The following is a 100,981-nucleotide window of genomic DNA, read 5'->3' as shown; positions in this document are numbered from 1 at the left end:
CGCGCACCAGCTGCCGCTCGGAGCGAATGCCGTAGAGGTAGCCGATGAACAGCGCCTTGAACATCAGCGTCGGATCAAGCGGCGGGCGGCCATTGTCGGCGCAGTACAAGCCGGCAACGCGATCGTGGATGAACGAGAAGTCGATCACCGCGTCTATTCGGCGCAGAAGGTGATCCTTCGGCACAAGACTGTCGAGCGTCACCATCTCGAGAGCCGTCTGTTCGGGAGCAGGTTTCTTCAGCATGTCCCATTGAATCAAAAACCTCCGGCTGACGCCAGAGGTTTGTCAGCAGTCTGAGCCGGGGCGTAAACCCCGGCTTTTTCTTCATTCCATGCCGTCAAGTGATTAGAACTTGACACCGATACCGACCTTGACGCTCTGCTCGTCGTAACCACGAGAGAACCGACCGGAGTCGAGGTCGAAGTTCTTCTTGCCGTAGTCCGTGTAACGGTACTCGAGGCGAGCGGTGATGTTGTTGGTGATGAAGGTTTCAGCACCTGCACCGACCGTGTAGCCAACAGCCGTCTTGCTGTCGGACGAGGTCGCGTCTTCCAGCTTGTTCTGGCCAAGGGCCAGACCGGCCGTGCCGTAGAGCATGAACGGGTTGAAGTCGTAACCGATACGACCGCGAACCGAGCCGTTGACACCGTTCTTGGCGGTCAGGCCGTTGCGGGTGCTGTCGGCACCGGAGTAGCCGAGGTCAGCTTCAACACCGTATACGATCTGGCCCTGCTGCCAGTTGTAGCCGGTGAAGGCCTGGCCGCCCCAGGCGTAGGCGTCGCCGTTGCGGGTGAAGTGACCGGCGTTCCAGTCGCCGGCACCACCGATGTAGAAGCCGGACCAGTTGTTGACGGCCGGAGCTGCTTCCTGAGCGACGGGCGGCTGCGGAATCTGCTCGACAGCGTCAGCGGCGTGAGCTGCGGTGTAGCCGCCGAGAGCGAAAGCGGAGACCATGAGGGTCTTGATAAGAGTACGCATACTTTTCTCCTTTCAGTCCCGTGGGCCCCGCTTACTGTCCTTGACTTCGAAGCGCCACGAGCAATTAAAAATATCCCTCCCGGATCGAGGTTGAAATTGGAATGCAAATGAGGAATTGGAAGAGCCAAAATATGATATCATTGTGGCACAGACATGGCTGAATTTCGATGTTGCTTCATCGCAACAGAGGAATTGTTAACCATAACCAATGGTTAAAGCGTGTATACTTATTTTAATCTAAATATATCCCAAGCTTTACATAAGAAATCTCAAAGAGCGTCATTTGCTCTGCATCTTTTCATATGGTGTATCGACGCCCTATATGAGCGTCGATTGGATAACGACGAGCAAAAGGCAATCTCTTGAGCCAGGAAAAACTACGCACGGCGTTGATAACCGGCGCTTCCAAAAGAATAGGCAGGGCAATTGCCGAGGATTTGTCGGCTAACGGCTTTGCGGTGGCACTGCACGCCAACCAATCCCTTGCCGAGGCAACGGAGATTGTGGCGAAATTGCAGCAAATGGGCCGAAAGGCGATTGCGATCAAGGCCGATCTGCTAGATTTGGCCGAGACGTCAACCCTTGTCAAAAGGGCCACGGATGCTCTTGGCCCGCTCGATCTCCTGGTCAACAATGCCTCAGCTTTCCTCGGCGATTCCGCCGATCGTTTCGACGCGGAAGCCTTCGACGCACATTTCGCTGTGCATGTTCGCGCACCTTCTATCCTGGCTGCCGATTTCGTGCGGCAGCTTCCCGAGCCGCATCCAGGCCTGATCGTCAATATGGTCGACCAGCGGGTCTGGGCGCTGAACCCGCGCTTCTATTCCTATACGCTGTCGAAGGCAGCGCTTTGGACGGCGACACAGACGATGGCGCAGAGTTTCGCCCCCCGCATCCGCGTCAACGCCATCGGTCCCGGCCCGACAGTGCGCAGCGTGCGGCAGAGCGAGGAGGACTTTCAAGCGCAGATCGACGGCCTCATATTAAAGGCGGCGCCGGGGCTCGAAGAATTCGGCCGGACCATCCGCTTTCTTTTTGACACGCCCTCGATCACGGGCCAAATGATAGCGCTCGATGGCGGCCAGCATCTTGCCTGGGAAACGCCAGACGTGTCGGAGAGTGCGGAATGAATGGAAGAAAGCTGCCCGACGGCGGCGTTCTCTATGACGAATCAGAGGATATCGAGGACGACATCGAGGTGGAGGGCGATGCCGCCGCCTCCCCCGTTGCGCCCGTCGATTGGAACGAAGGCGGAAAGAACGAAAGCGGGCTTCGCGGCGCCGAATTGATCGCCGAATTCGTCAAACGGCTGCCGAACAACCCCGGTGTTTACCGCATGTTCAACGAGGCTGGTGACGTGCTCTACGTGGGCAAGGCCCGCAGCCTGAAGAAGCGCGTCTCCAACTATGCCTTGGGCAAGGTGCATTCCAACCGCATCGCCCGCATGGTGCGCGAAACCGCCAATATGGAATTCGTCACCACGCGGACGGAGACGGAAGCGCTGCTGCTGGAAGCGAATCTGATCAAGCGCTTGCGCCCGCGCTTTAACGTCCTGCTGCGCGACGACAAATCCTTTCCCTATATTCTGATCACGGGGGATCATCGCGCACCGGCGATCTTCAAGCATCGCGGTGCCCGCGCCCGCAAGGGCGACTATTTCGGCCCTTTCGCTTCGGCTGGGGCGGTCGGGCGCACCATCAATTCGCTGCAGCGGGCCTTTCTGATCCGCACCTGCACTGACAGCGTCTTCGAGACGCGCACGCGGCCCTGTCTGCTCTATCAGATCAAGCGCTGTTCCGGCCCCTGCACGCATGAGATCAGCGATGCGGGGTACGGCGAACTGGTACAGGAGGCGAAGGACTTCCTTTCCGGCAAGAGCCAGAACGTCAAGGCGCACATGGCGGAGGCGATGAATGCTGCCGCCGAGGATCTGGATTTCGAACGTGCCGCCATTTTCCGCGACCGTCTGGCGGCGCTCTCGCATGTACAGAGCCATCAGGGCATCAATCCGGCCGGCGTCGAGGAAGCCGATGTCTTCGCCATCCATCACGAGGGCGGCATCTCCTGCATCCAGGTCTTCTTCTTCCGCACCGGCCAGAACTGGGGCAACCGCGCCTATTTCCCGAAGGCTGATCCGTCGCTCTCCGGCGCCGAAGTGCTGAACGCCTTCCTCGCGCAATTCTATGACGACAAGCCGGTGCCGCGGCAGATCCTGCTGTCGGAGACGGTCGAGGAAATCGAGCTGCTGGCGGCTGCCCTCAGCGAGAAGGCCGGTCACAAGGTCACGATCCTCGTGCCGCAGCGCGGCGAAAAGCGCGATCTGGTCGAGCATGTCATCGCCAACGCCCGCGAGGCGCATGGCCGCAAGCTGGCGGAAACCGCCTCGCAATCGCGGCTGCTCGAAGGCTTCAGGGAAACGTTCAAGCTTCCCTACACACCGCAACGCATCGAGATCTACGACAACTCCCACATCATGGGCACGAATGCGGTCGGCGGCATGGTCGTCGCAGGGCCGGAAGGCTTCGTAAAAAACCAGTACCGCAAGTTCAACATCAAATCGACCGACATCACGCCGGGCGACGACTTCGGCATGATGCGCGAGGTCATGACTCGCCGTTTCTCCCGGCTGCTGAAGGAAGAAGGCAAGCCTGATCGGGCCGCTGCCGTGGAGGCTGCCGGCACCGATGCAGTCGACCAGCCTTTTCCCGCGTGGCCCGATGTCATCCTTATCGACGGCGGCCAGGGGCAGATGACCGCGGTACGTGCTATCCTCGAGGAACTTGGGATTACCGACAGCGTCATTGCCATCGGCGTCGCAAAGGGTGTCGACCGCGAGGCCGGACGCGAACGCTTCTTCGCCCCTTCGGGCGAAAATTTCACGCTGCCGCCGCGCGATCCCGTGCTCTATTTCATCCAGCGCCTGCGCGACGAGGCGCACCGCTTCGCCATCGGCTCGCATAGGGCGCGGCGCAAGAAGGAGATGGTGAAGAATCCGCTGGACGAGATCGGCGGCATCGGCCCTTCGCGCAAGCGCGCGCTGCTGCAGCATTTCGGCACCGCCAAGGCGGTATCGCGCGCCGCGCTCTCGGATCTCATGGCGGTGGAAGGCATTTCCGAAGCCGTCGCACGGCAGGTCTACAATCATTTTCACGAGGACGCCGCGAAATAGAAAAAGCTGGTCGCAAATTCCACGCAATGGCGGTGAAAAAACAGAAACAATATTGACGATAAGGTTGCCAAACCATCATCTAGGATTTGATCCCAAAAAGTGCGAAGCGGTTTTTGGAGAAGATCGAAACAATCAAATTCCCGGAGCAAGATGAGACCCGAAACCGAGCCTCATCGTGCTCCGTCGAGATAACCGAAACGAAACGATTTCCATGGCTTCGCGCGCTTACAGCATCCCCAATCTGCTCACCTACGGCCGCATTCTCTGCGTACCCCTGATCGTTCTGTGCTTTTTCGTCGAAGGTAAGCTGGAGGGCTCCGATTTCGCGCGCTGGGTCGCGCTGTGGATCTTCGTCATCGCCTCGATCACCGATTTCCTCGATGGCTATCTCGCGCGGATCTGGAACCAGACCTCCAATATCGGCCGCATGCTCGATCCGATTGCCGACAAGCTGCTGGTTTCCGCCATCCTGTTGCTGGTCGCGGCTGACGGCACGATTGCCGGCTGGTCGCTCTGGGCCGCCATCATCATTCTTTGCCGCGAAATCCTGGTCTCCGGCCTGCGCGAATATCTGGCGGCGCTGAAGGTCAGCGTTCCCGTGACGCGGATCGCGAAATGGAAGACGACGGCCCAGCTCGTCGCCATCGCCTTCCTTCTGGCTGGGCCGGCGGGCGACAAGGTGCTACCCTATACGACGGAGATGGGCATCGTCCTGCTCTGGGTCGCAGCGCTTTTGACCATCTATACCGGCTATGATTATTTCCGGGCCGGACTGAAGCATGTCGTGGATGAAGAATGATGACGAAACTCGTCTATTTCGCCTGGGTGCGCGAGCGGATCGGTAAAGCCGAGGAAGAGATTTCCCTTCCCGCCGATGTCGTCACAGTCGGCGATCTACTGAGTCATTTGAAGGGCTTGGGCGAGGAATACGAGGCGGCACTTCAATTTCCCCAGGCGATCCGCGTCGCGATCAACATGGAGCATGCGGAACACGATGAGCCGATCGCCGGAGCGCGGGAGATCGGGCTCTTCCCGCCGATGACCGGGGGGTGAGGAGCGGTCGGGCGAAGCCCGAGCAATCGATCCAGTGAATCGATTGCAGCGACGAACGCCCTGAGCCTTGGCGAAGGGTCAGGAGGCTGCTCAGCATGTTTGCGAAGCCGATCAAGGAAATTGCGATGATTTCACCATTGGTCAAAGTCCAGCGCGAGGATTTCGATCTCCAGGCGGAGATCGACCAACTAACCTCCAGGCGCCACGATATCGGCGCAGTCGTGACCTTCTCGGGCCTCTGCCGCGACGAAGGCGGCACTTTGGGTGCGCTGGAACTCGAACATTATCCAGGCATGGCGGAGGCGGAGATCAACCGCATCGCCAAGCTTGCCATCGAGCGTTTCGAGCTGCTTGGTCTCACCGCCATCCATCGCTACGGCAAGATCGCGCCCGGCGAGAATATCGTGCTCGTCATTGCCGCCGCACCGCATCGGCAGGCCGCCTTCGACGGCGCCAATTTCGTCATGGATTTTCTGAAAACCTCCGCGCCCTTCTGGAAAAAGGAGCATGGCAAGGGCGGAGAAGAAGGCGGCTGGGTTTCGGCCAGGGATGCCGACGATGCCGCGCGAGCCAAGTGGGCCGGCAACAAATAGGCTTCAGGGCACCACTCTTTCACGACGGCTGAGGACCAGCAGCAGCACGAGCAGCGAGAAGATGACGAAATCGCGCCACAGGAACGGGCCGTAAGCACCCCACATCGTCTCCGTCAGCCCAAGAAGTGCCGCTCCGCCCGCCGACTTCAACGGATCGGAATAGCCGCCAACCGCCGCAATCATCAGCACCTTCAGCCCGAACATCAGCCCCGCCCCGAAATCCATCGTTCCGTAATAGGAGGTGGCAAGTAGCCCGCAGATGGTCGCGACGAGTGCGGAGGCGACATAGGCGAGCAGGAAAACGCGATTGGCGCTGGCGCCGCAGAGCTCGGCGGCGAGAGCGTCGTCGGTCACCGCCCGCCAGATGCGCCCCCAACCCGTGCATTTCAGGACATAGGCGCCTGCCAGAATGACAAGGATCATCAGCGCCGTGTTGAGCAGCTGGATCTCTGTCAGCGTCACGCGGAAATCGCCGCTATCCCAGAAGACGATCGGGCCATTCAGGAAGGGCGGCAGCCAGATGCCACGCGTATTGGAGGCCAGCCGGGCGGTTTCCATCAGGATGATCATCATGCCGAGTGCCGCGACGATGACGGTATTCGGGGACTTTCGCGACAGCGGCAGCATGATCGCGCTGCCGACGAAAAGACCGGCGCCGAGCGTATAGCCAGCCGCGATCACGGCACCGAAGGCAAAGGCAGCCGGTAGGATCAGATACATTCTCGTGTAGCCGATATCGGTAAAAAGCACGAGCATCTGGCCGGCAAACGCAAACAGTGCGCCATAGGTGATATCGGCCCGCTTCATGACCCCGAACGCAATGGAATAGCCGAAGGCCAGCGCCGCATAGAGTGCAGCGAGCGGAACGGCATTCGCCAGTTGCTGCAGAAGATAGGCCATTCACTCCCTCCGAGGAACAGGTAAATAGTAACTGGCAAAATGAATTTTACCAGTTATAATTTTCCCTATGAGCTTTTCCTGGACCCCGCATCGTTTTTCCGGTGGCGCGCTCGCGCTCGATGTCGCCAACAGCGTCATCCTGCGCCATGACGACGAGCGCCGAATCGACCGTTTCGAAGCGCATGGACAGATGGAAAGCTTTCCGAAGGCAGCCACCAATTTCTGCGCGGAGCGGGCGCTCTTCGGCGATATCCTGCCGGTGAGACAGGAGAACAGAACCGATTTCATTGCCCTCCGCGAGTTGATCGACCGCTATTTCCGGGCACGCGTTCTTGGAGATGCTGCGGATCTGCTGCTTTCGGACCTGCTTGCGGCCTTGGCTCGCGTCCTGAAGCGCGCCTCACCCGATGGGCTCGATGCCGCGACGGTACATTCGACGCTGCGCCTCATCGCCATGCCCGATCCCGAGCGAATGAAGATCTGCCGCAACTGCGGCTGGCTCTTTATCGACCGCAGCAAGAACAAAAGCCGCGCCTGGTGCGACATGGCGGTTTGCGGCAACCGCGCCAAGGCAAGCCGGCACTACCGGCGCAAGAAGGAGGAGACTGCGCCATGACGATAAGAAGGATTATGCTGACAACGATAAGTGCCGGGATCATCGCCGGTCTGGCGCTGGCCGGCTGCCAGCGGAAGGACGATGAAGGCCCGACGCAGCTCACCGGCCGCCTTTTCGTCTTCAACTATCGCGTGGCGAGCGCAAGCTACATGATTACGCTGAAGAAGATCGCCCCAATCCCTGAGGGAACGACGGCCGTTGCTGAATTCGAAAATCCCGCCGGCGGTGATCCGCTTGTCGTCAACCAGAAGATCTATTCCTTCTGGGACAAGATCACGCTGGAAAGCCCGGACCTTCATTGCGTGCGCAAGGATCGCCCCTATTCCGTCTCGATCAAGCTGGTGGATGCCAGCGACAAGACGATCCAGACGATCAAGACCGAGGTCAAATCCGATCTGGACCAGACCGTGCTGCCGACGAAGCCGCTGGTCGTCGGCCCGGTCTATACCGCCAATCCAGATGTCTTCAAGGGCGATGGCAGTGCCGATTACGGGCATGATGCCGCCTGCCCGGCATGAAAAAAGCCGGGATGCGAAATCCCGGCTTTCATGAGTCATTTCAAATCGTTCAGCGCAGAAGCTGAAAGGCTGATTCAGCCGACGATTTCGGTTTCGGAGAACCAGTAGGCGATTTCGACGGCAGCCGTTTCCGGAGCGTCCGAGCCGTGAACGGAGTTTTCGCCGATCGACAGGGCGAAGGTCTTGCGGATCGTGCCCTCATCAGCGTTGGCCGGGTTGGTCGCGCCCATGATCTCGCGATTCTTCAGGATGGCGTTTTCGCCTTCCAGAACCTGAACGACGGTCGGGCCGGAGGTCATGCCTTCAACGAGTTCGCCGAAGAACGGACGTTCCTTGTGAACGGCGTAGAAGCCTTCAGCTTCGCGCTTGCTCATCCAGACGCGCTTGGAGGCGATGACGCGCAGGCCATTGTCTTCAAAAACCTTGGTGATGGCGCCGGTCAGGTTGCGCTTCGTCGCGTCCGGCTTGATCATCGAGAAAGTACGTTCAATCGCCATGGGTCCATTCCTTGTAATCAGAGAAAAGTGGGCGGTCTTTACCTGCCCCAAGGCCCGAAAACAAGGGGGATCGGCCAATTTCACGCCGCTGTCACAGTTGACGCAATCGATTCGCAATCGGCCGCTGGCACTGCGACGGTTTATTTGCAAACTTGGCGGCGACATCGCCGCACCATTGAGGAGAGGTCATATGCTCAAACATTTCAGGATGCTGGCCGACTACAATCGGTGGGCCAATGTGCAGGTCTATAATGCCGCAGCAGACCTCAGTGATCCCGAATTCCATGAAGACCGCGGTGCCTTCTTCGGCTCGCTCCACGGAACGCTCAATCATCTGCTGATAGCGGACCGGCTGTGGATGCACCGTTTTAACGGCACTGGCGGAGTGCCGGCGTCACTCGATACCGTCCTGCACGACACGCTTGAAGGACTTTACAGCTTACGGGAGGCGGAAGATCGAAATATCATGACCTGGCTGGAAACGCTCGATGCCGATGCACTTGCCGTCGACATTACCTATACCTCGATCCTGCGCCCGGGCGCCATCATCGTTCCCCTCCATGCGGCGGTATCCCATATGTTCAACCATCACACCCATCACCGCGGCCAGTGCCACACTATCCTCACATCTTTGGGGAAACCGTCTCTGGTGCTAGACCTCCTGCATTTCCTGCGCAGCGAAGGACAGCACTGGATGTAGCCAAGGGGAGAACCGTCGTTTCCCGTCTTCGCCCAGACGTTGATCACATGCCTCATTTTGTTGCGCTGTGGCGAGGATCGGCCGTTTTGTTCATGTTCCCTTAACCTGCGAACCTGCAGATTGACGAGATATATCAGCTCACGGTCAAAGGCAGGCATGAAGAACTCGCAGACAAGCGTTTCGGCATATTCCATCGATGACGATGAAACGGAAACCGAGCTTGAGGTTATCGGCCGCTTCATGACGCGGCTGAAGGTGAAAAACCTGCCGCGCAACTATCAGCTCTTCTATGAAGCGCTCTATGGCCAGGACCGCTGTCTTGCCGAAGAGATCGAGGCGCTTGGCCCCCTTCCCTCGCAAAGCGGGCTCGACGAGATCGGCCTGAAGCATCGCCTGGTCAGCCATTGCGGGCTGGTGGCGCGCAAATCGGAAAGCGATGCGGCCGAGATGCTGCGCGAAGTCGCCGATCAGCTCGCCAAGGGGCTGATGAAAAAGCAGCATTTTGCTCGCGAGATCGACACGACTCCACATGCCAATGCTGCACTCGACAGCCTCAATGCCTCGCTCAGCAATCTCATGCTCTACGAAACGGAGCTGACCGAGCGGCTGCGTAACTGCGCCAACCTCTCGAAATCCTCGCAAAAGGCCAGCGTCTAAGCGACTTCGCACTCTTGCCTTCGGCGCCGAGTTCGGCCAAAACCGCGCCATGATTTCGATTTCAGATCTTTCCGCCCGCATTGCCGGCCGCCTGCTCATCGACCATGCCAGCGTGACGCTTCCGCCGGGCACGAAGGCGGGCCTCGTCGGCAAGAACGGTGCCGGCAAGTCCACGCTGTTCAGGATCATCACCGGCGATCTCGCCGCCGAAAGCGGCTCGGTCTCGATCCCCCGCAATGCCCGCATCGGCCAGGTGGCGCAGGAGGCCCCCGGCACCGAGGAGCCTTTGATCGATATCGTCCTGGCAGCGGACAAGGAGCGCTCCGCACTGCTGGCGGAAGCCGAGACCGCGACCGATCCGCACCGCATCGCCGATATCCAGACGCGGCTTGCCGATATCGATGCGCATTCGGCCGAAGCGCGCGCCGCCAGCATCCTGGCCGGCCTCGGCTTCGACCACGAAGCGCAGAAGCGCCCGGCCTCCTCCTTCTCAGGCGGCTGGCGCATGCGCGTCGCCCTTGCGGCCGTCTTGTTTTCCGAGCCGGATCTCCTGCTGCTCGACGAACCGACGAACTATCTCGACCTTGAAGGCACGCTCTGGCTGGAGGATTACATCCGCCGCTACCCGCACACGGTCATCATCATCTCGCACGACCGCGATCTGCTGAACACGGCGGTCAATTCCATCGTGCATCTCGACCAGAAGAAGCTTACCTTCTATCGCGGCTCCTACGACCAGTTCGAACGGCAGAAGGCCGAGGCGGACGAGCTGCAGATGAAGGCAAAGGCGAAGAACGACGCGGCCCGCAAGCATTTGCAGAGCTTCATCGACCGCTTCAAGGCCAAGGCCTCGAAGGCGCGGCAGGCGCAATCGCGCATCAAGGCACTGGAGCGCATGGGCACCGTCGCCGCCGTCATCGAAGACCATGTGATGGGCTTCAGCTTTCCGGAACCCGAAAAGCAGCCTGCCTCGCCGATCATCGCGATCAGCGGCGGCGCTGTCGGCTACGAGCCCGGCAAGCCGATCCTGAAGCGCCTGAACCTGCGCATCGATGCCGACGACCGCATCGCCCTGCTCGGCTCGAACGGCAACGGCAAATCGACCTTCGCGAAGTTCATTTCCGGTCGGCTCGGCGCAGAGAGCGGCGATATCAGGCTGGCGCCGAACCTGAAGATCGGCTTCTTCGCCCAGCATCAGCTCGATGACCTCATCCCCAACCAGACGGCCGTCGAGCATGTACGCCGCCGCATGCCCGAAACGCCGGAGGCGAAGGTGCGCGCCCGCGTCGCCCAGATGGGGCTTGCGACGGAGAAGATGGACACGCAGGTCAAGGATCTCTCCGGCGGCGAGAAGGCGCGGCTGCTGATGGGCCTTGCCGCCTTCGATGCACCGAACCTTCTGATCCTCGACGAACCGACGAACCATCTGGACATCGACAGCCGCAATGCGCTGATCCAGGCGCTGAACGATTATTCCGGCGCCGTCATACTGATCTCGCACGACCGCCATCTGATCGAAGCCACCGTCGACCGGCTCTGGCTGGTGCGCGACGGCACCGTCTCGACCTTCGATGGCGATCTTGAAGAATACCGCAGCCTCGTCGTCGCCAGCCCGAAGTCGAAGGACGAGAAAGTCAAGACGAACGGCATCGACGAGTACGTTTCCAAGGCGGATCAGCGCAAGCTCAATGCCGATCGGCGCGCGTCGCTTGCGCCGCTCAAGAAGAAGATCAATGAAATCGAATCCTTGACCGGCAAGCTTGAGAAACTGATTCAGGCCCTTGATGCAGAGCTTGCGGATCCGGCCCTTTACGAAAAGGCGCCGGCAAAGGCTGCAGAAAAGGCAAAACAGCGCTCTGATGCCGCTGAAAAACTCGCCGCAGCCGAGGAGCAATGGCTGGAACTTTCATCGGAATACGAAAGCGGCATGGCCGGCTGAAGCACATCGCGATCTTAACCGTTTCGCAGCCGATCCTAACCGATCATTAACCATAACTGCGGAAAATGCGCTCAACTTTCATGGACATATTGTTGAGCGATTCTGATGAACTACCGTGTGTTGCTGGCTGGCCTCGCCATGTCCCTGGCTCTCGGAGGCTGTGCCACGAAGCCGGCCAACGAAGCGTCGCTCAAGAGCAGCTATGCCGCCGAAGAGCCGCATCACAAGCCGCTGAAAGCCAATGACCCCATCGAGATGGAGCCGAAGAAATGGCTCGTCGCCGATCTCGAAACCCGCGCGGCGGTGGACGCCGGCGCACCACACGATCTTGCCGGCCGCACACTGGAAGTCTCCTCGCTCAAGGACATCAGGCTCGCCGATAAGGAGGTCATCCTGACCTTCGACGACGGCCCCGCACCCGGCAAGACGGATCGCATTCTCGCCACGCTCGACAGGTTTGGCGTCAAGGCCGCCTTCATGATGGTCGGGGAAATGGCGCAGGCGCATCCGGCGACCGCGCGCGAGGTTCTCGCCCATGGTGACGCGATCGGCAGCCACACGTTCCGCCATCCCGATCTCGACAAGATGACCTTCGACGCGGCGATGACCGAGATCGCCCGCGGCAAGGACGCCGTCACCAAGGCGATCGGTACGGATGTCCCCTTCTTCCGTTTCCCCTATCTTGCCGATTCCAAACGCCTGCGCACGGCCATTGCCGCTAGGGACATGATCGTCATGGACGTGGATATCGACAGCAAGGACTATTTCACCTCGACACCGCTTTCGGTGGTGGATCGCACCATGAAGCAGCTCTATCAGCGCGGCCGCGGCATCGTCCTGATGCACGATATCCATCAGCGCACGGTCAGGATGCTGCCGGTTCTTCTGAGCCGCCTCGAGAAAGAGGGCTTCAAGGTCGTCACGCTGAAATACAAGCACGCTCCGGCCCCGGCGACCAATCTGGTGGCCCAGGCCGGCACCAAAATGGTGCGCTGAGGTAGACTTGCAAACGAACGCCGCCGCAGACAACTAGATCAATGGTTGCGCGGCGTTCAGATACGCTTGAAACACGCCGAACAGCATGATTAGTTGCGGCGTGATCACGAAGAGCGGGCCAGCCCGCCCGCTCGTATCCGGGGGGAGTAACATATGGATCGTCGTTCATTTCTGAGGAAAGCCGGCGTCGCCGGCGCCGGCTCGGTTGCAGCTGCTGCAACACTTGCTGCTCCGGCCATTGCCCAGAGCAATCCGAAGATCAATTGGCGCCTGACGTCATCGTTTCCGAAGTCGCTGGATACGATCTATGGCGGCGGCGAAGTGCTGTCGAAATATGTGTCTGAAGCCACCGACGGCAATTTCAACATCCAGGTGTTTGCGGCGGGCGAAATCGTGCCGGGCCTGCAGGCAGCCGATGCGACTTCGGCCGGAACCGTCGAAGCCTGCCATTCGGTCGCCTATTATTATTGGGGCAAGGATCCGGTCTGGGCCCTGGGAGCTGCCGTTCCCTTTGCACTCAACGCACGCGGCATGAACGCCTGGCAATATCACGGCGGCGGCATCGACCTGTTCAACGAATTCCTGGCAACGCAGGGGCTGATCGGCTTCCCGGCGGGCAATACGGGCGTGCAGATGGGCGGCTGGTTCCGTAAGGAAATCAATACCGTCGCCGATCTGAAAGGCTTGAAGATGCGTATCGGCGGCTTTGCCGGCAAGGTGGTCGAACGCCTCGGCGTCGTGCCGCAGCAGATCGCCGGCGGCGACATCTATCCGGCACTGGAAAAAGGCACGATCGATGCTGCCGAATGGGTCGGCCCTTATGACGACGAAAAGCTCGGCTTCTACAAGGTGGCACCCTATTACTACTATCCCGGCTGGTGGGAAGGCGGCCCGACCGTGCATGTCATGTTCAACAAGGCGGCTTATGAAGGCCTGCCGAAGGCCTATCAGTCGCTGCTGCGCACGGCCGCGCAGGCGACCGACGCCAACATGCTGCAGAAATACGATTACCTGAACCCAGCCGCCATCAAGCGCGTCGTCGCCGAAGGAGCGAAGCTCAGGCCCTTCAGCACCGAGATCATGAATGCCTGCTTCGACAAGGCCAATGAAGTCTATGCCGAGATGGAAGCCAACAACCCGACCTTCAAGAAGATCTGGGAATCGATCAAGGGCTTCCGCGGCCAGCACTATCTCTATGCCCAGGTCGCCGAATACAGCTACGACGTCTACATGATGACGCTGCAGCGCGCCGGGAAGATCTGACCAGCTCGCGGTTTTAAGACAACAACCCCGGAGCGGCGCTCCGGGGTTTTTCGTTGCGCTCCAATCAGGACAAAACGAGGCGTACCGTGCTCAATTGAAAGACGGCGGCTGACTGAGGTCGTTGGCGGGTGCGTTCTGCTGCCCGCCACCCTGATCCGCCGGCTTCCCGTCAAACGGATTGCCGCCCGGAAGCTGCAACCCCGGCAAGCCGTTGCCATTGTTCTGGCCGGGCACGCCGAAACCGGGAACCTCGATCTTGATCGAATTCGGATCGACCGCAGCACCCGCGCCCTTGTAGTGCATGACCATCTGCGGGAACATGATGGTCAATGCCACCATCAGGATCTGGATACCCACGAACGGCACGGATCCCCAATAGATCTGCCCTGTTGTGACGGGCGCGATCTGCTTGCCCGTCACCCTGTCGAGATAGGGCACGCGCGCCGCCACCGAGCGGAGATAGAACAGCGCGAAGCCGAAGGGCGGATGCATGAAGCTCGTCTGCATGTTGACGCCGAGCAGCACGCCAAACCAGATGAGATCGATGCCGAGCTTTTCGGCAGCAGGTGCCAACAACGGCACGATGATGAAGGCAAGCTCGAAGAAGTCGAGGAAGAAGGCTAAAACGAAGACGAGGATGTTGACGGCGATCAGGAAGCCGACCTTGCCGCCGGGCAGCGACACCAGCAGATGCTCGACCCAGAGATGGCCGTTGACGCCATAGAAGGTCAGCGAAAAGACGCGCGAGCCGATCAGGATGAACAGCACGAAGGCCGAAAGCCGGGTCGTGGATGTCAGTGCCGAGCGGATGACCTCCATGTTCAGCCGGCCTTTGGCAGCCGCCATTATGAGAGCGCCCACGGCCCCCATGGCGCCGCCTTCCGTCGGCGTCGCGATGCCGAGGAAGATCGTGCCGAGCACGAGGAAGATCAGCGCCAGCGGTGGAATGAGGACGATGATGACCTGCTGGGCCAGCCGCGACATCACGTTGAGCTTCATCCCCTTATCGAGCACGGCGATCGCATAGATGAAGGCAACGCCAACCGTTGCGCCGAGAATATCGGCGTTTTCGCCATAGGCGGGTGTCAGGTAAACATGTGCGGCATAGGCCACGCCGGCGCATATCAATAGAGCAACGAGCAAGGACGTGACGCCGGAGCCAAGCGAGCGAGCCTCCTTGGGCAAGGCGGGCATGGAGTTCGGCTTCACGATCGACATGATCAATACATAGAGCATGTAGAGACCGGTCAGCACCAAACCGGGAATCAGGGCGCCGGCATACATGTCACCGACCGAACGGCCGAGCTGATCGGCAAGCACAATCAGGACGAGCGATGGCGGAATGATCTGCGCCAGCGTGCCGGAAGCGGCGATGACGCCGGAGGCCACACGCCTGTCATAGCCATAGCGCAGCATGATCGGCAGCGAGATCAGTCCCATGGCGATAACGGAGGCCGCAACGACGCCGGTGGTGGCGGCGAGCAGCGCGCCGACGAAAATCACCGCATAGGCGAGACCGCCGCGAACGGGTCCAAACAGCTGGCCGACCGTATCGAGCAGGTCTTCGGCCATGCCGGATCGCTCCAGCACGATGCCCATGAAGGTGAAGAACGGGATCGCCAGCAGCGTGTCGTTCGACATCACCCCCCAGAAGCGATCCGGAAGGGCATTAAGGAGCGGCCATGAGAGATGGATGGTGCCGCCCGAAAAGGGTGCAAGCTCGACGCCGATCCAGAAGAACAGCAGCCCGTTCGCAGCAAGCGCGAAGGCGACTGGATAGCCCAGGAGCAGGAAAATGATGAGCGAGGCGAACATGATCGGCGCCATGTTCACGGCAATGAATTCGAGCATCAGCGCGCCTCCCCGGCAGGGGTTTCGACATCGAGCGGCGCATGCGTCGGCACGTAGGGGGTCGGATCATCCATATCGCCGCGCATGACCGCGATCTTCTTGATGATCTCGGAGACACCCTGCAATGCCAGCAGGAAGAAGCCGGCCAGCAGCAACGCCTTGCCCGGCCAGATGATCAGGCCGCCGGCGCTGGAGGAAACCTCCCCCGACAGGAAGGAGGTGCGGACATAGGGCACGAGGTCATAGACCATCAGGAGTGCGAAGGGCATGAGGAACAGACAATGGCCCAGCAGGTCGATCCAGTGTTGCACCCGGCGCGGCAAGGAGCCGTAGACGATATCGATGCGAATATGTTCGTTCTGGCGGAGCGTGTAGGCGGCCGCGAGCATGAAGGCGGCGCCGAACAGATACCATTGCGCTTCCAGCCATGCGTTGGACGAGGTATTGAAGACCTTGCGTACGACCGCATTTCCGGCGCTGACCAGGACAGCGACCAGGATGAGCCACGAGACAGATTTTCCAATGATCTCAGTCGCATAGTCAACGAATCGGCTGAAGCCGAGCAATGCTTTCATGAATTTTCCCCCCGCAGCGATTCTTTCCGAAGCTCTTCTTGCTGCACGAAGCTAGAGTGCCGATTTCAAACGGTGAATCAAGAGCCTGCGCGGGTTTTCCAAACGTGATGACGGCCGGATACAATGTTCGTGCATTGGATCCAGTTGTCGCATTTGCGATTTGCCGCCCTTGCCCACATGCGGCATTCTGATAAAGATCGCATCAATAATCATACTAATCGAGAGACACCCATGTCCCCCATCAACCTCGCTATCGTCGGTGTCGGCAAGATCGTCCGCGACCAGCATCTTCCGTCCATCGCGAACAACGCGGATTTCAAACTGATCGCCACGGCGAGCCGCCACGGTACCGTAGAAGGCATTCCGTCCTTCACGACCATCGACGCCATGCTCGATGCCGTACCGGCGGTCAATGCGGTGTCGCTCTGCATGCCGCCGCAATATCGCTATGAAGCCGCTTACAAGGCGCTTTCAGCCGGCAAGCACGTTTTTCTTGAAAAGCCGCCGGGTGCGACGCTGAGCGAAGTTGCCGATCTCGAAAACCTCGCAAAAGCCAAGGGCGTTTCGCTCTTTGCAAGCTGGCATTCGCGCTACGCCCCGGCGGTGGAGGCAGCAAAGACCTTCCTCGCAGGCACCACCATCCGCAGCGCTCACGTGATCTGGAAGGAAGACGTGCGCCATTGGCACCCGAACCAGGAATGGATCTGGCAGGCCGGCGGCCTCGGCGTCTTCGACCCGGGCATCAATGCCCTGTCGATCGTGACCCACATCCTGCCGCCGCTCTTCCTGACCGGCGCGACGCTCGAATTTCCGGAGAACCGGGATTCGCCGATTGCCGCCGATCTGCACTTCAAGAGCGGTCAGGGCCTTCCGGTTCATGCTGAATTCGACTGGCGCCAGACCGGCAAGCAGAGCTGGGATATCGTTGCCGAAACCGATGCCGGCCAGATGGTTCTCGCCGAAGGCGGCTCCAAGCTTTCGGTCAATGGCGAGCTGAAATTCTCCGCGCCAGAAGCCGAATATCCTTCGCTCTATCGCCGTTTTGCCGAGATCGTCAAAGCCGGCACCTGCGATGTCGATGTTTCGCCACTGCGCCACGTCGCCGATGCCTTCATGCTCGGCAAGCGCAAATTCGTCGAAGCATTTTACGATTGATGGGCTTTACCCGATGGAGACAACGCGCCCCGCAACATGCTAGCGTGGCGCATTATCTTCATCGGGGAGTTGCCGATGGCAACGGAAAATGTGCAATCTTTCGGGCTCGGCGTCGGCAATAAATCGGTCAAGCTTGCCGAGCCAAACCAGAGCTGGCGCGAGGCCTATCTGCTGGAGGAAGCTGCCATCCGCAGCGCCCTTGGAGACCTCGCCGTCGATGTGCAGCATTTCGGCAGCACCTCCATTCCCGAAATCAAGGCCAAGCCTATCATCGACATAGCCGTCGGTGTTCGGCGCTTCGAGGATGGCCTTGCCTGTATCGAACCGATGGCATCGATCGGCTATGTCTATGCCGGTAGCAATATCGTAGCGGACGATCATATTTTCGGTCGCGATATCGAAGGGGATACTCGCACGCATCTGGTCCATGTGGTCGAGCATGGCGGCCTGAATTGGCGCCAGTTCATCCTCTTCCGGGATCGGATGCGCAAGCGCCCGGACCTCGCACATGCCTATGAGGCGCTGAAGGTCGAACTTGCGACAAAATATGCCAATGACCGCGCAGCCTATACTGCCGCCAAGAAGGACTTCATTCAAAAGATCCTGGCGGAGGACGATTAGAGCGACCCAAGTTTTCACGGGATCTCAGAAAATCGCCGCGCAGTTTTCCTAAGCCTTCTTTTCCCAACGGCCATCCTGCGTCTGCTGCCAGTAGGTGAGATTATGCCCCTCGCCTTTCAGGCGCTTCCATTGCGCGCGCGCGCTTTCCAGCTGTTCCTGATCGTAGCCATCGAACATCAGCACGACGCGCTGATACGTTCCGACATCCGTAGCCTCGGCGCCATCGATAAAAAAGCGCACGGTCGCATTGTTGACGTTGTCGGAAGAGATGGTCAGAAGCACAGGCTGCTTGTCCGCCATCTCGCCTTCATCCGTGCCGTGCGGCAGGAAACTGTCTTCGCGATAGGTCCAGAGATGGCTATCGAGGAGATCGCGGCGCGCCGGCTCGCGCATCTGCACGGCGACCTGCCAGCCACGCTCGACACTCTTGTCGATCAACGGCGGCAGGGCGTCTTCGAGCTTCGATTCCGTCAGGTGATAGAAGAGAACGTCGGTCATGCCGTCTCTTCTAGAGCAATTCTAGGAAAAGTGCGAAGCGGTTTTCCGTCCGGAATTGCATCACACCAAAAGGATAGAGCCTTTTCGCTTTTCTTCGAATCGCGAAAAGGCTCCATCTCACAAAATTCGGCTGGTCACGATTCGTAGTTGGCGCGGACCAGCTGATCGAGCAGGCGCACGCCAAAACCGGAACCCCAGGACTGGTTGATCTCGTCCTGGACCGAGCCCATCGCCGTGCCGGCGATATCGAGATGCGCCCACGGCGTTTCCCCGACGAAGCGCTTGAGGAACTGGGCGGCGGTGATCGAGCCGGCATGGCGGCCACCAGTGTTCTTCATGTCGGCGAACTTGCTGTCGATCATCTTGTCGTATTCCTTGCCGAGCGGCATGCGCCACAGGCGCTCGTCGGTTACGAGGCCGGCTGCCGTCAACTCGCCCGCCAGCTTGTCGTCGTTGCAGAACAGGCCGGCCTGCAGGTTGCCGAGCGCGACGAGGATGGCGCCGGTCAGGGTCGCCAGGTTGATCATGAACTGCGGCTTGAAACGGTCGTTCGTGTACCAGAGCGCATCGCAGAGAACGAGCCGCCCCTCGGCATCCGTGTTGATGATCTCGATCGTCTGGCCGGACATCGAGGTGACGATATCGCCGGGACGCTGCGCATTGCCGTCCGGCATGTTCTCCACTAGACCAATGACGCCGATGGCATTGACCTTAGCTTCTCGCGCGGCCAGCGTATGCATGAGACCGGTGACGGCTGCCGCACCGCCCATGTCGCCCTTCATTTCTTCCATGCCGGCGGCGGGCTTGATGGAAATGCCGCCGGTATCGAAGACGACCCCCTTGCCGATAAAGGCGACCGGCTTCTCCTTCGCCTTGCCGCCCTTCCATTGCATGACAACCAGGCGCGGCGGCCGGGCAGAACCTTGCGCGACGCCGAGCAGCGCGGCCATGCCGAGCCGGCGCATCTCGCGCTCCGTCAGAATCTCGATCTCGACGCCAAGCTTTTCCAACTCCTTGGCCTTGGCGGCGAATTCCACGGGGCCGAGGACATTCGGCGGCTCGTTGACGAGATCGCGTGCAAGGAGGACACCGCCTGCGACGGCTTCGGACGTTGCATAGAGTTTCTTGGCGGCTGCGGCCTCCTGGGTGACGATCGTCACCTTCACCGCCTTGCGGGAGCCGTTCTTTTCGTCATCGTCGCCCTTCTTCGTCTTATATGTATCGAAGCTATAGGCGCGCAGGAGCATACCCAGGGCAAAATCGGCGGCCTCCCTGCCACCGACCTCGACTGCCGGCGCGTCCAGGAAGATGGTGACTTTCTCGACGTTGCGGATCTTTGCCGCAGCCGTGCCGCCGAGCCTCAGCCAGTCATGCGCAGCCAGGTCCCTGGCCTTGCCGGTACCGAGGACAATGATCCGATCGACGGGCGAGGCCTCGGGAGCGATGATATCCAAAGCGCTCAACGCCTTGCTCTTGAAGCCGGCCACGGGCGCGGCCCTGGCGAAAACATTGGCCGGATCGGCGCTCTCAGCGCCCGCCGGCAACTCACTGTCCGTGCCTTTCAGGAGAATGGCCAGACCGCCGCTGAGGCGGGCCGACTTGGCGAAGGAAATCTCGAATTTCACAGACATTTCTGCTCCGATAAACATGCGTCGTAATAGAAGAACTTTGCACAACCATCATTCTAGGTTTGACTAGCGAACACAAGCACTCGGCAAAGCATTCGCCAAAGAAGCCCGTTCCACGGCTTCAAATCCCTGTCATTTAAAGCGGTTAGCCTACACGCAATGGTGTTTTATCCGCCCTTCGGGGCGACCCGATCCTTTGCCGGAAAGCCGTCTTGATCATAGATTTCAACAGTTTCGATCGCGAAGACCGGTTCCCCGAGGTTCTGCGGCCGCGTACCGCGGGTGATGCCTTCATCGGCCTCTTCTGTCTCTGGTGGGTACTGCTTGGCCTCTTCTCGGTTTTCCCACGAATCGATCTCGCCGTCGCGAACATGTTTTTCCTGCCGCAGCAATGTCTTGCGAGCACGCGCCCGGGTCAGATATGCGGCATCTTCCCCTATAATGCAGACACGCATCTGCGGCTGCTGCGGGAGATATTCTTCCAGCTCCCCTATATCGTGGCCGCCGTCCTCGCCTGGATGCTGTTCCAATGCTGGCAGCATCACGGAGCGACCTTCAACAGGCTGCGGGCGTGCAATCTGAAGATTGCGCTCGGTTCGCTGCTGATCGGCCCGGTACTGATCGTCAATCTCTGGCTGAAGGCCTTTTCGGGGCGCCCGCGCCCGAGACAGACCGACCTCTTTGGCGGCACGCTCGATTTCGTCCATGCCGGATCCTTCGCGGGAAAATGCGTCAGTAACTGTTCGTTCATCTCGGGCGAAGCGGCGGCCGCCGGCTGGCTGTTCTGCCTGATCTTCATCATCCCGCAGCCATACCGATCCGCTGCCGCCCCGCCGATCGCAGCCGTTTCGATCCTCATTCCCGCGCTTCGGGTGGCTTTTGGCGGGCATTACCTCTCCGATGCCGTGCTCGGCTGGCTTTCATCGCTTGTCATATTCGCAGCGCTGCTCGCATTATCCCAAACGACACACGACAGAAGAATCTCGGAAAATTAACGATTTTTTTTCGAGTTGGTTGTCGCCAAAAAAACTTAAACAGCGTAGATGAGGGTGAATCTCTGCCGGCTCGCACGGCAGCTGTTGCGTTTAAGGGCCGGCATGAAGTTATTCGAGACATATATCGTACGGCGTGTCGGTATGATGTTCCTGGTAGCGCTGCTGCCAGTGCTCGCCATCATCTGGACGACCCAGGTGCTGCAGCGCATCAATCTGGTGACGGATAGCGGCCAGTCGATGGGCTCGTTCGCCAAGCTTGCGACGCTCATCCTGCCGACGATTATTCCGATCGTCCTGCCCTTCGCACTGGTCATCGGCATCACGCAGACCCTGACGGCGATGAATAGCGATTCGGAGCTGACCGTCATGGAGGCGGCAGGCGCGAAACGCAGCATCATCATCCGCCCGATCATGATTCTCGCCATGGCCATCAGCGTGTTTTCCTTCTTCGTCGACAACGCCGTCGAGCCGAGAGCCCGCGTCGCCGCCCGCCAGATGGTGGCCGAAGCCTATGCCGACCTTCTTTCCACCGTGATCGAAGAGAAGAATTTCCGGCGCATCGAAGACGGGCTCTATGTACAGATTTCGCAGCGCATGTCGGGGCGCATCCTCAAAGGGCTGTTCGTGGTCGATTCCCGCGATCCCGCCTTCGATCTCATCTATTATGCGAAGGAAGGCGCCGTCGATCCGAGCGGTACGTCGCTGCTGATGAAAGATGGCGAGGTGCATCGCAAGACGGCCGACGGCAACGTCTCGGTCATCAAGTTCGATTCCTATTCCTTCGACCTCTCCGATATGACCCAGAGCCGCGGTCAGGCGAATTTGCGCGCCAGCGATCGCAACCTCGGCTTCCTGCTCAATCCGGATCCGAACGATCCGGATTACAAGACAAGACCAGGCAGCTATCAGGCCGAGTTGCATCGGCGCCTCAACGAATGGGCCCTGCCCGCGATATTCGCGCTTATATCGCTGGTGATTGCTGGCGATGCCCGCTCCCATCGCGAGGCGCGGCTGCACCCGATGGTGTCGGCCTTGACGATAGCCTTCGCGCTGCGCTGGGCCGATTTTTATGCGGCCAACCAGATCGATAATTCGCCTCGCTTCGTCGGCATTCTCTACGCCATCAACATCATTGCCGCCGCTATCGCGATCGCGCTGCTGACGCGTAACCGGAAGATGTCGATGCCGGTATCGATCCGAAATCGCATGAGCAACTGGCGGCAACGCATTCAGGATCGCATGCCGGCGGCGCCGGGCGGCGGCTCCAATGGGAGCGGCGCATGATCTTCGGCACGCTCGGGCGTTATTTCTTCACGCGTTACATCGTGACGACGTTCTGGTTCTTCCTGGGCGTCATCTCGATCGTCTATCTCGTCGACTTCAGTGAAACCGCCGGCCGGCTGGCCGGGCTGCCCGGCTATACGGTCCCGCTCGGTCTGGTCATGACGGCAGTGCGATTGCCGTTCATTCTGCAGCAGACAGTGCCGTTCATCGCTCTCTTCGTCGGTATGACGGTGTTGATCGCACTCAATCGTCGCCGCGAGCTGGTTATTGCACGCGCGGCCGGCATCTCCGTCTGGCAGTTCATGACGCCGTTCATCGTGGGCGCCTTTTTCGTGGGATTGCTGACCATGCTTGCCCTCAATCCGGTCGCCGCATGGGGGCAGCGCCAGGCGGAAACGATGGAAGCCGACCTGCGCGGCGACCCTTCCTATCACAACAGGCTTTCGATCCCGTGGCTGCGTCAATCGAATGGCAAGGACGATACGATCATCGGCGCCAAGGCCATTCTGGACAATGGAACGACGCTGATGGGCGTCGTCTTTATCCACTTCGATTCACAGGGAAATATCGTCCTGCGGCAGGACGCGCAGTCGGCAAAATTGGAAGATGGTTACTGGCTTCTTAACAATGTCGTCGAACGGCGGCCGGGCGAAATACCCGATCATAAGAGTTCGGTACAGGTTCGTACGAATCTGAAACAGGATTTCGTTTCGCAGCGTCTGGCACAGCCGGAAACCATTGCTTTTTATGATCTTTCTAATCGAATAAAGATCGCACACTCCTTCGGCATATCGACCAACGCACTTGAGACACAGTTTCATTCGCTGCTATCGCAACCATTCCTTCTCATAGCAATGACGCTAATCGCAGCAACCGTGTCGCTAAAATTCAGTAGATTCAATCAATCGCGCTCCGTGATTCTGGGTGGAATCCTCTCCGGCTTCGTGCTTTATGTTGTCACCGTGCTTGTAAAAGCATTCGGGAGCAGCGGAGTGGTTCCTCCCTACGTGGCGGCATGGATACCCGTGATCGTCGCATTGGCATTCGGAGCAACGATCCTGCTTCATCAGGAGGACGGCTAAGTGGCGGCAGGCAACCGCGAGAGTATTAAAAAGATTGTGGCTGCCCTCGTTACGGGCACGGCTGCATGTGCATATATTATGAGCCCGGTCGCTGTTTACGCCCAGGCCAACGACAATAATAACGGCGGTGCCGGCACTGTTACTTCCCCTATCAAGGTGAAGGTGCCGGAAGGCGCAAAGCTGGTCCTTTCGTCCAACGAATTGGTCTATAACAAGGATACGCAGATCGTCACCGCAAGCGGTGCGGTCCAGATCAACTATGGCAGCTACAAAATGGTTGCCCAGAAGGTCGAGTATAATCAGAAATCCGGGCGAATGACGGCTCTCGGCAATGTCGAGCTGATCACTCCGGACGGCAATCGCATGTACGGTGACAAAATGGACGTCACCGACAGCTTTTCCGACGGCTTCGTCAACGCCCTGCGCATCGAAATGCCCGACAACACCCGCATGGTCGCCGAAAAGGGCGAGCGGGTCGGCGGCAACCAGCTGATTCTGACGAAGGGTGTTTACACCGCCTGCATGGCCTGCTCCGAGCAAGGCCGGGCTCCGCTATGGCAGGTCAAGGCCCAGCGCGTCGTCCAGAACGGCGTCACGCATACCGTGCGCCTGGAACATGCCCGCTTCGAACTGTTCGGCCAGCCGATCGCCTATGTTCCGTGGATCGAGGTTCCGGACAATACGGTCAAGCGGAAATCCGGCTTCCTGTTTCCGTCCGTGAGCGTCTCGGAGCGCCTCGGCGTCGGAGTACGGGTTCCTTACTACTACGTCATCTCGCCGAGCATGGATGCGACGGTCACCGCCACGGGCTTTAGCAATCAGGGGTTGCTGCTCGAGGGTGAGTTCCGCCAGCGTTTCGAGAATGGCACGCATATCCTGCGCGTTGCCGGCATCAATCAGATGAATCCGGACGCCTTCGCTGCCGGTACGACTGATGCCGAGAACAAAACTCGCGGCATGATCAACTCCAAGGCCGACTTCAGGATCAATCCTCGCTGGACTTTCGGCTGGGATGTCATGGTGCAGAGCGACAACAACTTCTCGCGCACCTATGGATTGGACGGGCTGAACCAGAGCACCCATACGAACCAAGCCTATCTGACAGGTATCGGAAAGCGCAATTTCTTCGATATGCGCGCCTTCTATTATAATGTGCAGGACACGGATAATAACGCCACGGCACAAAAGCAGCAGGCATACGTCTATCCGAGCATCGACTATCACTATGTCGATCCGAAATCGGTCTATGGCGGCGAGCTGTCGGCAACGATGAACTTCACGCACCTGTCGCGTGAGAAGACATCCGCACTCGACAACGTATTCAATCTTGGCGATGCCAACTTGAACGACCGCTTCCTCGGTCTCTCCGGCGACTATACGCGCTTCAGCACTGAACTGCAGTGGCAGCGTACCTTTACGACCGATGAAGGCCTTGTGTTGACGCCATTGGCGGCGGCGCGCGGTGACGTCTATGGTCTGGATATGAATTCGCCGAACTCCTTCGGCGGACCGTTCAGCTATCCCGGAAATTACGACACCAGCGACTATGCCGCCCGTGGCATGGTCACGGCGGGGCTCGAAGCCAAGTACCCATTCCTGATCACGACAAGCAACAGCACGCATGTCTTCGAACCGATCGCACAGATCTATGTGCGGCCGGATGAGCAGCTTGCCGGCCGCTTGCCGAATGAGGATGCACAGAGCTTCGTCTTCGACGCGACCAACCTGTTCGATCGCGACAAGTTCTCGGGCTTCGACCGCATCGAGGGTGGCACCCGTGCCAACATCGGATGGCGCTATACCGCCAGCTTCGACAGTGGCTACAAGCTGCAGCACATCTTCGGGCAATCCTACCAGCTCGCGGGACGCAATTCCTTTGCGCAAACGGATCTGGCGGGTGTCGGTTCGGAATCCGGACTTGAAACGACTCGCTCCGACTATGTCACCATGTTCGGCCTGACGACGCCGCAGGGCATCTCGCTGTCGACGTCCTATCGCTTCGACGAAAAGGACTTCGCCTTCCGCCGCGGCGATACAGCCGTCGGCTTCTCGAATGATGTCTTCCAGACGTCCTTGATCTACACGCATATTTCCGCGCAGCCGCAATATGGTTTCACCAGCAATCAGGATGAAATCCAGTCGCGTGCGCAGATCAGATTCAAGGAATACTGGTCGGTCTTCGGCACGGTCAGCTACGATCTCAACAGCAATGAGATCACCCGCCAGGGCGTCGGTCTTTCCTACGAGGACGAATGCACGATCTTTACCGTGTCATTTCTCGACAAGAAGGATACGACAGCCAGCTCGGCCAGCAATTGGTCGATTGGCGCTCGTTTGACCTTCCGTACGTTGGGCGACGTCAATCTCGGCAGCGTCCAGGACGCAACGTTCTGATATAGACCGAAGTTGCAAGGAGCCGGCTTAATCGCCGGCTCTTTTGCGTTGAAACGGCCCGCTATTCGCGGCGTCATTGTTTCGCCGCAAGGATTTTGCAATTCATCGCGCTTGATGTAGACATGTGGCGCAAAGTTGCCGTATTGCGCCAAGGCGCAGCGATATGGCGCAAGGCCGGCAGGAAAGACCTTTGGGAAGGGGTAGTTGATGTTTTCTGGAAAGACACCGATGCGTGCTCTATTGTTCGGAGCAGCGGCTTTGGTTATGGCGAGCTTCACCGTGCCGAGCAGCGATGTCGCTTTCGCGGCCAGCGAGGTAAAAGTCCTCGTTAACAGTCAGGTGATCACATCCGGCGACATCGCCAAGCGCGTCGCTTTCCTCAAGCTGCAGCGCCAGAAGGGCGACCTCAACAATCTCGCCAAGGAACAGCTTGTCGACGAAACGCTGAAGCGTGCGGAAATCTCCCGCCTGCGCATGTCCGTTTCGACCACCGATGTCGATGCCGCCTTTGGACGTTTCGCGTCCAGCAACAAGATGTCGCCGGCTCAGCTCAGTCAGATTCTTGACAAGGCGGGCGTCGGTGTCGACCACTTCAAGTCCTACATCGCCGTTTCCATGAGCTGGCCTCGCGTCGTCAACGCCCGCTTTGGCGCGAGAAGCCGCATGTCGAATGACGATCTCGTAACGCGCATGACCGAGAACAAGACGAAGCCGGTCACGACGGAATATTTCCTGAAGCAGATCGTTTTCGTCGTGCCCACCGCAAAGCGCAATGCCATCCTGAACAAGCGTAAAGCCGAGGCTGAGGCATCGCGCTCCAAATTCCCCGGTTGCGATCAGGCAAAGGTCTTCGCCGCAACCATGCACGATGTTTCCGTCCAGGATCTCGGCCGGGTGCTCGCACCGGAAGTTCCGGAAATGTGGAAGCCGCTGCTGGAGAAGGCTTCCGGCAACACGACCGCTCCCATCATAACCGACCGAGGCGTCGAATATGTCGCCATCTGCTCCCAGCGTCAGGTGAACGATGACGTCGCCGCCGCCGCCGTATTCCGCGCCGAGGATATTGGCAAGGACAAGGCCGGAGGAGTCAGCGCCAACGACAAGAAATACGTGGATGAACTGCGCTCCAAGGCGCAGATCGTCTATCGCTGATTGACGATGCCGCCGCGCTCCTCCCTCCCCCTTGCGCTCACGCAGGGGGATCCGGCTGGCATAGGCCCCGACATTACGCTCGCCGCCTGGCTGCGCCGCGGCGAGCTTGATCTGCCTCCCTTCCTGTTTCTCGGCGACGCCGGCATTCTTGCCGCGCGTGCTTCGCAGCTCGGCTTGACGGTGCCCCTGAAGGTGGCAGATCCGGCGACCGCCTGCGACATCTTCCGGAATGCGCTGCCCGTCCTGCCGATCGAGGCCGGAATGGACATCATCGCCGGCGAACCGCATGTCGCCACCGCCAAGGGCACGATCGCAGCCATAGAAATGGCCGTGTCGCTGAGCATGAGCGGCCAGACCTCCGCTGTCGTCACCAATCCGATTGCCAAATCGGTGCTCTATGACGCCGGCTTCGGCTTTCCAGGCCATACGGAATTCCTTGCGGATCTCGCGACGCGCGCGACCGGAAAACCGGTCATGCCTGTCATGCTGCTTGCCGGTCCCAAGCTTCGAGCCATTCCCGTCACCATCCATATTCCCCTGAAGGATGTGCCGCAGGCACTGACCTGCGAGCTGATCGTCGAGACCTGCCGGATCACCGACCATGACCTGCGCCACCGCTTCGGTATTTCCAAGCCACGCCTTGCGGTTGCCGGTCTCAATCCGCATGCCGGCGAAAATGGCGCGCTCGGCAAGGAAGACGATGAGATCGTCCGTCCCGCGATCGATATCCTTCGCGGCGAGGACATCGATGCCTTCGGCCCCCTGCCTGCCGACACGATGTTCCACGACGAGGCCCGGCGGCGCTATGATGTTGCTGTCTGCATGTATCACGATCAAGCACTGATCCCGGCCAAGGCGCTCGGCTTCGACGATTCCGTCAATGTCACGCTTGGCCTGCCCCTCGTCCGCACGTCCCCCGACCACGGCACGGCATTCGGTATCGCCGGCAAGGGCATTGCCAAGGAAGACAGCCTCGTCGCAGCCCTCAGATTGGCGAGCGAAATCAGTGGCAAGACCGGAAACGTTCGCTGATGGCCGCACTGGATGGTTTGCCGCCCCTTCGCGATGTGATCCAACGTCATGGCCTCGACGCGCGCAAGGCGCTCGGCCAGAATTTTCTTCTCGATCTCAATCTGACGCAGAAGGTCGCCAGAACGGCGGGCTCGCTGGAAGGCGTAACCGTCTTCGAAGTCGGTCCCGGACCGGGCGGCTTGACGCGCGCCATCCTGGCGCTCGGCGCTGCCAAGGTCATCGCCGTCGAGCGCGATGCGCGCTGCCTGCCGGCACTGGCGGAAATCTCAGATCACTATCCCGGCCGGCTCGAGGTCATCGAGGGCGATGCGCTGAAGACCGATTTTGCGGCTCTTGCACCGGAAGGACCGGTCAGGATCATTGCCAACCTGCCTTATAACGTCGGTACCCAGCTTCTGGTCAATTGGCTTCTGCCGGCGCAATGGCCGCCCTTCTGGCAATCCCTGACCTTGATGTTTCAGAAGGAAGTCGGCCAACGGATCGTTGCGCGGGAAGATGACGACCACTATGGCCGGCTTGGCGTGCTCTGCGGCTGGCGGACGGAGGCTCGCATGGCCTTCGACGTGCCTCCACAGGCCTTCACGCCGCCGCCGAAGGTAACCTCCACTGTGGTGCATCTCACGCCGAGGGAGAACCCGATCCCATGCGATGTCGGCAAACTTGAAAAGATAACGCAGGCGGCCTTCGGCCAGCGCCGGAAGATGCTGCGCCAGAGCCTGAAGCCGATCGGCGGCGAGGCGCTTCTGCTGAAGGCGGAGATTGATCCGCAGCGCCGTGCCGAAACGCTTTCAGTCGAAGAATTCTGCCGATTGGCGAATTGCCTTTGATCGGATCAGAGCTTCTGATCGGGATCAGAGCTTCGGCGTTTCTTCCAGCAAGTCCCGAACGAAATCGAACATGCCATGCCGGCGGTCGCGGCGCAGGCGTTCGGCCTTGACGATCGACTGCACCGCGTCGAAGGCGACGTTCAGATCATCATTGACGATGACATAGTCATATTCGCGCCAGTGAGCGATCTCGGCGCGCGAATTGGCAAGACGCATGGCGATCACCTCTTCGGAATCTTCGGCGCGGCGATGCAGGCGCGACTGCAGTTCGGTCATCGTCGGCGGCAGCACGAAGATGGAGACGACATCGGCGGGCATTTTTTCCTGAAGCTGCTGGGCGCCTTGCCAATCGATATCGAAAAGCATGTCGCGGCCTTCGGCCATCGCCGTTTCCACCGGTTCACGCGGCGTACCATAGAAATTGCCGTGCACTTCGGCCCATTCCAGCAGCGAGTCGGAATCGCGAAGGCGCTCGAACTCACGCTGCGAGACGAAATGATAATGCACGCCTTCGATCTCGCTCGGCCGGCGCTGCCGCGTCGTGACGCTCACGGACAGACTGACCTGCTTATCCTTGTCGAGCAAGGTTCGCGCGATCGTCGACTTGCCCGCGCCGGATGGCGAGGAGATGGCAAGCATCAGCCCCCGACGGGCGATCGGAATGGATGTGGATGTCGCCGGCTTCATGGCCTACTCCAAATTCTGGACCTGTTCGCGGAACTGGTCGATAACCACCTTCAGCTCGATGCCGGCGGCAGTAACCGCCGCTGCATTCGACTTCGAACAGATAGTATTCGATTCCCGGTTAAATTCCTGTGCAAGAAAATCGAGCTTGCGGCCGACGGGACCGCCCTTGGAAATCAGATCGCGCGCGGCGGCCACATGCGCCTTCAGGCGATCGATTTCCTCGCGCAGGTCCGCCTTGGTCGCCAGAAGGGCGGCTTCGGCATGCAGCCTGTCGCGGTCGAGACCCGACGAGCCTTCCAATAGCATCGAAACCTGTGTCGCCAGTCTCGCGGCAATCTCCTGCGGCGATCGGGACGGATCGCGCTCGACGGTCGATGTCAGCGCCTCGATGGTAGTGACCTGGCCAAGCAGGACCTTGCCAAGCGCCTCACCTTCCCGCCGACGCATCTCACGCAGATCGCCAAGCGCGGCTTCAAGGCCCGCCATGATATCGGCATCGCGCGCGGCAAGCGCCTCTTCGTCTTCCACGGCCTCCTTGAACTCCACGAGACCGCGCACGGTCATCAGGCTCTCCAGCCGCAGCGGCGCGGGATCGACGATGCCGGCAAGCTGATCGCGCAGCGCCAGAACCGCAGTCAACGCTTCCTGGTTTACCACGACCTCGACGCGGCTCTCCTCGACCGACAGTGACAGGCTGACCTGCAGGTTGCCGCGGGAAAGCCGGTCGGCGATCGACTTGCGGATATCGGCCTCCAGACGCTCGAGGCCTGGCGGCAGGCGCAGACGGATATCCAGCCCCTTGCCGTTCACGGAGCGCAGCTCCCATGCCCAGCGGCCACGGCCACTGGTTCCTTCACGCCGGGCAAAGCCGGTCATGGACTGCAATTCCATGCAAGCCTCCGATAGTTCCTATCCCCAATCACCGAAGATCTTCGTATTGTGGGTCGATGTAAAATGAATCCGCACCATGCTTCTTATGGAGGCTGGGGCGCGGCAAAGATCAATTGGTCTTTTTCTTCTGCTGGGCACCCGAGCCGGGCGCGACCGCAGCGTCGTCCGGCTGACCGTCCACGGCAATGGTGCTCGGGTCTTCGCCCTTTTCGGCAACGAGCTTGCGCCAGCGCCGGACATTGGCATTGTGCTCATCCAGCGTGGCGGCGAAGACATGGCCGCCGGAGCCATCGGCCACGAAATAGAGATCCTGCGACTTCCAAGGGTTGGCGACGGCTTCCAGAGCATCCTTGCCCGGATTTGCGATCGGCGTCGGCGGCAGGCCCTTGATGAGGTAGGTGTTGTAAGGTGTGTCCTTCTTCAGATCGGACTGATAGATGGGACGATCGGACGGCTTTCCTTCACCACCGAAAAGACCGTAGATGACGGTCGGATCCGACTGCAGGCGCATCCCCTTGCCGAGGCGGTTCAGGAAGACGGAGGCGACATGGGCGCGCTCATCCGCAAGGCCGGTCTCCTTCTCCACGATAGAGGCGAGCGTTACGAAATCCTGCTTGCTTGCCAGCTGCACGCTTGCGTCGCGCTTTTCCCAGACCTGGTCGACCAGCTTCACCTGCGCTGCCGCCATCTGCTGGATGATTTCCGCGCGCTTCGTGCCGCGCGTGAACTTATAGGTATCCGGCCTCAGGCTGCCTTCCGGCGGCAGGGCCGACGGCAGATCGCCCTCCAGCACGACATCGGCCTGCAGCTTGTTAAACATCTGCCGCACGGTCAATCCCTCCGGCAAAGTCACCGAATAGAGGATCGACTTGCCCGACTTCAGCAGCTCCATGATGTCCTTCATGGAGGCGCCGGCCTTGATCTCGTATTCGCCGGCGCGAAGGGTCTCGCCATCATGCAGATACGTGGCCGTCAGCCAACGGAAGATGCGCTCGTTGGTAATGATGTTGTTGGATTCCAGGCGATTGGCGATCTCGCTGAGACCGGCACCATTGCGCACGATGAAATTCGTATTGGTCGTCAGCGGACCGGGACTTTGATAGGCCGAAAACGCATAATAGGCACCTCCAACCGCGGCAACAGCGACGAAAACCGCCAGCGTCATCAGGAAATTCAGGAAGATGACCATCTGGCTGCGAGCCTTGCGCGAGCGCTTCGGCGGATCCGGAACACGCTCCGGACGCAGGGCTTCATTCGCCGATTTCGGGATAATCGGCCCTTTCTGCCCGTTCGCAGTTCCGTTGCTCTGGTTCGTATCGCTCACCGGCAATCCCTTCCTTTTTGTGATTGCCTGCTCTTTGGCCAAGCAATGCGGCAAAAAACAGGTTCAGAAGATAAGACGAAACCCGCCGGGTTCCGACTTCGACCGATCAGACATCGCCACGAGGCATCCGCGGTTTGCGGACACGGCAATATTCAAAGCGGGGCGCAGGCTTGCCGAAGATGCTCCCGCTTTGAATTTACGCGCCGTTATTATGCTTCATATCGGCGCAAGACAAGCGACGCATTCGTGCCGCCGAAACCAAAGGAGTTCGACAGCGCGACATTGATCTCGCGCTTGCGGGCCTTGTGCGGCACGAGATCGATAGCGGTCTCGCGTTCCGGATTATCCAGATTGAGCGTCGGCGGGGCAATATTGTCGCGAATGGCGAGCGTGGCGAAGATTGCTTCGATCGCGCCGGCTGCCCCGAGGAGATGGCCGGTCGCCGATTTGGTCGACGACATCGAGATCTTCGACGCGGCATTGCCGACCAGCCGTTCGACCGCGCCGAGTTCAATCGTATCGGCCATGGTCGACGTGCCGTGGGCATTGATGTAGTCGACATCGGCAGGGGTCAGACCGGCGCGCTTCAGAGCCGAAGTCATGCAGCGGAATGCGCCCTCGCCATCCTCGGACGGTGCGGTAATGTGATGGGCGTCACCGGAAAGACCGTAACCGACGACTTCGGCATAGATCTTGGCGCCGCGTGCCTTGGCGTGTTCCAATTCCTCGAGAACGACGATGCCGGCGCCCTCGCCCATGACGAAGCCGTCACGATCGCGATCATACGGGCGCGAGGCCTTCTGCGGCGTATCGTTGTACTCCGTCGACAGCGCCTTGCAGGCGGCAAAGCCTGCAAGCGAGATGCGGCAGACCGGAGCCTCGGCGCCGCCAGCGACCATCACGTCGGCATCGCCGAGCATGATCAGGCGAGCCGCATCGCCAATGGCGTGCGCACCGGTGGAGCATGCGGTGACGACGGCATGGTTCGGGCCGCGCAGCTTGTGGCGGATCGAGACCTGGCCGGAAACAAGATTGATGAGACGGCCGGGAATGAAGAACGGCGAGATGCGGCGCGGACCCTTGTCGCGCAGCGTATAGCCGGCTTCGACAATGCCTTCCAGGCCGCCGATCCCGGAGCCGATCATGACGCCCGTGGCGATCTGATCCTCATCCGTTGCCGGATGCCAATCGGCATCGGCCAGCGCCATATCAGCGGCTGCCATGCCATAGATGATGAAGGGATCGACCTTGCGCTGTTCCTTCGGCTCCATCCAATCGTCAGCGTTGAACGTGCCGTCGGTACCGTCGCCGACAGGAATGCGGCATGCGATCTTGGCCGCGAGGTCTTCGACCTCGAATTCAGTTACGAGGCGCGCCCCGTTATGTCCGGCGATCAAGCGCGACCAGGACACCTCCGTGCCACAGCCCAAAGGTGATACCATGCCGGTACCCGTGATAACGACACGTCTCATCTCCCGCAGACCCCCGTCTTTTTATGATGATATGCGTATAAGCCTGTTCCGACCGGCATAGCCGGACGAAATAGGGCGGACTCTTCAGCCCGCCCCTTCAAAAAGCGCGAAAGATTAGGCCTGGGCCTTCTCAATGAACTTTACCGCGTCACCGACCGTGAGGATCGAGTCAGCAGCGTCGTCGGGGATTTCAACGCCGAATTCTTCTTCGAAGGCCATGACCAGTTCGACGGTGTCGAGCGAGTCCGCACCCAGATCGTCGATGAAGCTTGCGCTTTCAACAACCTTGTCGGCGTCAACGCCAAGATGATCAACAACAATTTTCTTTACGCGTTCTGCGATATCGCTCATGTCGGTTTCCTCGACCTTATGTCCTGATGAGAATGCCTTGTGACATCCCTACCCTAATTCAAACCTGCAGCATCAGTCCTGACGCCGCTGGCAAACCCGTTCAACCCGGCATTGAGATCCGGTCCGGCGCCTTCAAAACGGCCCAGTCCGTCTGCATTTTCCGGACGACTGTTCACAGTCATGGCCCGCTTAACACGGTTTAAGTCCGTCGCAAAGCCAGAAAATAGCCGGCTCCGGGTTGCTCAACATGCTATTGGAGGGAAAGTTCCCTCCAATGAGCAATTCCTTTTAGATCATTGCCATGCCGCCGTTGACGTGGATCGTCTGGCCCGTGACGTAGCTGGCTTCAGAGGAGGCAAGATAGGCGACGGCCGAGGCGACTTCCTCACCGGTGCCCATGCGCCTCATGGGAATGGCGCCCATGATCGCTTCCTTCTGCTTGTCGTTCAGCTTGCCCGTCATCGCGCTTTCGATGAAGCCGGGGGCAACGCAGTTGACCGTGACGTTGCGGCTCGCGATTTCCTGCGCCAGTGACTTGGTGAAGCCGATCATGCCGGCCTTGGAGGCGCAGTAGTTCGCCTGTCCGGGATTACCGGTGACGCCGACGACGGAGGTGATGTTGATGATGCGGCCATAGCGGCGGCGCATCATCGGATGGGTCAGCTCGCGGGTCAGGCGGAAGACGGCGGTAAGATTGACTTCCAGCACGCTGTCCCAATCCTCGTCGCTCATGCGCACGAACAGACCGTCCTTGGTGATGCCGGCATTGTTGACGAGGATATCGACGCCGCTGAGCTCCTCTTCCGCCTTGACGCCGAGCGCCTTCACTTCGTCGCGATCCGAGAGGTTCGCCGGGAAGATCTTGACGCGATCACCGAGTTCGGAGGCCAGCGCCTCCAGCTTTTCGACGCGCGTTCCGTGCAGGCCGACGATTGCGCCCTGCTTGTGCAGGAGCCGGGCAATTTCTTCACCGATGCCGCCGGATGCGCCGGTTACCAGGGCCTTGCGGCCGGTCAAATCAAGCATGTGTGTCCCTCGTTTCCTAATCTATCAGCCGAGCAATGCGGCAAGCGCCGTGTCGATATCAGCGGCATTGTTGACGGCAATGCCGTTGACCGATTTATCTATACGACGAGCGAGGCCCGTCAGCACCTTGCCGGCGCCGATTTCATACAATGTCGTCACATTGTTGGCGGCGAACCATTCCACCGTCTCGCGCCAGCGCACCTGACCGGTGACTTGCTCAACAAGCAATTTGGCGATCTCGTCCGCATCAGTGACTGGAGCGGCCCGGACGTTGGCGATGACGGGCACCACCGGATTGGCCTTGGCGACGCCGGCAAGCGCCTCACGCATCGCTTCGGCGGCCGGGGCCATCAAGGCGGAATGGAAGGGCGCGGAGACCGGCAGGAGGATCGCGCGCTTGGCACCCTTGCCAGTCGCAAGCTCGGCGGCCTTCTCGACCGGTGCTTTCTCGCCGGAAATGACGATCTGGCCGCCGCCATTGTCGTTGGCGATCTGGCAGGCGCCGAGCGCGGAGGCTTCGGCACAGACGGCGACGACATCGGCATGTTCAAGCCCGATGATCGCGGCCATGGCACCGACGCCGACAGGAACTGCCGCCTGCATGGCGTTGCCGCGGATGCGCAGCAGACGCGCGGTATCGGCAAGCGAGAAGGTGCCTGCGGCACAGAGCGCGGAATATTCGCCGAGCGAATGGCCAGCGACATAGGCGACCTTGCTCTTCAGATCGAAGCCGCGGGCCTGCAGCACCCGGATGACGGCAAGCGACACCGCCATCAGTGCCGGCTGCGCATTGGCCGTCAGGGTCAGCTTGTCTTCCGGGCCGTTGAAGATGACGTCGGAGAGCTTTTCACCGAGCGCTTCATCGACTTCCTCGAAGACGGCGCGCGCCTCGGCGAAATTGTCGGCAAGGTCCTTGCCCATGCCGACGGCTTGGCTGCCCTGGCCGGGAAATGTGAAAGCAACAGTCATTATAAAGCGTCCTTTTGGGGGTCGTTTTGCTTCCCAATGACATTGTTTGCGCCGGAGTCAATAGTGCAAGCCCTTTCGCCAACGGCTTTTGCGCCTGCGAAACGCAATGATTTTTTCCTTGCGCTCGCTCAGATCGAGCCTAAATTTGCGCGACCTCATTCATTTTGACCTTCTTCCATCCCCAAGGTTTTCCCATGAAATATAAGAGATTAGGCCGCACCGATATTTCCGTTTCGCAGATTTGCCTGGGCACGATGACCTGGGGCACGCAGAACAGCGAAGCCGAAGCCCATGAGCAGATGGACTATGCCGTCGATAAGGGCATCAATTTCTTCGATACCGCCGAAATGTATCCGACGACACCGGTCGGGCCGGAAACCCAGGGGCGCACGGAAGAGTATATCGGCAGCTGGTTCGAGAAGACCGGCAAGCGTAGGGATATCGTGCTCGCCACAAAAGTCGCCGGCCCTGGCCGTGAGTATCTGCGCGGCGGACAGGGCGCCGACGCCGTCAATATCCGCGCGGCGATCGACGCCAGCCTGAAGCGGCTGAGGACTGATTATATCGACCTCTATCAGGTTCACTGGCCGAACCGCGGCCATTTCCATTTCCGCCAGAACTGGCGCTACAACCCCTTCAACCAGGATCGCGAGAAAGTCATCGCCGAGATCACCGAGATCCTGGAGACGATGGGCGAGCTCGTAAAGGCCGGCAAGGTCCGTGCCGTCGGTCTCTCGAACGAGACCACCTGGGGGATCCAGAAATATCTGACGATTGCCGAGCAGAAGGGCCTGCCGCGCGTCGCCACCACGCAGAACGAATACAACCTCCTCTACCGCCATTTCGACCTCGATCTGGCTGAACTGTCGCATCACGAAGATGTCGGCCTGCTCGCCTATTCGCCGCTCGCCGGAGGTATCCTCACCGGCAAATATGTCGGCGGTGCCCGCCCGGCCGGCTCGCGCGGCTCGATTAATCTCGATATCGGCGGCCGCCTGCAGCCGCTGCAGGAACCGCCGGTTAAGGCGTATCTTGAAATCGCCGCCAAATACGGTATCGACCCGTCGAAGCTGGCGCTGGCCTACTGCCTCACCAAGCCCTTCATGGCTTCCGTCATCATCGGCGCGACGACGATGGCGCAGCTCGAAACCGATATTGCTTCAGCTTATGTGACGCTGCCGGAAGAGGCATTGGCCGAGATCGAGCAGGTGCACCGGAAATATCCGATGCCGATGTGAGGAGCGTGCTGGTCGGATTCAAAATGGGTAAGCGGGCAAGTTTGCCCGTTTATTCGGCCGTCGTGGTGGAAGCTCTGCAGCAGATTTCGCGAACGTAGTTGTTACCATAAGTAACGAAGGCGGTCGGAGGGATGGTTTTGGTATTAACCAAAGGCTGAAATACAAGGGAATTAACAGCTCCCTCGTACGTCCCAACAATCGTGACGGCATAACTCCCCTGTACGGTTAAGTGAACTGCCATTGGAATAAATGACTGCTTGGCCAAAACCATTGCGGGCTCTAAAGATTTTTCAGTGGTTATTTCAATGTATTGCCTCCCAAGCTGTTTTTCTTCAAATTCACGCACCCATACCGACGTTTGGGGCATATAGCCGGTTTTTTTGCCGATCAACACGCGATACCAGTCGCCGGTGCTCTTGATAATCTGTAACTCGCTTCCATTCGCAAAAGCCGCAATCGTCTTGGAGCGGATATCCCGCCCGGCTTTTAATAGAGCCGAACCACTATCATCTTGAACAATGCCGTTTCTTGGGACAGGAACTTGCAGAAGCGGTGGCTTTTTGCTCAGCGTCTTTGACGTTATGCGTCCATCAGCAATCGGTGCCTGAGCTTTACCAGACGACGATTCGACCTCAGATTCATGAACTTCTTGAAACGAGACCGTCGTAACTCGAAACCGTGTCATTTCGCTCGATGACAGATAACGAATATCATTGCTGTCGTATTTTAGGGCAAGTTGCAGCAAACTAGGATCGACGCCCATTTCGTTCATATAGGAAATCACATCGGCGGTTTGCTGTTGAACGGCCGCAACGGCATCTTCGACATTCATTCCACTCGTATCGCTGAACGAGGATTTATGAACACCAATCGCACCCGGCTCGGCATAACGGGTAACCCCGCCAAGAAATGACAAGGAACAAGCCGAGGCGCATTCCGAGCCCCGGGCAGCCACGGTTTGAAGGCCTAAAGACCGGATCAGACGGCCAAACTCCATGGCCTTGTATACGTTTCCGCCGCCACTGAAGAAACTAACGGAAAACGCATGGCTGGAAAGAACTTCATTGCGAAATAAGGCCAAGTCATCGTCAGCTTCGAACTGACCGCTCACCATGATAAACTTGGAACCATCTTTCAAGCTATGCGCTTCGTAGCTTAATCTCGCTGCTGCATCTTGAGCGAGAAGGATGAGGCCCAAAGCAAGACCTGCCAAAGCAAAGTTTTTTCGCATTACTTTCACAACTCAGCCCCCAAATATCAGCCAGGTCATGAATTCCACAGGTCCCATCATTTCACAAGTCATGATTGCAGCGCATGTTTCAAGAGTTGCCCGGTTCCAAGGCCGACATGGAACGGGCCCCAATATCGCTAGGAATGTCCTGCCGACTGCCGCAAGCAACTATTGCTTCGTCTTCGGCGCAATCGCCAATTCGGAACCATAAGCCTCCTTCAATTCTTCCTGCCCTTTCACACGGTCCACAGACTTATGAAGCAGGATCGAGCGATAGCCTTCCGAACTCCGCCCTTCGATCAAGGTGACATCGGCGTTTCCTGGATTGTCCGAGCGCTCGAACCAATCGACCGGATAATGCAGGAAGTTCATCTCGAAGGCCCGGTTGGTGACGCCGTGGCCGACGATGATGACATTGTTCCTGCCGTTTTCGGCATCATGCATGACGGTCTGCAGAAACAAGCGAACGCGCTGGGCGACATCGGCACGGCTCTCGCCATCCGGCGGACGCGCATAGAACTTGCCGTTGTTATTGCGCAGTCTTGCCCATTTCTCGAACTCGTCGGGAAATTTCCGCCTCTGTTCGGCATGGTCGTAGATTTCGGTGAAGAGCCCGAAATCCTGCTCGCGCAGGAGATAATCCTCTCTGGTATCCCCGATGAGTTCGGCAGGCAGAACCTCAAGCAGGGCATCCTTGCTCTGCCGCGTCCTCAGGAAGGGAGAATACCAGACGTTCAGCCTGCGCAAATTCGGCTGGTGGCAGCCCTTTCAGATAGGCTGATATCGCCTGGCCTGCCTGCAGCACCTGCCGATGCCCCCACTCGGTCAGCGGAACATTGTGATCGCCGAACTGCCGATAGGCCCGGTCATCGATATTGCCGAGGGATTCGCCGTGCCGAACGAGAAAAATGCGCATGAACCGTCCCCGTTGCTGCAATTGGCATCCTATCATATGGGAGAGTGCGGCGGGTGCAACGCTGCGGCGACGGGAGCTCGCGATTTGTCCCGAGCATCGACGCCGCTTACAGGCAAAACGGCATAATTTCGCCCCTACCCTTGCCTTTCGAAGAAAAATCCGTATAAGCCGCCCTGTTCGCAACCCGGTCTTCTGGCTGGTGGCTGAACGGAGGGCCGGTTTCCGATAAGGGAATCGTTCGGAACGGAAGCGTTCCAGCCTCCCGTGTCTCCGCTCTCGACCGTCTCGGAAACGCTTTTCTTGCTTGGGTTTACCCTCTCAGGAGCAGTCGTTGAGGCTTAGCCGCCGAATATCGGGTTCAGACCAACGCAAGAAAGGCAAAGCTATCCATGGCGCTTTACGAACATGTATTCCTTGCCCGGCAGGATATTTCCGCTCAGCAGGTCGACGCCCTCGTAGAACAGTACAAGGGTGTCATCGAAGCTCACGGCGGTAAAGTCGGGCGTATCGAGAACTGGGGCCTCAAGTCCCTCACCTACCGCATCAAGAAGAACCGCAAGGCTCACTACGCCCTGATGGACATCGATGCTCCGGCCGCTGCGATCCAGGAAATGGAACGCCAGATGCGCATCAGCGAAGACGTTCTGCGTTACATGACGATCGCTGTCGAGAAGCACGAAGACGGCCCGTCGGCCATGATGCAGAAGCGCGACCGTGACGATCGTCCGCGCCGCGATGGCGACCGCCCGGAGCGCAGCTTCGGCGATCGTGGTCCGCGCCCGGATCGTGGTGACCGCGAAGACCGTCCGCGCCGTCCGCGCGAAGACCGCGTATAAGGAGATTTGAGAATGTCTGAAGTTTCCTCCGCACCCGTCCGCCGTCCGTTCCATCGCCGCCGCAAGACCTGCCCGTTCTCGGGCGCCAATGCGCCGCGCATCGACTACAAGGACGTTCGTCTCCTGCAGCGCTACATTTCCGAGCGCGGCAAGATCGTTCCGTCCCGCATCACGGCCGTTTCCCAGAAGAAGCAGCGCGAACTCGCCCAGGCGATCAAGCGCGCCCGTTTCCTCGGCCTGCTGCCCTACGTCGTCGCTTAATAGCGCCTGACGCAGAATGAATTTGAGGGAAGGCAGCGATGCCTTCCCTTCTCCCTTTCGCGATGGGCGCGGATCGGAACCTTGAAACCCCATGTTGGGGATAAGCTTTCAGGCCCGCGTGGCGAAGGCATCCTCTAACTGCTCGATACGAAGCAGGACAGCGACGTGAAAAAGTTGAACGCAAAAGAGCTTGGCATCGGCGCGCTCGCCGGTCTGACCGCCGCCCTACTCGTGTATGGCGCGACGGTGCAGCCATTGCTGTTCATCCTGTTCGGCGCACTTTCCGCTCTTCCGATCCTGATCGTCGGCCTTGGCTGGGGCAACATGGCCGTCATCGCTGCCGTCGTCGTTGCCGGGCTTGTCGGCACGATCGCGCAGTCGGTCTATTTCGGACTGTTCGTCGTCCTGTTGACGCTGATCCCCGCTTGGCTCAGCCATCTCGCCAATCTGGCGCGTCCCGCCTCCGAACTTGGAGGACCGGATAATCTGATGGCCTGGTATCCGCTCTCCGACATCATGCTGCACCTGTGCGGCCTCGCCGCCGTCGTCATCATCGTCGCCGGCGCGGTCATGGGCTACAACGCCGATCTCGTCGGCCAGGTCGTCGATCTCTACGTCAGGGCCGTGAACGAACAGCAGCCGGCGTTGCCGCTCGATCCCATAGCGATCCAGAAGACCAAGAGTCTCATGCTCTACGCGATCCCCGTCGCCTGGGGCATGATCTGGGTCATGATGCTGCTCGCCGCCTATTATGTCGCGACCCGCATCGTCGCGGCCTCCAGCCGCAATCTGCGCCCGCGCGAGGATATTCCCTCGGCGCTGCGCATGAACCGCAATGCGATCTTCGTCTTTCTCGTGGCGATCGTCGCCATCTTCTTCGGCGGCGTCCTGGCCCTCATCGCCGCCGCCGTTCTCGGTGCCTTCGGCGCGGGCTTCATCGTTTCCGGCTTTGCATCGTTGCATTACCGGACGCGCGGCAAGGACTGGCGCATACCCGTGCTGGTCATCTGCTACCTGATGTCCTTCCTGCTGACGCTGCCGCTCTTCATCGTTCTCGTTCTCGGCCTTTACGATATCCGCAAGGCGATATCGCTGACCCCGAACAAGAATGCCGATATATCCAAACAAGACACGAAAATCTGACATCGAAAGGAACAAGAAAATGGAAGTCATTCTTCTCGAACGCATCTCCAAGCTCGGCCAGATGGGCGAAACCGTCAAGGTTCGCGATGGCTTTGCCCGTAACTATCTGCTGCCGCTCGGCAAGGCGCTGCGCGCCAACGCCGCCAACAAGGCTCGTTTCGAAGCCGAGCGCGCCACGCTCGAAGCCCGTAACCTCGAGCGCAAGAGCGAAGCTCAGAAGGTTGCCGACGTTCTCGCCGGCAAGTCCTTCATCGTCGTTCGCTCGGCTGGCGAAACCGGCCAGCTCTACGGTTCGGTCGCTGCCCGTGACGTCGTCGAAATCCTCGCTGCAGAAGGCTTCAACATCGGCCGCAGCCAGGTTCACATGAACACGCCGATCAAGGCCATCGGCCTGCACAATGTCACGATCGGACTTCACGCCGAAGTCGAAATCACGATCGAGCTCAACGTTGCCCGCTCCGCCGAAGAAGCAGAGCGTCAGGCCAAGGGCGAAACCCTCACCTCCGCCGACGCCATCTACGGCGTTGACGAAGACGCGCTGCGTCCGGAAGACTTCTTCGATCCGGAAGCTGACCGCGACGGCGAAGACGAAGCTTGATCTTCAAGCCTTCGCAGGATTGCGTATGAAGAAGCCTGGGTCTTGCGGCCCAGGCTGTTTTGTTGGTCGAAACGTATGGGCCATCCTCGCCCTTCGAGACTTCGCGCCTCAAGGTGAGGATGGAGCGCGCTACAGTATAAGGCTCAGCGCAATATGCCGCCCTGCACAGGACAAAGCGTGATATTCAGTCACCGTTCCTGGGCTCCGGCAACGGAGCGGAATCCTTGTCGATCGAAACGACGACGGACATGCCGGGCGCCAGCTGATCCGCCAGAGGCTGTCCATCCTCGATCTTGACCCTGACGCCGATACGCTGGGCGACCTTGGTGAAATTGCCCGTCGCGTTGTCTGGCTTGATGACGGCAAATTCGGAGCCCGCTGCCGGAGAGAAGCGCTGGATGCGGCCTTTGATCTCGCGATGCCCGAGCGCATCCACGGAGATCGTGGCGGGCTGATCGAGCTTCATGCCGTCAAGCTGCGTTTCCTTGAAATTTGCGATAACCCAGACGTCCTTCGGCACGAGGTTCATCAGCTGCGTGCCAGGCGTCACATACTGGCCGAGGCGGACGCCGACTTCGCCGACGCGGCCATCCTGCGGCGCCCTGATCGTCGTATTGTCCAGATCGATACCGGCAAGCTGCACGGCAGCCTCCGCACCGCTGACACCGGCTTCGAGCGACGCACGGTTGACAATGATCGTCGTCAGGTTCTGCTGGGAGACGTCGAGGCCTGCTTTCGCCTGGTTGAGCGAAGCCTGGGCCTGCTGCAATGTGGCCTGTGCCTGCTCGGAATCGCTTGTCGTCGAGACACCTCTGGAAACCAATGTCGTGACGCGATCGAAGGCAAGCTGGGCGCGCTTCAGGGCTGCGTTGGCGCTGTCGATCTGCGCCTGGCTTGAAACGATGCCGGCCTTGGCGGCCTGCTCCTGCTGCTGCGAATTGGCGAGTGCCGCCTTCTGTCCGTCCAGCGTTGCGCGCGCCTGCGCCACCTTCTGCTTGTAGATGCGGTCGTCGATCTGGGCGAGCACATCGCCCTCCTTGACGAGCTTGTAGTCCTTGATCGGCACGTCGGTGATATAGCCGCTGACCTGCGGGCTGATGGTGGTGACATAGCCTTTGACATAGGCGTCGTCCGTGGTCTCGACCGCGGTTTTGAACGGCGGCAGATGCCAGGCATAAAGCACCAGCATGACGCCGCCGATGCCGGCGAGAACCGCGATGACTTCGATGGGGGAGCGAACGAGCCTCGACATGGAGCTATTTCATATCCTCATGGGTTGGATGTCACGGCCTCAGCCCGATCGTCGGCCAGGCGAGCCCTGATGAAGCGGAAAAAGACATGGATTGAGAGGCCGGCAAGCGACAGGAAGGCGATTACGGCGGCAGTGAAGAAGGCGTCTCCATAGGCGAGCATGTTGGCCTCGCGGCTGACCTGTGCGCCGAGCAGCGCTACCCCCTCTCCCTTCAGAAGCATGCTGTCACCAATGACTTTGCCATAGGAGGATGAAAGCTGGCTGACGCGTGCAGCCACATGCGGATCGGTCAGCAGCACGCGCTCGGTCAACACCGCGGAATGGAACTTCTCGCGAATGATGATCAGCGTGCCGTAGAAGGCCGAGCCGATGAGGCCGCCGATGCTCTGCGTGAAGGTGAAGACGACGAAGAAGGTCACCAGATAGGGCGGTCCCTTGGATATAGCCTCCTTGAAGCCTTGCGACATGGAGGGCGGCAGGAACAGGGCCGCGCCGCCCGCGACCAGCGCCTGACTGAAATACATCTGCTCGGGCCGCGTGAGGTTCGTCACCTGCGAATCCATCAGAGAACCCACGCCCATCAGAATGAGGGCGACGAACTGGATCTGCCAGCTGAAGCCATAGCTCATGAACACGGTGCAGATGAGGCCGCCGATGATCGAGAAGGCGAGGATGATCCAGTACAGAATGGAGAGCTGATCGTAGAGCAGCCCGACGGCATTCTGATAGAAGGTCATGATGACCGAGGTCTGCTCGGCGGCAATGATGCGGAAGACCAGAAGGATCGCCGTCAGATGGAGAATTTCCGGCCGCAGCAGCCAGCGAACGTCGATCAAAGGCGTCGACCGCCTCAGTTCGACGACGATGGCGACGGTCAGTGACGTGATGGCAATCGCCAAGACGACCCCGAGCCATGGCACCTCCAGCCACCAATAGAGGCGCCCGACCGACAGGGCGACGGCAAGACAGCCGAAACCGATCGCCACGAGAAGATAGCTGAAGATATCGCCCAGCACGATGACCTTGACGCGCGGCGGCGGTGTCAGCGGCAGCAGATAAATGATCGGCATGACAAGCAGCGCCAGCGCCATCTCAAGCGTATAGAGGCCGCGCCATTCGCCATAATCCAGCAGCGAGGGCGACACGAGGCGGGTGATGGGAGCGGCAAGCAGCGTGTTCATCATCGCCAGGCTGACTCCGATCGTCATCTTCTTGGCCGGCTCGAAGGCCTCCAGCATATAAAGGAAGCCGAGCGTCGAGAGCGGCGCGCCGGCAATCCCGCTCAGGAAGCGGACGACGATCGCCGAATGCAGGTCGGAGACGAAGAGATTGAGCAGCGAGGCGAGCACGAAGCCGAGAATGCTGACCTCGGCGAAATTGCGCACGCCATACTGAAGGCGGATCTTTACGAGCGCGATGGCGAGGCTGACATTCGGCGCCATATAGGCAGCAGAAAGCCATGCGGATTCGGTGGTGGTCGCCGCGATGGTTCCCTGGATCTGCGTAAGGTTGGCAAAGGCGAGATTGAGACCCAGGCCCTGGGTCAGAAAGAACATGACGGATGCCGCAATGTAGAGCGGCACTTTCCAGCCCGGCATAGGCGGCGGAGCGGGCGGGACGGCGTTGGCTTCCGCTTTGGCGACCAGGCCCGGATCCCCGCTCATGCATTACCTCATGATTTACCGATATTCTGAAGATTGGCAGTCATGGCACGGATAACCTTGAGCGCCATGCCGACATCGTCGTCCGAAATCCCCTCCAAGATATCCGCGCGCACACTGGTGGCAAGAGCCTCGACCTCGGCGGCAACGACTTTTCCGGATTCCGTCATGAAGATCTGCTTGGCGCGGCGATCGGATACCGCGGCACGGCGCTCGATGAAGTTCTGCGCCTCCATGGCATCGAGGATGCGCACGAGCGTCGGCGTTTCAAGCTCCAGCTCGTCGGCAAGTTCCCGTTGGTTGATGCCGTCCCGGCGGGAGAGTTTGCGAAAAACCCTGGCGCGGGAAAGAGTCATGCCGCGCTCGCGAACGAGCGCGTCAAAGGCCGCCCTCAGCTTGCGATTGAACGCAAAAAGGTCGTCGAAAAGCTCTTGTCTTGATGGCGCACCGGACATTATTGCAACTTTATACTATTAGCATCCTACCCTAATTAATAGGGAATAACCGGATTTCCATAGCTTTTCAAGCATGATAGCCGCAACGATTGATGTACACGGCGAAAGACCCAGCTAAAATATCCCCACTGATGGTTTGCTTACGTGATTCGTGTGTCGATCATTGCGTTGCAAAATGGCGACAAAGGATTTTTTACGTGGCGGAAACTTGTCCCTGTGGACGAGTGGAACAACGTTGATAGGTCGAACCTATTTATCTCCCTTGGCGCGCCGGCAAGCTTTGCTTGGTTGACCATGACACCGGATCGTCGCAAACCAGTCGACACCCTAAAGTACGAAGAGATGGAAAATGAACGAAGCTGCGCGCAAGCTCGCCGCCATTGCTCCCGCCGACCAGCACTATCGCGAAGCGCCCAACAACATAGAGGCGGAACAGGCTCTTCTCGGCGCCATCCTCGTCAATAACGATGCCTATTACCGCGTCTCCGACTTTCTGAAGCCCATCCATCTTTACGAGCCGCTGCACCGGAAGATCTTCGAGGTCGCCGGCGACATCATCCGCATGGGCAAGACAGCCAACCCTGTCACCATCAAGAACTTCCTGCCGGCGGAGGAAAAGGTTGGCGACATGACGGTCGCGCAATATCTCGCGCGTCTCGCCGTCGAAGCCGTGTCGATCATCAATGCGGAAGACTATGGCCGCGCCATCTACGACCTGGCACTGCGCCGGGCGCTGATCACCATCGGCGAAGACATGGTCAATATCGCCTATGACGCGCCGCTCGACATGCCGCCGCAGACGCAGATTGAGGATACCGAGCGCCGATTGTTCGAGCTCGCAGAAAACGGCCGCTACGACGGCGGCTTCCAGTCGTTCAATGATGCTGTGGCACTGGCGATCGACATGGCGGCCGTTGCCAAGGAGCGTGACGGCGGCCTCTCCGGCATCTCCACGGGCATCCACTCGCTCGACAGCAAGATGGGCGGCCTCCAGCGCTCCGACTTGATCATCCTTGCAGGCCGCCCTGGCATGGGTAAGACCTCGCTTGCCACCAACATCGCCTATAATATTGCCGCCGCCTACGAGGGCGAGGTGCAGCCTGATGGCTCGATGAAGGCGAAGAACGGCGGTGTCGTCGGCTTCTACTCGCTGGAAATGTCATCGGAACAGCTTGCCACGCGTATCATCTCCGAGCAGACGGAAGTCTCCTCATCGAAGATCCGCCGCGGCGACATCAACGATGCCGATTTCGAAAAGCTGGTGGCCTGCTCGATGATGATGCAGAAGGTGCCGCTCTATATCGACCAGACGGGTGGTATCTCCATCGCCCAGCTTGCGGCCCGCGCGCGTCGCCTGAAACGCCAGCGCGGCCTTGACGTTCTGGTCGTCGACTACGTACAGCTTATGACCGGTTCGAAGAAGTCGGGCGAGAACCGCGTTCAGGAAATCACCGAAATCACCACGGGCCTGAAGGCGCTCGGCAAGGAGCTCAACGTTCCGATCGTGGCACTCTCCCAGCTCTCGCGTGCGGTCGAAAGCCGCGATGACAAGCGGCCGCAGCTTTCGGACCTTCGCGAATCCGGCTCAATCGAGCAGGACGCCGACGTGGTGCTCTTCGTGTTCCGCGAGGAATATTACGTGAAAAACCAGGAGCCCCGCGATCCGAACGATCCGAAATATGCGGAATGGGAAGCGCTGTTCGACCGCGTGAAGGGCACGGCCGATGTCATCATCGCCAAGCAGCGTCACGGACCGACGGGCACGGTGAAGCTCGCCTTCCAGTCGGAATTCACCCGATTTGCCGACCTCGCCGACCCGTCCTTCACGCAGTATGAAGAACATTGACGCTCGCCGCGTCAATGTTCCGCCAGGATGAGGACCGCTTCGCACTTTTGCCGGAAAGGCTTCAGAGTCCCGCAGCCCGCAGCAAAGCCACCGTCGCAACGCCGACAACAACGCTTGCCAGCATCGGCAAGCGGCGGGAGACGATGGCGGTGGCGGCGCAGGCCAGCGCCTCCGCCCAGCCGGTAGCAAAAGCTGTCGGGGCAATGACAGCCATCAGCACGGCCGGTGGAATGGCTTCGATTGTGGTTCGCCTGCGCTCGTCAATCCTAACGTAGCGAATCAAGACGAGACCGCCAACACGGGTGAAGATCGTTGCAGCAGCCATGGCGAGGATGGCAAGCAGCGTGTTGAGATCGAGCGTCATGCCGTCTGCTCCCGCGTCTTGCTTTTCCAGAAAGCCACTGCCAGTCCCGCCAGCGCGCCGGCAGCAATATGCCAGACACCAGGCACGAACTGGTGGACTGCAACGGCTGCAATTCCGCTTGCGGCAAGCACAGCGCCGGTTTCCGGTCCTTTCCAGAAGCCCATGACCAGCACGATGAAGACGGCCGGAAAGGCGAAGTCGAGACCGATGACGGCGGGATCGCCGAGAAAGGCGCCAAGCAAGGCACCCGCAAGCGACGAGCCGATCCATGCCAAGTAGAAGGGCGTGACGATGCCCGCATACCAGGCGGGCGTGAGCCGCATCGTGCCCGCGCGGAATTCCGCCATGGCCCAAATCTCATCGGCGAGAAACAGCATGGCGAGATAGCGCTTGATGCCGGAGAAAGACTGCATCTTCGTGCCGATCGAAGCGCTCATCAGCAGATGCCTGACATTGACGAGCAGGGCCGCAAAGCCGACGCCGATCCAGCTTGCGGGATGTGTCCAGATATCCATCGCCACGAATTGCGAGCCGCCAGCGAAGACCAGCGCGCTCATCAGCATGGCCTCCAACGGCGAAAGCCCCTTGGTCGCCGAAATCGCGCCGAACACGAGGCCGATCGGCAGGACGGCGACGATCAGCGGAAAAATGGCACGCATCCCGGCTTTGAATTCGCCGGCCGGCCGGCTCTGCTGCAACATTGGCAACCTCCACTTCAACAATGATGGAGAGGTAGCCGACGGCAGCGGGCGCTGTATTGAACGAAAGTGATCAGAGTTCCATCCGGAATCCGCAATGTGTTTTCAATATCCGCAGAGAAGCGAAAATGCGCTATGTTCCTATTTCCCAGCGCATTCCGGACGGAAAACCGCTGCGCACTTTTCCTGGAAATGCGCTAGCCGACGCGGAACTGGCCCGGAGTGACGCCGGTGCGCGATTTGAAGTGGCGCGTGAAATGCGCCTGATCGGCGAAACCGCATTCCATGGCGACATCGGCCGGCATGCGGCCTTCCCTGAGCAATCGGCGGGCAACGATTATGCGCCGGTCGGTCAGAAAGGCATGCGGCGTAATATGATACTCCCTGCGGAAAGCGCGGATCAAATGTGCGCGGCTTAGCCCCGCAACCTTGGCCAACTCCTCCAATCCGACATCGCCGTCGAAATTCTCAGTGAGATAATCGCGGGCACGCGCGACGGCGCTACGCTCCTTGGTATCGACGGGAAGGACGATCGTGCTGCCGTAGCGCGCAAAGAGCGCCGCCAGCACCGAGAACATGCCTTCATCGGATTCCAGCGCGCCGGCGCCACTCTCGAGTGTGCGATGCGCCTTGTGGAAGGCGCTGGCAAGCTGCGGATCGCGCAACAACGAACTGGCGAAAGAGGGCGTCGCATTGAAGGCTTTGCCCGTGACGTCTTCCAGAATATCGACGAAAAGGTTCGTGTCCGGGTAGATCATACGGTAGCGATAGCCTTCGCCGCCCGGAACGCCGTCATGCACTACTCCAGGATTGATCATATAGAGATCGCCCGGTCCAGCTTCTTCCCGACTGCCGAGCAGCGTGGTGATCTGGCTGCCTCTTTCAATCGTCCCGATGCTGAAGGTGTCGTGCGCATGCGGCGCATATTCATGCGTCACGAAGCTTGCGCTCAGGCATTCCATGTCGTGAAAGCGACCGTCTCGCCAGAAGCGAGTCGATTCCACCTTGGCAAGCGGCATGGCGTCAGCCGCCTCTTTCTGTGAAACGTTCTGCATCCCCGAAGATTAGCGCGCCGGCTCCCGCGCGTCTTGAACAAAAGTGATCGCATGTGGGAAAGGCTGGTATCTGCCCGTGCGCGCTTTCTCTTTGCCACGATGCTCTCTAAAGTGCCCTGAACAACTTCCCTTTCAGCGCGGCGATTCATGACAGATTTTTCCCTCCCCTTCGAAGACGACGATGCTTTCGCTTCCGCCGGCCTGCGTCTGACGGTCGATCTCGGCGCCCTCGTCGAAAACTGGCGCGAACTGGCTCGCCGTTCGGGGAAAGCCCGCACGTCAGCCGTCGTCAAGGCAGATGCTTACGGGCTCGGGATCGAGGATGTCGGTGAAACGCTTTATGGTGCTGGGGCGCGCGATTTCTTCGTTGCCACCGCCGACGAAGGCGCGACACTGCGGCTCTATGCGCCTGAGGCGCGCATCTTCGTTCTGAGCGGCATCTGGCCGGGCATGGAGCGTCGGTTTTTCGAGAATGACCTGGTACCCGTCATCGCGTCGGAGGAGCAACTGACCTTCTGGATGGCGGTTCTGTCAGACTATGGCGATTATCCCTGCGCGCTGCAGGTCGACACCGGCTTCAACCGGCTCGGCCTGCCGATGAACGATGCGATCGCGCTTGCCGATGACGTTTCCCGTCCGGCAAGCTTCGCGCCAGTGCTTGTCATGAGCCACCTCGCCTGCGGCGACGATCCGTCCAATGCGATGAACAGGCAGCAGCTCGAGGCCTTCCGCAAGGTCAGTGTCGCCTTCGAAGGGATCGAGGCGAGCCTTGCCAATTCGGCAGGCATCTTCCTTGGGACCGACTATCATTTCGATCTCACCCGTCCCGGCATCGCCACCTATGGCGGCGAGGCGGTTCCCGACATGGCCAATCCGATGCGTCCGGTAGCGACGGCGGAGGCGCGGATCATCCAGACCCGCTCGGTCAGGTCGGGCGAAACCGTAGGCTACGGCCGCGCACTGCAATTGACCCGCGACAGCCGGCTGGCGATCGTCTCGGCAGGCTACGCCGACGGCTACATGCGCAGCCAGTCGAGCGCGGGCGTGCCGCTGCGCCAGACCGGCATCCCAGGCGGTCATGGCTTCATCGCCGGCCATAAGGTGCCCGTTGCCGGCCGCATCACCATGGACCTGACCATCTTCGATGTCACCGACCTGCCGGGAAACCTGGTCAGAGCCGGTGACTATGTCGAGCTTTTCGGCAGCAACATCTCGGTCGATGAGGCCGCCAAGGCTGCGGGCACCATCGGCTACGAGATGCTGACCAGCATGGGGCTGCGGCACGAGCGCCGGTATATCTCGGAAGAGGCCGAGGAATAGCCCTGCTACTCCTCAGAATATTTAGAGCGTGATGCCGAAAAGTGTATGCGGTTTTCGGACGGCATCACGCTCTACTTCCTTGATTCTAGAGCGGATTCAGATTTTAGGTCGACTCGACCTAAATCCGGCTCTAGCGGGCGCTGATCGCCAACCGGACACCGAGGGCGACGAAGAGCGTGCCGAGACCGCGATCGAGCCACAGGCCGAGGCTCCGATTGCGTCGAAGCGCCTCGCTAAGACGACCGCCGAGCAGGATCAGCGGCGGCTCGATGAAAGCGGCGACGACGATGATCAAGCTGCCATGCAGCAAAAGCTGCGCCCAGACCGGGCCGGCGCCTTCGACGACGAATTGCGGCAGGAAGGCCAGGAAGAAGATCGCTACCTTCGGGTTGAGCAGCGAGACCATGATGCCCTGCCGATAGATGCGACTGAAGGGCAAGGTCTTGCCGCCCTCCTTGATCCATGCCGCCTCGCCCTTCGAGCGCAGCGCCTGGATACCGAGCCAGATCAGGTAGGCAGCACCGACCCATTTGACCGTCGAGAAGGCCAGCGCGGAGGCAGCAAGAATCGCCGAAAGACCGGCGGCCGCCATCAGCACATGCAGGCACGCGCCGCTCCAGATGCCGAACAGCGCCGCAAAGCCCGAGCGCATGCCGCTTCTGATCGTATGGCCGAGAATGAAAGCGATATCCGGCCCCGGCGACAGATTGAGGAGGGTTGCAGCGGTCAGAAAGCCCATCCAGTGCGCAAGCGAATAGTCAAACATCGATCATCATCCATAAAACCCGGCATAAAAGCTGACACGATCGCCGTTGATACGGAAATCATTAGTTTTGATGGGCCGAGAAAGACATTATCTGTCAGCCGAGCGCGATTCGTCGCGGAAAGCAACGCATTCGAAGTTTGAGAACCGCATCCGATGGCCAAAGCCCGCACACAATTCATCTGCCAGAACTGCGGCACGGTCCATAATCGCTGGGCCGGCAAGTGCGACAACTGTGGCGCATGGAACACCATCGTCGAGGAAGATCCGCTGGGCGGGATCGGCGGCGGCCCGGCCAAGACGCCGCGGAAGGGCAAGCCGGTCACGCTGACCACGCTTTCCGGCGAGATCGAGGAAGCGCCGCGCATCCATACCGGCATATCCGAGCTCGACCGCGCGACAGGCGGTGGCTTCGTTCGCGGCTCGGCCGTTCTCGTCGGCGGCGATCCCGGCATCGGCAAGTCGACGCTACTAATGCAGGCGGCTGCCGCCCTCGCCCGGCAAGGACACAAGATCGTCTATGTCTCCGGCGAAGAGGCCGTGGCGCAAGTTCGTCTGCGCGCTCAGCGGCTGAAGGCTGCCGATACGGAAGTGTTGCTCGCCGCCGAAACCAATGTCGAGGATATTCTGGCGACGCTCGCGGAAGGCAAGCGGCCGGATCTCGTCATCATCGACTCCATTCAGACGCTGTGGAGCGAGCTTGCCGAATCCGCACCCGGCACGGTGACACAGGTGCGCACCGGCGTGCAGGCGATGATCCGCTTCGCCAAGCAGACAGGAACTGCGATGGTGCTGGTCGGCCACGTCACGAAAGACGGCCAGATCGCCGGACCGCGCGTCGTCGAGCATATGGTCGATGCCGTCCTCTATTTCGAAGGCGACCGCGGCCATCATTACCGCATCCTGCGCACGGTGAAGAACCGCTTCGGCCCGACCGACGAAATCGGCGTGTTCGAAATGTCCGACGCCGGCCTGCGCGACGTGCCCAATCCATCCGAGCTCTTTCTCGGCGAGCGCAATGAAAAATCGCCGGGTGCGGCCGTCTTTGCCGGCATCGAAGGCACGCGCCCGGTGCTGGTCGAGGTGCAGGCGCTGGTCGCGCCGACATCGCTCGGCACGCCGCGCCGCGCCATCGTCGGTTGGGATTCGGCGCGTCTTTCGATGATTCTCGCCGTTCTGGAAGCGCATTGCGGCGTCAGGCTCGGCCAGCACGATGTTTATCTCAATATTGCTGGCGGCTACCGCATTTCCGAGCCGGCTGCGGACCTTGCCGTCGCTTCTGCACTGGTTTCCTCCTTGGCCGGTCTTGCCCTGCCCGCCGATTGCGTCTATTTCGGCGAAGTCAGCCTGTCGGGCGCCGTCCGGCCGGTTGCGCACACCGCCCAGCGCCTCAAGGAAGCCGAGAAGCTGGGATTTTCCGGGGCTGTCCTGCCTGCCGCTTCCGCCGATCTACCGAAGGTCAACGGCGGACGCTGGAGCGAGATCGACAGCCTGCCGGATCTGGTGGCGCGCATTGCCGGATCGAAAGGTGCGCTCAAGCGCGCGGAAGACGAAGACTGAGCCTTACTTCAGCCGTTCTTGGCGAAGAAGAGGCTCATGAATTGAGGCCGATGCCGACCATGAGGTTCGGCAAGTCTTGAAGTGGATTATAAATGCCCATTACGATTTTCGACGGTATTGTTATCGGCGTTCTTCTCTTCTCCGCCGTTCTGGCCATGGTTCGCGGTTTTTCGCGCGAAATACTATCGATCGTCAGCTGGGGTGGGTCGGCGGTCGCCGCCTACTATCTTTATCCGCTGCTCGTTCCCTATGCCCTGCAATACAAGGCCGATACCAAGATCGCAACGATCGCGTCTGCCGCCGTCATCTTCCTGCTGGCGCTGATCATCATCTCCTTCATCACCATCCGGATCGCCGATTTCATCATCGACAGCCGCATCGGTGCGCTCGACCGGACGCTCGGCTTCCTCTTCGGCGCGGCCCGCGGTCTGCTCCTGATGGTGGTCGTCGTCGCCTTCTGGAACTGGCTGGTGGCCCCAGCCGCCCGTCCGGACTGGGTCAACAACGCCAAGTCCAAACCTTTCCTGGATTCGATGGTCGAAAAGCTGAAGTCGGCGCTTCCTGAAAATGTCCAGGCCATGCTGCCGCCCGAGATCATCAACAAGATTGCGCCGAACCAGCAGCAACAGCAGCAGCAGCAGGGAGGTGGCGACAACGCCGCGCCGAACGATACCGCGCCGTCGGATGATGCGCCCGCGCCGCAGACAAACAATTGACAGTGCGTTTACAGGCTTGACCTGCCGCCCGAGAATCGCCATTTGAGCGGCGTGACGATAGAAGATCCGGCCCGATATTTTTTCCGGCCGGATTTTAAGTTATTTTAATGGTCACTTGTGACGCCGCCCCGATCCGTCCACGTTGAGAGCAAAGGCCCGCAGCCATGAACCATTCCGTTTCCATCGAGGACGATATCGACGGCGATACGCTGCATGAAGAATGCGGTGTCTTCGGCATTCTGGGACATCCGGATGCGGCGACGCTGACGGCGCTCGGCCTGCACGCCCTGCAGCATCGCGGCCAGGAAGCGGCCGGCATCGTCTCCTTCGATGGCCAGCGCTTCCATTCGGAACGGCGGATGGGTCTGGTCGGCGACCACTATACCGACCCTGCCACGCTCGCGCGGCTACCCGGCGACCGCTCGATCGGCCATGTACGCTATTCGACCACCGGCGAAACGATCCTGCGCAATGTCCAGCCGCTGTTTGCCGAGCTGGAAGTCGGCGGCATCGCGATTGCCCACAACGGCAATTTCACCAACGGCCTGACTATGCGCCGGCAGCTGATCGCCGATGGCGCCATCTGTCAGTCGACTTCGGATACCGAAGTCGTGCTGCATCTCATCGCCCGCTCCAAGCAAGCCTCCTCCTCCGACCGCTTCATCGATGCCATCAGGCAGATGGAAGGCGGCTATTCGATGCTCGCCATGACGCGCACGAAGCTGATCGCCGCCCGAGACCCCATCGGCATCCGGCCGCTGGTCATGGGCGAACTCGACGGCAAGCCGATCTTCTGCTCGGAAACCTGTGCGCTCGACATCATCGGCGCGAAATACGTCCGCGACGTCGAAAACGGCGAAGTCATCATCTGCGAGATTCAGCCTGATGGTTCGATCACCATCGACGCCCGCAAGCCGGAAGTTTCCCGCCCCGAGCGTCTTTGCCTGTTCGAATACGTCTATTTCGCCCGTCCCGATTCCGTTGTCGGCGGCCGTAACGTCTATGTCGCCCGCAAGAACATGGGCATCAATCTCGCCAGGGAAGCGCCTGTCGCGGCCGATGTGGTCGTGCCGGTTCCGGACGGCGGCACGCCCGCCGCCATCGGCTATGCGCAGGCAAGCGGCATTCCCTTCGAGCTCGGCATCATCCGCAACCATTATGTCGGCCGCACCTTCATCGAGCCCACGCAGCAGATTCGTGCCTTCGGCGTCAAGCTCAAGCATTCCGCCAACCGCGCCATCATCGAGGGCAAGCGCGTCGTGCTGATCGACGATTCCATCGTGCGCGGGACGACGTCCGTGAAGATCGTGCAGATGATCCGCGATGCTGGCGCCAGCGAGGTGCATATCCGCGTCGCCAGTCCGATGATCTTCCATCCGGATTTCTACGGTATCGACACGCCCGATGCCGACAAGCTGTTGGCAAACCAGTACACGAGCCTGAAGGCCATGTGCGAGTATATCGGCGCGGATTCGCTGGAGTTCCTGTCCATCGACGGCCTTTACCAGGCTGTCGGCGGCGAGCCCCGCAACAATGCGCAGCCGCAGTTCACCGACCATTATTTCACAGGCGATTATCCGACCCGCCTGCTCGACAAGGAAAGCACCAGCAACGTGCGCAAGCTTTCCGTTCTCGCCAGCAACGGCTGAGCCAAGGATTGACAGGGGCATTTTGCCCCTTTTCTCTTCCATGCATTCGGATCAGGACAGAATGAGCGTCAATCTCAAGGACAAGATCGCGGTCGTGACAGGCGCATCGCGCGGCATCGGCTATTTCACCGCATTGGAGCTGGCCAAGGCCGGCGCGCATGTGATCGCCTGCGCCCGCACGGTCGGGGGCCTTGAGGAGCTCGACGACGCCATCAAGGCTGCCGGCGGCTCGGCAACTCTCGTTCCTTTCGACCTTGCAGACATGAATGCCATCGACGCGCTCGGCGCTTCGATCTACGAGCGCTGGGGCAAACTCGATATTCTCGTCGCCAATGCTGGCGTCCTCGGCGTGATCTCGCCGATCGGCCATGTCGAAGCCAAGGTATTCGAGAAGGTGATGACCATCAACGTCACCGCCACCTGGCGGCTGATCCGCTCGGTCGAGCCGCTGCTGATGCGTTCCGATGCCGGACGCGCGGTCATCCTGTCATCGGCTGCCGCCCATCGCTGCCGGCCTTTCTGGGGCCCTTATTCCGCATCAAAGGCTGCCGTCGAGGCTCTGGCGCGAACCTGGGCAGGTGAAACGCAGAGCACGCCGCTACGCATCACCAGTGTCGATCCGGGCGCCACCCGCACCGCCATGCGCGCTCAGGCCATGCCAGGCGAAGATCCGGATACGCTGCCGCATCCCCGCGACGTCGCCCAGGCGATCCTGCCGCTCACCGGCCCCGACGTCACCGAGACCGGCAAGCTCTTCATCGTGCGCGAGAACAAGCTCGTCGACTACCGGATGCCGGAATAAAAACACCGCCCTCCGATACCGGAGAGGAAGTGTTCCCACTTGACCAAATTCTTCCGGCGCGCGATAAAGTCGCCCATGAAAACGGTTATCTGCATTATCTGCCGGAAGATTATTCGCTAGCGCTTCGCTGGCCTGGCCGTTTTCGTCTCCCAAAATCCAAGATGACAAACGTCCGGCCTGCCGGTGACGGTATTTTTTCGGATTTATGCCTTGGGAGAGTGATATGGCCGCCGAGCCGCAATTGAAGTTCTACAACACGCTGACGCGCGAAAAGGTCGATTTCCAGCCGATCGATCGCGGCAATGTTCGCATGTATGTCTGCGGCCCCACGGTCTATGATTTCGCCCATATCGGCAATGCCCGCCCGGCGATCGTGTTCGATGTGCTGTTCCGGCTGCTGCGGCACGTCTACGGCGAGAGCCACGTCACCTATGTCCGCAACATTACCGACGTCGACGACAAGATCAACGCGCGTGCGCTACGCGATCATCCCGGCCTGCCGCTGAACGAGGCGATCCGCCTTGTCACGGAGAAGACCGAGCGGCAGTATCGCGAGGATACGAAGGCACTCGGCTGCATGGAGCCGACCGCGCAGCCGCGTGCGACCGACAATATCGCTGAGATGATTACGATCATCGAGACCCTGATCGCCAAGGGGCATGCATATCGGGCAGCCGGTGAAGTGCTGTTCGATACCAAGTCGATGGCCGATTACGGTCAGCTCTCGAAGCGCAATCTCGACGAACAGCAGGCAGGCGCCCGCGTCGCCGTGGACGAACACAAGAAGAGCCCCGGCGATTTCGTGCTGTGGAAGTTGTCGGACGAGAACGAGCCAGGCTGGGAAAGCCCCTGGGGCCGCGGCCGTCCGGGCTGGCATATCGAGTGCTCGGCCATGAGCGGGCGCTATCTCGGCGATGTCTTCGACATTCACGGTGGCGGTCTCGATCTGATTTTCCCGCATCATGAGAACGAAATCGCGCAATCGCGTTGCGCGCACGGCACGCATGCCATGGCGAATGTCTGGATGCATAACGGCTTCGTGCAGGTCGAAGGCCGCAAGATGTCGAAATCGGAAGGCAATTTCGTCACCATCCACGAGCTGCTGCAGACGGACAAGCTCGGCGGCCGGACATGGCCGGGCGAGGTCCTCAGGCTTGCCATGCTGATGACGCATTATCGCGAGCCGATCGACTTTTCCGTCAAGCGCCTCGAGGAAGCCGAACGGCTGATCGCCAAATGGCCAACGGGGGATGCCAGCGGTGCCGCGCCGGATCAGACGGTCCTTGCCGCTCTCGGCGACGATCTCAACACCGTCGCCGCCATTCAGGCGCTGCATGCCCTGGCACAGGCCGCCAATGCCGACGCCAACCTCCTGCCGGTGTTCGCGGCCAGCGCCGGTCTTCTCGGCCTGCTGCCGAAGAAGACGGAGATTGACGAAGCCGTGGTCGCGGAGATCGATGCCAAGGTGCGCCAGCGTCTGGAGCTGCTGAAGGCGAAGAACTTCGCCGAGGCCGACAAGCTTCGCGAGGAGCTGACGGCCATGGGCATCCAGCTCAAGGACGGCAAGGATGCGGTGACAGGCGAGCGGACCACAAGCTGGGAGATCAAGCGGTGAGTCTGGTTACCCCCACGCATACTCCAGTGCCACCGAAGATCCGCAGCAGATCGTGCCGTGTCGATCCGGCTATCCAGCCACCAGCATCCCGATCACGATACCTCGAGCTGGCCACAGGAGAAGCGTCATGACTGAAGCAACCAGAAGCGGAGGATGCCAATGCGGTGCCGTGCGGTTTCGCATTCGCGGCCAGCTCGGCCGCCCCTCGATCTGCCATTGCCGCATGTGCCAGAAGCAGTTCGGCAATTTCTTCTCCGCGCTCGTTACCGCACCTGAAGACGGCTTGGAATGGACGCGCGGTGAACCGACCTATTTTCAGTCCTCCGTCAATATCGACCGCGGTTTCTGCAAGAACTGCGGCACGCCGTTGACCTACCGTCATCCGGGCGGCCTCGAAATAGCCATCGGCGCCTTCGACGAGCGCGACGATCTCGCTCCGCAGATCCAGGTCAACCACGCCTATCGCTTGCCCTGGGTGGAGACGATCTTCGAAAAGCCCATCCATCAGGATCCGGATTTCTATTCGCGGCAGGAACAGATCATCTCCTTCCAGCATCCCGATCACGACACCGATATCTGGCCGGCGGAGGGGCTGAAAATATGACCGAGATACTGCGCACGCTTTATCCGGAAATCGAACCCTATGCTTCCGGCCATCTCGATGTCGGAGACGGTCACGTGATCTATTGGGAGCGCGTGGGAACGCCAGGCGCCAAGCCTGCCGTCTTCCTGCATGGTGGCCCGGGCGGCGGCATCTCGCCGAGCCACCGCCGCGTGTTCGATCCGGCGCTTTACGATGTGACCCTGTTCGACCAGCGCGGCTGCGGGCGCTCGACGCCGCATGCCGGCCTGGAAGCCAATACGACCTGGCACCTGGTTGACGATATCGAACGACTGCGCAAAATGGCCGGTGTGGAAAAGTGGCTGGTTTTCGGCGGCTCCTGGGGCTCCACGCTGGCGCTCGCCTATTCCGAAACGCATCCGGAGCGGGTTTCCGAACTGGTTGTGCGCGGCATCTATACGCTGACGAGAGCCGAGCTCGACTGGTATTATCAGTTCGGCGTCTCTGAGATGTTCCCTGACAAATGGGAGCGCTTCATCGCCCCTATCCCGCCGGAAGAGCGCCATGAGATGATGGCGGCCTACCATCGGCTGCTGACGCATCCCGATAAGGCCGCCCGCCTGGAGGCCGCCAAGGCATGGTCGATCTGGGAAGGCGAGACGATCACGCTTCTGCCGGAGCCTGCCGTCAGCGCCCAGTTCAAGGATGCGGAATATGCGCATGCCTTCGCCCGCATCGAGAACCATTTCTTCGTCAATGCCGGCTGGCTCGAGGAAGGCCAGCTGCTGCGCGACGCCTACAAACTGAAAGACATTCCCGGGGTCATCGTCCACGGCCGCTACGACATGCCCTGCCCGGCACGCTATGCCTGGGCGCTGCACAAGGCCTGGCCGAAAGCGGAATTTCACCTGATCGAGGGTGCCGGCCATGCTTCGTCTGAGCCTGGCATTCTGGATCAGCTCATCCGCGCCACGGATAAGTTTGCAGGCAAAGCATAGGCCGGGCACCCCAGTATCAATAACCGGTTCGCCGGAGGAAACAGTATGACACGCGAAAAAATCTATCTCTTCGACACGACGCTCCGTGACGGGCAGCAGACCCCCGGCATCGATTTCTCGGTCGAGGACAAGATTGCCATTGCGACCATGCTGGATGAGTTCGGCCTGGACTATGTCGAGGGCGGCTATCCCGGCGCCAACCCGACCGATACGGCTTTCTTCAGTGAGAAGCGCACGAATTCCGCCTCCTTTGTCGCCTTCGGCATGACCAAGCGCGCCGGCATTTCCGCCTCCAACGATCCCGGCATTGCGAGCCTGCTGCAGGCGAAATCCGACGCGATCTGCTTCGTGGCCAAGAGCTGGGACTATCACGTCAAGGTGGCACTCGGCTGCACGAACGAGGAGAATCTCGAAAGCATCGCCGAAAGCGTCAAGGCGGCCATCGGCGTCGGTAAGGAAGCGCTGGTTGATTGCGAGCACTTCTTCGACGGTTACAAGGCCAATCCGACCTACGCGCTCGCCTGCGCGAAGACGGCCTATGACGCCGGAGCGCGCTGGGTCGTGCTCTGCGACACCAATGGCGGCACGCAGCCGCCGGAGATCCGTGCCATCGTCGAGGCCGTCATCGCCTGCGGCGTCCCCGGGCACTGTCTTGGCATCCATGCCCATAACGACACCGGCCAAGCGGTTGCCAATTCGCTTGCCGCAGTCGAAGCGGGTGTGCGCCAGATCCAGGGCACACTGAACGGCATCGGCGAGCGCTGCGGCAACGCCAACCTGATCACGCTGATCCCGACACTGGCGCTGAAGAGAGCCTATAGCGAGCGTTTCGAAACCACGATCGATGCGGAGCGGCTCGTCGGGCTGACCCGCCTTTCGCACGCTTTCGACGAACTGCTCAATCGCTCCCCGGACCATCAGGCGCCCTATGTCGGCGCCTCCGCCTTCGCGACCAAAGCGGGTATTCACGCCTCGGCGCTGCTGAAGGATCCGCGCACCTACGAGCACGTGCCCCCGGAAAGCGTCGGCAATTTCCGCAAGGTCATGGTGTCCGATCAGGGCGGGAAGTCGAACTTCATCAACGCCCTGAAGCGGCGCGGCATCGAGGTCGGCAAGGACGACCCGAAGCTCGACCAGCTGATCCAGATCGTCAAGGAGCGCGAAGCGACGGGCTATGCTTACGAAGGCGCGGATGCGAGCTTCGAGCTGCTGGCACGCCGCACGCTCGGCACCACTCCGGAATTCTTCGCGATCGACGGTTTCCGCGTCATGGTCGAGCGCCGCTTTGATTCCCACGGCCGGGTAAAGATCGTCTCGGAAGCGGTGGTGAAGATCATCATCGACGGCGAAATCATCATGTCGGTCGCCGAAGGAGATGGCCCGGTCAATGCGCTCGACCTGGCTCTGCGCAAGAATTTCGGCAAATACCAGCATGAGATCGACGATCTGGAACTGGCCGACTTCAAGGTGCGCATCCTCAATGGAGGTACGGAGGCCATCACCCGCGTTCTGATCGAATCCATGGATAGCGACGGCGTACGCTGGTGGACGGTCGGCGTGTCCGAAAACATCATCGACGCGTCGTTCCAGGCACTCATGGATTCCGTCATCTACAAGCTGATGAAGAACCGGCATATGGCTGGCAAGATAGCGGCGGAGTAATCCGCCGCCCATCAAAAAGCTTGACGATGCCGTCAATGAAATGAATTAGCCATGCCGCATGCATTGGAGTAATCCCGTCTCAAATAACAGAGAATGACGGGAAAATTCATGGCCACCGACGCGGTCCAACCGGAAATCAAGAACAGCGATGCTATCCGGGGCTTCGGCTTCGCGCTGACTGCCTATCTCTTCTGGGGCATTCTGCCGCTCTATATGAAGGCGCTCGCGCATATCTCGGCCTTCGAGGTTATCGCCCATCGCATTGTCTGGTCGGTTCCCGTCGCCGGTATCGTGCTGCTGGCGCTTGGCCGCCTGGGCGACATCAAGGTGGCGTTTCGCAATCGGCGGACGATCGCCATGGCGTCACTGACCGCAGCGCTCGTCACCATCAACTGGGGAACCTATGTGTGGGCCATCGGCGCCGGCCATTCGCTCGATGCCGCCCTCGGTTACTTCATCAACCCGCTATTCAGCATCGCGCTCGGCGCCATCCTGCTTAAGGAAAAACTGGCGCCGACGCAGGTCGTCGCCATCTGCCTTGCGGCCATTGCGGTCATCATCCTGACGGTGAAGGCCGGCACCGTACCCTGGGTGGCGCTGACGCTGACCTTGACCTGGGGCTTCTATGCCTTTTTCCGCAAGACGCTGCCCGTTGGCGCCAATCAGGGCTTCTTCATCGAGGTGCTGCTGCTCTGCATTCCGGCAGCGCTTTACATCCTCTATCTGGAGGCGCGCGGCGAAGGCCATTTCTACCAGACCGGTCTTTCCGATACTGGACTTCTGCTCGGCTGCGGGCTGGTAACGGCGCTGCCGCTGATGATCTTCGCCAACGGTGCAAAGCTTCTTAGAATGTCGACCATCGGCATCATGCAGTATATCGCACCGACAATGGTCTTCCTGATCGCCGTCTTTTTGTTCAAGGAGCCGTTCGACACGCCACAGCTCATCGCATTCTCGCTGATCTGGGCCGGTCTCGTGCTCTACAGCTGGTCGATGCTGCGTCAGAGCAGGGAGCGCTAACCAGCAAGCCTGGTTAGCAGATCCTTAGTCAAAGCTTGGAAATGACGGCTTCTTCGCCGCCGCGGTCGCCATGCGTCTCGGCGGCGTGCTTGCGGATGGCCGGGATGATATCGGCGATCTTGTCGATGACCAGCGGCTGGACGCGGTGGGCGGTATGGATGAAGCCCTCTTCCATCATATGGCGGATGAGTTCCATCATCGGATCCCAGAAGCCGTTGATATTGGCGAAAACCATCGGCTTTTCGTGACGACCGAGCTGACCCCAGGTCATGATCTCCACAATCTCTTCCAAAGTGCCAATGCCGCCGGGCAGCGCCACGAAAGCGTCGGCGCGCTCGAACATGCCATGTTTGCGCGCGTGCATATCAGGGGTTATGATGAGTTCGTCGAGCTGACCGAGCGAATGGCGCGTCGCTTCCATGTCGACCAGAAATTCCGGAATGATGCCGGTGACTTGACCGCCGTGCGATAGCACGCCGCTTGCGACAGCGCCCATGATGCCCTTCGTTCCGCCACCATAGATCAGGCGCAAGCCGTTTTCGGCAATGCTTTTGCCGAGTTCGCGGCCGGCAGCCATGTAGGAAGGATCGCGTCCCGGCTGCGAGCCACAATAGACGCAAATGGTTCGAATTGGCGTGGAATCGTCGGTCATGGATGCAAAGAACTATGCTGCAGATGCGCAGTCAAGATTTTTCAAAGGAAAACTTGTGTCGGAACATGCGAAAATGGCTGAGAAAGCTTGTAAAAGCAGGCGAAATCGCTAGCAATTTCAGGAGTTGCGACGACTTCGCCGCGTGGAGATGAATGATGATGAAGAACCGTGCCGGTTGGCTGGCTCTGTTGGTGTTGGCAATTGCGACCCTGCTGATGGTCTTTTTTGTGATGCCACGCATCAACGGCGACAAGAATCCAATCGGCAGCGCCGTCAATCAGGCAGGCGACGCAGTGAAGAATACGATCGAGGAAAACGCGCAGAAGGCCGGTGAGGCCACGCAGAATGCCGCATCGGGCGCCATCAACACCGCCGATCTTGTGAAGAAGCTGACCGAGTTGACGGGGGCTGCCACGGCCTCGCTTACGGATCTCAAGGCATTGTTCAAGGATGGCGCCAGCCCGGCTCAGGACGTCTTTGCCGCTGCAAAGACGAAGGCGATCACGGCGCTGCAGTCGATCGTCGGCTTCTCCCTTCCGCAAGGCATCGACGCGACAACGACGGGGCTCGTCAAGAAGGTACAGGACGGGGCGGCCAAGGCGCTCGTCATCACCCAATCTCTCCCGGAAAACGCCGCGGAAGCCGGCAGCGCGATCGACAAGGCAATGGCGGCACTGACCGGCCAGGCAGCACCTGGAGCTGCGGCACCTGGGACAGACGCTGCTGCAAAATCTCGGGTACCGTCATTCGACGTGCTGCGTGTCGAGCCGGATGGCTCCACAGTCATTGCCGGCTCGGCCGAGCCGAACGCGAAACTGGAGATCGTCGATGGGGATAAAGTGGTCACCACGACCAATGTCGGCCCGAGCGGCGACTTTGCCGCCGTCCTCGACAACCCGCTGCCGCCCGGCGATCATGAGCTGATGCTGCGGGCGACGGGCAAGGACGGCAAGGTTGCCACCTCAGAGGAAGTCGCCACCGTCTCCGTGCCGAAGGACGATTCGACGCAGCTTCTCGCAATGGTCTCCAAGCCGGGCGCCGCAAGCCGCATCATCACCGCCCCCTCGGTCAAGCAAGGCCGCGTGGCATCAGCCGATCAGAATGCGACGGCTGCACAACCGCAGACCAAGGCAACGGACGGTGCTGCGACGGCAACGGATGCCAAGCCGCAGCAGCAGGACGGCGCGGTTGTCGCATCCGCCAACCCCGCAGCCGGCACGACTGCGAAGACGGGTGCAGGTCCGGAGGTCGTGGTCAACGCCGTCGAAATCGAAAACGACCATATCTTCGTTGCCGGCAGCGCGAAGCCGAATTCCAAGGTGCGCGCCTATGCCGACGACAAGCTCATCGGCGAGAACGTTGCGGAAGCGGATGGCCATTTCGTCGTCGACGGACCAATGCCGCTTGCCGTCGGCGACCACAAGATCCGCGTCGACGTGCTCGACGGAGCAGGCAAGGTCACTGTTCGCACCAACGTCAACTTCACGCGGCCGGAGGGCAATCAGGTAACGGTGGCGGCTCAGACGCCGCCTGCCGCCAGTGGTCCGGGACAAGCATCGGCCACGAGCATGGTGCCGCTCGACGAAGGCGAGCTCGCCAAGCTCAAGGAAGGCGCCGGCAAAGCCTTCGCACTGCTCAAGAGCCTGTTTGCCGACGGCAAGCAGCCAAATGTGGAACAGCTCGCTGCAGCTCGCTCCGGCACGGAAATCGCCCTGAAATCGCTTTCGGAATTTCGTCCGTCCATCAATGCCACTGCGGACCTGAAGAAGGCCGCGGCCGACGCGGCGAGAGCTGCGGCCAAGGCGCTGGGCGCATTGGAGCTCCTGCCGAAGGATGCGAAATCGGTCGGCGCGGCGCTGCCGGGCCTCGAACAACTTGTCGCAGCGGTTACCGCTCCCGTTCAAACGCCACCAGCGCAGCCGAACGTGGAGGTTTCCTCCAGCGACGGCGGCCCGAAAACGCTGGAGCAGGCACCGCTTTCGCAAGACGCCAATGCCGTCATCATTCGCCGTGGCGATACGCTCTGGCAGATTTCCCGCCGTACCTATGGTGCCGGCGTGCGCTATACGACCATCTATCTGGCCAACGAGGACAAGATCAACAATCCGGACCGGATCCTTCCAGGTCAGGTCTTTGGCCTGCCGAAGGATGCGCTGCCGAATGCCGAAGAACTTCACCGCAAGCGGCTGTCCGGCGAACATCTCTAGGGCGGAAACTCCCACCATTGGCACCATCAACAATGGCCAGGCGCCTCAGCGTCTGGTCATTGCTTTTATGCGTCATAAAAATAGTGTAAGCGTCGCGCGACCTTCATCGCCTTCGCCGAACGGTCTGTCCCGCATGCGAAGGTTTCACAGCCAGCCGTGCAATGGTTGCCACGCCAGGCTGTGCCAATCATTCGCCGGAGACGGGCATGGCTGACCGCAACAAAACAATATCGGCGGATTCCAGCAATCCGATGAACACGATCGTCAATCTCTGGCCCTATATGTGGCCGACCGGGCGCATGGACCTGAAAATGCGCGTCGTCTGGGCAACGGTCTTCCTGCTGGCTTCCAAATTCTTCCTCCTGCTGGTCCCCTATTTCTTCAAATGGTCCGTCGATGCGCTGAACGGCAAGCTCGACATGCAGGGCATCCTGCCGGCCTTCATGGTCGGCGCCATCGCGTTGATCGTCGCCACCAATCTGACGCGCCTGATCCAGCTCGGCCTGAACCAGCTCCGCGATGCGCTGTTTGCGAGCGTCGGCCAGTATGCGGTGCGCCAACTCGCCTACAAGACGTTCGTACACATGCACGAACTGTCGCTGCGCTTCCATCTGGAGCGAAAGACCGGCGGCCTCTCTCGCATCATCGAACGCGGCACAAAGGGCATCGAGACCATTGTGCGCTTCACCATCCTCAACACGTTCCCGACCTTCATCGAGTTCCTGCTGACCGCCATCATCTTCTGGCGCGGCTACGGCTTCTCCTATCTCGCCGTGACGGCGGTGACAGTCTGGCTCTACATCTGGTTCACCGTCAGGGCGAGCGACTGGCGCATCTCCATCCGCCGGACGATGAACGACAGCGACACGGACGCCAATACGAAGGCGATCGATTCGCTCCTCAACTTCGAAACCGTCAAATATTTCGGCAACGAGGAGATGGAGGCCAGGCGCTTCGACCAGTCGATGGCGCGCTACGAGAAGGCCGCCACCAGCGTCTGGACATCGCTCGGCTGGCTGAACTTCGGCCAGGGCGTGATCTTCGGCCTCGGCACGACGGTCATGTTGGTCATTTCCGGCTGGTCGGTTCTGAATGGCCACCAGACGGTCGGCGACTTCGTCTTCATCAATGCGATGCTGCTGCAGCTCTCGGTGCCGCTGAATTTCATCGGCTTCGTCTATCGCGAGATACGCCAGGGCCTGACCGACATCGAGGAAATGTTCGATCTGCTCGAAGTCAGGCCCGAAGTGGTCGATACAGCCGGCGCCACGGAACTCGTGATCGGCCACGGCGCGATCTCGTTCAAGGACGTGCATTTTGCCTATGATCCCGCAAGGCCGATCCTGAAGGGTATTTCCTTCGAGGTGCCCGCCGGCAAGACCGTCGCCGTCGTCGGGCCTTCGGGTGCCGGAAAATCGACGCTGTCGCGCCTCCTCTATCGTTTCTACGATGTGCAGAGCGGCTCCATCACGATCGATGGTCAGGACCTGCGCACCGTGACGCAGAAAAGCCTGCGCAAGGTCATCGGCATGGTGCCGCAGGATACCGTGCTCTTCAACGACACCATCGCCTACAACATCCGTTACGGCCGGCCGGGCGCGAGCGAGGCGGAAGTGACCGGAGCGGCCGAGATCGCCCAGATCGGCGAATTCATCCGCAATCTGCCCGAAGGCTTCGAGACCAAGGTCGGGGAACGCGGCCTCAAATTGTCGGGCGGCGAGAAGCAGCGTGTCGCGATCGCCCGCACCATTCTCAAGGCGCCGCCGGTCCTGATCCTCGACGAGGCGACCTCGGCGCTCGACACGACGACCGAGCGCGAAATACAGGCCGCCCTCGACGTCGTTTCGAAGAACCGCACGACATTGGTCATCGCGCACCGCCTTTCGACGGTAATCGGCGCGGACGAGATCATCGTGCTGAAAAGCGGTGTGATCGCCGAGCGCGGCACACATGCGGATCTTCTGGCGCAGAATGGGCTATATGCCTCCATGTGGAACCGACAGCGCGAGGCAACACAGGCCGAAGAACATCTGAAGCAGGTGCGCGAAAACGACGATCTCGGCGTGGTCGACCGGCTGGCGCCCGCAAGCTGAGCCAGCCGCACAAAAGCCGCAACAAGCGGCTCCGGCAGGGAACGACCCGGTGAGTTATGCACGGATCGTTGTCACGAGGCTGAGATGGCAGCTTGCTAGGTACGAGGGTCCTTTCAACGGAGCCCCCAAAATGCGTACTATTGCCAAAGCTTTAAGCATATTGTTCGTCGTCGGCCTTGCCTCGCCGGTGTTTGCCGAAGATGCCAAGCCGTTCACCGATGCCAAGGAGATCAATCTCCTCGATCTGTTGCCGCCGCCGCCCGCCAATGATTCCGCGCAGATGAAGGCAGAGCTCGGCGAAATCCTGACGATCCAGGTGACCCGCACGCCGGAAATGGCGGCTCGCGCCGTGGCCGACGCGGAAGAGAATGTCTGGCGCTTTTCCGATGCCATCGACAATCCGAAGTTCACCAAGGAAAACCTGCCGAAGTTTTCCGCCTTCTTCGATCGCATCGTCGAGACCGAGGGCGCTGTCGTTGATCCGGCCAAGAATGTCTGGAAACGTCCGCGCCCGCATCTCTACAGCGACCTGGTCAAGCCGATCGTGCCGCTCTCCAAGTCCGGCTCCTATCCATCCGGCCACGCCACGCTCGGCACGCTGATGGGCATCGTGCTGTCGAACATGGTGCCGGAAAAGCGCGCCGTCATCATGAGCCGCGCCTGGGAATATGGCCATAACCGCATCGTCGGCGGCATCCATTACGCCTCCGACATCGAAGCCGCCCACATTGCGGGCACGGTCATCGCAGAAACCATCATGACGCATGACGACTACAAGGGCGAATACGAGGCTGCCAAGGCAGAGCTGCGCACCGCCCTCGGCCTCTGATTTAGGCTTGGAGCGGCTCAGCTTTCCAACGGAAGCTCTGAACCGCTCGATCTTTTGTTGCCTGGCAACTCCGAAATGAAAGGCCGCCGCCGTCCTCGACGGCGTTTCATTGCATCTGATGCGAGTTCTCATAGGTAACTCTTTTCAAGTCAGGGGATCGTTGGCATCTTGGCGCAACGCGGATTGCGCTGGGGGGAACGTGCGAGAGCATTGCCCATGACAGCGTTTGCCTGTAGTCACGCTCGACTGGTAATCAGAGCAAGACTGCGTATCTTATTCGCATTCTTTTGACCGGCATGATCTCCTCCCGCGACCGCGACCCGGTTTTCGGTGAGGGTGCCCTAACGGAGTAGGCCATAGATGAGCTTATTGAACAGCGTACGCAACGTCATCGTTCCGGTACACAAGGAAGGCTATCCCTTCGTTGCAGGTTTCTTCGTCGCGTCGCTCGTGCTCGGCTGGATCTTCAAGCCGCTCTTCTGGATCGGCCTGATCCTCACGCTCTGGTGCGCCTACTTCTTCCGCGACCCCGAACGCATGACGCCGCAGGACGACGACCTCGCAATCTCGCCGGCTGACGGGAAGGTCTCCGGCGTGCAGATGGTGACGCCGCCGGCGGAACTCGATCTCGGCACCCAGCCGATGCTGCGCATCTCGATCTTCATGAACGTCTTCGACTGCCATGTGAACCGTTCGCCAATGCGCGGCCGCATCACCAGCATCGCCTATCGCCAGGGCAGTTTCCTCAATGCCGAACTCGACAAGGCCAGCGAACAGAACGAGCGCAACGGTCTCGTCATCGAGACCAAGCATGGCCAGATCGGGGTCGTGCAGATCGCCGGCCTCGTCGCCCGCCGCATCCTTTGCTTCGTCAATCCGAACGAACCGCTGGATGCCGGCGAGCGCATCGGCCTCATCCGCTTCGGCTCCCGCCTCGATATCTTTCTGCCCGAAGGCGCTTCGGCGCGTGTCGCCGTCGGCCAGCGGGCAATCGCCGGCGAAACCGTTATCGCCGAATTCGGCTCGGCAAAGGGCGCAACCCTTAGCCGCCGCAGCTGAACCCTGGAGCATTTCCGCGTTAACAAGCTACGGAAATGCCCCATATCATTGTTTTCATGCAATTCCAGACGCAACCCTGCTTCGCAGTCTTGCTGGAATTGCTCCAGGAACACGAACGAGATGAAGACGCCTTTTCCGCCTTTCGAACCGCATGGGCCCAATGACGAAGCGCGTGGACCGCGCCTTCGGGAAATCCCGCTGCGGCTGATCGTGCCGAACATGATCACCGTTCTGGCGATCTGCGCGGGCCTGACGGGCATTCGTCTCGCTTTCGAGAACCGCTACGAGCTTGCCGTCGTTGCCGTCTTGGTCGCCGCCTTCCTCGACGGTATCGACGGGCGCGTGGCGCGGCTGATGAAGGCGACTTCGAAATTCGGCGCACAGATGGATTCGCTCGCCGATATCGTCAATTTCGGTGTCGCTCCGGCGCTTGTCGTCTATGTCTTCCTGCTCGACCAAGCCCGCTCCCTTGGCTGGATAGCCGCGCTGATCTACACGATCGCTGCCGGCCTTCGCCTTGCCCGCTTCAACGTCATGGCCGAGCGCGAGCACAAGGCCTCCTGGCAGTCCGAATATTTCGTTGGCGTGCCGGCGCCTGCCGGCGCCATGCTTGTACTGCTGCCGGTCTATCTCGGCTTTCTGGGTCTGGCGCCGGACCGTACCTTCGCCTATTGGGGAGCCGCCTACACCGTTCTGATCGGCTTTCTTCTGGTCAGCCGCCTGCCCGTCTGGTCCGGCAAGTCGGAAGGCAGCCGTATCAGGCGTGATCTGGTTCTGCCGATCATGCTCGGCCTTGTCGTCTACGTCGCGATGCTGATGAGCTATACGTGGCATGTCATGGTGGTGACGGTCGTCGCCTATCTGCTCTCGCTACCCTTCGGTGCGCGGTCCTGGGCCAAGAAATACGGGACCTATACCATCAACGGTCCCGGCGATCCGGATGTCGACGATTCCAACGACGATATCGGTCGCCATATCTAGTCAGGATGCTGACGCGCTTTTGCCGGCATCGCCCGCTGCAACCGCAAGTCTGTAAGTTCCCCTTATTAAATCGGCGGCGCGGCGATCGGTCGCGGATCGAATGAAAAGCCGCCCAGGCCCCGCTTTTCGGCGGATTCAAACATTGCGGCAGTGTGGATTCTACACGAGGATTCGGCGCTAATCTCTCGAAATATGGTCGTTGTTCACAAAAGCTGATTGGAAAACGCCTTCGATTTGTCATGTTTCTCGACAAAACAGCACTACTTGATAGTGAATCGCGAAATGCTCCGGGAGAGCATGGTGAGGAGTGAGACATGACACAGAAGAAAGATCAGGCGGCACAACCGCAAGCAAAGATCGACCCTAGCAAGCATTACCGCCCGCTAGGCCTGAAAGCCGTTCTTGCAGCGCATCTGATGCTGAAGACGAAGCCTATCAAGAAGAAGATCGCTTAACAGCATAGAGCCCAAGCCCGCCGCCGACCAATGCCGGCATCATATCCGGTCGCAGCTGCTGAATGGCCGCCGCTCAGAGAAGGCTAAGCTGGCCGTCTTCCGGATCCGCCTTCTTCGCCGGCTTCCTGACCGGATCGAGCGCTACGGGCGCCTGCAGGTCAGGCCCCATATTGGCGACCTTGTTGACACGATCCGAAACCGGAATCGCCTCGAAAAAATCCTCTTGGACCGGCGTCATCAGATCGAGGACCTCACGCGGCTCCTGCGTCTTGCAATCGAGCCAGCGGGCGAAATCCTCCGGCTTGATGACGACGGGCATGCGATCATGGATGGACCGGATCGCGCTGTTTGCCGCGGTCGTCAGGATGGCGCCGGTATCGACCTCCGAACCATCGGCCGACGACCAGGTTTCCATCAGTCCGGCAAAGGCGATGACGCCGCCGCTGCGCGGACGGATCCAATAGGCCTGCGGCTTCTCGCCGCTTTCCTTCGAAGGGCGGTGCCATTCGTAAAAGCCGGAAGCGGGAATGAGGATGCGGCGATGACGCATGGCGGCACGGAAGGACGCCTTGCCGATCGCCGTTTCCGCCCGCGCATTGATCAGCAGCGGAAACTCCTTTGGGTCCTTCACCCAGTCGGGCATAAAGCCCCAGCGCACGAGCAAGGCGCGGCGATCCGGCATGTTGCTGCCCGGCCGCTGCCTGTCGCCCGATATGACGACAAGGATCGGCTGCGTCGGTGCGATATTATAGCGCGCGGGGAAAGCCTCGTTCAGCAGGACGCCGAGCGCTTCCCCCACGTGATCTGCCGTCGATGTCAAAGCGAAACGTCCGCACATGGGTCCTGTTTTGCACTCGAAACGCGGTGGGTCAAGTTCAGCCGCGAGGGCCGAAGAGAATGATCGCGGCACCGGCCAGGCAAACGACGGCGCCTGTTATATCCCACCGATCCGGCAATCGCCCTTCGGCCAGCCAGAGCCAGAGAATGGAAGCGACGATATAGACGCCGCCGTAAGCAGCAAAGGTGCGCCCGGCAGCCTCGCTCGGCACCAATGCGAGCAGCCAGGCAAAGAGCGCCAGCGAGACGAGGCCGGGCACAAGCCACCAGACCGGTTTTGCCAGGCGAAGCCAGGCCCAGAAGGCGAAGCAGCCGCCAATTTCGGCCAAGGCCGCCAAGGCATATAGCCCATAGATCATCTCGATGATCACCCGCACATTCGGCGCGTGCGACTCGCCGCGCCTTTCGAGGGCGAGTTAAGGGGCTTTCCCTAGGGACAGCAAGAGCGGTTTCCTGTAGAGGATGTTCGTCGATAGTCTCCGGTCACCACCCTGATCTCCTCATTCGAATGCGATGCGATCCATGACCTCCCCGCCCCGCCCCGCCTCCTCTGCCATCCTTGAGCGCAACGGCCGTTTCCTGCTGGTGCTGCGCAGCAATCCGCCGTCCGCCGATATGTATGCCTTTCCGGGCGGACGGGCCGAGGAGGGAGAAGCGCCTGATGAGGCGGCGCTGCGCGAATTCAGGGAGGAGACCGGCATATCAGCCCGCAACCCACGCCTGTTCGAAACCTATGATCTGCGCTCCCATGCAGCCGACGGAACACTCACAAGCCACTTCCTGCTTTCCGTCTTCCTCGTCGATGCCGATGAGGATGCGGTTGCCGAGGCGGCCGACGACGCGGCGGCCATCGGCTGGTACACGCTGGAGGAGGTGCGCCGCCTGCCCGTTCCGGCCAGCGTGCTCGAATGCGTGGAACGACTTGCTGCAGCAAACGCATAGCTCAGCCCCGAAATTAACGATGCTGAACAATATCGGCGTGGAAACTACCTAGCGCGCCTTGTTCCCGTCATGCTTGTCCGCTCAACATGGTTACATGATTCATAACAGCCTTGGCCGACCGCTTCTGATCTGCATCGCGCTCGCCGCAGCCTTCCCCGCTGCCGCGCAGCCGGCGGCAAGCGCGCCGCCTGCACCGGCGCCCGACGCGGAGAATGCCGAACGGCCGACACCCTATGACGAGCAGCTTTCCCGGCTCGCCGAAATCCTTGGCTCGATCGACTATTTGCGCAATCTCTGCAGTCCGAAACGGGAAGACGGATGGCGGGGCGATATGCAGCAATTGCTCGATACCGAGACCAAGGGCGAGCAGAAACGCAAGGAAAAACTGACGGCAGCGTTCAACCGTGGGTATCGGTCCTTTGCATCGGTTTACACGAATTGCACGCCGCAGGCCCTCGTGGCGGAGGAGCGATACCGTAACGAAGGTGCAACACTGGCGACAGAAATCACCGCCCGCTTTGGAAATTGACGATTTATTAACCTCTTTTCATAGCGAGCCGTGTCGTTTTGGGAAAAGGCTGATAAAGTTGTTAAGCAAGTGGTAAGGACATGAACGTCTTAAGGAAAGAATCAATGGAAACCAGCCTGAATGAAATCGACGATATGATCGTCCATGAAAAAATGCAGGCAGCGCTGGAATACCAGAACGAGGCTTGGGCCGACGGCATGGCTGATGGTATCGAGCCCGAAATCATCGCCGATGCGGCCATTGCACATGCTATTCGCGAGACGATCCGCATTCAGGGCGAACAGGGCGCGGAAGCCTTGCTCGAATCCCTGCGCGAACGCATGCTGGCTGGTGAATTCTCTCCGAACCGTACCCTGCAATAACAATCAGAGATTGCTTATGCGTATCTTTCCGGGCAATGCGCTCTCCTGTTCCATTGCCTCGCTTGCTGTCGTGACCCTGCTTTTGGGTAGTACTGCCCTGCCGTTGCCGGCCCTTGCTTTTTCCCAGCTCAACCCTCCGGCGTCCCAGGCAAAGGACGCAGCGCAGTCCACCCAGCAAAAGAACGGGAAGCCGATCGAGCAGGCGCTGGAGGCGCCGACGAACAACAATGCCCTGCCGACGCCCGAGCCACTGATCAACAAGCAGGCAAGCCAGAGCAGCGGCGACGCTTCGAGCGCAAACAAGTCGGTCGAGTTCCTCTACGATATCGACAAGGCGCCCGAGCCGGTAAAGAAGCTCCGTACGGCGATCGTGGAAGCTGCCGCTTCCGGTGATCTCGAGCGCCTGCGTCCGCTGATGAATGTCGGCGGCGGCCTCAAGCAGACGCAGGTCACCGCCGACGATCCCGGCGAGGACCCGATCAAGACCCTGCACGATCTTTCAGGCGATCCCGACGGCATCGAGATCCTGTCCATCCTGCTCGATATCATGTCAACCGGATTTGCCCATGTCGGCCAGGGAACGCCCGATGAGGTCTATGTCTGGCCCTATTTCGCCCAGAAGGATATCAAGACGCTCTCCACACCGGAAAAGGTCGATCTGATGCGCATCGTCACGGCCGGGGATTATGCCGACATGCTGGAGTTCGGCGGTTATAATTTCTATCGCGTCGGCATCACGCCGGACGGCCGCTGGAAATTCTTCACCTCGGGCGAATGATCCGGCTGGGGAACTTGCGGTTCCCCGCCGAAGGCCCTACCTCTGCGTGATAGGCCAAATCAGCGGATCCATCATGCCAGCCGTATTCCTGAAAGAGCGTTCCTTCATCCGCATTGCCGGCGCGGAGGCAGAAGCGTTCCTGCACAATCTCATCACCACCGATCTCGTCTCGCTCGGCGCAAATGAAGCCCGCCCGGGTGCGCTGCTCACGCCGCAGGGCAAGATCCTGTTCGATTTCATGATCTGGCGGGATGGTGCCAGCTTTCTGCTGGAAACCGATGCGACCCAACGGGAGAGCCTGCTGAAGCGGCTCACCATGTACCGCCTGCGCGCCAAGGTCGATTTCGGCACAGAGGTCATTCAAGGTGTTACCGTCGCATGGGGCGATGCGGTTGCGGGTAGCCCCAAGGACAGCCGCTTCGCCAAGGCTGATATCGCGCTGACGCGAACGCCCGGGGAGCATGGTGAGGATGCCGAGATCCTCTATGACGAACTGCGGATCGCCAATGGTATCGCCATCTCCGGCCGCGATTTCGCGCTGCAGGATGCCTTCCCTCATGATGTGCTGATGGATCTTAACGGCGGCCTGGGCTTCCGCAAAGGCTGCTATGTCGGACAGGAAGTCGTCTCCCGCATGCAGCATCGCGGCACGGCGCGCAGACGCGTCGTCATCGTCAAGGGCCATGCCGAGCTGCCGGCTTCTGGCACGGACCTGACCGTCGGCAGCAAGCCGATCGGCACACTCGGCTCGACCGTCGGCAGTACGGGCCTTGCCATTGTTCGCATAGACCGTGCCGGCGAGGCCATTGCCGAGGGTACGCCGATACAGGCTGACGGCGTGAAGGTCTCCGTGTCCCTTCCGGCCTGGTCCGGCCTTTCCTTTCCCGAGCGGTCCGACGAGGCCTCGGCATGACATCGGGCAAGACAGCGCGCGCCTGGCAGCGCATGCTCTCCGGGCGTCGGCTCGACCTGTTGGATCCCTCACCGCTCGATGTCGAGATCGGCGACATTGCCCACGGCCTTGCCCGCGTCGCGCGCTGGAATGGGCAGACTTCCGGCGATCATGCCTTTTCGGTGGCACAACACAGCCTTGCCGTCGAGGCGATCTTTCGTCATCTCAACCCGGCAACGCCCGATGAATGTCTTGCCGCGCTGCTGCATGACGCCCCGGAATATGTGATCGGCGACATGATCTCGCCATTCAAGTCCGTTGTCGGCGGTGATTACAAGCTTGTGGAACAACGGCTGGAAGCTGCGATCTACCGCCGTTTCGCCCTGCCCCCCCATTGCGCGCCGAAGCTGAAGGAAAAGATCAAGAAGGCCGATACGATCTCGGCCTATTTCGAGGCGACGCTGCTTGCCGGCTTCACGCCCGAGGAAGCGCGCAAGTTCTTCGGCCAGCCGCGCGACATCACGCGCCAGATGCTGCCGATCGATCCGATGCCGGCGATCGAGGCACAGCGACTGTTTCTCGAACGTTTCGATGCGATCGAGGCCGAGCGTGCCGCCATGAGGATCGGCGCATGACGGCGATCATCGTGTCGCCGCTGGCACGCATTGCCGAAATGGCCGTTCGGCATGGAGCGTGCGAAATGATCAGCCTGATGGCGAAGGAACAAGCCTTTCACCGTCCCGCCGTCATCAAGGCGGATCGGCATCTGCTGCTCAACATGAACGATATCAGCTTTGCCGGAAGCGGCGATCTCGTCGCCCCGCAGGAAACGCATGTTCGCGCCATCATCGATTTCGCCACCGGATGGGACCGTAGCGCGCCCTTGCTGATCCATTGCTGGATGGGTGTTTCACGTTCACCGGCGGCAGCGCTGATCGCAGCCCTGGCCATTCACCCCGAGGAAGACGATCTGATGCTGGCGCGCCAGCTGCGCTCAAGTTCGCCATTTGCCACGCCGAATGCCCGGCTGATTGCGATCGGTGACGATATGCTCGGACGCCGGGGCCGCCTGATCGCTGCGGTCAAGGAGATCGGCCGCGGCGCGGATGCGGACGGCAATGCGCCTTTCACCCTCCCACTGGCCGGATAAGGCGAGAGCCTGCAAAAAGGGAGATTGTCGTCAGGCGGCAATGCCGTCCGTCTGATCGGGATTCGGATGTGGCATTTGCTGTCCTATTGAATGACGGCGCATGCCAGGCGCTTGCCGGCGCCGCCGACAGGCTGGCTGCGATAGTCGTCCGACTCGGCATGGATCATCAGAGTTCGGCCGCGAATACCGTCCTTGCCATTCAGCGACACCATGCCGTTGAAGACCTGGGCGCGCAGCTTGCCATCCTCATCGACATACTGATTGGGCATGTCGCCGGCATGAGGCCCATTGGCGGCGAGAAAACCATGCTCTGTCTTGGCAGGATTGAAATGGCTGCCGGCCGACTCGAAACCATGCGCATGGTCGCAATGGCTGTTTTCATGAATATGGAAGGCGATCCAGCGATTGGCGGGCAGACCGGAAACTTCCATCTCGATCAGCACACCCTTCTTGCCTTCCGTCAAGGTCGCCCGTCCTGCCTGCTTGCCGTCAAGACCGACAAAATCGGCGGTCGCGGTATTTTGATTTTGGGTTTGCGCCGCCGCGGGCATGGCTGCTGCGAGTGCGAGAATTGTAACGATCGTTATCCGGTGCATGGAATGACCCTCCCTGTTCCGCTTGGCAATTGCCCAACGCGATGACAGGCGCGAGTGTTCCGGCGATCGGGAAATGAACTTCCTTCAAAACGATAGGCGACCTGCCAGCATCCTGGCAGGTCGCCAATATCATCGGGCAAAAGCACTCGTCAGGCCGCTACGCTGTCGACGTCATACTGGCCGTAGGTGCTGTTGTAGGCATCCATCGGCGACAACAGATCCAGATCGAAACCGACATTGGATTCCGGCGACTTGGCCGTGGAGGCTGTACCGGCGTTCGGCAATTGCATGAGCTTGGCTATCAGGCCACTCAGCGCACCGTTCGAACCATCGGCGGCAGAGTCGGTATTGTCGACCTCGAGGATGCCGGGGCGCTCGTCCACGGAGCGTTCCTCTAGGCTCAAAAGACCGTCGCCATTCGAATCGAGGCGCGAAAGCGTGCCGCGATACGGATAGGAGCTATTGGATACGGAAGAAACATGGGACATACAAACCTCCTAAGGTAGGAGCCGCCTCATGCGACGTCGTTTGTACGCAATACATTCGGAGTTAAACTACGAATATGCTCTTAAGCTGCTTCGCGCCGCCGGTAAAGACAAATTGTTAATGAGTATTAACCATAGTTTTTAAGCGGTAAATCCATATTCCCTAATATTTCCCGTACGACCCGGCGTGAGGATGTCGGGCATAATCCCCTGGAATCATAGGCGAATCTGAGTATCTATCCTTACCGCGCGAGCCGTTTCGTATATTGTGCGACCGATCGCCCGTGGAGAGGATATGATGGAATTGCTACCGCTCGTCATCCTGATCGTCGGCATTCTGGTGCTGCGAGGCCACAACCTCCGGATAAAGCAGCTGGAAGCGCGCGTTCAGGAGCTGCAAAACGCCCTTGCCGGCAAGATGCTGACGGAGGATGGGAGCGAATCGATTCCAGTGCCGCACTTGACGGTTCATCCTGTGGCACAGCCAGTCGACGACGAGCGGCAAGCGGTAATCGACAATGGATCAGCCGCCGAGACCGGAGAGCCCGCCGACGCGCGCGGCGTCGACGACACATTCGAGGAAAGTCCCTCGCCCGTTGAGAGCCAGGCACCCGTTCAGGCAAAGGAAAGCCTTGAGAGCACGATCGGCGCGCGCTGGGCCGTTTGGGTCGGCGGTATCGCGCTGGCGTTCGGCGGCATCTTCATGGTCAAATATTCGATCGAAAGCGGCCTTCTCAGCCCCGGCGTCCGGCTCGCCCTTGCGGCGCTCTTCGGCCTCTTCCTGATTGCCGCGGGCGAAGTGATCCGCCGCCGCGTCGCGCCGGTGCTGAACAACGCCTTCCAGAATGCAATGATTCCCGGCGTGCTGACAGCAGCCGGCGTCGTCGCCCTGTTCGGCTCCACCTATGCGGCGCATGGCATCTATGGCTTCATCGGACCGGCGACAGCCTTCACCTTGCTCGCCTTGATCTCGCTCGCCACGCTCGGACTGTCGCTGTTGCACGGGCAAGCGCTCGCCGGCCTCGGTCTTCTGGCGTCGATGGCAACACCCGCGCTGATCGCTTCCACTGCGCCACGACCCTGGATTCTCTTCGGCTACCTGGTGCTGACCTGGGTTGCGACCCTATTGGCGTCGCGCCTGCGCCGCTGGCTGATTGCGCCATCTCTCGCCAATGGGCTGCTGAGCCTCTGGCCCTTGCTCTATATCGGCTTCAGCCCTGTGGTCGACCTGACGCCGGTTACGCTCTCCATGCTGGCAATGATCGGCGGCACCCTTTTCCTCTGGCCCGGGCGCTATCCGGTCTTGGAACCGATAAAGCACGATGCCGCAGCACCGGCTGCCGACGGCATCTCCCTGCCGCTGACTGCGGCCGGTCAATGGACAGCGTTTCTCGGCAGAGCGCCGCTCGGCATGACGCTGACGGCAGCGGTCGGTGCACTCACGGTGTCGCTCTGCCTCATCACCTTCAGCCTTCAACAGGGATATCCCATTGTCGATGCCACATTCATGTTCGCGGCAATCGTCGCGGCGGTTGCAGCCTTCGGCGCCGGCCGTCTCTACGCGGCCTGGGCAACAATCCTGTCCGCGCTCACCGGTATCGTCGGTGTATTCGGTGTTCTGACCCGATGGATCGCCGGCATCGAAGCCGGCGGCACGGATGGCACCGTCAACCTGCAGAGCATGGTGCTCTATGAAGTGCTCGGCCTCGGCGCCCTCTTCGTGCTGATCGGTGCCTTTTTCCTCAGGCGTTTCGCCGGACAGGAGAAGCCCTATGCCGCTCTCTGGAGCCTTGTCATGGCCGCCACGCCGCTGGCGATCGCCACGATCAGCTTCGTCAATTTCGGCAACTGGACGCTCGACTGGCTGCATGGCCTTTATGGCATCGGGCTGGCTGTCGCGCTCATCGCGCTTGCCGAATGGCAAGGTCGCCGCAACGGTGAAGGACTGAACCTGCCGGCGAATATCCTTGCCGCCGGATCCTTTGCCGCGGCCGTCTTCGCCCTGCATACGCTTGCGCATCATGCCACCGCGACCATCCTGCTGCCGGTTCTCGGCATCGTCTATCTGCTGGTGGGGCGCCTGCGCAACTGGCCCGTTCTTCCGTGGACGATGGTTGCCGCGCTGGTTATCGCCATGGGGCGCATCGCCTGGCAGCCGACGATCGTCGACCCCTCGGAACTCGGCACGACGCCGGTCTTCAACATGCTGCTTGCCGGCTACGGCATTCCCGCGGCCCTTGCCGTTTTTGCGACCTTCATTGTTCGCCACTCGCCGAGCCTGCGGCTGCGCAATGCCCTGCAAGCTCTTGCCTGCTTCCTCGCACTGCTGACTATTGCCATCCTTGTGCGCCATGCCATGAATGGCGGCGTCCTGAACGATGCGGTTCCGACGCTCGGCGAGCAATCAATCTACACGCTGCTGGCGATCGGTGCCTCGGCGACACTGATGGCGCTCGATCTGAGCGCGGCAAGCCCGGTCTTCCGTTATGGCGGCATGGCGCTCGGCGTCATTTCGGTCGCCATGATCCTGACCTTGCATCTGCTGGGACTGAACCCTTTCATGACCGGCGAGAGCACGGGCCGTATCCCGCTCTTCAACCTGCTGCTGCTTGCCTATCTTCTGCCCGGTGTCGCCTATGGCGGGCTGGCGCTCTTTGCCCGCAACCGACGTCCCCTGCCCTATGTCATCATGTTGGCTCTGGCTGCAGCCGTCATGGCTTTCGCTTGGGCGACGTTATCGGTGCGCCGCTTCTGGCAGGGCGAATACATCCCGTTCTGGAACGGCTTCATCCAGGGCGAGCTCTATTCCTATTCCGTCGTCTGGTTGCTGATCGGCATTGCGCTTCTTGGGCTTGGAACCCGCTTCGAGGCGCGGAGCCTGCGCATCGCCTCGGCGGCGTTGGTCTTCATCGCGGTCGTCAAGGCCTTCCTGATCGACATGGCAAATCTCGAAGGTTTCCTGCGGGCGCTGTCCTTCATCGGCCTTGGCGCTGTTCTGATCGGCATCGGCCTGTTCTATCAGAAGATCCTCACGCGCAAGAAAGCGGCGGAGTGATTGCGGCGAATCCTTCAACCCGGTAGGACGGGGAACCTGCCGACAGATCAATCCGGAGCGACCGCGAACATGGATACCGATAAGATGGCGCGGGCTTTTGCCCCGTTCGAGGCACTGGCTGCGGATCTCATTCCGCACGCCTCCAATGGTGACGACGGTTCGCACGATATCGCCCATATCCTGCGTGTCTTCAGGAACGCCATGGCTATCCAAGCCGAGGAAGGCGGCAATGCGCGGATACTCGCCGCCGCCGTGCTGCTGCATGATTGCGTTGCCTTGGAGAAGAACTCGCCGCATCGGGCGCAGGCCTCGCGGCTTGCCGCCGAGAAGGCTTCGGGCATTCTGCGGCAGCTTGGATGGGCCGACGAGGATATTGCCGCTGTGGCGCATGCAATCACCACGCATAGTTTTTCCGCTAACCTGCCAGCGGAAACGCTCGAAGCGAAGATCCTGCAGGATGCCGATCGGCTGGATGCAATCGGCATGGTCGGCGCTGCCCGCTGTTTCTACATCGCCGGGCGTCTCGGCTCCGGCCTCTACGACCCGTTCGATCCGCTGGCAAGCGAACGGCCGCTTGACGACAAGCGCTTCGCCATTGACCATTTCGAAACAAAACTGTTCAAACTGGCGGACGGATTCCAGACGGAGACCGGGGCCAGGTTTGCCGGAGCAAGGCATGACCGGCTGAAGACCGTGCTGGCAATGTTCATCGACGAAATCTGAGGGCCATCCATGCATGTCAGCGATCTTTTCATCTATCCCCTCAAAAGTGCCCGCGGCATCGCCATTCCGTCGGCCGCCGTCGATGCTTTCGGTCTCGCCGGCGATCGCCGCGCCATGCTGGTCGACCCTTCGGGTCATTTCATCACCCAGCGCGAAGTCCAGGCGCTGGCCCGGATCGATATCCAGCCGGCGCCCTCCCACCTGCGCCTGAAGATGGAGGGTAAGGCCGATATCATCGTGCCGCCGCCCCACCCGGACAACCGCATGGACATCGTCGTCTGGAAATCCAATGTCAGCGCCTCCGTTGCCGACGAGGAAACCAATAAGGCCCTGTCGGCCTGGCTGGATCGCGAGGTCAGGATGGTCTTCTTCGACAGGCTCGCGAAGCGCATCGCCAACCCGGAATGGGCCGGCGAGGATACGCCGGTGACCTTTACCGACGGATACCAGATCCTGGTCACCACCACCGGTTCGCTGAAGGCGCTCAACGCCAATCTCGCCAGCCATGGTGAAGGTGCCGTCGGCATGGAGCGCTTCCGCCCCAACATCGTCATCGATATCGACGAGGAATGGCCGGAGGATCGCTGGGCAGCCATCGAGATCGGCGGCATTCGCCTCGATCTCGTCAAGCCCTGCTCCCGATGCATCATGACGACACAGGACCAGCAGACCGGCTCGCGCGACGTGCCCAACCCCATGCCGGCCATGGGCCGTATTCGCATGTCGGCCGACCGGCGCGTGCCGGGACCGCTCTTCGGTTGGAACGCCGTGCCGCGCGGCGAAGGCTCGGTGAAGATCGGCGATATGGTGACCGTGCTCGAGGAGCGGCCGGAGGGGTGGGCTCTCAAGCGGCGATAGTCGTTCCGCCAATTGTTTAGCTTGCGGACCCAAGGCAGCAGGCGCATGCTTATCGCTCGTTTTGAACCCGTCGGTTGCGGCTAAGATAGTCGTGGCGTGCGGGCTTGCGCGAGGTGCGTCCGATGGAGTGCGCCGGCTGCGGTTTCGATATTCAGAGCGGCTTTGCTTTCTGTCCGCGATGCGGGGCAAGGCAGCCTATCTCCTGTGCCGCGTGCGGCTATCCCTGCCAATCCGACTTTGCCTTCTGTCCCCAATGCGGCGCGGCGATTTCCGACAAGGCCCAGCCCGCAGCCAAGCCGGCCATCAAGACTGCGCCTGCAAAATCCGAGGATGATGCCGACCGGCGGCCGGTAACCGTGCTTTTTGCGGATCTCTGCGGCTTCACGACATTGAGCGAGCAGATCGATCCCGAAGTCATGCGGATGCTGCAGAACGAATTGTTCGAGGAAATGACCCAGGCAGTCGAGGCCTATGGCGGCTTCGTCGACAAATTCGTCGGCGATGCGCTGCTGGCGCTGTTCGGTGCGCCGGTTGCCCATGAAGACGATCCGGTGCGGGCACTGAATGCAGCACTCGACATGATCGAGCGGGCGGCGCAGGTCGGCGAGCGCTGGCAACCGCGTGCCGGCGTCCCGCTGCGGCTGCATATCGGCATCAACAGCGGTCCCGTCGTCACCGGCGGCTTCGGTGCCGTCAGCACCAAATCCTATTCCGTGACAGGCGATACGGTGAATACCGCCCAGCGGCTGCAATCCATGGCCGGCGAAAACGACATCCTCGTCGGACCGCTGACCTATCGCCTCACCCGCCATGCCTTCGCCTTCGACAGCCTCGGTGCCCAAGCCTTGCGTGGCAAAAGCGGCAATGTGCTTGTCCATCGGCTGAAGGGACCGCTGGAGGCACCGCATGCGGCGCGCGGGCTCGAAAGCTTCGGCCTTCAGGCACCGATGATCGGACGCGATACGGAACTGTCGCGGCTTTTGACCTGCCTCGACCTTGCCCGCGGGGGTGCGGCGCAGCTTGTCCGGCTCATCGGCGAAGCGGGTATCGGCAAGTCGCGGCTGGTCAACGAGTTCATCGGCATTGCAGGCGACACGGCCCGCTTTCCGGGCCTCGCCATCCGCAAGGCGACCTGCTCGCCTCTCGGCGAACAGTCCTATGGGACGCTTGCCGCAGTCGTGCGCAGCGCCTACGGCATCGGCGAGCGCGACAATCTCGACAGGATGCGACAAATGCTGGCGACGGGTTTCCGCGCGCTCGATCTCACGCAGGAGGATATCGACGGGCTTCTGCCGCTTTTCCTGCATGTTCTCGGCCTGGGTGACCCCAGCGGGGCGTTGCGCCATATCGAGCCGGAACAGTTGCGCCGGCAGATCTTCTATGCGGTCCGCACCGTGTTCGAGCGGCGGCTCGCGCAAGGGCCTTTGCTGCTTGTCATCGAGGATCTGCATTGGGCCGATGCCGCTTCGCTGGAAGTGCTTCGCTTCATGATGGATCGGCTGGAACGCAGCCGGCTCATGCTGCTGGCGATCTACCGGCCGACATCGCAGATCGACCCGCTGGATTCCAATCGGGTCAGCGTCACCGTCCAGCGTCTCGGACCACTCGCCGCCGCCGACGGGCGGAAGCTGCTCGCCGCCTTTTTTGGCGAGAGCCATGGCAAGCTGCCGGTTGCGATGTGTCAGCGCATCCTCGATCGAGCCGGCGGTAACCCTCTCTTCATCGAGGAGATCCTTCGGGGATTGATCGACATGGGCAGGCTGCACAATGACGGTCAGCGTTGGCAAATTGCGGCCGAAGACACGGATGTCGATATTCCGGTCAATCTGCAGGCTCTGTTGCTTGCCCGTGTCGATCGCCTGCCGCAGGAGAGCAGACGGTTGGCGCAGGAGGCGGCGGTAGTCGGGCCGAAATTCGACACCGCCCTGCTCCGCACCATCGCAACCGACCCGGCAGCCATCGATGCTGCGTTGGATTTCCTATGTGATGCCGATGTCATCGAGGAATTGCGCGGGCCGGATGCCGGTGCGTCACCCACCTATCGTTTCAGCCAGTCGCTGTTGCATGACGTCATCTACCATAATCTCCTGCTGCAGCGGCGCATGGAGCTGCATCACCGGATCGGCCGGGTTCTGGAGCGCCAATATGGCTCGACGCCGGACCGACCCGAGCATCTGGCGCAGCTCGGCCATCATTTCAGCCTGACGACAGAGAAGGCAAAAGGTGCCGCCTATCTGATGGCCGCAGGCGATCTGGCGCGCAAGACCTACGCCAATGACGACGCGATGCGCCTTTATCGCCAGGCGCTTGCCACCTTTGCAAACGAGCCCAAATTAGCGCCGGAACAATCGGCGCTCCTAGAGCGTCTTGCCGATCTCTACGGCCCTGCCGGTCGCCGCGATGCCGCGTTGGATCATTATCAACGAGCGCTGGCGATCTATCGCACCGGAGACGATCGGATGGCCGCGGCGAGGATATTGCGCAAGATCGGCCGGCTGCATCTCGAAGCGGGGCGCCGCGATCAGGCGGAAGCGCACTGCGCCGAGGCCGAAGCGATGATAGCGATGATCGACGCACCGGTCGAGCACGCGCATCTCTTGCAGGAGCGCGGCCATCTGGCCTTCCGCATGGGCGACCAGGCTGCAGCCGCCGAATGGGCGACGCAGGCCCTGCAACGGCTGGAGATGCTGCCCATCGACGGAACGACCGAGGCAGGACGGGAGGCGGCCCGCGCCATGGCGGAGGCGCTGAACACCAAGGGCGTGGCACTTGCGCGACTGGGCCGCCGCCGCGATGCCGTGCAGGAAGTGGAACGCAGCCTCACCGTCGCCGAAAAGGCCGATCTGCAAAGTGCTGCCTGTCGCGCCTATTCCAATCTCGGCGTGCTCTACACCATCGTGGATCCGGCTCACGCCATCAAGATTTGCCGGCGGGGGCTGGAGGTCGCGACCCGCATCGGCGATCTCGGCTTTCAGGCGCGCCTTCTCGCCAACCTTGCCGTTTCCTGCTGCACCTTCACCGATCGTTGCGCCGCCGAGGGCGTGCCGGCAGCGGAGAAGGCGGTGGAAATCGACCGGGCGCTCGATCAGCGCGACCACCTTTCCGTGCCCCTGATCGTCCTTGGGCAGATCCATCAATGCCACGGGCAGCCGAAGCTGGCTCGCAAGTATTACGAGGAAGCCCTTGAGGTCGCGAAGGAGATCGATGAACCTCAATTGCTCTTTCCATGCTATGATGGCTTGGCGACACTGAGCCTGGAACATGACGATCTGGCCGAAGCAGAGCGATTTTTCACGCTGGCACAGGATGTGTGCATGCGTCACAACCTCGATCCAGGAACACTCGTCGTATTGCCGTTTCTCGACTGACCGCCTCGCTTTGACGGTCGTCGGCAATTGTCAGGAGACTTTATTCAAGCACATAAAGGGAGGAACGAAACATGCAGGAGAACCACACCGAAAGACCGTTGCAGCCGGGAGATCGCGCGCCGAATGTCGTGCTGGATGCGATTACCCGCCAGGGCAAGATCGCGATCGACGATTTTCGGGGCCAAAAGCCCGTGCTCGTCGGATTGTTCCGCGGGCTGCATTGTCCCTTCTGCCGCCGGCAAATCGCCGCTATGTCCGAACTCTCAGGCGCTCTGCAGGAGAAAGGCATCGATAGCCTGACCGTCGTCAACACGCCGATCGAACGCGCCAGGCTCTATTTCCGGTTTCATCCGCTTCCCAATCTGCTGGCCGCTTCCGATCCGGAGCGGGTATCGCACAAGGCCTTTGGCCTGCCGAATGTCCAGTTCACCGAAGACGAGACCGACTGGCCGCGCAAGGTCGGCATCAGCGCCGTGCGGTCGATGCGCATCGACATGCCGGGCGAACTTCCCGAGCCGATGGATCCGATGGCAGCGACAGAATTCCTCGACAAGGCGGACGGATATGAATTCACGCCGGACGACAAGCAGATGATTGCCACCGGCGAAGGCCAGCTCGTCGGTGAATTCCTGCTTGATCGGGATGGCGTCATCCGCTGGTGTTTCACCGAGGCCGAAGAGGCCGGCCGTCATATGTTCGGCATTCCCGCACCGCGGGAAGTGATGTCGGCGGCGTCGAATATGGCTGTTTGAAGCGACCGGTCTTTCAGCTCCGACCACGCCTCGAGCGTGAACCCCTTTGCCGTGCACTTTGTCCGGCGTGTTCTATCTTTTTGCCGCAATGGCCGGCCGCTCCGGCGACACCGCATGCAGCGCCTTCATCGCGGCCTGAATAAAGCCCTCGCGCGCCGCGGCGATCTCTATGCCGCGCGGTTCGTAGACATGGCGATGCAGGAAGAAGCCGGTCAGGCGGAAGGCCGCCGCAAGGCTCTCCGTATCGGCGGCAACCACAGCTCCCGTCGATAGAAACGGCGGCAGCGCCAGCATCTTGTCCGCCCAAGGCATGCCGGCCGCACGGCAGACGGCACGCCCGCTCTTCGGCGAAACGAAAGCCAAATCCTCGCGCACGCCGGTTGCCGCGCATTCGGTCAGGTCGAGGCCGAAGCCCAGATCGTTCAACACGGCAAGCTCGAAGCGCACGAAAAGCTCACCGGCATCGGCTGGATTCTGCAGATTTTCGAGGATCACATCGAGCGCGTCGTAGAGATGCGGATGCGGATCCCGCTCCGGGAGCAGCCGCAGCAAGGCGGCCATTGCCTGCACGCCATAGACGGCGGTCGCGGTCTCCATCAGCCGCGCGGCCCGCAATGTGACCGGTTCCATGCGAAATTCACCAAGATGCTCATGCAGCCTTGCCCGCCAGGTTACCTCGACGAGATTGCCGGCCTGCAGCACCGGCTGCATGGCACGCGAGCGGCCTGATCGCACCAGCCCCATATGGCGGCCGCGGGCACGCGTCATCACCTCGGCGATGACGCTGGTCTCGCCAAGGCGCTTGACGCCCAGGATGATCGCGTGGTCCTGCCACTGCATCGGCCGGCTGCCCAGAAAGATTTTTGCGATTCGAATTTAAGGCAAATGCGCGCCGCTGTCACATGGCATGGGAATCGCCGGCCGCCAATGTCTGGACAAAGAGGCGCATGGCTTGTTCATCGAAGGGCTTGTTCAAAAGCGGCACATGCCGCAGGTCGGCCGGGAAATCGAGCGTGTCGGAATAACCACTGACAAAACCAAAGGAGATGCCGCGATCCATCAGCAATCGGGCAAAGCCGAAGCTCGTCGATTCCCCGAGGTTCACGTCCAGCATCGCAAAATCATAATGTTCGGAATGAACGGCATTCACTGCCTGTTCCAGATTCGAAGCAATCTCAATATGTTGAATACCCACGAGGCGAAGAATTTCTTCCGCCTCCATAGCGATAATGAGATTGTCTTCCAGAATAAGGACGCGCTGAAACGTCATATCAGCGCCATCCTTGCATGCGCGCGCCAGTCGGCGCTCCCCATAAAAAGTCCCACATCGATCCCTCCGGTGCCAATCATCGGCCCGTATTGAATGAATGGTTTTTGCCATTCGTATTGGCTTAGTCTCTTGTAACATGACCTTGCCTCCAAACCGCTTCGCACTTTTTGCACCGCGGTACTATGGGCTCGTTGACGTGCTCCAATCGCTTTTGCCGCCGGGGTTAGTAAAAGGTGAAACTGGTGGAAAAGTGACGGTGAGATTAATCTATGCTGATACAGTTGCAGTCAGCATTTAAAAAAGACATGCTGCTTTGCACTCAGAATAGCTCAGATGAAGGGGCGTTTGCCCGAATCAAGTCCATCCCAGCCGGCAAGTGCTGCAAGCCCCTCTCCATCCAGCACCTCGCAGCCTCGCTCCTGCCAAGCAAGCAATCCGCGCGCAGCCAGCTTTTTCAATGTCTTATTGGTGTGAACAACGGAAAGGCCGAGCGTATCCGCCACATGCTGCTGCGTGATCGGGATGACTTTGTTGCCATCGAAGAGGCGGAGCGCTCCGGCGCGCTGATGCAGGTATGCGATCAGATAGGCGGCCCGTTCGACGGCGGACCTGCGCCCGATGCTTAGGAGATGTTCATCCAGAATCCGCTCCTCTCTTGCTGCAATCCAGGTCAGATCGAAGGCAAGAGAGGCGTGCGAATTGTAAAGGGTCATCAATTCGGTGCGCTCGAAAACGCAGAGCGATACCGGTGAGAGCGCCTCGGTCGAGTGCTGCATCTCCCCCATGATCGACCCCTGCAGCCCTATGAGGTCGCCGGGCATTACATAGTTGAGGATCTGGCGTCGGCCGTCCTCCAGGGTTTTGTAGCGAAACCCCCATCCCGAAAGGATTGTGAAAAGGTGGGCGCTGTGCGCACCTTCGAGGAAGATCGTGGCGCCGGCATCGACAAGAAGCTCGCCCTTCTTGAAGCTGCTAACGAAATTCAGCTCATCGCGGTCGAATTCACGAAAATGCGGCAGAGACCTCAATGGACAGAGCTGGCACGGTGTTCGCTGTCCATGCATCGCCGCCGCCGCTTTCGCCATGAAACGCTCCCTGAATGGCGGCGGCGTGGACGACACGCCCGATAAACCGCTGCATTATAAAGCATTCATGAAAGCAAAGTTCCATCAATGCGGGAAGTCCAGCCCCATCTCGCGGAAACGCTCCGGATCATCTCCCCAGTTCTCGCGAACCTTGATGAAGAGGAAAAGATGCACCGGCTGCTCCAGGATTTCGGAGAGCTCCTTGCGCGACGCAGTCGAAATCGCCTTGATCGTCTCGCCGCCTTTGCCGAGGGCGATCTTTTTCTGGCTTTCGCGCTCGACATAGATCACCTGTTCGATGCGCACCGAACCATCCTTGCGCTCCTCCCACTTCTCCGTCTCGACATGCGAGGAATAGGGAAGCTCCTGGTGCAAGCGCAGGAACAATTTTTCGCGGGTGATTTCGGCGGCCAGCTGTCGCATCGGCAGATCGGAAATCTGGTCCTCCGGATAATACCAGGGGCCTTCCGGCAGGGTTTTCGCCAGATAGTCCATGACGTCGTCACAGCCGGAGCCATTTTCAGCCGAAATCATGAAGGTCTGATCGAAGGCGATCTTCTCATTGGCGGCGGCGGCAAGCGCCAGCAAATCCTCGCGACGGACACGGTCGATCTTGTTCAAGACCAGGATCTTCGGCTGAGAAACGTCCTTCAGCCCTTCCAGAATGGCTTCGGCATCGCCGCGCAAACCACGCTCGCTGTCGATCAGCAGCATGATGAGATCGGCATCCTTGGCGCCGCCCCAGGCGGACGTCACCATCGCGCGGTCAAGACGGCGGCGCGGCTTGAAGATGCCGGGCGTATCCATGAAGACGATCTGCGCATTGTTGTGAATGGCGATGCCGCGCACGATCGCGCGCGTCGTCTGCACCTTGTGGCTGACGATCGAGACCTTCGCGCCCACGAGCCGGTTGACCAGCGTCGATTTGCCGGCATTGGTGGGGCCGATAAGGGCTACGAAGCCCGAATGCGTCGGGGCGATATGTTCAACCGCACCGTCTTCGGCGGGCGTGTCCTGCTGATTGCTCATTTTTTCATTATTCCCCGGCAGTCACTTCTCAGTCAACTGAGGCTGCCATACGCCTTCGCGCTCCAGGATCCGCGTCGCCGCCATCTGCTCGGCCGCACGCTTGGAGCGTTCTATTCCTGTCTCGGGTGCCGTTCCCGCCACCTGTACCGTCACGGTGAAGCGCGGATCATGATCCGGTCCGCTGCGATCATCAACCCTGTAGACCGGGGTGACGCCAAATTTCGCATGCGCCCATTCCTGCAATTCCGTCTTGGCGTCGCGCCTTGCCCCTTCCGGCCTGATGGCGCGGCGCTCCCAAAAACGCAGGATGAATTTGCGGGCGACTTCGAGGCCGCCATCCAGATAGAGCGCGGCAATCAGGCTCTCGACGACATCGGCGCGAACGTTGAGCATGCGTTTGCCCGTCAGCTTCTTCACGTCGGCGCCCGTACGAATGTAAAGATGCAGCTCCATCTCGTCGGCAACTTCGGCGCAGGTTTCGGCACTGACCAGCTGGTTGAGGCGAACCGAAAGCTCGCCTTCCGTCGCCGCACCGAAGGTCTTGAACAGCAACTCGGCGATGCAAAGGCCGAGGACCCGGTCGCCGAGAAATTCCAGCCGTTCGTAATTGCCCGTCTTGTGCGTGCGTGCGCTGGCATGTGTCAGCGCACGGTCGAGACGCTCCTTCTCGGCGAATTCATGACCTATCGCAACCTCAAGCTTCGTACGATCCGCCTGGGAGAGCGCCTGCGCCTTCGTCATTCGACAACCTTGAAGAGGCGATCCCAACGCATGTTGGTCGGCCATTTCCAGACTTCGCGGAACGAGATGTCATGGCCCAGCGAGAAGAAGATGACGCTGGCGCGGCCGATGAGGTTTTCGGCCGGCACATAGCCGACGTCGAAACGGCTGTCGTCGGAATTGTCGCGGTTGTCGCCCATCATGAAGTAATGGCCGGCCGGCACGACATATTCCTGGGTGTTGTCGCCGCGCGAATTCGGCGAAAGATCCAGCGTGTCATAGACCTTGCCGCTATCCGGCAGACGCTCGCTATAGACGGGGATGTTGTCGCCCGGCTCCTGGCTGTAGTCCGACGAGAACGTGCCGTGCGGCTCGCGCGGAACGGCCTGGCCGTTGATGTAGAGGATATCGTTCTTGACCTGAATGCGGTCGCCCGGCAGGCCGATCACGCGCTTGATGTAATCAACGTCCGGATTCGGCGGGAAACGGAACACGACGACGTCGCCACGCTTCGGCTCGCTGCCCAGAATACGGCCGCTGAAGAGATCCGGCGAGAACGGCAGCGAATATTTCGAATAGCCGTAGGCGAATTTGTTGACGAAGATATAGTCTCCGACAAGAAGCGTCGGCATCATCGAACCGGACGGGATGGTGAACGGCTGAAAGAGAACCGTGCGGATGATCATGGCCAGGACGAGCGCCTGTACGATGACCTTGATGTTTTCCCACAGGGCGTTCTGCTGTTTTACGGCTTTTTCGGACACGCAGTCTTATTCCTTTTTCGCACCCCACCGGCGCACTTGCTTTCAGGCACTGTCTACTCGCTTCACATCATTGCGGCAATGGCGCGGATGCCAAAAGCGACATATGGCTGTGATTCAGCCATCCACCGGCAATGCCTCGATGATCACAAAAGCCTGAGCAAGAGGAAAATCATCGGTGATCGTCAAATGAATGGCGGCGCGATGATTTGGCGGCAGCATGGACGCCAGTCTCTCTGCCGCCCCACCGGTCAATTGCATCGTCGGCTTGCCGCTCCGCAGATTGACGACACCCATGTCGCGCCAGAAGACGCCTTGCGCCAGGCCGGTGCCCAAAGCCTTGGAACAGGCTTCCTTGGCTGCAAAGCGCTTGGCGTAGGAGGCCGCCTTGTTCTTGCGGCCTTCGGACTTGGCGCGCTCGATATCGGTAAAACAGCGCTCGGTAAACCGCGTGCCGAAACGCTCGATCGTCTTCTCCACACGGCGGATGTCGATGAGATCACTGCCTATGCCGATAATCATGGGGAGGCCCTCCTGGCGGCCGGGGCGATGTCAGGCGCCGTCAGACGCTCGATGCGTTTTCGGCAAGCGCCAGCCGTTCGCGAGCGCGCTCCATCAGGCGTTCCTTGCGGCGTGTCTTGAAGGTCTTCACGCCATAATAGGTGAGCGCATAGACGATCACGCCGGTCACGATCGCCGGCGGAATGCCGCCTATCAGCATCGGCTTCAAAACCGGATCCCAGATTTGCGAGAGATCGCCCTTGTGCCACAGCGCAGGCAAATCGATGCTGCTACCCTGGCCGCCGCTGTCGCGCGCCAGGATCAGATGACCGATTTCCCAAGTGAGAGCCCAGATGAAGGGATAGGTGATTGGATTGCCGGCCGCCAGACATCCGAGCGCCGACGCGATGACATTGCCGCCGACCAGATAGGCGATGATGATCGCCATGACGAAGTGCACGCCGATGAACGGCGTCCACGACACCACGATACCAGCAGCAAAACCGGCCGCAACGGAATGCGGCGAGGCGGCAAGGCGAACAAGACGCTTGCCGAAATATTGGAACGAACGGACGAAACCCTTGCGGGGCCATAGGTGCTCCCGCAGTTTTTCCTTGAATGTCAGTGGTTTTCGGCGACGAAATAGCATGCGGCTTATCTAGTGCAATGGGGGCCGTCGTGACAAGACCGGCCTTGCGTATCACGCACCGATTAAGAACCGAAAGTGCGGCCCTTTTTGGGAACGCTGCCTGCTCAGGATGCAGAAAATCGACGTTCCTCATTTGCGGGAAGCAATCCCGCAAGATCGGGATGCTCCAAGGGCGCAACAACGACGCGCCCTTCCTGGTCTTTCAAGTATTAACGGCTGTTAACGCTGACGGAACAGACCGCGATCGACCTGACGCTGACGATATTCAAGGTCAAAACGGTCGTGCGAACCATTCAGATAAGCCATTTCGCGCTCTTCGACACTCGGAACACGCAGGGCGCGGGCGATTTTCTTGATCGGACTAAACATTGTCTTCTCTCATCTCTGTTTCGTTTCTTCGATGATCAGAAGATAAGCGCGACCAAGGTAAATTACCACCGCTCTAAAATAGACGCAGCCATGCGCTTATTGCATATCTATCCGGAAAGGCGCTCGATTTTGGTCATAAAATGATCACAAAATATGCAGCCTGCCTCGGATCGAGTGATATCGCGCGGCTTACTCGTAAAGACGTTTCACCGTCGCGATACAATCGAGCTCCTTGAGCTGCACCAGAAGCTGGTTGAGCTGACGCAGATCCCATACTTCCACGTCGAGCGCCATTTCGGTGAAATCGGCGGCAACGCGAACGGTGTTGAGCACACGAATATTGACATCGACATCGGCGACGGTCTGCGCCACCTTGGCCAAGGTGCCAGGTTCGTTCAGCGCGTTGATCATGATACGCGCCGCAAAGCGGGACTTGTTGGCCTCGTCCAGATCCCAGCGCACGTCGATCCAGCGCTCCGGCTCGTCATCGAACCGCTGCAGCACCGGCGACTGGATCGGATATATGGTGATGCCCTTGCCCTTTTCCATGATGCCGACGATACGGTCGCCAGGAACGGCGCCGGTCGGGGCGAAATGCACCTCGACATTGGCTGCCAGGCCGCGGATCGGCGGCGCGTCGGCATCTGTGCCGTCGGCCAGATCGGCCTTGGTCTTGCCGGGGATCTTGAAGATCATGCCCGCGGCGCTGCGGACGTTGAACCAGCCTTCGTCGCCGGCAGGCTTCACGGTCACGCGCTCATCCTGATGATCGGGGAAGACGGCGCGCAAGACATCCAGCGACGACATCTCCCCTCGCCCGACGGCAGCGATCGCATCCTCGACATCCTTCTGGCCGAGGCGGTGCAGGGCCGGCTTCAGGGCGTCGCGCGAGAAGACCTTGCCGGCGCGCTCGAAGGTGCGCTCCAGAATACGGTGGCCAAGGCCGGCATATTGCTTGCGGATGGCAAGACGGGTCGCGCGGCGGATGGCGGCACGCGCTTTGCCTGTCACGACGATCTCTTCCCAGGCGGCCGGCGGCACCTGCACGCCGGATCGGATAATCTCGACTTCATCGCCATTGTTCAGCCGCGTCACCAGCGGCATGATGCGGCCGTTGATCTTGGCGCCGACTGTGGTGTCGCCGATGTTGGTGTGAACCGCATAGGCGAAGTCGATCGGCGTCGCGCCACGCGGCAGGGCGATCAGCTTGCCCTTGGGCGTGAAGCAGAAGACCTGATCCTGGAACAGCTCGAGCTTCGTGTGTTCGAGGAATTCTTCAGGGCTGTCGCCTTCCGCCAGCGCTTCGATCGTGTGGCGCAGCCAGGAATAGGCATTGCTTTCGCGCGACAGAAGTTCACCATCCGCGCCATTGCTATTGCTATTCGTGCCATCCTTATAGAGCGTGTGGGCGGCAATGCCGAATTCGGCGATTTCATGCATGCGCTTGGTGCGGACCTGCAGCTCGATGCGCTGGCTGGAAGGGCCGACGATGGTGGTGTGCAGCGAGCGGTAGTCATTCTGCTTCGGCGTCGAGATATAGTCCTTGAACCGCCCGGGAACGACGCGCCAGCGGGTGTGCACGATGCCGAGAGCACGGTAGCAGGACGGAATATCGTCGACGAGAAGGCGGAAGCCGTAAATATCGGAAAGCTGCTCGAAGGAGAGCGACTTCGACTGCATCTTGCGGAAGACGGAATAAGGCTTCTTCAGCCGACCCTTGACCATGGCATTGGCAAGGCCGTTGGCGACAAGCAGATCGCGCAGCTCGGTCTCGATCTTCTTGACGAGGCCCTCGTTGCGTCGCGACAGCTCCTCGAGGCGCTTGGTGACGGTGTCATGCGCTTCCGGATTGATGTGACGAAAGGAGAGCTCCTCCAGCTCCTCGCGCATGTCCTGCATGCCCATGCGGCCGGCGAGCGGCGCATAGATTTCCATCGTCTCCTCGGAAATGCGGGCGCGCTTTTCCGGCGACATGTGATCGAGCGTGCGCATGTTGTGCAGGCGATCTGCAAGCTTCACCAGCAGCACGCGCACATCGTCGGAAATGGCGAGAAGCAGCTTGCGCAGGTTTTCCGCCTGCTTCGCCTTCTTGGTGACGAGATCGAGCTTCTTGATCTTCGTCAGGCCCTCGACCAGGCGGCCGATATCCTCGCCGAACAGCTCGTCGATCTCGGCGCGCGTCGCCGTCGTATCTTCGATCGTGTCGTGGAGAAGAGCGACCGCGATGGTCGATTCATCCAGACGCATATCGGTCAGGATCGCAGCAACTTCGAGAGGATGGGAAATATAGGGGTCGCCGCTTGCACGTTTCTGCTGGCCATGCTTCTGCATTGCATAAACATAGGCTTTATTGAGAAGAGCTTCGTTGGCATCGGGCTTGTATTTCTGCACGCGCTCGACAAGCTCGTATTGCCGCATCATTCCAAAGCTACTCCAGCAAAAACAAAAGCGCGCCAGTCATATGACCGGCGCACGCATTTCCCCATCATATCGCTCCTGCCCGGAGCATCAAGGTCGACGATCAGTAATCGTCGCTTTTTTCCGGCGGAACCAGGCCTTCGATACCGGCCAGAAGTTCTTCTTCCGACATCTGATCGAACGTCACGGTCTCCGGCAGATCTTCTTCCTCGTCGCTGGAGGCGGAAGCGCCGGCTGCAAGCAGGCTTGCGGGATCGGGCTCCGGCTCATCCACTTCCACGTGCTTCTGCAGCGAATGGATGAGATCTTCCTTGAGATCGTCCGGCGACAGCGTCTCGTCGGCGATTTCGCGCAGCGCAACGACCGGGTTCTTGTCGTTATCGCGATCGATCGTGATCGAGGAGCCCTGCGAAATCAGACGGGCGCGATGGCTGGCGAGCAGCACGAGCTCGAACCGGTTCTCTACTTTATCAATGCAATCTTCTACTGTGACACGGGCCATTGCCTGTCCTTTGCGGTCGTGATGTCGTCATCATGTCTCGGAGTAGCACGCCGATACAAGCAAACGATGGCAAATTCAAGTTTTTCCTGATTCAGCGCCTTCGCACCCTCCGGGAAAGTGCTAAAATACCCCTAGACAAACGGCGATTTCTACCTGCGATTGCTTGGAATATCACATTTCGTGCCCTACATGTCGGTTATATGAATAATTCATAAAGTACTACGAATTATTCTGCAACACGTTGCAACGGATTGTTTTAGCTGAACTTTGAATGAAATCATTGCGTTTTTATAACAGTGGATATGTAAGCGATGTTTGACCCACGCGAAAAAATTGCACTCTTTATAGATGGCGCCAATCTCTACGCTGCATCCAAGAGCCTCGGTTTCGATATTGACTACCGCAAGCTCCTGAAGGCCTTTCAGAAACGCGGATATCTCCTGCGCGCCTATTATTACACCGCTCTAATCGAAGATCAGGAATATTCCTCGATCCGCCCGCTGATCGATTGGCTGGATTATAACGGCTATAAGGTCATCACCAAGCCGGCCAAGGAATTCACCGACTCCATGGGACGCCGCAAGATCAAGGGCAACATGGACATCGAGTTGGCCATCGACGCCATGGAACAATCCGAAACCGTCGATCATCTGGTGATCTTCTCCGGCGACGGTGACTTCACGACCCTCGTGGAGGCCCTGCAGCGCCGTGGCCGCAAGGTGTCGGTCATCTCGACCATGGCAACGCAGCCGCCGATGATCGCTGACGATCTGCGCCGCCAGGCCGATCATTTCATCGATCTCGTATCGCTGAAGGCCGAAATCGGCCGCGAAGCTTCGGAGCGCCCGCAACGTCCCGCCGAACCGACACCAGCCGCTTCGGATGTCGAAGAATAATTGGGACCGCGTCAACCGGATTCGTTGTCTGCCGAGGGATAATTGCGCACTCGGCGGGCGCGTTTCATAGTTGCCGCGGCAGCCGGCCCTTCGCTAGGGCTCAGGGCGTTCGTCGCTGCAATCGATTCACTGGATCGATTGCTCGGGCTTTGCCCGACCGCTCCTCACCCTCACTATCATCCATTGTCCTTGAGCAGGCGGCTCTTCTGCCTGTTCCAATCGCGCTCCTTCTCGGACTCGCGCTTGTCATGCAGCTTCTTGCCCTTGGCGAGAGCCAGTTCCAGCTTGGCGCGGCCATTGTCGTTGAAATAGATCTTCAGCGGCACGAGCGTCATGCCTTCGCGATTGATGGCCGAGCGCAGCCGGCCGATTTCGCGGCTTGAAAGCAGCAGCTTGCGGCGGCGGCGCGGTTCATGGTTGAAGCGATTGGCCTGCAGATATTCCGGCAGATAGGAATTGATCAGCCAGATCTCGCCGTCCTCGTCGGAGGCGTAGGATTCGGCGATATTGGCCTTGCCTTCGCGCAGCGACTTGACCTCCGTGCCCTTCAGCACGAGCCCTGCTTCGTAAGTGTCGATGATCTCGTAGTTGAAGCGTGCCTTGCGGTTCTCCGCCACAATCTTCTTCACCACGCGCTGGCTGCCTTTGGGTGCCATGGTTCTTCTTCTTTTCTTGCGTCATTGCGGCAGCGGCCAAAAGCGCGCCAAGTTGCTGCCTCCTAAATAAGCGAGACCGCCCTCCTTGTGAAGAGAGCGGTCCGGCAGAGTTTCGGCAGGACGGTTCGTAAGCCGCCTCAGTTCAGAAGACCGGCATGGCGCATGGCGGCATCGATCGCCGCTTCCGTTCCCGGCTCCAGCGTCGACAGAAGCGGCGAGCGCACATTGCGGCTCATGCGGCCAAGGCGGGAGAGCCCGTATTTGGCGCCGCAGAGACCGGGTTCCAGGAAGATCGCCTTGTGCAGCGGCATTAGGCGATCCTGGTAGTCCAGAGCCTTGGCATAGTCACCGGCGAGCGTCGCCGCCTGGAATTCGGCACATAGGCGCGGCGCGACATTGGCGGTTACGGAAATGCAGCCGACGCCGCCATGGGCGTTGAAGCCGAGCGCCGTGGCATCCTCGCCGGAAAGCTGGCGGAAATCGCGACCACAGCTGATACGCTGCTCGGAGACGCGCTCGATCTTGCCGGTCGCATCCTTCACGCCGACGATATTGGCGTATGTCTTCGCAAGCGCCCCCATCGTCTCCGGCGTCATATCGACAACCGAGCGGCCCGGAATGTTATAGATATAGATCGGCAGCTTTACCGCCTCGGCAATAGCGGCGAAATGTGCGTAAAGCCCCTTCTGCGTCGGCTTGTTGTAGTAAGGCGTGACGACCAGAACCGCATCGGCGCCGACCTTTTCGGCGTGCTGCGCAAGCTCGATCGCCTCGCGGGTATTGTTCGAACCCGCGCCCGCCATGACCGGAACGCGCTTGTTGGCGACTTCAATGCAAAGCTCGACGACGCGCTTATGCTCGTCATGCGACAAGGTCGGCGATTCCCCAGTGGTGCCGACGGGCACCAAACCCTTGCTACCCTCTTTTATCTGCCAGTCGACATGTGAGGCGAAGGATGCCTCATCCACCTTGCCGGCGTCAGTAAAGGGCGTAACGAGTGCGGGAATGGATCCCTGGAACATGCAAGTCTCCTAGCGGCGCGGCATTCATGCTTCAGCCGCAATCCATGGTTATGAATCCGCGCACCATAAAGCGCCGGCTTGACGGCGACAAGCACGCTTTGGATGGTAGAGGGCAGTTTCCGATATCATAATTGATTGAAATTCGGACCACCGGTAAGGTTTCGTTAATATAGCGTTTGGCAAATGGAATGGGACCGTTTGTTTTGTGAGTAGCCGGATGAAGAGACCAGTCATGATCTGGACCGTCGTGGGCTTGGCGGTGGCTTGGGGCGCCGTGGCGTCGCAGCTTCCCGGTCAGCAGCAATCCACACGCGCCAGCGCCGATCTCGCCATGGCGACGGATCCCATAAGCACGGCCGCGATCCCGCGCGGCGGCACCATCGCGCCGGTGAGCGGAGACCTGAAGGCAGGCCTGGACGCGCTTTCCAACAAGAATCCGATGCAGGCGCTTGCCATCCGCAACAGCATGGACGAAGGCACGCTTGATCGCCATATCCTGACCTGGGCGATTGCCACTTCGGGCCAGCCGGGCATTCCCTCGGGTGAGATCGCCAGCGCCGCTCGCGAGCTCGCGGGCTGGCCTGGTCTCGGCAGCCTGCGCGCCAATTCCGAGCGAGCGCTCTACTTAGAAAATCCGGCAACGGATCAAGTCCTTGCCGCCTTCGGCAGCTCGCAGCCGGAGACCGTGGAGGGCAGCATCATCCTCTCGCGCGCGCTCATGGCGCGCGGCTCTTCAGCTCAAGCCGGCAAGCTGATCCGCAAGATCTGGCGTGACGAGCCACTCGATAAGGCGCTTGAAGACAAGATTCTCGCAGAATTCCCCAGCCTGCTGTCGCCTGCCGATCACAAGGCGCGCATGGATTATCTGCTTTACCGCGACCGGACTGCGCAGGCCAAACGCTTCGGCGATCTCGGCAAGGCGCAATCGCTCTATAAGGCTTGGGCCGCCGTCAATGACCGCTCGCCGAAGGCTGACGCGCTGATTGCGGCCGTCGATGCGCAATGGCGTAAGGATCCCGCCTATCTCTTCATGCGGATCGAAAACCTGCGCCGCCAGAACAGATATGACGACGCCGCCAATCTGCTGGCGCAAATGCCGCGCGACCGCAGCGTCCTTGTCAGCCCCGGCCAATGGTGGAACGAGCAGCGCATCGTCAGCCGCGGCCTGGTGGACCAGGGTGAATTCAAGGCGGCCTATCGTGTTGTCGATGCCAGTGTCGCGGAAAGCCCGCAGGATGTCGGCGAGGCCGAATTCCATGCCGGCTGGTACGCTCTGCGCGGCCTGCAGGACGGCGCAAGCGCGGCAAGCCATTTCCGCAAGATCCTGCAGGTCTCGAACGGGCCGATCTCGCAATCGCGCGGCTGGTACTGGCTCGGCCGCGCGGCCGAAGCGGGCGGCCCGGGCAAATCGGCCGATTTCTACGCTAGGGCCGCCTCCTATCCGAGCACGTTCTATGGACAGCTCGCAGCCGAAAAGCTTAGCCGCCGCACGCTGAATGTCAGCTACCCCTCACCCTCGGCTGCCGATCGCCAGCGCTTCCAGGAACGTGAAGCGGTGCAGGCGATCTCACGGCTCGAGGCGGCAGGGCATGGCTGGCGTGGAGAGGCGCTCTATCGCGCCCTGGCAAAGCAGCTGGAAAGCCCCGGTGAAATCGCCCTGTTGACCGCTCGAGCCGAGCGCTCTGGCAACCACCAGCTTTCACTGCAGATCGGCAAGATTGCTTATGGGCGCGGCGTCGACGTGGCGGCACTCGCCTTCCCGATCGGCGTCATTCCGGACAACGCCAATATCTCCGGCTCCGGCAAGGCGCTCGCCTACGCCATTGCCCGGCAGGAAAGCGCCTTCAATCCGGCTGCGGTCTCCTCCGCCAATGCGCGGGGCCTGCTGCAGCTGCTGCCGAAGACGGCAAAGGCCGTTGCCGGCCGGCACGGAATGGCCTATTCCGCCGATAAGTTAACGCAGGATGCGGGCTATAACGCCACGCTTGGCGCTCATTACCTCGGCGAGCAGATCGACACCTTCGGCGGATCCTACATCCTCACCTTCATCGCCTACAATGCCGGGCCGAACAAGGTGCCGGAATGGATCAGCCGCTATGGCGACCCGCGCGGCAAGTCGCTCGACGACGTGATCGACTGGATCGAGCGTATTCCCTTCCCCGAGACGCGAAACTATGTCCAGCGGGTCATGGAAAACTATCAGGTCTACAAGGCGCGCCTCGGACAAAAGGCCGACATCGTACAGGATCTGGTCAATGGCCGCGGTTAACACGGGACCGCGGTTGTACGCCTTACGGAAATGCCGTTACATCCCTCGTAATATCCGAAGCATGAGGGACGATGCATGCGCAGTGACGATCAAAGCGGGTTCCTTGCCAGAACCATCCCGGCCACGGACGGCCTGAAGCTTCATGTGCGGGATTATGCCGGTGACAAAGCGGCGATACTGAACCCCACGCCCGTCTTCTGCCTGCCGGGGCTGACACGCAATTCGCGTGATTTTCACCAATTGGCGCTGCTTCTGTCGCGGGATTCCCCGGCCCCACGCAGGGTGATCACACTGGACGCTCGCGGGCGCGGCCTATCCGAACGGGATCCCGACAAATCCCATTACAATCTGCTCGTCGAAGCGCAGGACGTGCTGACAGTTTGCGCCGCTCTCGATATCAAGCAAGCCATCTTCGTCGGCACGTCACGCGGCGGTCTGATCCTGCATATGCTCGCGGCCAGTCGACCGGATGTCCTGGAAGCGGTCATCCTCAACGATATCGGTCCCGTCCTGGAAAAGATCGGGCTGGCGGATATTCGCGACTATCTCAACCGCGACAGGAAACCCGCCAGTTGGAGCGAGGCGGTCGAGATCCTGCGGGAAAACCATGGCAGCGCCTTTACGGCGCTTGCCGAAGAGGATTGGCAGGACATGGCGCGAGCGATCTACACCGCTGTCGACGGCAAACCGGTTGCCGATTACGATCTCGCCATTGCGGCCCAGATGCAGGCACTCGATCTGGAAGCGCCGATTCCCGATCTTTGGACGCAGTTTGAGGGATTTCAGGATATCCCGCTGATGGTGATTCGCGGCGAGAATTCGAAGCTGCTTGCGCAATCCACGACCGACGAGATGGCAAAACGCCATCCAGGCACCATCGTCAAGATCGCCAATGGACAAGGCCATGCCCCAATCCTGCATCTCGGCGATATTCCAGACGCAATTCGAGATTTCATCTCGGGGCTTTGAGGATGGCACCTCAAATCGCTCGGTTCCTAAGGAACAAGAAGGCGGGAACAGTCATGACCTCCACCAGAGGTGGAGGTTTGAAACGCTGCGCTTGAACCGCTAGAAGCGGTATTGTTAGCGCTTAGTAGCTACGATTGAAGAGGTCGGCAAAGTCGGAAGCTTTGTCGGCCTTTTCCTGATTACGGATATATTGTCTGACGACCTGCTCGTTATAGCCCGTCGTCGATACGAAATACCCGCGTGCCCAAAAGTGATACCCTTTGTAGCGGCGCTTGCGCGCATATTTGTTCGCTACGTAAAGGGCCGTCTTGCCCTTCAAGAAGCCGACAATATGCGAAACCGAGTAT

General features: G+C 60.2%; 100 protein-coding genes and 1 pseudogene. 58 read left to right on the top strand and 43 right to left on the bottom strand.

The window, feature by feature from the left end; genetic code table 11:
* Both PH552_RS29675 and PH552_RS29670 read right to left on the bottom strand, forming a co-directional pair.
* A partial coding sequence (locus tag PH552_RS29675; protein WP_285166446.1) for a transposase occupies positions 1-244 on the bottom strand: 244 nt, incomplete at its 3' end.
* A 102-nt stretch (positions 245-346) separates the two neighbouring features.
* Positions 347-979, bottom strand: a complete 633-nt coding sequence (locus PH552_RS29670) for an outer membrane protein (RefSeq protein WP_112344117.1) — start codon at positions 977-979, stop codon at positions 347-349.
* Between the two features lie 362 nt (positions 980-1,341).
* Here PH552_RS29670 and PH552_RS29665 point away from each other — a divergent pair, with 362 nt between their 5' ends.
* The 5 genes from PH552_RS29665 (at position 1,342) to PH552_RS29645 (ending at position 5,794) form a co-directional block, all read left to right on the top strand.
* Positions 1,342-2,109, top strand: a complete 768-nt coding sequence (locus PH552_RS29665; RefSeq protein ID WP_113250669.1) for an SDR family oxidoreductase — start codon at positions 1,342-1,344, stop codon at positions 2,107-2,109.
* Positions 2,106-4,148, top strand: a complete 2,043-nt coding sequence (gene uvrC / locus PH552_RS29660; protein WP_113250670.1) for an excinuclease ABC subunit UvrC — start codon at positions 2,106-2,108, stop codon at positions 4,146-4,148. Before PH552_RS29665 ends, uvrC begins: the two co-directional genes overlap by 4 nt.
* 211 nt (positions 4,149-4,359) lie before the next feature.
* A complete protein-coding gene (gene pgsA / locus PH552_RS29655) occupies positions 4,360-4,947 on the top strand; it encodes a CDP-diacylglycerol--glycerol-3-phosphate 3-phosphatidyltransferase (protein WP_112344114.1) in 588 nt (195 codons plus the stop codon).
* Positions 4,947-5,201 carry a molybdopterin converting factor subunit 1 gene (gene moaD / locus PH552_RS29650; RefSeq protein ID WP_069616328.1) on the top strand — a complete coding sequence of 85 codons (255 nt, stop codon included), beginning with the start codon at positions 4,947-4,949 and terminating at the stop codon, positions 5,199-5,201. Before pgsA ends, moaD begins: the two co-directional genes overlap by 1 nt.
* Positions 5,202-5,326: 125 nt before the next feature.
* On the top strand, positions 5,327-5,794 hold the full coding sequence (locus PH552_RS29645) for a molybdenum cofactor biosynthesis protein MoaE (protein WP_113250761.1): 468 nt from the start codon (positions 5,327-5,329) through the stop codon (positions 5,792-5,794).
* A gap of 3 nt (positions 5,795-5,797) precedes the next feature.
* On the opposite strand, the gene PH552_RS29640 is transcribed toward PH552_RS29645, so the two are convergent.
* Complete coding sequence (locus PH552_RS29640; protein ID WP_113250671.1) at positions 5,798-6,694, bottom strand: branched-chain amino acid ABC transporter permease; 897 nt, start codon at positions 6,692-6,694, stop codon at positions 5,798-5,800.
* A gap of 67 nt (positions 6,695-6,761) precedes the next feature.
* On the opposite strand from PH552_RS29640, the gene PH552_RS29635 reads away from it, so the two are divergent.
* Entirely contained in the window at positions 6,762-7,310 is a 549-nt protein-coding gene (locus PH552_RS29635) for a CGNR zinc finger domain-containing protein (protein ID WP_113250672.1), read from the top strand.
* The gene (locus PH552_RS29630; protein WP_112344111.1) at positions 7,307-7,828 is read left to right on the top strand and encodes a hypothetical protein; all 522 of its coding nucleotides are present in this window, start codon (positions 7,307-7,309) and stop codon (positions 7,826-7,828) included. The genes PH552_RS29635 and PH552_RS29630 overlap by 4 nt, the downstream gene beginning before the upstream one ends.
* 74 nt (positions 7,829-7,902) lie before the next feature.
* Here PH552_RS29630 and ndk read toward each other — a convergent pair whose 3' ends face one another.
* Complete coding sequence (gene ndk, locus PH552_RS29625; protein WP_113250673.1) at positions 7,903-8,325, bottom strand: nucleoside-diphosphate kinase; 423 nt, start codon at positions 8,323-8,325, stop codon at positions 7,903-7,905.
* Positions 8,326-8,515: 190 nt separating this feature from the next.
* Here ndk and PH552_RS29620 point away from each other — a divergent pair, with 190 nt between their 5' ends.
* From PH552_RS29620 to PH552_RS29600, 5 genes are all read left to right on the top strand, one after another.
* Positions 8,516-9,025: a DinB family protein gene (locus tag PH552_RS29620; RefSeq protein WP_113250674.1), complete on the top strand. Its 510-nt coding sequence runs from the start codon at positions 8,516-8,518 to the stop codon at positions 9,023-9,025.
* A 156-nt stretch (positions 9,026-9,181) separates the two neighbouring features.
* Complete coding sequence (locus PH552_RS29615; RefSeq protein WP_113250675.1) at positions 9,182-9,682, top strand: hypothetical protein; 501 nt, start codon at positions 9,182-9,184, stop codon at positions 9,680-9,682.
* 49 nt (positions 9,683-9,731) lie between these two features.
* On the top strand, positions 9,732-11,621 hold the full coding sequence (locus tag PH552_RS29610) for an ABC-F family ATP-binding cassette domain-containing protein (RefSeq protein ID WP_113250676.1): 1,890 nt from the start codon (positions 9,732-9,734) through the stop codon (positions 11,619-11,621).
* Between the two features lie 105 nt (positions 11,622-11,726).
* Positions 11,727-12,617 (top strand): polysaccharide deacetylase family protein, encoded by an 891-nt coding sequence (locus PH552_RS29605; protein ID WP_113250677.1) that lies wholly within the window; start codon positions 11,727-11,729, stop codon positions 12,615-12,617.
* Positions 12,618-12,770: 153 nt separating this feature from the next.
* Positions 12,771-13,880, top strand: a complete 1,110-nt coding sequence (locus PH552_RS29600) for a TRAP transporter substrate-binding protein (protein WP_112342752.1) — start codon at positions 12,771-12,773, stop codon at positions 13,878-13,880.
* 90 nt (positions 13,881-13,970) lie between these two features.
* Here PH552_RS29600 and PH552_RS29595 read toward each other — a convergent pair whose 3' ends face one another.
* Both PH552_RS29595 and PH552_RS29590 read right to left on the bottom strand, forming a co-directional pair.
* Positions 13,971-15,731 (bottom strand): TRAP transporter large permease, encoded by a 1,761-nt coding sequence (locus PH552_RS29595; RefSeq protein ID WP_113250678.1) that lies wholly within the window; start codon positions 15,729-15,731, stop codon positions 13,971-13,973.
* A complete protein-coding gene (locus tag PH552_RS29590) occupies positions 15,731-16,306 on the bottom strand; it encodes a TRAP transporter small permease subunit (RefSeq protein WP_113250679.1) in 576 nt (191 codons plus the stop codon). Before PH552_RS29590 ends, PH552_RS29595 begins: the two co-directional genes overlap by 1 nt.
* A gap of 231 nt (positions 16,307-16,537) precedes the next feature.
* Between PH552_RS29590 and PH552_RS29585 the strand changes: the two genes are divergently transcribed.
* Both PH552_RS29585 and PH552_RS29580 read left to right on the top strand, forming a co-directional pair.
* Positions 16,538-17,461, top strand: coding sequence for a Gfo/Idh/MocA family protein (locus PH552_RS29585; RefSeq protein WP_112342749.1), 924 nt, complete (start codon positions 16,538-16,540; stop codon positions 17,459-17,461).
* Between the two features lie 75 nt (positions 17,462-17,536).
* A complete protein-coding gene (locus tag PH552_RS29580) occupies positions 17,537-18,082 on the top strand; it encodes a GrpB family protein (protein ID WP_113250762.1) in 546 nt (181 codons plus the stop codon).
* A gap of 48 nt (positions 18,083-18,130) precedes the next feature.
* On the opposite strand, the gene PH552_RS29575 is transcribed toward PH552_RS29580, so the two are convergent.
* Together PH552_RS29575 and PH552_RS29570 are read right to left on the bottom strand one after the other, a co-directional pair.
* Positions 18,131-18,580 carry a DNA polymerase III subunit chi gene (locus PH552_RS29575; protein WP_112342748.1) on the bottom strand — a complete coding sequence of 150 codons (450 nt, stop codon included), beginning with the start codon at positions 18,578-18,580 and terminating at the stop codon, positions 18,131-18,133.
* A gap of 134 nt (positions 18,581-18,714) precedes the next feature.
* Positions 18,715-20,211, bottom strand: a complete 1,497-nt coding sequence (locus PH552_RS29570) for a leucyl aminopeptidase (RefSeq protein ID WP_112342747.1) — start codon at positions 20,209-20,211, stop codon at positions 18,715-18,717.
* A 209-nt stretch (positions 20,212-20,420) separates the two neighbouring features.
* On the opposite strand from PH552_RS29570, the gene PH552_RS29565 reads away from it, so the two are divergent.
* The 7 genes from PH552_RS29565 to rsmA all read left to right on the top strand — a co-directional run bounded on the left by PH552_RS29565 (position 20,421) and on the right by rsmA (position 28,974).
* On the top strand, positions 20,421-21,203 hold the full coding sequence (locus tag PH552_RS29565; RefSeq protein ID WP_112342746.1) for a phosphatase PAP2 family protein: 783 nt from the start codon (positions 20,421-20,423) through the stop codon (positions 21,201-21,203).
* Positions 21,204-21,305: 102 nt separating this feature from the next.
* Complete coding sequence (locus PH552_RS29560; RefSeq protein ID WP_113250680.1) at positions 21,306-22,487, top strand: LptF/LptG family permease; 1,182 nt, start codon at positions 21,306-21,308, stop codon at positions 22,485-22,487.
* Positions 22,484-23,569, top strand: coding sequence for an LPS export ABC transporter permease LptG (gene lptG, locus PH552_RS29555; RefSeq protein ID WP_112342744.1), 1,086 nt, complete (start codon positions 22,484-22,486; stop codon positions 23,567-23,569). The genes PH552_RS29560 and lptG overlap by 4 nt, the downstream gene beginning before the upstream one ends.
* Positions 23,570-25,963 carry an LPS-assembly protein LptD gene (locus PH552_RS29550; RefSeq protein WP_112342743.1) on the top strand — a complete coding sequence of 798 codons (2,394 nt, stop codon included), beginning with the start codon at positions 23,570-23,572 and terminating at the stop codon, positions 25,961-25,963.
* Positions 25,964-26,170: 207 nt separating this feature from the next.
* Positions 26,171-27,115, top strand: coding sequence for a SurA N-terminal domain-containing protein (locus tag PH552_RS29545; RefSeq protein ID WP_112342742.1), 945 nt, complete (start codon positions 26,171-26,173; stop codon positions 27,113-27,115).
* Positions 27,116-27,121: 6 nt separating this feature from the next.
* Positions 27,122-28,147: a 4-hydroxythreonine-4-phosphate dehydrogenase PdxA gene (pdxA, locus tag PH552_RS29540; protein WP_285166496.1), complete on the top strand. Its 1,026-nt coding sequence runs from the start codon at positions 27,122-27,124 to the stop codon at positions 28,145-28,147.
* Positions 28,147-28,974: a 16S rRNA (adenine(1518)-N(6)/adenine(1519)-N(6))-dimethyltransferase RsmA gene (gene rsmA / locus PH552_RS29535; protein ID WP_113250681.1), complete on the top strand. Its 828-nt coding sequence runs from the start codon at positions 28,147-28,149 to the stop codon at positions 28,972-28,974. The genes pdxA and rsmA overlap by 1 nt, the downstream gene beginning before the upstream one ends.
* A gap of 24 nt (positions 28,975-28,998) precedes the next feature.
* On the opposite strand, the gene gmk is transcribed toward rsmA, so the two are convergent.
* The 7 genes from gmk to fabD all read right to left on the bottom strand — a co-directional run bounded on the left by gmk (position 28,999) and on the right by fabD (position 35,694).
* Positions 28,999-29,661 (bottom strand): guanylate kinase, encoded by a 663-nt coding sequence (gene gmk, locus PH552_RS29530; protein WP_015339363.1) that lies wholly within the window; start codon positions 29,659-29,661, stop codon positions 28,999-29,001.
* Between the two features lie 3 nt (positions 29,662-29,664).
* Positions 29,665-30,552 carry a YicC/YloC family endoribonuclease gene (locus tag PH552_RS29525; RefSeq protein WP_112342740.1) on the bottom strand — a complete coding sequence of 296 codons (888 nt, stop codon included), beginning with the start codon at positions 30,550-30,552 and terminating at the stop codon, positions 29,665-29,667.
* A 109-nt stretch (positions 30,553-30,661) separates the two neighbouring features.
* A complete protein-coding gene (gene mltG / locus PH552_RS29520) occupies positions 30,662-31,876 on the bottom strand; it encodes an endolytic transglycosylase MltG (RefSeq protein ID WP_483315514.1) in 1,215 nt (404 codons plus the stop codon).
* A gap of 209 nt (positions 31,877-32,085) precedes the next feature.
* Entirely contained in the window at positions 32,086-33,348 is a 1,263-nt protein-coding gene (gene fabF / locus PH552_RS29515) for a beta-ketoacyl-ACP synthase II (RefSeq protein ID WP_112342738.1), read from the bottom strand.
* Positions 33,349-33,462: 114 nt separating this feature from the next.
* Complete coding sequence (locus tag PH552_RS29510) at positions 33,463-33,699, bottom strand: acyl carrier protein (RefSeq protein ID WP_004122114.1); 237 nt, start codon at positions 33,697-33,699, stop codon at positions 33,463-33,465.
* Between the two features lie 288 nt (positions 33,700-33,987).
* Positions 33,988-34,725, bottom strand: a complete 738-nt coding sequence (gene fabG, locus PH552_RS29505) for a 3-oxoacyl-[acyl-carrier-protein] reductase (RefSeq protein WP_113250683.1) — start codon at positions 34,723-34,725, stop codon at positions 33,988-33,990.
* A gap of 24 nt (positions 34,726-34,749) precedes the next feature.
* Positions 34,750-35,694: an ACP S-malonyltransferase gene (fabD, locus tag PH552_RS29500; protein WP_183763157.1), complete on the bottom strand. Its 945-nt coding sequence runs from the start codon at positions 35,692-35,694 to the stop codon at positions 34,750-34,752.
* 194 nt (positions 35,695-35,888) lie between these two features.
* Between fabD and PH552_RS29495 the strand changes: the two genes are divergently transcribed.
* A complete protein-coding gene (locus PH552_RS29495; protein ID WP_112342769.1) occupies positions 35,889-36,932 on the top strand; it encodes an aldo/keto reductase in 1,044 nt (347 codons plus the stop codon).
* A gap of 49 nt (positions 36,933-36,981) precedes the next feature.
* Here the strand turns inward: PH552_RS29495 and PH552_RS29490 are convergent, their stop codons facing one another.
* Both PH552_RS29490 and PH552_RS29485 read right to left on the bottom strand, forming a co-directional pair.
* Complete coding sequence (locus tag PH552_RS29490; RefSeq protein ID WP_183763154.1) at positions 36,982-38,163, bottom strand: hypothetical protein; 1,182 nt, start codon at positions 38,161-38,163, stop codon at positions 36,982-36,984.
* 168 nt (positions 38,164-38,331) lie between these two features.
* Positions 38,332-39,079, bottom strand: a pseudogene (locus PH552_RS29485) (histidine phosphatase family protein).
* A 389-nt stretch (positions 39,080-39,468) separates the two neighbouring features.
* Between PH552_RS29485 and rpsF the strand changes: the two are divergent.
* The 4 genes from rpsF (at position 39,469) to rplI (ending at position 41,917) form a co-directional block, all read left to right on the top strand.
* Positions 39,469-39,915 carry a 30S ribosomal protein S6 gene (rpsF, locus tag PH552_RS29480; RefSeq protein ID WP_015339354.1) on the top strand — a complete coding sequence of 149 codons (447 nt, stop codon included), beginning with the start codon at positions 39,469-39,471 and terminating at the stop codon, positions 39,913-39,915.
* A gap of 12 nt (positions 39,916-39,927) precedes the next feature.
* Complete coding sequence (gene rpsR, locus PH552_RS29475; protein ID WP_004122103.1) at positions 39,928-40,176, top strand: 30S ribosomal protein S18; 249 nt, start codon at positions 39,928-39,930, stop codon at positions 40,174-40,176.
* A 165-nt stretch (positions 40,177-40,341) separates the two neighbouring features.
* The gene (locus tag PH552_RS29470) at positions 40,342-41,319 is read left to right on the top strand and encodes a DUF2232 domain-containing protein (RefSeq protein ID WP_112342734.1); all 978 of its coding nucleotides are present in this window, start codon (positions 40,342-40,344) and stop codon (positions 41,317-41,319) included.
* Positions 41,320-41,338: 19 nt separating this feature from the next.
* Positions 41,339-41,917 carry a 50S ribosomal protein L9 gene (gene rplI / locus PH552_RS29465; protein ID WP_112342733.1) on the top strand — a complete coding sequence of 193 codons (579 nt, stop codon included), beginning with the start codon at positions 41,339-41,341 and terminating at the stop codon, positions 41,915-41,917.
* Positions 41,918-42,101: 184 nt separating this feature from the next.
* Here rplI and PH552_RS29460 read toward each other — a convergent pair whose 3' ends face one another.
* From PH552_RS29460 to PH552_RS29450, 3 genes are read right to left on the bottom strand one after another with little or no spacing between them, the layout of a single operon-like run.
* Positions 42,102-43,169: an HlyD family secretion protein gene (locus PH552_RS29460; RefSeq protein WP_113250685.1), complete on the bottom strand. Its 1,068-nt coding sequence runs from the start codon at positions 43,167-43,169 to the stop codon at positions 42,102-42,104.
* 17 nt (positions 43,170-43,186) lie between these two features.
* Positions 43,187-44,833: an MFS transporter gene (locus PH552_RS29455; RefSeq protein WP_113250686.1), complete on the bottom strand. Its 1,647-nt coding sequence runs from the start codon at positions 44,831-44,833 to the stop codon at positions 43,187-43,189.
* A gap of 8 nt (positions 44,834-44,841) precedes the next feature.
* Complete coding sequence (locus PH552_RS29450) at positions 44,842-45,285, bottom strand: MarR family winged helix-turn-helix transcriptional regulator (protein ID WP_112342730.1); 444 nt, start codon at positions 45,283-45,285, stop codon at positions 44,842-44,844.
* 349 nt (positions 45,286-45,634) lie between these two features.
* Here PH552_RS29450 and PH552_RS29445 point away from each other — a divergent pair, with 349 nt between their 5' ends.
* Positions 45,635-47,131 carry a replicative DNA helicase gene (locus tag PH552_RS29445; protein ID WP_112342729.1) on the top strand — a complete coding sequence of 499 codons (1,497 nt, stop codon included), beginning with the start codon at positions 45,635-45,637 and terminating at the stop codon, positions 47,129-47,131.
* Between the two features lie 61 nt (positions 47,132-47,192).
* Here PH552_RS29445 and PH552_RS29440 read toward each other — a convergent pair whose 3' ends face one another.
* The 3 genes from PH552_RS29440 to PH552_RS29430 all read right to left on the bottom strand — a co-directional run bounded on the left by PH552_RS29440 (position 47,193) and on the right by PH552_RS29430 (position 49,212).
* Positions 47,193-47,495, bottom strand: a complete 303-nt coding sequence (locus tag PH552_RS29440; protein ID WP_113250687.1) for an AzlD family protein — start codon at positions 47,493-47,495, stop codon at positions 47,193-47,195.
* On the bottom strand, positions 47,492-48,196 hold the full coding sequence (locus tag PH552_RS29435; RefSeq protein WP_113250688.1) for an AzlC family ABC transporter permease: 705 nt from the start codon (positions 48,194-48,196) through the stop codon (positions 47,492-47,494). The genes PH552_RS29440 and PH552_RS29435 overlap by 4 nt, the downstream gene beginning before the upstream one ends.
* A 194-nt stretch (positions 48,197-48,390) precedes the next feature.
* Complete coding sequence (locus tag PH552_RS29430; RefSeq protein ID WP_113250764.1) at positions 48,391-49,212, bottom strand: AraC family transcriptional regulator; 822 nt, start codon at positions 49,210-49,212, stop codon at positions 48,391-48,393.
* 183 nt (positions 49,213-49,395) lie between these two features.
* On the opposite strand from PH552_RS29430, the gene alr reads away from it, so the two are divergent.
* A complete protein-coding gene (alr, locus tag PH552_RS29425) occupies positions 49,396-50,568 on the top strand; it encodes an alanine racemase (RefSeq protein ID WP_113250689.1) in 1,173 nt (390 codons plus the stop codon).
* A gap of 130 nt (positions 50,569-50,698) precedes the next feature.
* Here alr and PH552_RS29420 read toward each other — a convergent pair whose 3' ends face one another.
* Complete coding sequence (locus PH552_RS29420; protein ID WP_113250690.1) at positions 50,699-51,334, bottom strand: LysE family translocator; 636 nt, start codon at positions 51,332-51,334, stop codon at positions 50,699-50,701.
* A 153-nt stretch (positions 51,335-51,487) separates the two neighbouring features.
* Here PH552_RS29420 and radA point away from each other — a divergent pair, with 153 nt between their 5' ends.
* The 9 genes from radA to rarD all read left to right on the top strand — a co-directional run bounded on the left by radA (position 51,488) and on the right by rarD (position 61,915).
* On the top strand, positions 51,488-52,891 hold the full coding sequence (radA, locus tag PH552_RS29415; RefSeq protein ID WP_113250691.1) for a DNA repair protein RadA: 1,404 nt from the start codon (positions 51,488-51,490) through the stop codon (positions 52,889-52,891).
* A 92-nt stretch (positions 52,892-52,983) separates the two neighbouring features.
* Complete coding sequence (locus tag PH552_RS29410) at positions 52,984-53,607, top strand: CvpA family protein (RefSeq protein WP_113250692.1); 624 nt, start codon at positions 52,984-52,986, stop codon at positions 53,605-53,607.
* Positions 53,608-53,771: 164 nt separating this feature from the next.
* Positions 53,772-55,256 carry an amidophosphoribosyltransferase gene (gene purF / locus PH552_RS29405; RefSeq protein WP_112342722.1) on the top strand — a complete coding sequence of 495 codons (1,485 nt, stop codon included), beginning with the start codon at positions 53,772-53,774 and terminating at the stop codon, positions 55,254-55,256.
* A gap of 61 nt (positions 55,257-55,317) precedes the next feature.
* Positions 55,318-56,058, top strand: a complete 741-nt coding sequence (locus tag PH552_RS29400; RefSeq protein ID WP_113250765.1) for an SDR family NAD(P)-dependent oxidoreductase — start codon at positions 55,318-55,320, stop codon at positions 56,056-56,058.
* Positions 56,059-56,281: 223 nt separating this feature from the next.
* Positions 56,282-57,673, top strand: a complete 1,392-nt coding sequence (cysS, locus tag PH552_RS29395) for a cysteine--tRNA ligase (protein WP_169644849.1) — start codon at positions 56,282-56,284, stop codon at positions 57,671-57,673.
* Between the two features lie 127 nt (positions 57,674-57,800).
* Positions 57,801-58,277, top strand: coding sequence for a GFA family protein (locus PH552_RS29390; RefSeq protein WP_112342720.1), 477 nt, complete (start codon positions 57,801-57,803; stop codon positions 58,275-58,277).
* On the top strand, positions 58,274-59,233 hold the full coding sequence (gene pip / locus PH552_RS29385) for a prolyl aminopeptidase (protein ID WP_113250694.1): 960 nt from the start codon (positions 58,274-58,276) through the stop codon (positions 59,231-59,233). Before PH552_RS29390 ends, pip begins: the two co-directional genes overlap by 4 nt.
* Positions 59,234-59,278: 45 nt before the next feature.
* The gene (cimA, locus tag PH552_RS29380; RefSeq protein ID WP_113250695.1) at positions 59,279-60,895 is read left to right on the top strand and encodes a citramalate synthase; all 1,617 of its coding nucleotides are present in this window, start codon (positions 59,279-59,281) and stop codon (positions 60,893-60,895) included.
* 108 nt (positions 60,896-61,003) lie between these two features.
* Entirely contained in the window at positions 61,004-61,915 is a 912-nt protein-coding gene (rarD, locus tag PH552_RS29375; protein WP_183763148.1) for an EamA family transporter RarD, read from the top strand.
* Positions 61,916-61,943: 28 nt separating this feature from the next.
* On the opposite strand, the gene PH552_RS29370 is transcribed toward rarD, so the two are convergent.
* Positions 61,944-62,567: an LOG family protein gene (locus tag PH552_RS29370; protein ID WP_112342716.1), complete on the bottom strand. Its 624-nt coding sequence runs from the start codon at positions 62,565-62,567 to the stop codon at positions 61,944-61,946.
* A 155-nt stretch (positions 62,568-62,722) separates the two neighbouring features.
* Here PH552_RS29370 and PH552_RS29365 point away from each other — a divergent pair, with 155 nt between their 5' ends.
* The 6 genes from PH552_RS29365 (at position 62,723) to PH552_RS29340 (ending at position 70,191) form a co-directional block, all read left to right on the top strand.
* The gene (locus PH552_RS29365; RefSeq protein WP_113250766.1) at positions 62,723-64,774 is read left to right on the top strand and encodes a LysM peptidoglycan-binding domain-containing protein; all 2,052 of its coding nucleotides are present in this window, start codon (positions 62,723-62,725) and stop codon (positions 64,772-64,774) included.
* Positions 64,775-64,980: 206 nt separating this feature from the next.
* Positions 64,981-66,867 (top strand): ABCB family ABC transporter ATP-binding protein/permease, encoded by a 1,887-nt coding sequence (locus PH552_RS29360; RefSeq protein WP_113250697.1) that lies wholly within the window; start codon positions 64,981-64,983, stop codon positions 66,865-66,867.
* A gap of 130 nt (positions 66,868-66,997) precedes the next feature.
* Positions 66,998-67,696, top strand: coding sequence for an acid phosphatase (locus PH552_RS29355; RefSeq protein WP_113250698.1), 699 nt, complete (start codon positions 66,998-67,000; stop codon positions 67,694-67,696).
* A gap of 360 nt (positions 67,697-68,056) precedes the next feature.
* A complete protein-coding gene (locus PH552_RS29350) occupies positions 68,057-68,755 on the top strand; it encodes a phosphatidylserine decarboxylase (RefSeq protein ID WP_113250699.1) in 699 nt (232 codons plus the stop codon).
* 120 nt (positions 68,756-68,875) lie between these two features.
* Positions 68,876-69,736 carry a CDP-diacylglycerol--serine O-phosphatidyltransferase gene (gene pssA, locus PH552_RS29345; RefSeq protein WP_112342712.1) on the top strand — a complete coding sequence of 287 codons (861 nt, stop codon included), beginning with the start codon at positions 68,876-68,878 and terminating at the stop codon, positions 69,734-69,736.
* Positions 69,737-70,050: 314 nt separating this feature from the next.
* Positions 70,051-70,191, top strand: a complete 141-nt coding sequence (locus PH552_RS29340; protein WP_169644843.1) for a hypothetical protein — start codon at positions 70,051-70,053, stop codon at positions 70,189-70,191.
* Positions 70,192-70,264: 73 nt separating this feature from the next.
* On the opposite strand, the gene PH552_RS29335 is transcribed toward PH552_RS29340, so the two are convergent.
* On the bottom strand, positions 70,265-71,029 hold the full coding sequence (locus tag PH552_RS29335) for an SOS response-associated peptidase (protein WP_112342711.1): 765 nt from the start codon (positions 71,027-71,029) through the stop codon (positions 70,265-70,267).
* Positions 71,030-71,066: 37 nt separating this feature from the next.
* Complete coding sequence (locus PH552_RS29330; protein WP_112342765.1) at positions 71,067-71,387, bottom strand: YnfA family protein; 321 nt, start codon at positions 71,385-71,387, stop codon at positions 71,067-71,069.
* A 163-nt stretch (positions 71,388-71,550) separates the two neighbouring features.
* On the opposite strand from PH552_RS29330, the gene PH552_RS29325 reads away from it, so the two are divergent.
* The 7 genes from PH552_RS29325 (at position 71,551) to PH552_RS29295 (ending at position 75,681) form a co-directional block, all read left to right on the top strand.
* Complete coding sequence (locus PH552_RS29325; protein WP_112342710.1) at positions 71,551-71,970, top strand: NUDIX hydrolase; 420 nt, start codon at positions 71,551-71,553, stop codon at positions 71,968-71,970.
* Positions 71,971-72,064: 94 nt separating this feature from the next.
* Positions 72,065-72,499: a TIGR02301 family protein gene (locus PH552_RS29320; RefSeq protein WP_112342764.1), complete on the top strand. Its 435-nt coding sequence runs from the start codon at positions 72,065-72,067 to the stop codon at positions 72,497-72,499.
* Positions 72,500-72,603: 104 nt separating this feature from the next.
* A complete protein-coding gene (locus tag PH552_RS29315; protein WP_034507811.1) occupies positions 72,604-72,861 on the top strand; it encodes a hypothetical protein in 258 nt (85 codons plus the stop codon).
* Between the two features lie 16 nt (positions 72,862-72,877).
* Entirely contained in the window at positions 72,878-73,639 is a 762-nt protein-coding gene (locus PH552_RS29310; protein WP_113250700.1) for a hypothetical protein, read from the top strand.
* 73 nt (positions 73,640-73,712) lie between these two features.
* Complete coding sequence (gene ygfZ / locus PH552_RS29305) at positions 73,713-74,552, top strand: CAF17-like 4Fe-4S cluster assembly/insertion protein YgfZ (RefSeq protein ID WP_113250701.1); 840 nt, start codon at positions 73,713-73,715, stop codon at positions 74,550-74,552.
* Positions 74,549-75,166, top strand: coding sequence for a YfbR-like 5'-deoxynucleotidase (locus PH552_RS29300; RefSeq protein ID WP_113250702.1), 618 nt, complete (start codon positions 74,549-74,551; stop codon positions 75,164-75,166). The genes ygfZ and PH552_RS29300 overlap by 4 nt, the downstream gene beginning before the upstream one ends.
* A complete protein-coding gene (locus PH552_RS29295) occupies positions 75,163-75,681 on the top strand; it encodes a tyrosine phosphatase family protein (protein ID WP_113250703.1) in 519 nt (172 codons plus the stop codon). The genes PH552_RS29300 and PH552_RS29295 overlap by 4 nt, the downstream gene beginning before the upstream one ends.
* Positions 75,682-75,764: 83 nt before the next feature.
* On the opposite strand, the gene PH552_RS29290 is transcribed toward PH552_RS29295, so the two are convergent.
* Together PH552_RS29290 and PH552_RS29285 are read right to left on the bottom strand one after the other, a co-directional pair.
* Entirely contained in the window at positions 75,765-76,277 is a 513-nt protein-coding gene (locus PH552_RS29290) for a superoxide dismutase family protein (RefSeq protein ID WP_112342705.1), read from the bottom strand.
* Between the two features lie 149 nt (positions 76,278-76,426).
* Complete coding sequence (locus tag PH552_RS29285) at positions 76,427-76,765, bottom strand: hypothetical protein (RefSeq protein WP_112342704.1); 339 nt, start codon at positions 76,763-76,765, stop codon at positions 76,427-76,429.
* Positions 76,766-77,060: 295 nt separating this feature from the next.
* On the opposite strand from PH552_RS29285, the gene PH552_RS29280 reads away from it, so the two are divergent.
* From PH552_RS29280 to PH552_RS29260, 5 genes are all read left to right on the top strand, one after another.
* The gene (locus tag PH552_RS29280) at positions 77,061-79,817 is read left to right on the top strand and encodes a DUF2339 domain-containing protein (RefSeq protein WP_113250767.1); all 2,757 of its coding nucleotides are present in this window, start codon (positions 77,061-77,063) and stop codon (positions 79,815-79,817) included.
* Positions 79,818-79,886: 69 nt separating this feature from the next.
* Positions 79,887-80,540: an HD domain-containing protein gene (locus PH552_RS29275; protein WP_483315513.1), complete on the top strand. Its 654-nt coding sequence runs from the start codon at positions 79,887-79,889 to the stop codon at positions 80,538-80,540.
* 9 nt (positions 80,541-80,549) lie between these two features.
* Positions 80,550-81,398 carry an MOSC domain-containing protein gene (locus tag PH552_RS29270; protein WP_113250704.1) on the top strand — a complete coding sequence of 283 codons (849 nt, stop codon included), beginning with the start codon at positions 80,550-80,552 and terminating at the stop codon, positions 81,396-81,398.
* Between the two features lie 122 nt (positions 81,399-81,520).
* The gene (locus PH552_RS29265; protein WP_113250705.1) at positions 81,521-84,766 is read left to right on the top strand and encodes an adenylate/guanylate cyclase domain-containing protein; all 3,246 of its coding nucleotides are present in this window, start codon (positions 81,521-81,523) and stop codon (positions 84,764-84,766) included.
* Between the two features lie 71 nt (positions 84,767-84,837).
* The gene (locus PH552_RS29260; RefSeq protein ID WP_113250706.1) at positions 84,838-85,518 is read left to right on the top strand and encodes a peroxiredoxin-like family protein; all 681 of its coding nucleotides are present in this window, start codon (positions 84,838-84,840) and stop codon (positions 85,516-85,518) included.
* Positions 85,519-85,590: 72 nt separating this feature from the next.
* Here the strand turns inward: PH552_RS29260 and recO are convergent, their stop codons facing one another.
* The 11 genes from recO to rpoZ all read right to left on the bottom strand — a co-directional run bounded on the left by recO (position 85,591) and on the right by rpoZ (position 94,822).
* A complete protein-coding gene (recO, locus tag PH552_RS29255) occupies positions 85,591-86,358 on the bottom strand; it encodes a DNA repair protein RecO (protein ID WP_113250707.1) in 768 nt (255 codons plus the stop codon).
* A gap of 58 nt (positions 86,359-86,416) precedes the next feature.
* A complete protein-coding gene (locus PH552_RS29250) occupies positions 86,417-86,899 on the bottom strand; it encodes a response regulator (protein ID WP_246781523.1) in 483 nt (160 codons plus the stop codon).
* Between the two features lie 218 nt (positions 86,900-87,117).
* Positions 87,118-87,873, bottom strand: coding sequence for a Crp/Fnr family transcriptional regulator (locus tag PH552_RS29245; RefSeq protein ID WP_113250709.1), 756 nt, complete (start codon positions 87,871-87,873; stop codon positions 87,118-87,120).
* Between the two features lie 84 nt (positions 87,874-87,957).
* A complete protein-coding gene (gene era / locus PH552_RS29240; protein WP_112342697.1) occupies positions 87,958-88,902 on the bottom strand; it encodes a GTPase Era in 945 nt (314 codons plus the stop codon).
* Positions 88,903-88,923: 21 nt separating this feature from the next.
* Positions 88,924-89,643 carry a ribonuclease III gene (gene rnc / locus PH552_RS29235; RefSeq protein ID WP_113250710.1) on the bottom strand — a complete coding sequence of 240 codons (720 nt, stop codon included), beginning with the start codon at positions 89,641-89,643 and terminating at the stop codon, positions 88,924-88,926.
* Positions 89,640-90,386: a signal peptidase I gene (gene lepB / locus PH552_RS29230; protein WP_113250711.1), complete on the bottom strand. Its 747-nt coding sequence runs from the start codon at positions 90,384-90,386 to the stop codon at positions 89,640-89,642. Before lepB ends, rnc begins: the two co-directional genes overlap by 4 nt.
* Before the next feature lie 114 nt (positions 90,387-90,500).
* Entirely contained in the window at positions 90,501-90,905 is a 405-nt protein-coding gene (gene acpS / locus PH552_RS29225) for a holo-ACP synthase (RefSeq protein ID WP_112342694.1), read from the bottom strand.
* Positions 90,906-90,945: 40 nt separating this feature from the next.
* The gene (locus tag PH552_RS29220; protein WP_112342693.1) at positions 90,946-91,533 is read right to left on the bottom strand and encodes a DUF2062 domain-containing protein; all 588 of its coding nucleotides are present in this window, start codon (positions 91,531-91,533) and stop codon (positions 90,946-90,948) included.
* Between the two features lie 219 nt (positions 91,534-91,752).
* Positions 91,753-91,902, bottom strand: coding sequence for a DUF3563 family protein (locus PH552_RS29215; RefSeq protein WP_081615336.1), 150 nt, complete (start codon positions 91,900-91,902; stop codon positions 91,753-91,755).
* A gap of 189 nt (positions 91,903-92,091) precedes the next feature.
* The gene (locus tag PH552_RS29210; RefSeq protein ID WP_112342692.1) at positions 92,092-94,323 is read right to left on the bottom strand and encodes a RelA/SpoT family protein; all 2,232 of its coding nucleotides are present in this window, start codon (positions 94,321-94,323) and stop codon (positions 92,092-92,094) included.
* Between the two features lie 100 nt (positions 94,324-94,423).
* Entirely contained in the window at positions 94,424-94,822 is a 399-nt protein-coding gene (gene rpoZ, locus PH552_RS29205) for a DNA-directed RNA polymerase subunit omega (protein ID WP_069616142.1), read from the bottom strand.
* Positions 94,823-95,133: 311 nt separating this feature from the next.
* Here rpoZ and PH552_RS29200 point away from each other — a divergent pair, with 311 nt between their 5' ends.
* Positions 95,134-95,718, top strand: a complete 585-nt coding sequence (locus PH552_RS29200; protein ID WP_112342691.1) for a LabA-like NYN domain-containing protein — start codon at positions 95,134-95,136, stop codon at positions 95,716-95,718.
* A gap of 176 nt (positions 95,719-95,894) precedes the next feature.
* On the opposite strand, the gene smpB is transcribed toward PH552_RS29200, so the two are convergent.
* Both smpB and dapA read right to left on the bottom strand, forming a co-directional pair.
* Positions 95,895-96,374, bottom strand: coding sequence for an SsrA-binding protein SmpB (gene smpB / locus PH552_RS29195; RefSeq protein ID WP_112797040.1), 480 nt, complete (start codon positions 96,372-96,374; stop codon positions 95,895-95,897).
* A gap of 137 nt (positions 96,375-96,511) precedes the next feature.
* Positions 96,512-97,396 (bottom strand): 4-hydroxy-tetrahydrodipicolinate synthase, encoded by an 885-nt coding sequence (dapA, locus tag PH552_RS29190; protein ID WP_113250712.1) that lies wholly within the window; start codon positions 97,394-97,396, stop codon positions 96,512-96,514.
* 331 nt (positions 97,397-97,727) lie between these two features.
* Between dapA and PH552_RS29185 the strand changes: the two genes are divergently transcribed.
* Together PH552_RS29185 and PH552_RS29180 are read left to right on the top strand one after the other, a co-directional pair.
* A complete protein-coding gene (locus PH552_RS29185) occupies positions 97,728-99,665 on the top strand; it encodes a lytic transglycosylase domain-containing protein (RefSeq protein ID WP_483315515.1) in 1,938 nt (645 codons plus the stop codon).
* A gap of 75 nt (positions 99,666-99,740) precedes the next feature.
* Complete coding sequence (locus PH552_RS29180; protein WP_113250714.1) at positions 99,741-100,634, top strand: alpha/beta fold hydrolase; 894 nt, start codon at positions 99,741-99,743, stop codon at positions 100,632-100,634.
* A gap of 121 nt (positions 100,635-100,755) precedes the next feature.
* Here PH552_RS29180 and PH552_RS29175 read toward each other — a convergent pair.
* On the bottom strand, positions 100,756-100,981 hold a 226-nt coding region (locus PH552_RS29175), incomplete at its 5' end, for a transposase (protein WP_285166492.1).

The sequence above is a fragment of the Rhizobium aureum genome, from assembly GCF_030182495.1.
GTDB classification, from domain to species: domain Bacteria; phylum Pseudomonadota; class Alphaproteobacteria; order Rhizobiales; family Rhizobiaceae; genus Rhizobium; species Rhizobium tropici_C.
The sequence above is the reverse complement of the archived record's forward strand: the minus strand, read 5'-3'. Positions and strand labels throughout refer to the sequence as shown.

Coding starts and splice junctions, on each gene's coding strand:
- PH552_RS29180 (WP_113250714.1), top strand. CDS start 99,741: ATGCGCAGTGACGATCAAAGCGGGTTCCTTGCCAGAACCATCCCGGCC.
- PH552_RS29245 (WP_113250709.1), bottom strand. CDS start 87,873: ATGGCGAAAGCGGCGGCGGCGATGCATGGACAGCGAACACCGTGCCAG.
- PH552_RS29545 (WP_112342742.1), top strand. CDS start 26,171: ATGTTTTCTGGAAAGACACCGATGCGTGCTCTATTGTTCGGAGCAGCG.
- PH552_RS29215 (WP_081615336.1), bottom strand. CDS start 91,902: ATGTTTAGTCCGATCAAGAAAATCGCCCGCGCCCTGCGTGTTCCGAGT.
- PH552_RS29595 (WP_113250678.1), bottom strand. CDS start 15,731: ATGCTCGAATTCATTGCCGTGAACATGGCGCCGATCATGTTCGCCTCG.
- PH552_RS29265 (WP_113250705.1), top strand. CDS start 81,521: ATGGAGTGCGCCGGCTGCGGTTTCGATATTCAGAGCGGCTTTGCTTTC.
- PH552_RS29640 (WP_113250671.1), bottom strand. CDS start 6,694: ATGGCCTATCTTCTGCAGCAACTGGCGAATGCCGTTCCGCTCGCTGCA.
- pip (WP_113250694.1), top strand. CDS start 58,274: ATGACCGAGATACTGCGCACGCTTTATCCGGAAATCGAACCCTATGCT.
- PH552_RS29185 (WP_483315515.1), top strand. CDS start 97,728: ATGGCGACGGATCCCATAAGCACGGCCGCGATCCCGCGCGGCGGCACC.
- PH552_RS29430 (WP_113250764.1), bottom strand. CDS start 49,212: ATGCCGCTTGCCAAGGTGGAATCGACTCGCTTCTGGCGAGACGGTCGC.
- PH552_RS29315 (WP_034507811.1), top strand. CDS start 72,604: ATGGAAACCAGCCTGAATGAAATCGACGATATGATCGTCCATGAAAAA.
- PH552_RS29605 (WP_113250677.1), top strand. CDS start 11,727: ATGAACTACCGTGTGTTGCTGGCTGGCCTCGCCATGTCCCTGGCTCTC.
- PH552_RS29575 (WP_112342748.1), bottom strand. CDS start 18,580: ATGACCGACGTTCTCTTCTATCACCTGACGGAATCGAAGCTCGAAGAC.
- pdxA (WP_285166496.1), top strand. CDS start 27,122: ATGCCGCCGCGCTCCTCCCTCCCCCTTGCGCTCACGCAGGGGGATCCG.
- PH552_RS29585 (WP_112342749.1), top strand. CDS start 16,538: ATGTCCCCCATCAACCTCGCTATCGTCGGTGTCGGCAAGATCGTCCGC.
- PH552_RS29635 (WP_113250672.1), top strand. CDS start 6,762: ATGAGCTTTTCCTGGACCCCGCATCGTTTTTCCGGTGGCGCGCTCGCG.
- PH552_RS29450 (WP_112342730.1), bottom strand. CDS start 45,285: ATGTCCGGTGCGCCATCAAGACAAGAGCTTTTCGACGACCTTTTTGCG.
- PH552_RS29310 (WP_113250700.1), top strand. CDS start 72,878: ATGCGTATCTTTCCGGGCAATGCGCTCTCCTGTTCCATTGCCTCGCTT.
- radA (WP_113250691.1), top strand. CDS start 51,488: ATGGCCAAAGCCCGCACACAATTCATCTGCCAGAACTGCGGCACGGTC.
- PH552_RS29670 (WP_112344117.1), bottom strand. CDS start 979: ATGCGTACTCTTATCAAGACCCTCATGGTCTCCGCTTTCGCTCTCGGC.
- PH552_RS29455 (WP_113250686.1), bottom strand. CDS start 44,833: ATGAGCGGGGATCCGGGCCTGGTCGCCAAAGCGGAAGCCAACGCCGTC.
- fabD (WP_183763157.1), bottom strand. CDS start 35,694: ATGACTGTTGCTTTCACATTTCCCGGCCAGGGCAGCCAAGCCGTCGGC.
- PH552_RS29220 (WP_112342693.1), bottom strand. CDS start 91,533: ATGCTATTTCGTCGCCGAAAACCACTGACATTCAAGGAAAAACTGCGG.
- PH552_RS29460 (WP_113250685.1), bottom strand. CDS start 43,169: ATGTCGAGGCTCGTTCGCTCCCCCATCGAAGTCATCGCGGTTCTCGCC.
- PH552_RS29335 (WP_112342711.1), bottom strand. CDS start 71,029: ATGTGCGGACGTTTCGCTTTGACATCGACGGCAGATCACGTGGGGGAA.
- PH552_RS29435 (WP_113250688.1), bottom strand. CDS start 48,196: ATGTTGCAGCAGAGCCGGCCGGCCGGCGAATTCAAAGCCGGGATGCGT.
- PH552_RS29525 (WP_112342740.1), bottom strand. CDS start 30,552: ATGGAATTGCAGTCCATGACCGGCTTTGCCCGGCGTGAAGGAACCAGT.
- PH552_RS29260 (WP_113250706.1), top strand. CDS start 84,838: ATGCAGGAGAACCACACCGAAAGACCGTTGCAGCCGGGAGATCGCGCG.
- PH552_RS29350 (WP_113250699.1), top strand. CDS start 68,057: ATGAGCTTATTGAACAGCGTACGCAACGTCATCGTTCCGGTACACAAG.
- PH552_RS29630 (WP_112344111.1), top strand. CDS start 7,307: ATGACGATAAGAAGGATTATGCTGACAACGATAAGTGCCGGGATCATC.
- PH552_RS29390 (WP_112342720.1), top strand. CDS start 57,801: ATGACTGAAGCAACCAGAAGCGGAGGATGCCAATGCGGTGCCGTGCGG.
- PH552_RS29290 (WP_112342705.1), bottom strand. CDS start 76,277: ATGCACCGGATAACGATCGTTACAATTCTCGCACTCGCAGCAGCCATG.
- PH552_RS29210 (WP_112342692.1), bottom strand. CDS start 94,323: ATGATGCGGCAATACGAGCTTGTCGAGCGCGTGCAGAAATACAAGCCC.
- PH552_RS29615 (WP_113250675.1), top strand. CDS start 9,182: ATGAAGAACTCGCAGACAAGCGTTTCGGCATATTCCATCGATGACGAT.
- PH552_RS29400 (WP_113250765.1), top strand. CDS start 55,318: ATGAGCGTCAATCTCAAGGACAAGATCGCGGTCGTGACAGGCGCATCG.
- PH552_RS29295 (WP_113250703.1), top strand. CDS start 75,163: ATGACGGCGATCATCGTGTCGCCGCTGGCACGCATTGCCGAAATGGCC.
- pssA (WP_112342712.1), top strand. CDS start 68,876: ATGAAGACGCCTTTTCCGCCTTTCGAACCGCATGGGCCCAATGACGAA.
- acpS (WP_112342694.1), bottom strand. CDS start 90,905: ATGATTATCGGCATAGGCAGTGATCTCATCGACATCCGCCGTGTGGAG.
- uvrC (WP_113250670.1), top strand. CDS start 2,106: ATGAATGGAAGAAAGCTGCCCGACGGCGGCGTTCTCTATGACGAATCA.
- PH552_RS29280 (WP_113250767.1), top strand. CDS start 77,061: ATGGAATTGCTACCGCTCGTCATCCTGATCGTCGGCATTCTGGTGCTG.
- PH552_RS29440 (WP_113250687.1), bottom strand. CDS start 47,495: ATGACGCTCGATCTCAACACGCTGCTTGCCATCCTCGCCATGGCTGCT.
- PH552_RS29590 (WP_113250679.1), bottom strand. CDS start 16,306: ATGAAAGCATTGCTCGGCTTCAGCCGATTCGTTGACTATGCGACTGAG.
- PH552_RS29270 (WP_113250704.1), top strand. CDS start 80,550: ATGCATGTCAGCGATCTTTTCATCTATCCCCTCAAAAGTGCCCGCGGC.
- PH552_RS29275 (WP_483315513.1), top strand. CDS start 79,887: ATGGATACCGATAAGATGGCGCGGGCTTTTGCCCCGTTCGAGGCACTG.
- PH552_RS29490 (WP_183763154.1), bottom strand. CDS start 38,163: ATGCGAAAAAACTTTGCTTTGGCAGGTCTTGCTTTGGGCCTCATCCTT.
- recO (WP_113250707.1), bottom strand. CDS start 86,358: ATGCAGTGGCAGGACCACGCGATCATCCTGGGCGTCAAGCGCCTTGGC.
- dapA (WP_113250712.1), bottom strand. CDS start 97,396: ATGTTCCAGGGATCCATTCCCGCACTCGTTACGCCCTTTACTGACGCC.
- lptG (WP_112342744.1), top strand. CDS start 22,484: ATGATCTTCGGCACGCTCGGGCGTTATTTCTTCACGCGTTACATCGTG.
- PH552_RS29570 (WP_112342747.1), bottom strand. CDS start 20,211: ATGTCTGTGAAATTCGAGATTTCCTTCGCCAAGTCGGCCCGCCTCAGC.
- smpB (WP_112797040.1), bottom strand. CDS start 96,374: ATGGCACCCAAAGGCAGCCAGCGCGTGGTGAAGAAGATTGTGGCGGAG.
- cimA (WP_113250695.1), top strand. CDS start 59,279: ATGACACGCGAAAAAATCTATCTCTTCGACACGACGCTCCGTGACGGG.
- PH552_RS29360 (WP_113250697.1), top strand. CDS start 64,981: ATGGCTGACCGCAACAAAACAATATCGGCGGATTCCAGCAATCCGATG.
- rnc (WP_113250710.1), bottom strand. CDS start 89,643: ATGACGAAGGCGCAGGCGCTCTCCCAGGCGGATCGTACGAAGCTTGAG.
- purF (WP_112342722.1), top strand. CDS start 53,772: ATGAACCATTCCGTTTCCATCGAGGACGATATCGACGGCGATACGCTG.
- PH552_RS29365 (WP_113250766.1), top strand. CDS start 62,723: ATGATGAAGAACCGTGCCGGTTGGCTGGCTCTGTTGGTGTTGGCAATT.
- PH552_RS29325 (WP_112342710.1), top strand. CDS start 71,551: ATGACCTCCCCGCCCCGCCCCGCCTCCTCTGCCATCCTTGAGCGCAAC.
- PH552_RS29320 (WP_112342764.1), top strand. CDS start 72,065: ATGATTCATAACAGCCTTGGCCGACCGCTTCTGATCTGCATCGCGCTC.
- gmk (WP_015339363.1), bottom strand. CDS start 29,661: ATGAAGCCGGCGACATCCACATCCATTCCGATCGCCCGTCGGGGGCTG.
- alr (WP_113250689.1), top strand. CDS start 49,396: ATGACAGATTTTTCCCTCCCCTTCGAAGACGACGATGCTTTCGCTTCC.
- PH552_RS29340 (WP_169644843.1), top strand. CDS start 70,051: ATGACACAGAAGAAAGATCAGGCGGCACAACCGCAAGCAAAGATCGAC.
- PH552_RS29410 (WP_113250692.1), top strand. CDS start 52,984: ATGCCCATTACGATTTTCGACGGTATTGTTATCGGCGTTCTTCTCTTC.
- moaD (WP_069616328.1), top strand. CDS start 4,947: ATGACGAAACTCGTCTATTTCGCCTGGGTGCGCGAGCGGATCGGTAAA.
- PH552_RS29645 (WP_113250761.1), top strand. CDS start 5,327: ATGATTTCACCATTGGTCAAAGTCCAGCGCGAGGATTTCGATCTCCAG.
- PH552_RS29510 (WP_004122114.1), bottom strand. CDS start 33,699: ATGAGCGATATCGCAGAACGCGTAAAGAAAATTGTTGTTGATCATCTT.
- PH552_RS29610 (WP_113250676.1), top strand. CDS start 9,732: ATGATTTCGATTTCAGATCTTTCCGCCCGCATTGCCGGCCGCCTGCTC.
- PH552_RS29355 (WP_113250698.1), top strand. CDS start 66,998: ATGCGTACTATTGCCAAAGCTTTAAGCATATTGTTCGTCGTCGGCCTT.
- PH552_RS29495 (WP_112342769.1), top strand. CDS start 35,889: ATGAAATATAAGAGATTAGGCCGCACCGATATTTCCGTTTCGCAGATT.
- rplI (WP_112342733.1), top strand. CDS start 41,339: ATGGAAGTCATTCTTCTCGAACGCATCTCCAAGCTCGGCCAGATGGGC.
- pgsA (WP_112344114.1), top strand. CDS start 4,360: ATGGCTTCGCGCGCTTACAGCATCCCCAATCTGCTCACCTACGGCCGC.
- rsmA (WP_113250681.1), top strand. CDS start 28,147: ATGGCCGCACTGGATGGTTTGCCGCCCCTTCGCGATGTGATCCAACGT.
- PH552_RS29370 (WP_112342716.1), bottom strand. CDS start 62,567: ATGACCGACGATTCCACGCCAATTCGAACCATTTGCGTCTATTGTGGC.
- era (WP_112342697.1), bottom strand. CDS start 88,902: ATGAGCAATCAGCAGGACACGCCCGCCGAAGACGGTGCGGTTGAACAT.
- rpsR (WP_004122103.1), top strand. CDS start 39,928: ATGTCTGAAGTTTCCTCCGCACCCGTCCGCCGTCCGTTCCATCGCCGC.
- cysS (WP_169644849.1), top strand. CDS start 56,282: ATGGCCGCCGAGCCGCAATTGAAGTTCTACAACACGCTGACGCGCGAA.
- PH552_RS29200 (WP_112342691.1), top strand. CDS start 95,134: ATGTTTGACCCACGCGAAAAAATTGCACTCTTTATAGATGGCGCCAAT.
- PH552_RS29620 (WP_113250674.1), top strand. CDS start 8,516: ATGCTCAAACATTTCAGGATGCTGGCCGACTACAATCGGTGGGCCAAT.
- PH552_RS29580 (WP_113250762.1), top strand. CDS start 17,537: ATGGCAACGGAAAATGTGCAATCTTTCGGGCTCGGCGTCGGCAATAAA.
- PH552_RS29300 (WP_113250702.1), top strand. CDS start 74,549: ATGACATCGGGCAAGACAGCGCGCGCCTGGCAGCGCATGCTCTCCGGG.
- PH552_RS29560 (WP_113250680.1), top strand. CDS start 21,306: ATGAAGTTATTCGAGACATATATCGTACGGCGTGTCGGTATGATGTTC.
- fabF (WP_112342738.1), bottom strand. CDS start 33,348: ATGAGACGTGTCGTTATCACGGGTACCGGCATGGTATCACCTTTGGGC.
- rpoZ (WP_069616142.1), bottom strand. CDS start 94,822: ATGGCCCGTGTCACAGTAGAAGATTGCATTGATAAAGTAGAGAACCGG.
- PH552_RS29445 (WP_112342729.1), top strand. CDS start 45,635: ATGAACGAAGCTGCGCGCAAGCTCGCCGCCATTGCTCCCGCCGACCAG.
- ygfZ (WP_113250701.1), top strand. CDS start 73,713: ATGCCAGCCGTATTCCTGAAAGAGCGTTCCTTCATCCGCATTGCCGGC.
- rarD (WP_183763148.1), top strand. CDS start 61,004: ATGGCCACCGACGCGGTCCAACCGGAAATCAAGAACAGCGATGCTATC.
- fabG (WP_113250683.1), bottom strand. CDS start 34,725: ATGCTTGATTTGACCGGCCGCAAGGCCCTGGTAACCGGCGCATCCGGC.
- PH552_RS29285 (WP_112342704.1), bottom strand. CDS start 76,765: ATGTCCCATGTTTCTTCCGTATCCAATAGCTCCTATCCGTATCGCGGC.
- PH552_RS29330 (WP_112342765.1), bottom strand. CDS start 71,387: ATGATCTATGGGCTATATGCCTTGGCGGCCTTGGCCGAAATTGGCGGC.
- ndk (WP_113250673.1), bottom strand. CDS start 8,325: ATGGCGATTGAACGTACTTTCTCGATGATCAAGCCGGACGCGACGAAG.
- rpsF (WP_015339354.1), top strand. CDS start 39,469: ATGGCGCTTTACGAACATGTATTCCTTGCCCGGCAGGATATTTCCGCT.
- PH552_RS29600 (WP_112342752.1), top strand. CDS start 12,771: ATGGATCGTCGTTCATTTCTGAGGAAAGCCGGCGTCGCCGGCGCCGGC.
- PH552_RS29420 (WP_113250690.1), bottom strand. CDS start 51,334: ATGTTTGACTATTCGCTTGCGCACTGGATGGGCTTTCTGACCGCTGCA.
- PH552_RS29250 (WP_246781523.1), bottom strand. CDS start 86,899: ATGGCAAAAACCATTCATTCAATACGGGCCGATGATTGGCACCGGAGG.